General features: G+C 59.4%; 112 protein-coding genes and 1 pseudogene (2 of these 113 cut by a window edge). 72 read left to right on the forward strand and 41 right to left on the reverse strand.

What is annotated here, in order from left to right; genetic code table 11:
* From JFN90_RS22670 to JFN90_RS01560, 6 genes are all read right to left on the reverse strand, one after another.
* Positions 1-697 carry the 5' portion of an NAD(P)-binding domain-containing protein gene (locus JFN90_RS22670; RefSeq protein WP_199393338.1) on the reverse strand. The gene continues 707 nt to the left of window position 1, outside the view, so only the first 697 of its 1,404 coding nucleotides appear in the window; the start codon lies at positions 695-697; its stop codon lies off the left edge, out of view.
* 62 nt (positions 698-759) lie between these two features.
* Entirely contained in the window at positions 760-1,491 is a 732-nt protein-coding gene (locus JFN90_RS01540) for a type 1 glutamine amidotransferase domain-containing protein (RefSeq protein ID WP_199393339.1), read from the reverse strand.
* Positions 1,492-1,514: 23 nt separating this feature from the next.
* The gene (locus JFN90_RS01545; protein WP_199393340.1) at positions 1,515-2,150 is read right to left on the reverse strand and encodes a flavodoxin family protein; all 636 of its coding nucleotides are present in this window, start codon (positions 2,148-2,150) and stop codon (positions 1,515-1,517) included.
* 65 nt (positions 2,151-2,215) lie between these two features.
* Complete coding sequence (locus tag JFN90_RS01550; RefSeq protein ID WP_199393341.1) at positions 2,216-2,800, reverse strand: TetR/AcrR family transcriptional regulator; 585 nt, start codon at positions 2,798-2,800, stop codon at positions 2,216-2,218.
* Positions 2,801-3,060: 260 nt separating this feature from the next.
* Positions 3,061-3,375, reverse strand: a complete 315-nt coding sequence (locus JFN90_RS01555; RefSeq protein WP_199393342.1) for a hypothetical protein — start codon at positions 3,373-3,375, stop codon at positions 3,061-3,063.
* 766 nt (positions 3,376-4,141) lie between these two features.
* Positions 4,142-5,083 carry a hypothetical protein gene (locus tag JFN90_RS01560; RefSeq protein ID WP_199393343.1) on the reverse strand — a complete coding sequence of 314 codons (942 nt, stop codon included), beginning with the start codon at positions 5,081-5,083 and terminating at the stop codon, positions 4,142-4,144.
* 204 nt (positions 5,084-5,287) lie between these two features.
* Here JFN90_RS01560 and JFN90_RS01565 point away from each other — a divergent pair, with 204 nt between their 5' ends.
* The 5 genes from JFN90_RS01565 (at position 5,288) to JFN90_RS01585 (ending at position 11,821) form a co-directional block, all read left to right on the forward strand.
* Positions 5,288-5,758 (forward strand): hypothetical protein, encoded by a 471-nt coding sequence (locus tag JFN90_RS01565; RefSeq protein WP_199393344.1) that lies wholly within the window; start codon positions 5,288-5,290, stop codon positions 5,756-5,758.
* A 166-nt stretch (positions 5,759-5,924) separates the two neighbouring features.
* Positions 5,925-6,695, forward strand: coding sequence for a TnsA endonuclease N-terminal domain-containing protein (locus JFN90_RS01570; RefSeq protein ID WP_199393345.1), 771 nt, complete (start codon positions 5,925-5,927; stop codon positions 6,693-6,695).
* A 14-nt stretch (positions 6,696-6,709) separates the two neighbouring features.
* Positions 6,710-8,857, forward strand: coding sequence for a hypothetical protein (locus JFN90_RS01575; RefSeq protein ID WP_199393346.1), 2,148 nt, complete (start codon positions 6,710-6,712; stop codon positions 8,855-8,857).
* The gene (locus tag JFN90_RS01580; RefSeq protein ID WP_199393347.1) at positions 8,854-10,230 is read left to right on the forward strand and encodes an AAA family ATPase; all 1,377 of its coding nucleotides are present in this window, start codon (positions 8,854-8,856) and stop codon (positions 10,228-10,230) included. The genes JFN90_RS01575 and JFN90_RS01580 overlap by 4 nt, the downstream gene beginning before the upstream one ends.
* A complete protein-coding gene (locus JFN90_RS01585; RefSeq protein WP_199393348.1) occupies positions 10,223-11,821 on the forward strand; it encodes a TnsD family Tn7-like transposition protein in 1,599 nt (532 codons plus the stop codon). The genes JFN90_RS01580 and JFN90_RS01585 overlap by 8 nt, the downstream gene beginning before the upstream one ends.
* Before the next feature lie 663 nt (positions 11,822-12,484).
* On the opposite strand, the gene JFN90_RS22585 is transcribed toward JFN90_RS01585, so the two are convergent.
* From JFN90_RS22585 to JFN90_RS01615, 7 genes are all read right to left on the reverse strand, one after another.
* Positions 12,485-12,907 carry a DUF6527 family protein gene (locus JFN90_RS22585; protein WP_407931909.1) on the reverse strand — a complete coding sequence of 141 codons (423 nt, stop codon included), beginning with the start codon at positions 12,905-12,907 and terminating at the stop codon, positions 12,485-12,487.
* On the reverse strand, positions 12,894-14,351 hold the full coding sequence (locus JFN90_RS01590; RefSeq protein WP_199393349.1) for a HesA/MoeB/ThiF family protein: 1,458 nt from the start codon (positions 14,349-14,351) through the stop codon (positions 12,894-12,896). Before JFN90_RS01590 ends, JFN90_RS22585 begins: the two co-directional genes overlap by 14 nt.
* Positions 14,348-14,755, reverse strand: a complete 408-nt coding sequence (locus tag JFN90_RS01595) for an E2/UBC family protein (RefSeq protein WP_199393350.1) — start codon at positions 14,753-14,755, stop codon at positions 14,348-14,350. The genes JFN90_RS01590 and JFN90_RS01595 overlap by 4 nt, the downstream gene beginning before the upstream one ends.
* A complete protein-coding gene (locus JFN90_RS01600; RefSeq protein ID WP_199393351.1) occupies positions 14,755-14,994 on the reverse strand; it encodes a multiubiquitin domain-containing protein in 240 nt (79 codons plus the stop codon). Before JFN90_RS01600 ends, JFN90_RS01595 begins: the two co-directional genes overlap by 1 nt.
* Positions 14,995-15,083: 89 nt before the next feature.
* Positions 15,084-15,332 carry a WYL domain-containing protein gene (locus JFN90_RS01605; RefSeq protein WP_199393352.1) on the reverse strand — a complete coding sequence of 83 codons (249 nt, stop codon included), beginning with the start codon at positions 15,330-15,332 and terminating at the stop codon, positions 15,084-15,086.
* Positions 15,333-15,405: 73 nt separating this feature from the next.
* On the reverse strand, positions 15,406-15,990 hold the full coding sequence (locus JFN90_RS01610) for a hypothetical protein (RefSeq protein WP_199393353.1): 585 nt from the start codon (positions 15,988-15,990) through the stop codon (positions 15,406-15,408).
* The gene (locus JFN90_RS01615; protein ID WP_199393354.1) at positions 15,980-16,864 is read right to left on the reverse strand and encodes an ATP-binding protein; all 885 of its coding nucleotides are present in this window, start codon (positions 16,862-16,864) and stop codon (positions 15,980-15,982) included. The genes JFN90_RS01610 and JFN90_RS01615 overlap by 11 nt, the downstream gene beginning before the upstream one ends.
* Positions 16,865-17,861: 997 nt before the next feature.
* Between JFN90_RS01615 and JFN90_RS01620 the strand changes: the two genes are divergently transcribed.
* The 10 genes from JFN90_RS01620 (at position 17,862) to JFN90_RS01665 (ending at position 26,744) form a co-directional block, all read left to right on the forward strand.
* A complete protein-coding gene (locus JFN90_RS01620; protein WP_199393355.1) occupies positions 17,862-18,557 on the forward strand; it encodes a lysophospholipid acyltransferase family protein in 696 nt (231 codons plus the stop codon).
* Between the two features lies 1 nt (position 18,558).
* Positions 18,559-18,741, forward strand: coding sequence for a hypothetical protein (locus JFN90_RS01625; protein WP_199393356.1), 183 nt, complete (start codon positions 18,559-18,561; stop codon positions 18,739-18,741).
* Between the two features lie 28 nt (positions 18,742-18,769).
* Positions 18,770-19,156, forward strand: coding sequence for a hypothetical protein (locus JFN90_RS01630; protein ID WP_199393357.1), 387 nt, complete (start codon positions 18,770-18,772; stop codon positions 19,154-19,156).
* A 159-nt stretch (positions 19,157-19,315) separates the two neighbouring features.
* Positions 19,316-20,992: a ribonuclease J gene (locus tag JFN90_RS01635; protein ID WP_199393358.1), complete on the forward strand. Its 1,677-nt coding sequence runs from the start codon at positions 19,316-19,318 to the stop codon at positions 20,990-20,992.
* 123 nt (positions 20,993-21,115) lie between these two features.
* Positions 21,116-23,440: a DNA translocase FtsK gene (locus JFN90_RS01640; protein WP_199393359.1), complete on the forward strand. Its 2,325-nt coding sequence runs from the start codon at positions 21,116-21,118 to the stop codon at positions 23,438-23,440.
* A gap of 52 nt (positions 23,441-23,492) precedes the next feature.
* Positions 23,493-24,059 (forward strand): glycine cleavage system protein R, encoded by a 567-nt coding sequence (locus JFN90_RS01645; RefSeq protein ID WP_199393360.1) that lies wholly within the window; start codon positions 23,493-23,495, stop codon positions 24,057-24,059.
* Between the two features lie 6 nt (positions 24,060-24,065).
* Positions 24,066-24,572 (forward strand): peptide deformylase, encoded by a 507-nt coding sequence (gene def, locus JFN90_RS01650; RefSeq protein ID WP_199393361.1) that lies wholly within the window; start codon positions 24,066-24,068, stop codon positions 24,570-24,572.
* Positions 24,573-24,756: 184 nt separating this feature from the next.
* Positions 24,757-25,473, forward strand: coding sequence for a cytochrome c biogenesis protein (locus tag JFN90_RS01655; protein WP_199393362.1), 717 nt, complete (start codon positions 24,757-24,759; stop codon positions 25,471-25,473).
* 104 nt (positions 25,474-25,577) lie between these two features.
* Positions 25,578-25,994, forward strand: coding sequence for a GxxExxY protein (locus tag JFN90_RS01660; RefSeq protein ID WP_199393363.1), 417 nt, complete (start codon positions 25,578-25,580; stop codon positions 25,992-25,994).
* Positions 25,995-26,066: 72 nt separating this feature from the next.
* The gene (locus tag JFN90_RS01665; RefSeq protein WP_199393364.1) at positions 26,067-26,744 is read left to right on the forward strand and encodes a cytochrome c biogenesis protein ResB; all 678 of its coding nucleotides are present in this window, start codon (positions 26,067-26,069) and stop codon (positions 26,742-26,744) included.
* Positions 26,745-26,780: 36 nt separating this feature from the next.
* Here JFN90_RS01665 and JFN90_RS01670 read toward each other — a convergent pair whose 3' ends face one another.
* Positions 26,781-27,362, reverse strand: a complete 582-nt coding sequence (locus tag JFN90_RS01670; protein ID WP_199393365.1) for a peptidylprolyl isomerase — start codon at positions 27,360-27,362, stop codon at positions 26,781-26,783.
* Positions 27,363-27,519: 157 nt separating this feature from the next.
* On the opposite strand from JFN90_RS01670, the gene JFN90_RS01675 reads away from it, so the two are divergent.
* The 3 genes from JFN90_RS01675 to JFN90_RS01685 all read left to right on the forward strand — a co-directional run bounded on the left by JFN90_RS01675 (position 27,520) and on the right by JFN90_RS01685 (position 30,188).
* Positions 27,520-28,929 carry a phosphoglucomutase/phosphomannomutase family protein gene (locus JFN90_RS01675; protein WP_199393366.1) on the forward strand — a complete coding sequence of 470 codons (1,410 nt, stop codon included), beginning with the start codon at positions 27,520-27,522 and terminating at the stop codon, positions 28,927-28,929.
* Positions 28,930-29,027: 98 nt separating this feature from the next.
* Complete coding sequence (locus JFN90_RS01680; RefSeq protein WP_199393367.1) at positions 29,028-29,519, forward strand: roadblock/LC7 domain-containing protein; 492 nt, start codon at positions 29,028-29,030, stop codon at positions 29,517-29,519.
* Between the two features lie 81 nt (positions 29,520-29,600).
* Positions 29,601-30,188, forward strand: coding sequence for a GTP-binding protein (locus tag JFN90_RS01685; RefSeq protein WP_199393368.1), 588 nt, complete (start codon positions 29,601-29,603; stop codon positions 30,186-30,188).
* A 90-nt stretch (positions 30,189-30,278) separates the two neighbouring features.
* Here JFN90_RS01685 and uvrC read toward each other — a convergent pair whose 3' ends face one another.
* From uvrC to JFN90_RS01705, 4 genes are all read right to left on the reverse strand, one after another.
* Complete coding sequence (uvrC, locus tag JFN90_RS01690) at positions 30,279-32,114, reverse strand: excinuclease ABC subunit UvrC (RefSeq protein WP_199393369.1); 1,836 nt, start codon at positions 32,112-32,114, stop codon at positions 30,279-30,281.
* 153 nt (positions 32,115-32,267) lie between these two features.
* Entirely contained in the window at positions 32,268-32,942 is a 675-nt protein-coding gene (locus JFN90_RS22485) for an RNA recognition motif domain-containing protein (RefSeq protein WP_199393370.1), read from the reverse strand.
* An 83-nt stretch (positions 32,943-33,025) separates the two neighbouring features.
* Positions 33,026-34,228 (reverse strand): c-type heme family protein, encoded by a 1,203-nt coding sequence (locus JFN90_RS01700; RefSeq protein ID WP_199393371.1) that lies wholly within the window; start codon positions 34,226-34,228, stop codon positions 33,026-33,028.
* Positions 34,229-34,567: 339 nt separating this feature from the next.
* On the reverse strand, positions 34,568-34,819 hold the full coding sequence (locus JFN90_RS01705) for a cytochrome c3 family protein (protein ID WP_199393372.1): 252 nt from the start codon (positions 34,817-34,819) through the stop codon (positions 34,568-34,570).
* A 207-nt stretch (positions 34,820-35,026) separates the two neighbouring features.
* On the opposite strand from JFN90_RS01705, the gene JFN90_RS01710 reads away from it, so the two are divergent.
* The 13 genes from JFN90_RS01710 (at position 35,027) to JFN90_RS01770 (ending at position 47,253) form a co-directional block, all read left to right on the forward strand.
* The gene (locus tag JFN90_RS01710; RefSeq protein ID WP_199393373.1) at positions 35,027-35,800 is read left to right on the forward strand and encodes a ParA family protein; all 774 of its coding nucleotides are present in this window, start codon (positions 35,027-35,029) and stop codon (positions 35,798-35,800) included.
* Positions 35,793-36,632, forward strand: a complete 840-nt coding sequence (locus JFN90_RS01715) for a ParB/RepB/Spo0J family partition protein (RefSeq protein WP_199393374.1) — start codon at positions 35,793-35,795, stop codon at positions 36,630-36,632. The genes JFN90_RS01710 and JFN90_RS01715 overlap by 8 nt, the downstream gene beginning before the upstream one ends.
* 600 nt (positions 36,633-37,232) lie before the next feature.
* Entirely contained in the window at positions 37,233-37,658 is a 426-nt protein-coding gene (locus tag JFN90_RS01720) for a F0F1 ATP synthase subunit B family protein (protein ID WP_199393375.1), read from the forward strand.
* 7 nt (positions 37,659-37,665) lie between these two features.
* The gene (locus JFN90_RS01725; RefSeq protein WP_199393544.1) at positions 37,666-38,271 is read left to right on the forward strand and encodes a F0F1 ATP synthase subunit B family protein; all 606 of its coding nucleotides are present in this window, start codon (positions 37,666-37,668) and stop codon (positions 38,269-38,271) included.
* Complete coding sequence (gene atpH, locus JFN90_RS01730) at positions 38,268-38,810, forward strand: ATP synthase F1 subunit delta (protein ID WP_199393376.1); 543 nt, start codon at positions 38,268-38,270, stop codon at positions 38,808-38,810. The genes JFN90_RS01725 and atpH overlap by 4 nt, the downstream gene beginning before the upstream one ends.
* Positions 38,811-38,819: 9 nt before the next feature.
* Complete coding sequence (gene atpA / locus JFN90_RS01735; RefSeq protein ID WP_199393377.1) at positions 38,820-40,328, forward strand: F0F1 ATP synthase subunit alpha; 1,509 nt, start codon at positions 38,820-38,822, stop codon at positions 40,326-40,328.
* Positions 40,329-40,348: 20 nt separating this feature from the next.
* Entirely contained in the window at positions 40,349-41,212 is an 864-nt protein-coding gene (gene atpG, locus JFN90_RS01740; protein ID WP_199393378.1) for an ATP synthase F1 subunit gamma, read from the forward strand.
* 51 nt (positions 41,213-41,263) lie between these two features.
* Positions 41,264-42,676, forward strand: coding sequence for a F0F1 ATP synthase subunit beta (gene atpD / locus JFN90_RS01745; protein WP_199393379.1), 1,413 nt, complete (start codon positions 41,264-41,266; stop codon positions 42,674-42,676).
* Positions 42,677-42,770: 94 nt separating this feature from the next.
* Entirely contained in the window at positions 42,771-43,187 is a 417-nt protein-coding gene (locus JFN90_RS01750) for a F0F1 ATP synthase subunit epsilon (RefSeq protein ID WP_199393380.1), read from the forward strand.
* Between the two features lie 120 nt (positions 43,188-43,307).
* Positions 43,308-44,732: an MATE family efflux transporter gene (locus JFN90_RS01755; RefSeq protein ID WP_236018795.1), complete on the forward strand. Its 1,425-nt coding sequence runs from the start codon at positions 43,308-43,310 to the stop codon at positions 44,730-44,732.
* A 134-nt stretch (positions 44,733-44,866) separates the two neighbouring features.
* The gene (locus JFN90_RS01760) at positions 44,867-45,886 is read left to right on the forward strand and encodes a retropepsin-like aspartic protease (protein WP_199393381.1); all 1,020 of its coding nucleotides are present in this window, start codon (positions 44,867-44,869) and stop codon (positions 45,884-45,886) included.
* A gap of 93 nt (positions 45,887-45,979) precedes the next feature.
* Positions 45,980-46,969 carry a DMT family transporter gene (locus JFN90_RS01765; protein ID WP_199393382.1) on the forward strand — a complete coding sequence of 330 codons (990 nt, stop codon included), beginning with the start codon at positions 45,980-45,982 and terminating at the stop codon, positions 46,967-46,969.
* On the forward strand, positions 46,966-47,253 hold the full coding sequence (locus JFN90_RS01770; RefSeq protein WP_199393383.1) for a hypothetical protein: 288 nt from the start codon (positions 46,966-46,968) through the stop codon (positions 47,251-47,253). The genes JFN90_RS01765 and JFN90_RS01770 overlap by 4 nt, the downstream gene beginning before the upstream one ends.
* A 2-nt stretch (positions 47,254-47,255) precedes the next feature.
* On the opposite strand, the gene JFN90_RS01775 is transcribed toward JFN90_RS01770, so the two are convergent.
* Genes JFN90_RS01775 through JFN90_RS01795 form a run of 5 tightly spaced genes read right to left on the reverse strand, consistent with a single transcriptional unit; the run spans position 47,256 to position 52,495 of the window.
* Positions 47,256-48,326, reverse strand: a complete 1,071-nt coding sequence (locus JFN90_RS01775) for a protein-glutamate methylesterase/protein-glutamine glutaminase (protein WP_199393384.1) — start codon at positions 48,324-48,326, stop codon at positions 47,256-47,258.
* Complete coding sequence (locus JFN90_RS01780) at positions 48,323-49,234, reverse strand: HDOD domain-containing protein (RefSeq protein ID WP_199393385.1); 912 nt, start codon at positions 49,232-49,234, stop codon at positions 48,323-48,325. The genes JFN90_RS01775 and JFN90_RS01780 overlap by 4 nt, the downstream gene beginning before the upstream one ends.
* A 10-nt stretch (positions 49,235-49,244) precedes the next feature.
* Positions 49,245-50,117: a CheR family methyltransferase gene (locus tag JFN90_RS01785; protein WP_199393386.1), complete on the reverse strand. Its 873-nt coding sequence runs from the start codon at positions 50,115-50,117 to the stop codon at positions 49,245-49,247.
* Positions 50,118-50,127: 10 nt separating this feature from the next.
* Positions 50,128-51,954 (reverse strand): chemotaxis protein CheA, encoded by a 1,827-nt coding sequence (locus tag JFN90_RS01790; RefSeq protein WP_199393387.1) that lies wholly within the window; start codon positions 51,952-51,954, stop codon positions 50,128-50,130.
* A gap of 43 nt (positions 51,955-51,997) precedes the next feature.
* Complete coding sequence (locus tag JFN90_RS01795; RefSeq protein ID WP_199393388.1) at positions 51,998-52,495, reverse strand: chemotaxis protein CheW; 498 nt, start codon at positions 52,493-52,495, stop codon at positions 51,998-52,000.
* A gap of 318 nt (positions 52,496-52,813) precedes the next feature.
* On the opposite strand from JFN90_RS01795, the gene JFN90_RS01800 reads away from it, so the two are divergent.
* On the forward strand, positions 52,814-54,220 hold the full coding sequence (locus JFN90_RS01800) for a sigma-54-dependent transcriptional regulator (protein ID WP_199393389.1): 1,407 nt from the start codon (positions 52,814-52,816) through the stop codon (positions 54,218-54,220).
* A gap of 11 nt (positions 54,221-54,231) precedes the next feature.
* The gene (locus tag JFN90_RS01805) at positions 54,232-55,020 is read left to right on the forward strand and encodes a lytic transglycosylase domain-containing protein (RefSeq protein ID WP_199393390.1); all 789 of its coding nucleotides are present in this window, start codon (positions 54,232-54,234) and stop codon (positions 55,018-55,020) included.
* Positions 55,021-55,136: 116 nt separating this feature from the next.
* Here the strand turns inward: JFN90_RS01805 and JFN90_RS01810 are convergent, their stop codons facing one another.
* The 3 genes from JFN90_RS01810 to JFN90_RS01820 all read right to left on the reverse strand — a co-directional run bounded on the left by JFN90_RS01810 (position 55,137) and on the right by JFN90_RS01820 (position 57,234).
* A complete protein-coding gene (locus JFN90_RS01810) occupies positions 55,137-55,634 on the reverse strand; it encodes a ferritin-like domain-containing protein (protein WP_199393391.1) in 498 nt (165 codons plus the stop codon).
* Between the two features lie 112 nt (positions 55,635-55,746).
* Complete coding sequence (locus JFN90_RS01815; protein WP_199393392.1) at positions 55,747-56,520, reverse strand: TatD family hydrolase; 774 nt, start codon at positions 56,518-56,520, stop codon at positions 55,747-55,749.
* A 3-nt stretch (positions 56,521-56,523) separates the two neighbouring features.
* Positions 56,524-57,234, reverse strand: a complete 711-nt coding sequence (locus tag JFN90_RS01820) for a PilZ domain-containing protein (RefSeq protein WP_199393393.1) — start codon at positions 57,232-57,234, stop codon at positions 56,524-56,526.
* 132 nt (positions 57,235-57,366) lie between these two features.
* Between JFN90_RS01820 and JFN90_RS01825 the strand changes: the two genes are divergently transcribed.
* Together JFN90_RS01825 and JFN90_RS01830 are read left to right on the forward strand one after the other, a co-directional pair.
* Positions 57,367-58,947 (forward strand): peptide chain release factor 3, encoded by a 1,581-nt coding sequence (locus tag JFN90_RS01825; RefSeq protein WP_407931910.1) that lies wholly within the window; start codon positions 57,367-57,369, stop codon positions 58,945-58,947.
* An 81-nt stretch (positions 58,948-59,028) separates the two neighbouring features.
* Positions 59,029-59,943, forward strand: a complete 915-nt coding sequence (locus JFN90_RS01830; RefSeq protein ID WP_199393395.1) for an EamA family transporter — start codon at positions 59,029-59,031, stop codon at positions 59,941-59,943.
* A gap of 123 nt (positions 59,944-60,066) precedes the next feature.
* On the opposite strand, the gene JFN90_RS01835 is transcribed toward JFN90_RS01830, so the two are convergent.
* The 5 genes from JFN90_RS01835 to JFN90_RS01855 all read right to left on the reverse strand — a co-directional run bounded on the left by JFN90_RS01835 (position 60,067) and on the right by JFN90_RS01855 (position 62,766).
* Positions 60,067-60,783 carry a phosphatase gene (locus tag JFN90_RS01835; RefSeq protein ID WP_199393396.1) on the reverse strand — a complete coding sequence of 239 codons (717 nt, stop codon included), beginning with the start codon at positions 60,781-60,783 and terminating at the stop codon, positions 60,067-60,069.
* Between the two features lie 263 nt (positions 60,784-61,046).
* Positions 61,047-61,322, reverse strand: coding sequence for an ATP synthase F0 subunit C (gene atpE / locus JFN90_RS01840; RefSeq protein ID WP_199391134.1), 276 nt, complete (start codon positions 61,320-61,322; stop codon positions 61,047-61,049).
* Positions 61,323-61,471: 149 nt separating this feature from the next.
* On the reverse strand, positions 61,472-62,161 hold the full coding sequence (gene atpB / locus JFN90_RS01845) for a F0F1 ATP synthase subunit A (RefSeq protein WP_015722621.1): 690 nt from the start codon (positions 62,159-62,161) through the stop codon (positions 61,472-61,474).
* A 4-nt stretch (positions 62,162-62,165) separates the two neighbouring features.
* Positions 62,166-62,552, reverse strand: coding sequence for an ATP synthase subunit I (locus tag JFN90_RS01850; protein ID WP_199393397.1), 387 nt, complete (start codon positions 62,550-62,552; stop codon positions 62,166-62,168).
* Positions 62,524-62,766, reverse strand: coding sequence for an AtpZ/AtpI family protein (locus JFN90_RS01855; RefSeq protein WP_199393398.1), 243 nt, complete (start codon positions 62,764-62,766; stop codon positions 62,524-62,526). The genes JFN90_RS01850 and JFN90_RS01855 overlap by 29 nt, the downstream gene beginning before the upstream one ends.
* Before the next feature lie 360 nt (positions 62,767-63,126).
* On the opposite strand from JFN90_RS01855, the gene JFN90_RS01860 reads away from it, so the two are divergent.
* Positions 63,127-64,179 (forward strand): GspE/PulE/PilB domain-containing protein, encoded by a 1,053-nt coding sequence (locus JFN90_RS01860; protein WP_199393399.1) that lies wholly within the window; start codon positions 63,127-63,129, stop codon positions 64,177-64,179.
* Between the two features lie 454 nt (positions 64,180-64,633).
* Positions 64,634-65,668, forward strand: a complete 1,035-nt coding sequence (locus JFN90_RS01865) for a GspE/PulE/PilB domain-containing protein (RefSeq protein ID WP_199393400.1) — start codon at positions 64,634-64,636, stop codon at positions 65,666-65,668.
* A gap of 135 nt (positions 65,669-65,803) precedes the next feature.
* Here the strand turns inward: JFN90_RS01865 and hemL are convergent, their stop codons facing one another.
* Positions 65,804-67,087 (reverse strand): glutamate-1-semialdehyde 2,1-aminomutase, encoded by a 1,284-nt coding sequence (gene hemL / locus JFN90_RS01870; protein WP_199393401.1) that lies wholly within the window; start codon positions 67,085-67,087, stop codon positions 65,804-65,806.
* 403 nt (positions 67,088-67,490) lie between these two features.
* Here hemL and JFN90_RS01875 point away from each other — a divergent pair, with 403 nt between their 5' ends.
* The 14 genes from JFN90_RS01875 to JFN90_RS01940 all read left to right on the forward strand — a co-directional run bounded on the left by JFN90_RS01875 (position 67,491) and on the right by JFN90_RS01940 (position 82,753).
* Entirely contained in the window at positions 67,491-67,847 is a 357-nt protein-coding gene (locus tag JFN90_RS01875) for an NADH-quinone oxidoreductase subunit A (RefSeq protein WP_199393402.1), read from the forward strand.
* A complete protein-coding gene (locus tag JFN90_RS01880) occupies positions 67,838-68,350 on the forward strand; it encodes an NADH-quinone oxidoreductase subunit B (protein ID WP_199393403.1) in 513 nt (170 codons plus the stop codon). The genes JFN90_RS01875 and JFN90_RS01880 overlap by 10 nt, the downstream gene beginning before the upstream one ends.
* 33 nt (positions 68,351-68,383) lie before the next feature.
* A complete protein-coding gene (locus JFN90_RS01885; RefSeq protein ID WP_199393404.1) occupies positions 68,384-68,869 on the forward strand; it encodes an NADH-quinone oxidoreductase subunit C in 486 nt (161 codons plus the stop codon).
* Between the two features lie 57 nt (positions 68,870-68,926).
* A complete protein-coding gene (gene nuoD / locus JFN90_RS01890; protein ID WP_199393405.1) occupies positions 68,927-70,096 on the forward strand; it encodes an NADH dehydrogenase (quinone) subunit D in 1,170 nt (389 codons plus the stop codon).
* A gap of 30 nt (positions 70,097-70,126) precedes the next feature.
* Entirely contained in the window at positions 70,127-70,633 is a 507-nt protein-coding gene (locus JFN90_RS01895; RefSeq protein WP_199393406.1) for an NADH-quinone oxidoreductase subunit NuoE family protein, read from the forward strand.
* 36 nt (positions 70,634-70,669) lie between these two features.
* A complete protein-coding gene (gene nuoF / locus JFN90_RS01900) occupies positions 70,670-72,451 on the forward strand; it encodes an NADH-quinone oxidoreductase subunit NuoF (protein WP_199393407.1) in 1,782 nt (593 codons plus the stop codon).
* A gap of 112 nt (positions 72,452-72,563) precedes the next feature.
* Entirely contained in the window at positions 72,564-75,029 is a 2,466-nt protein-coding gene (gene nuoG, locus JFN90_RS01905; RefSeq protein ID WP_199393408.1) for an NADH-quinone oxidoreductase subunit NuoG, read from the forward strand.
* Positions 75,030-75,070: 41 nt separating this feature from the next.
* Positions 75,071-76,120: an NADH-quinone oxidoreductase subunit NuoH gene (nuoH, locus tag JFN90_RS01910; RefSeq protein WP_199393409.1), complete on the forward strand. Its 1,050-nt coding sequence runs from the start codon at positions 75,071-75,073 to the stop codon at positions 76,118-76,120.
* Between the two features lie 41 nt (positions 76,121-76,161).
* Positions 76,162-76,560, forward strand: a complete 399-nt coding sequence (nuoI, locus tag JFN90_RS01915) for an NADH-quinone oxidoreductase subunit NuoI (RefSeq protein WP_199393410.1) — start codon at positions 76,162-76,164, stop codon at positions 76,558-76,560.
* A gap of 10 nt (positions 76,561-76,570) precedes the next feature.
* The gene (locus JFN90_RS01920; RefSeq protein ID WP_199393411.1) at positions 76,571-77,074 is read left to right on the forward strand and encodes an NADH-quinone oxidoreductase subunit J; all 504 of its coding nucleotides are present in this window, start codon (positions 76,571-76,573) and stop codon (positions 77,072-77,074) included.
* Between the two features lie 19 nt (positions 77,075-77,093).
* Positions 77,094-77,396, forward strand: a complete 303-nt coding sequence (nuoK, locus tag JFN90_RS01925) for an NADH-quinone oxidoreductase subunit NuoK (RefSeq protein ID WP_199393412.1) — start codon at positions 77,094-77,096, stop codon at positions 77,394-77,396.
* A 137-nt stretch (positions 77,397-77,533) separates the two neighbouring features.
* Positions 77,534-79,537, forward strand: coding sequence for an NADH-quinone oxidoreductase subunit L (nuoL, locus tag JFN90_RS01930; protein ID WP_199393413.1), 2,004 nt, complete (start codon positions 77,534-77,536; stop codon positions 79,535-79,537).
* Positions 79,538-79,587: 50 nt separating this feature from the next.
* Positions 79,588-81,267 (forward strand): NADH-quinone oxidoreductase subunit M, encoded by a 1,680-nt coding sequence (locus JFN90_RS01935; protein ID WP_199393414.1) that lies wholly within the window; start codon positions 79,588-79,590, stop codon positions 81,265-81,267.
* A 31-nt stretch (positions 81,268-81,298) separates the two neighbouring features.
* A complete protein-coding gene (locus tag JFN90_RS01940) occupies positions 81,299-82,753 on the forward strand; it encodes an NADH-quinone oxidoreductase subunit N (RefSeq protein ID WP_199393415.1) in 1,455 nt (484 codons plus the stop codon).
* A gap of 180 nt (positions 82,754-82,933) precedes the next feature.
* Here JFN90_RS01940 and JFN90_RS01945 read toward each other — a convergent pair.
* Positions 82,934-84,066 (reverse strand): annotated as a pseudogene (locus JFN90_RS01945) (IS481 family transposase).
* A gap of 116 nt (positions 84,067-84,182) precedes the next feature.
* A complete protein-coding gene (ku, locus tag JFN90_RS01950) occupies positions 84,183-84,959 on the reverse strand; it encodes a non-homologous end joining protein Ku (RefSeq protein ID WP_199393416.1) in 777 nt (258 codons plus the stop codon).
* Between the two features lie 273 nt (positions 84,960-85,232).
* On the opposite strand from ku, the gene JFN90_RS01955 reads away from it, so the two are divergent.
* From JFN90_RS01955 to JFN90_RS01980, 6 genes are all read left to right on the forward strand, one after another.
* On the forward strand, positions 85,233-86,858 hold the full coding sequence (locus JFN90_RS01955; protein ID WP_199393417.1) for an AsmA family protein: 1,626 nt from the start codon (positions 85,233-85,235) through the stop codon (positions 86,856-86,858).
* A gap of 39 nt (positions 86,859-86,897) precedes the next feature.
* Entirely contained in the window at positions 86,898-87,050 is a 153-nt protein-coding gene (locus JFN90_RS01960) for a DUF3309 family protein (protein ID WP_199393418.1), read from the forward strand.
* A 20-nt stretch (positions 87,051-87,070) separates the two neighbouring features.
* On the forward strand, positions 87,071-87,256 hold the full coding sequence (locus JFN90_RS01965) for a DUF6496 domain-containing protein (protein WP_129124983.1): 186 nt from the start codon (positions 87,071-87,073) through the stop codon (positions 87,254-87,256).
* A gap of 44 nt (positions 87,257-87,300) precedes the next feature.
* The gene (locus tag JFN90_RS01970) at positions 87,301-87,864 is read left to right on the forward strand and encodes a quinol:electron acceptor oxidoreductase subunit ActD (protein ID WP_199393419.1); all 564 of its coding nucleotides are present in this window, start codon (positions 87,301-87,303) and stop codon (positions 87,862-87,864) included.
* Positions 87,865-87,965: 101 nt separating this feature from the next.
* Positions 87,966-88,478 (forward strand): hemerythrin domain-containing protein, encoded by a 513-nt coding sequence (locus JFN90_RS01975; RefSeq protein WP_199393420.1) that lies wholly within the window; start codon positions 87,966-87,968, stop codon positions 88,476-88,478.
* Positions 88,479-88,898: 420 nt separating this feature from the next.
* Positions 88,899-89,276, forward strand: coding sequence for a response regulator (locus JFN90_RS01980; RefSeq protein ID WP_199393421.1), 378 nt, complete (start codon positions 88,899-88,901; stop codon positions 89,274-89,276).
* Positions 89,277-89,296: 20 nt separating this feature from the next.
* On the opposite strand, the gene JFN90_RS01985 is transcribed toward JFN90_RS01980, so the two are convergent.
* The 3 genes from JFN90_RS01985 to JFN90_RS01995 form a co-directional block, all read right to left on the reverse strand.
* On the reverse strand, positions 89,297-90,148 hold the full coding sequence (locus JFN90_RS01985; RefSeq protein ID WP_199393422.1) for an HDOD domain-containing protein: 852 nt from the start codon (positions 90,146-90,148) through the stop codon (positions 89,297-89,299).
* Between the two features lie 40 nt (positions 90,149-90,188).
* Positions 90,189-92,081: a GspE/PulE family protein gene (locus tag JFN90_RS01990; RefSeq protein ID WP_199393423.1), complete on the reverse strand. Its 1,893-nt coding sequence runs from the start codon at positions 92,079-92,081 to the stop codon at positions 90,189-90,191.
* Between the two features lie 118 nt (positions 92,082-92,199).
* Positions 92,200-92,391, reverse strand: coding sequence for a twin-arginine translocase TatA/TatE family subunit (locus JFN90_RS01995; protein ID WP_199393424.1), 192 nt, complete (start codon positions 92,389-92,391; stop codon positions 92,200-92,202).
* 172 nt (positions 92,392-92,563) lie between these two features.
* Here JFN90_RS01995 and JFN90_RS02000 point away from each other — a divergent pair, with 172 nt between their 5' ends.
* The gene (locus JFN90_RS02000) at positions 92,564-93,010 is read left to right on the forward strand and encodes a response regulator (protein ID WP_199393425.1); all 447 of its coding nucleotides are present in this window, start codon (positions 92,564-92,566) and stop codon (positions 93,008-93,010) included.
* A 45-nt stretch (positions 93,011-93,055) separates the two neighbouring features.
* Positions 93,056-95,044: an excinuclease ABC subunit UvrB gene (uvrB, locus tag JFN90_RS02005; RefSeq protein ID WP_199393426.1), complete on the forward strand. Its 1,989-nt coding sequence runs from the start codon at positions 93,056-93,058 to the stop codon at positions 95,042-95,044.
* A gap of 129 nt (positions 95,045-95,173) precedes the next feature.
* Here uvrB and JFN90_RS02010 read toward each other — a convergent pair whose 3' ends face one another.
* A complete protein-coding gene (locus JFN90_RS02010) occupies positions 95,174-96,616 on the reverse strand; it encodes a poly(A) polymerase (RefSeq protein ID WP_199393427.1) in 1,443 nt (480 codons plus the stop codon).
* A gap of 105 nt (positions 96,617-96,721) precedes the next feature.
* Between JFN90_RS02010 and JFN90_RS02015 the strand changes: the two genes are divergently transcribed.
* From JFN90_RS02015 to JFN90_RS02035, 5 genes are all read left to right on the forward strand, one after another.
* On the forward strand, positions 96,722-97,024 hold the full coding sequence (locus JFN90_RS02015) for a nitrous oxide-stimulated promoter family protein (RefSeq protein WP_236018798.1): 303 nt from the start codon (positions 96,722-96,724) through the stop codon (positions 97,022-97,024).
* 137 nt (positions 97,025-97,161) lie between these two features.
* A complete protein-coding gene (locus JFN90_RS02020) occupies positions 97,162-97,941 on the forward strand; it encodes an ATP-binding protein (RefSeq protein ID WP_199393429.1) in 780 nt (259 codons plus the stop codon).
* Positions 97,942-98,088: 147 nt separating this feature from the next.
* Positions 98,089-98,694 carry a peroxiredoxin gene (locus JFN90_RS02025; RefSeq protein ID WP_199393430.1) on the forward strand — a complete coding sequence of 202 codons (606 nt, stop codon included), beginning with the start codon at positions 98,089-98,091 and terminating at the stop codon, positions 98,692-98,694.
* 163 nt (positions 98,695-98,857) lie between these two features.
* Positions 98,858-99,268 (forward strand): exosortase system-associated protein, TIGR04073 family, encoded by a 411-nt coding sequence (locus JFN90_RS02030; protein ID WP_199393431.1) that lies wholly within the window; start codon positions 98,858-98,860, stop codon positions 99,266-99,268.
* 3 nt (positions 99,269-99,271) lie between these two features.
* Positions 99,272-99,643 carry an exosortase system-associated protein, TIGR04073 family gene (locus tag JFN90_RS02035; protein ID WP_199393546.1) on the forward strand — a complete coding sequence of 124 codons (372 nt, stop codon included), beginning with the start codon at positions 99,272-99,274 and terminating at the stop codon, positions 99,641-99,643.
* A 250-nt stretch (positions 99,644-99,893) separates the two neighbouring features.
* On the opposite strand, the gene JFN90_RS02040 is transcribed toward JFN90_RS02035, so the two are convergent.
* Positions 99,894-100,136 (reverse strand): hypothetical protein, encoded by a 243-nt coding sequence (locus tag JFN90_RS02040; RefSeq protein ID WP_199393432.1) that lies wholly within the window; start codon positions 100,134-100,136, stop codon positions 99,894-99,896.
* A 277-nt stretch (positions 100,137-100,413) separates the two neighbouring features.
* Between JFN90_RS02040 and JFN90_RS02045 the strand changes: the two genes are divergently transcribed.
* The 8 genes from JFN90_RS02045 to JFN90_RS02080 all read left to right on the forward strand — a co-directional run bounded on the left by JFN90_RS02045 (position 100,414) and on the right by JFN90_RS02080 (position 109,316).
* Positions 100,414-102,903 carry a TIGR03960 family B12-binding radical SAM protein gene (locus tag JFN90_RS02045; RefSeq protein ID WP_199393433.1) on the forward strand — a complete coding sequence of 830 codons (2,490 nt, stop codon included), beginning with the start codon at positions 100,414-100,416 and terminating at the stop codon, positions 102,901-102,903.
* Positions 102,904-103,084: 181 nt separating this feature from the next.
* Complete coding sequence (locus JFN90_RS02050; RefSeq protein WP_199393434.1) at positions 103,085-104,575, forward strand: Rne/Rng family ribonuclease; 1,491 nt, start codon at positions 103,085-103,087, stop codon at positions 104,573-104,575.
* Between the two features lie 20 nt (positions 104,576-104,595).
* Positions 104,596-105,774, forward strand: coding sequence for a formate-dependent phosphoribosylglycinamide formyltransferase (gene purT, locus JFN90_RS02055; protein WP_199393435.1), 1,179 nt, complete (start codon positions 104,596-104,598; stop codon positions 105,772-105,774).
* Between the two features lie 226 nt (positions 105,775-106,000).
* Complete coding sequence (locus JFN90_RS02060) at positions 106,001-106,306, forward strand: Rieske (2Fe-2S) protein (protein WP_199393436.1); 306 nt, start codon at positions 106,001-106,003, stop codon at positions 106,304-106,306.
* Positions 106,307-106,425: 119 nt separating this feature from the next.
* Complete coding sequence (rplU, locus tag JFN90_RS02065) at positions 106,426-106,734, forward strand: 50S ribosomal protein L21 (protein WP_015718499.1); 309 nt, start codon at positions 106,426-106,428, stop codon at positions 106,732-106,734.
* Between the two features lie 73 nt (positions 106,735-106,807).
* The gene (gene rpmA, locus JFN90_RS02070; protein WP_136524072.1) at positions 106,808-107,065 is read left to right on the forward strand and encodes a 50S ribosomal protein L27; all 258 of its coding nucleotides are present in this window, start codon (positions 106,808-106,810) and stop codon (positions 107,063-107,065) included.
* Positions 107,066-107,143: 78 nt separating this feature from the next.
* Entirely contained in the window at positions 107,144-108,160 is a 1,017-nt protein-coding gene (gene obgE / locus JFN90_RS02075) for a GTPase ObgE (RefSeq protein WP_199393437.1), read from the forward strand.
* Positions 108,161-108,380: 220 nt separating this feature from the next.
* Entirely contained in the window at positions 108,381-109,316 is a 936-nt protein-coding gene (locus JFN90_RS02080) for an HD-GYP domain-containing protein (protein WP_199393438.1), read from the forward strand.
* Between the two features lie 188 nt (positions 109,317-109,504).
* On the opposite strand, the gene JFN90_RS02085 is transcribed toward JFN90_RS02080, so the two are convergent.
* Together JFN90_RS02085 and JFN90_RS02090 are read right to left on the reverse strand one after the other, a co-directional pair.
* Positions 109,505-110,899 (reverse strand): NADH-quinone oxidoreductase subunit N, encoded by a 1,395-nt coding sequence (locus tag JFN90_RS02085; protein ID WP_199393439.1) that lies wholly within the window; start codon positions 110,897-110,899, stop codon positions 109,505-109,507.
* An 82-nt stretch (positions 110,900-110,981) separates the two neighbouring features.
* Positions 110,982-111,443, reverse strand: the 3' end of a protein-coding gene (locus JFN90_RS02090) for a complex I subunit 4 family protein (protein ID WP_199393440.1). It continues 1,017 nt past the right edge of the window; the window shows 462 of its 1,479 coding nt (coding positions 1,018-1,479); its start codon lies beyond the right edge, outside the window — the gene reads right to left on this strand; it ends in the stop codon at positions 110,982-110,984.

Raw genomic sequence — 111,443 nt, forward strand, 5'->3', positions numbered from 1 at the left:
CGAAGGCAGCCGGAAAATTATCGTTGACGTACATATCCTTTTTCATCTGAAAGAAGGGGCTGTTCAGGGCTGATTTTGAAATCAGTTCCAGGAATTTCTCCTTAGCAACACCCGATTTTTCCGCGAGCAGCACGGCCTCACCAATCCCCTGCCCCATGATACCCAAGAGGAGATTGATCGCCAATTTTGCCGAACTCCCCGTTCCGGTTGCTCCGAAGCGGATGGTTTCCTTGCCGAGAATGTCGAAATAGGCTTGGGCAGCCTCAATGGCGATCTCCTGTCCTCCGGCCAGTATGACCAATTGCCCCGCCTTTGCCGCGCCCACTGAGCCGGAAACCGGCGCATCCACGTACCGCCCGCCTCCCTCGGACACAAGTCTCGCGAACTCAACGGCATCTTCAGGTGCAATGGTGCTCATGTTCACGATCACCTTGCCTGGGGTCACCGCCTCAAGCACACCATCGGCCTGGGTTAATACGGAGCGTATCGCGTGTGAGTCGGACAGCATAATGAACACGATGTCCGATTGTTCAACGATTTCCCTTGGCGAGTTGAGTTCCGCAGCGCCGGCCTCTTTCAGGGTCGTCGCCTTGTCGCGAGAGCGGTTGTAGGTGCTTACCCTGTGCCCTGCCTGTAGCAAGTTCGTGGCCATGGGAACTCCCATGTGTCCAAGCCCGATCCATCCTAATGCCTTCATCGTGTTGTCTCCTTTGCCCGCTTACTGTTTCGCAGTGAGCGCACGGTGATATTTCCTGATGGCTACTTGAGCAGTTTAATGACCGCCTTCGCCACACCTTCACTGGAAGCCGGGTTTTGTCCGGTCACCATTCTCCCATCCACCTCGACATGGGCGCCCCATTTCTCTCCCGCTATAAAATTTGCCCGCTCTTCTCTCAGTCTTGTTTCGAGCAGGAAAGGCATTTCCTTGTCAAGATGTAAGGCCTTTTCTTCGGCATCGGTGAAGGCGGTGACCGTCAAGCCTGCAACCAGCGGTGATCCATCCGCTTTCTTTGCTCCCACAAAGCCTGCGGGACCATGGCAGACAGCAGCAATGACCTTGTTGGCCTTGGCGAATTGGTCCAGGAGGCCCTTGAGATTGTTATCTGCTGGCAAGTCGAACATGGCACCATGCCCGCCGGGAAGAAAGATGGCGTCATACTTCGTCGAGTCCACCTTGGCCAGTGGTGCTGTCGCTTTCAGGATGCTGATAACTTTCGACCACTGCCGTCCCTTAATCTTGTCCTCCATGCTTCGTGGGTCAATCGGCGCCTCCCCCCCCTTAATACTGGCTACCGTAACTTCCAACCCTGCTTCCTTGAATGCCAGGTAGGGGACAGCAAACTCCTCAAGCCATAATCCTGTCGGCTTTCCTTCCCGAATTTGATTGGCGCTTGTGACAACCATCAGGATCTGCTTCGATTCTGCAAAAACGCGCCCGGGCAGGACAACTGCAGCTAGAAGGAGAAGAATCCATAAAACTGTCTTTTTCACTTCGAACTCCTTTCAATATGTTTTCAGTGGATGAAGTTGAAAAAGGTTTTGGCTTCCCGTTCCGGCGGAGTAATGGCCTCTTTGCCATGTTCCGCGAGTTTCATCAGCCAGGCCATGTTCTTCCCCAGGACCCGCATGATCTGAACACCCTCAGTGTCCTGGCTCACCTCTCCCGGAATTCGGCCATGAATCACGTTCCAGTAGTTTGAAGCCGGAATCAGCATTTCTGCGTAATTCAGAAAGTTATTCAGCTGGTCAAACGTCGGCAGGCCGCCGGACCTCCGCACCGCAACTACTGCGGTTCCGACCTTGTGGCGCAGCATGCTATCGTTGACACTGGTAACGAAGAAGGCACGATCCAGGAACGCTTTCATCGTCCCGCCGATGGCGGAGAAATGCACCGGGGAGCCCAGGATGACGCCATCCGCCTGCTTCATCTTCTGAATCCATTCGTTGACCTCATCACCAGGCAGTACGCACTGCTCATTCTTTTTCTTCACGCACTGGTAGCAGGCAGCGCAGCCTCTGATGGTCTTGTTGCCGACATGCACGATCTCGGTCTCTATCCCCTCCTTTTCAAGTTCCGCTGTTACCATCTTCAGCGCTTGCCAAGTATTGCCTTCTTTGTTGGGGCTGCCGTTAAACGCCACTACTTTCATAATTTCTCCTTTGTTGTGGATAGCCCACTAATAGACCGGTCGTCTAGTAAATGGCCAAAAAAATTTTAGCTGCGCAGCACTGTGGCAAAAAGGGTGTCGATGAAATCCCTTAGAGGCTGAGGCGACTTCATCACCTTGGCCCGGAGGATCGCCCCCTCCCATCCCGAGAGAATGAACCCGCCAATGACGGCGGGATCAGCGTCTTGCGCCAATTCGCCAACCTGCTGCGCCTCATGTAGACAGGCGGCAAAACGCTGCTTCCATGAACGGAAAATTTCATCGAGGCGGGTACGGAAGCGCTCGTTCTGATCGGCCAATTCCTGACCAAGGTTGCCGATTAGACACCCTTTGGAGCACTGATTCTGGGTAAGGTTTGCTAGCCCGTGCTCCAGATAATTGCGGATGCGATTCCGGGGAGTTACGTCCTCATCGTTCAGAAAGGTGTCGAGTTTCTGGTCGTAGCGCTCGGCAAAACGGTCGATCACTGCCAAGCCGAATTCTTCCTTGCTACTGAAGTAGTGATAGAACGACCCTTTCGGCACTCCGACCTGCTTCAAAACCGCGTCAATACCCGTGGCGTTGTAACCATGAAGGGCAATCAAGCCTGTTCCAACGGAAATGATTTCTTCTTTCGTGTTCTTCTTGTCCATAGCGGTTAAAATAGACCGGTCGTCTACAGAGTGTCAACTGTTTTTTTACGTCTCAAGGCCGGGGGAGCGTTTGGACGGGCAAGGGTGGGTGGGCACTGACGATGGAGCGACAAAAGGGTGAGTCGGCAAGGTGGGATGACCATTGGCCTCGTGCGAGGACGTATGGGGTAATCACCTACATGCGCGATCAGCGCCCCTGTATCAGAATCCAGATGATAAATCCCATCTACTATCCGAAAGATAAGATTGGCTGAGTTCACTTAAAGACCGAAGACCGGGCGTGGCACTGTGGAGATCGCCCGGATACGCTGAACATCATTGAGCCAGCGACCGCACCGCTTCAGGTGGTCAGCGCCACACTTTGGAAGTAGGCCCGAATCAATCACGACGCCATCGATCTCGAGGACGAGCTCACCTCCGGTTACAGGCAGCAATGTGGGCGCGTGTTCCATGAAAAGCAGGGATGCACGCAGGTTCCTTACGTTTGTCTCGATCCATTCCGTCATGAGAGTGAGGCGCGGACCATCGGCGGGCTTCGTTTCGCCTGGATAGTTTTCGCCGTAGATGCTGATCATTACAGCCCCTTCTCCGTGTTTCTGGATTGTGCAGATCGACAAGCTCTTTCACCAAAGCCCTCTCGTGGATACGATCTTTTTCTAAGGTTTCGTAGTCTCCGTTCTCTCCTCATCATCGATCAACGAGAAAAGCTCGGCATGGGTAGAGACCTCCCGCCGCCGCTTTTTTTCGCGAATGCGTCCAGAAGACCCAAAAGCGCTCTTCGTCTTGATCGTGCCCCGACGGGGCCAGTGAGCATGAAAGTTCGGCCAGAGATGTAGCCATGCCGCGTGAGCGGGTGCTTACTCTGCACCTGCCTTGTCGTAGGACGAAGATATATCACGAATAACAGAGATATTATTAGCCGCCTGTCATATCCGCCACACATAGTCGCCATCGGGGGCATACCCAAAAGGCCCCAACAGCCTATAAACTCAGCCAGATTTAGTTATGCACTGCCCAACCGATTCATCAAATCCAACAATCGCGTACTGACTCGTCCTTCACCATCGTCCTTGTTATACCCGATCAGGTACCTTTCACTTCTTTTCGGGCCATCGGCAATCTCCACGACTCTCCATCGGGAAAGATTTATTGACGGCTGCACTGTTACGCCTGGCGTTTGCCAGATTCCCCCAAGACACGCGTTGAAGATCTCTGCTGATTTAGGCATGGCTTTCTCCTCAGGTACGGTGTCCATCTGCTGTTATAAGAACTCTACCAGGTAGCCCTGCCTCATCAGTATCCCACCATGATTGCCGCGCTGGGTTCATCTGGATAGTGGTTTCAACTGCGAGGCCTGTTCATGCTACTCCGAAAATCCTGAACAGCGGCGAACATCTGGCGCCAGTCTGGTGCTGGATCACCCATCGGATTCAAGAGGATTTCTAGATCTTCGGCGCCATCAGACAATCGTGTCCTTTCGTCGCCCCAAGGTAGCGTAGCGACACCAACCGATAAACGATTCAATTCTCGCATGATCATGCAGAAATCCCTTATCCGTTGCTCCCCGACATTAGAAGCGAAGATTACCCAGTATCTGGTAAAGAATCCAGAATAGGACAAAACACGTTGCAGGAGCCGGTCTAAGTTGACAGATTGGTCAGGGATACGCGTCAGGAAGAAATCGAAGCCGAGGACCGGTGTAAAACTGTTGGTTCTGGATCTATATCCGACTACGCTGATCGGAGGAAACCTCAAAGGTTTCTGAGATAAATCGAAAGGTTCCTCGAATAGCTTGGATGCAGAAGCCTGCAAAGCCGTTAAGGCAGCAGCTTCAAAATCTTTTACCTCAAACCGTGCAATCTGATGCGCTGAGGCAACATCGGTCTTGTCGGCAACGGTGAACTCATATTTTTCTCGCAGCTTTCTGATTGTCATCCTGCCTGCCACAACTTCCAACAGCATCTGGATCCCCTGCTCAGGATCGACTTGGTGCAGTCGTTTTACGACCTCAAGGGTTGTAAACGGAAGAAAGTTCGGATCGATACCGCTCAGTTCGGGAAGAAGATCCTTAACAGCATCAAAAAAATCCCTTACGACGATCATTCTATTTAAGGTGTTCGGACTGTACCCGGACGCTTCTGAAGCGTCTCGTAGCCGCCGAGCGGGATGAGCAGTGCGAACCGCCGCTTCCTTAACTCCTTTAACGATACCGGCCACGGAATACCAGTTGTTTTTGAGCTTCTGGAGAGCACGAAGCTCATCGAAGAGATCCTGGTAGCTCATGATAATCTCCTTTGATTGTGTTGTGGCACTAAGGTGCGACAAATTTTTCTTGACGAGGTTCTTTTGGTTGCGATAAAATAATGGCACTTGAGTGCTACGTGGACCCTGGTGCTACAAATCTTAGCGCTGGTGGGCATCAAAGTCAAGGTAAGGAAGATAGCAACAATCGACGGCTGATTACCGCAACGAAAGGGAGGGGACGGGATGATCGGGATTCAAGGGAAAATAACCGGAAACCTTGTGCCGCATGCTCTATCTGGGCATTGGCACATGATCCTGCCGAGCACCGATGCAGTGCAGGCTCGAAAAGCAGCGATGGCGAATCGTCGCAATACCCACACGTTTCACAGCGCCAAATGTAACCGTGCCGTCATGGTAAACACGCTGCTTGAGCGTGACCGGGCATTCATGCTTGAGGCCGATCCCGACGTTATCCTGTACGAGGAGGCGCCATTTCTCCTTCAGTGCGACGTCCAGAATGGAACAGAGTCCATTATCCCTTCCTTCATCGTCCTCCGAATTGGTGGACGGCTGGTTGTGGAAGACGTGGTTACACGGGCCATCGCTGAGCACCCCCGTCAGTCAAAGCGCATCGTGATGGAAAAGATGGTACTTGAGCGGTACGGCTATGAATTCTTGCTGGTGACTGAAGTCGATATTTCCCCTAGACAATGAAATAGAGTCCGCCTCAGCGCCCACAAAAGAAGCAAATTCAGTGGGAATGGACCTGCTTCCGGTTCCGCTCGACGCTGACGGTTCAACGAAGGAGGCAAGATGGAAAAGCGGAACCATATTGGAGTAAAAGATGGGTTGTAGAAATAGAAGACCGCCGGTTGAGCTTGTGAAGAAGTGGATAGCCCAGGGTTATGGGCAAGGGGAAGGTGCGGCCTACCGTCCGTTTTTTCACGTCCGTGATGTCCCTTCGAAGGGAAGATCGGCGATAGTCGAAGGGCTCAAGACGGGCCGAGTTCACCATTACCTGTCCGATATAGAATACCACCACCACATTCTGGCGGAATTCTCCACCAATGTGGTAGATATCCGCGAGCAATATGCGCTGCTGCCGTGGGAGGAAACGCAGGAGATTGCTAGGGATCTCGAAATTGCGCACCCGATGTACCCCAGCACGAAGACCCCGTTGGTAATGACTTCGGATCTTGTGCTGACCTTGAAGAATAATGGGTTGGCAGTAATCTCGGTGAAGTACTCGACCGATGTCGAAGGCGCGGATGGCAACCAGGAAAGGACGTTGGAAAAATTGCGCATCGAGCAAGAGTATTGGAAACGGCGCGGAGTCCCGTGGGTGTTGTCGACGGAAAAAGACATCTGTGTGTTGCGGGCAAAAAATCTGGCCATACTCCGAACGGCGATGGTCTCGTGCGAGATCGATTCGGTAATGGCACACCTGCGCGAGTTTGTGGTCATCTTTCAGAAGAAATGGGAGCCTCACAAAACCTTGAGCTGTATTCTCCTCGAAACCGGGGAAACATTGGGTCTGTCCCTGGATGTCGCCTTCTGTCTTTTCGGTCGAGCCGTCTGGCTGCGCCGACTACCCGTGGACCTCGACGTCCGAATTGATCACTTTGTCCCGGTGAATCTCGTCTGGAATTGAAGAGGGAGCCCTGAATGCCTGACAGGAACGCAGTATTTTTGATCTCAGCAAAGTGGGTAGGACGTCCCTTTGTTGGGCTCGGCAGATTTCTTGCTGTTGACGGCGAAGAAGCGGCTGCTTTGATTGCAATTCCAGAGAAGCTTGAAAAATCAGATAAAGCGAAACCTGCTGCCCTTCGTGGCCCTGTCAAAGTCTCCTTGACAGAATTCCTTCTTCAGATTGAGCAAGGTAATGTCACTCCTGCCCAATACACTCTATCACGTCTGGTTGCCGACGGCCTGTCCGAAGCGGAGAGCAGAGAATACGAAAAAAACAAAGTAATCATTTACTCAATGGACCTTGACGATTCCATCCTGTTCAGCGCTTCGGCGATGGCGGACCTTTTAAGGAAGGCGAGCGAAATGCACAAGGTGTCAGATAGGAAAATTAGGAGATTGTTGTACGCGTACTACGTTGGTGGCCAGACAGATCTTGCACTCATCCCTCAATTCAATAAACGAGGAGGTCCAGGACAGGAGCAGGAGGAGGGGACTGCCAAGCGAGGCCGGCGCGGGACGAGCAAGGTACTCAAAGGGAGGAATATCCCGTTGCCCGAGGTCAGGAAAAACCTACGGGACGGAGTTGAAAAGCATTATCTCCCCGGAAAAAACACGTTTTATGAGGCGCTTGCAGAAACTCTAAAGGAACACTTTCACCGCAAAGGTGCAGACCTGAAAGCAAAAAATCTCGACGACATTTTGCTGCCAAAGGAATGTCTACCGACAAAATGGCAGTTTCTCTACATGATCCGGATTGTCGAGAAGGAAAAGGGGAAACGGATCGCCATTCCAGGGAGGATGCGCCAACCGGACGAGTCTGTAGAGAAAAGGGGGCGGGCAACTGACGGCGTCCTCGGCCCGGGCCATCGTTTTGAAATCGATGCCACAAAACTGCAGGTACAGTTGGTGTCAAGGTGGTCAAGAACAGAATTGGTAGGCAATGCGGTACTGTATATAGTGGTCGATGTATGGTCGAGCGCAATAGTCGGATATTATTTCTCCCTCGAAAATGCGAGTTGGAGGGTGGCTGCCTCGGCGCTGGCAAACACTTTCAGCGGGAAAGGACAGATTTTCGAAAGACTGGGCCTCGACTATGAAGAGAAAGACTGGCCATGCCACCATCTTCCGAGCATCTTGATGGGCGATAGGGCCGAGTTGCTGGCCGAAAACAGTATTGGTGTACCCAAAGCAGGGATAAAGGTAGAAATCGCAGCTCCTATGTGTCCAGAGATGAAGGGGACGGTAGAGAGCAAATTTGCTGAGATCAAGCGAGCCCATTACAGCCTTGCTGGTTCTTACGCGAAAGACAGAAAACGTAGAGAGAAGGATGGAAAGGACGACGCGGTTCTGACGATAGACGAAGCGGAGAGGATTCTGATTCAGGTGATTATCGCCATCAATAAACAGCCGGTTTCGCCAGAAAGAATTCCACCGGAGTTCTTTGAAAGCGGCGTTGAGGGCATCTCGCGGATAGGATTGTTCGCTTGGGGGCTGAAGAGCAAGCCGGGTCTGACACGAACCATGTCGGAAGACGATTATAAATATTACCTGCTTTCCCCCGGCACGGCGTCAACAGACCAAGAGGGGATAAAATTCAAAAGTCATGTTTTCAGGCCCACATGTTCGATGCTTGCGATCATATCCATGAAGACTAACAAGGTTCAGGTGCGGTACAACGAGCACAACGCTCAAATGATCTACTTTTTCAATTCTTTCTCAGCGGCATGGGAACAAGCGTTCAATATGAATCAAAACATAATGAGGAGGGCGCTGGCTTTTTACGAGTGGGACCTGTTCCGGAAAAATTATGAGACCTTGGAAGACGCGGTAAAAATGCAGAACGCCCACGAATTGGTGAGAAACAGGCAGGATAATAACGCAGTCATCCGCAAAGCGAAGAAAGAGAAGAAGGAGCAGGCAGCAGTGGCGAAAACAGGTAAGAGTCGTTATGCGATCAGGATACAAAAAGCAGACGAGAAAATCGCGCTCCGCCTAGAAGCCACCCACCAGCTTTTACCTATAACAACTCCTGAACCGATAACACCCAAAGAAGTTGAAAAAAAACCTATCGTGGCCACAAAATCGGTTCCAGCCTCAATAGCGGACCTCTGGGAGGAGGAATGAGCGAAGTGGTTTATACCCCGCATCCTTTGTCTGAATTTGCCGGCAACCCACTTGTCGAAGTGCTCAAACCCCTTCCGGCCGATTCGATTGATAAGGCAAAGTTGCTTATGCGGAAGCCGGATTTTGACGTACAAGAGTTGGACCTCGATAGTTCAATGCGGAGACTGTGTACCGCCAGGCTCAAAAGCTTTATGTTCCCGACGCACAAACATGTCCAAATATTCTCGAATATTCACAGTCTCATAGTCGGTGGATACAAAGACCGAAATCCCTTGACCGCACAAGGTCAGCAGTCCCTGTACCAACGCTCGACATCGCCATCGACTGTCACCTTCATCACTGGACTTTCAGGCATAGGCAAATCCGCAATGGTACGTTCGATAATGAGGGCCATCGGGACACAGGTTATAGATCACAGTGAATATAACGGCCGACCGTGTCCATATACACAAATTTTATACTTGATGCAAAACGTGCCGGTGAATTCGACGCCGAAAAACATGTGCATGACCCTCGGCAGCGAAATGGATAACCTCCTCCAGAAAGAGATAGTGGCTCCGATCTTCGCAAAGAATAAAACGCACACCGACTTCATCCTAGGACTCAAACGGTCGGTGAAACACCTGCGCCTCGGCGCGATAGTCATAGATGAACTCCAAAATGTGAACCTGAGAAAGGGCGCTAACAAGGAGGAATTCCTGGCCATGGTCAGTAATTTCCGAGATGAGCTAGGTGTGCCAATCATATTGATCGGGACAACGGCAGCCAAGAAAATTTTATTCGACAATAAGAATATCAGCGTTCTGAGACGGTTTTGCGACGGTGGTTTCGAGGAGCTTGCCCCACAAAAGTCTCACGAAGAAGAAGACTGGTACAAATTCTGTAAAGCAATGTGGCGTTACCAATGGGTAAAAGACCCCATAGAATTTTCTGATGATATGTGCAAGTTACTGTACACCCTGACACAAGGAGTCACGGGGATTCTTCTTACTCTTTTCATTAACTGTCAGATGGCGGCTATCGGAGGGGAAGAGCGCATTGACCAAGACCTGGTGGAGGATGTCTACCAGGAGCAAATGAAACCACTCCATGCGGCTCTGGATGCCTTACGGTCTAAAGATCCGGTACAGATTGCCAGATTCGACGATCTCTATTTTAGTGCAGCAAACGAAGTCACAAATTTTGCCGATTGTAGAATGGACGAAGTCCGCAAAGCCGAAGAACAAGCCGTTGCAGCAACCGCTGCTTCCGAGCAAACATCTTCCCCTGCGCGAAAGAAAAAGAGGTCCCCAGAAAAAGTTGCCGAGTTACGTCAGGAACTGATGAGCGATCAAGAGCAATACGTTAAAATGGACGATATTCTCAATGGATAGTCTCAGGGCCTGTCGTCATTTTCCATCGTTTCCGGTTCCCGCGGAGGGAGAAACCCTATTCTCCCTCTTTACGCGCTGCAAGGCGACGTCAGGCTTTCCCGCTGATGCAATCGTTCAAGATCTCACGGGACAGAGGCTGAAGTCGCGGCTCCTTGCAGCGCTGCCCGCCTACCTCCCGACAATGGCGGCGAATCTTCACAAAAAACATCCGTTTAGCGATCCACTAAATGTTATTAGGCAGCACAGCATGTTTCCCTACCTGGCCTACTTCATGCCAGCATCGAAACGGGCCGAGTTCGAAGCAAAAGTAGCCTCGACTGACGTGACCCAACCGATTGGGTTGGGTATGGGGCTTTCCAAATATCCTGTCAACATCATGGCCGCGCCGCGTTTTTGCCCCGCCTGCATTGAGGAAGGAATTAACGAGAACGGATTTCCGTATTTTCGTCGCGAGCACCAACTTCCTGGCGTTTATGTTTGTTGGAGGCACAGGCGGGTTCTTTACCACGGATGCAATCGGTGCGGCGAGTATCCGCTCCGAAATAACTCCCTGACACTTGCTGGAGAATGCAATTGTGATTCAGGTATAGAGCCTCTCCAAGCGGTCTCGATGGAAGGTCCTCCACCTCCTTCGCTCTTATGGTTAGCTGAGCAGAGTGCTCACCTTCTCACCTCTTTAGGCACACAAAGTGATCCGGTTGCTAAGCTCGGACGCAAGGCCGTGGCCGAGGCAACCAATAGACTTGGCACAGTCGATTACCGCAGTGTCGCAAACAAAATAATGGAGTTTTTTGGAGAAGATGCTCTTCGGTTGCTGAACATTGATGTGTTTACAAAGGGTGAGCCAGCTTCTTGGATTCGCAGGTTTTTTTATGGAGATCGCGGACAACGGCCGACAATACTTTACCTGCTCCTGGTGGGGGCTTATTTCAATTCTGTCAGGGAGTTTGAACTCCAGCGATCGGAAGAGATGGCCGAAAAGCGGTCCACGCCTCGAAAGGTAATCAATGCAAGTCAGCCCCTCAAGAAACATCGTGAAATCCTACAGAAGCTGGTCCGTGACAACAGTGACTTGTCACGCAGTGACTTTCAAAAATTAGCTCCAGGCTCTTACGATTACTTAATCAGACACGATAAGGAATTTTTCCAATCGCAAGTAAAGCGAGCAAGGGCGACAGGTGTGTCTCGCAGCAAAAGGGTGGATTGGGCTGCCCTAGACACGACAAAGGCTTTAGAGCTCGAAGTTTATTTTGCAAATGAATACAATAAGGGCCGAAAGCCTGTTTTCATCACTGCAAGTTCTGCCCTTCAGTCTTGCTCGATTTTTACGAAATATCGAGCCGATTCCTCACGCTTCCCGAAAGTAGGCGAAATTCTATCAAAAAAACTAGAGGACCGAGACAGCTTCCACAAACGGCGGTTATACTGGGCGATAAACGAGATGAAACGGACAGGAACACCAATATCAGCAAACAGACTACGCCGTGTAGCGGACTTAGAACTTAAAGTGCTGCATCGTAACCGAGAATTCATACTCTCAAGCGTCCACGAAATAGGCTGCGATGTCGACGATAGGTCGTTTCTGTGCTGAGTCATAAAATCGGTACCTGTTCTTCTGCTGTTATCTCGATTCTCTGCTGGCGCCGCGTCCTTCTAGGTGCATACCGTCTTCTACCTGGAAAGCCCATCTCGAAGATGCCTCGCTGAGAATCCTGCCAGTGGTGAGGCAGTCATTCCATGACTCAACAATCCAAGCCAACTTGAAAGGCGCCACCCGGGCCGTGAGGGCCTAGTCTTTTCTTCTGTACGGGGTGAGGGTCCTAAGATCGTGAAATAAGACAAATCTCTTCAGCTGATTAATCGAAGGACGATTGAGTCCTTCTTAAGTGATGGCGCGGTCCCAGATGGTGGCAGCCTCCTTGATCCCGCCGTTTCAGAAAAGGAGTAACCCCCGAACGGTCCAAATGCCTGGGTTTCGTAAGCGCCTGCCCGACAGTGATGCCGGAGCGGACCCTGCCGCCGCCATTTACCTGCTGCAGGAGGGCATCATGTCCCTGGCCCTCCCGGACAGTTTCTGGCCCCCGGCTGAGAGGGGCGTGTTCCTCGCCCTGATATGGTGAACACAGGAAGGGCATGACATCGGTCGTCACGCTCTGCAGGTCCATCACGAATAATTAGACGGGCTGTCATCCAGGACAGGGCGGGAAATAAAGTTGGTAAAAGTTGAGAGGATGCTTGACGGAGGTGAGATTCGTTAATGTCGTTTAGAGTAGTATTCAGGCTCGGCAACCCAAGGTGCAATCCCCGAGTTACTACACCAATGAACATAGCCGTCTTTGATCCAAAAGTGGCTGCAGCAACCAGTATTTCGCCAGATGGACGGATGCAGAGTGGGCCTGCCCGCACCTGTTATCGTTACCCTCCATCGCGGGTTGTGAATTTCTTGCAACGAGAGAGATATAACGCTGCCGCATCCACAAGGGCACCTGAATAATGCCCAATAAGGATGTTCCTGGTACACTACTGCAACAAAATCCTTCTCACCAATGGAGTCATTGGGCGGTGTTTTCTCCACGACTGTCAGTGAGGCGAAACGAAGCCCTGGCCGATCACCTTTCTGATTTTTCTTACTGCTGAAAATGTCACTTAACCGATTCCACCACTTACTTAGGGGCATAGATCTCACCTAGTCTGGGGATTTCTAAGCGGTACTTACCCTCCGGGCGTAGGAGCAAGTCGTGAGTCCGACAGTAGACGCAATCAGAATTGTCAACGGGTTGGTTACTGTGGATGGTCATATGCACAAAGTCGATCCAGATATTATCTTGACGTAGATCTGGTGATAGTTGCCGATAGGGTTTGATTAAGTCCATAAATGTTGCTACAGCGTTATCTGCTGTCGCACTTGTAAAAGGTCCCACGCCGGGAGCCTGTTCGCCGCCCCCTATCAGGTAGTAATCACGCTTCAGAGTTATCGGGTCAAGTTTCGCCAACTCTGGCCTTTTTTTCACAGCGTCTTCATATGCCAATTTTTCGTCTGTCACCACACGTTGGCAGCGAAGGCAAGCACCTGCTTCAGGTAAGATACAGCTAACCCGTCCTCGGTGATCACGCAAGAAAGGGGTTCCGTCTACTGATGTATCGACGCGACCGGTCAACCCGCAGTCTATTAGGAGTTGGGCGTGGTAGTAAAGGGCTTGGTTCATAAGGTTCCTGCCTGCGACATCGTCAGTACAACCGAAAATCACATCAGCAGTGGAAAGCGCGTCTAGGGCCTTTGCTGCATCCAGGAATTGATCAATTGCGGAAACGGAAACGTTCAGTTCCAAGCTGTCTATGAAAGTCTTTAGCAAAAGAGCTTTCTTTTTCCCTTCGTCAGCTGCTCGGTATCCACGGACCCGATTCAGGTTCGTTTTGTCGAGATCATCGCCATCAATGATGATCAGCTCTCCGACACCTGCACGTGCCAAAAGAGTTGCAACGGGGGAGCCTGTACCGCCAGCACCGACGACAGCCACGCGAAGAGATTGCAGTTTGGAATTGAAAGGTTTGCCAAATGCGGCCTCCTGACGTTTTAAGATTTCGTCAGGTTCGTCAGGCATAACGATTCCATGGAGTTCGATCTTGTCAGAAAGGACACAAATGTGGCGTGCCGAAATAACGTCCCGTGGGGGGAGACCTTGACGAACCCTTGCAAGCCAGTGGCCGTCGGATAACACCATCGCCACAAGAAATGAGCACGGGCCGTTACAGCCTGAAAGGCCCTGCAAAATATTCAGCTCGTTGATATCGTCTTTTGGAGAGAACCCCAACGCCGCAGGGGGATGTCCGTGAACAAAACCGAGCTCAAGATTCTCTTTCTCACACCGGAAAAAGACCTCTGGCAGGAGCCGCATATTAATGCGGAGTTGGGTCGGTGAGCTTTCGAGAACCCACTCTTCAGTCAGCGGAATTATGTCTACTGCTAAGAACCGATCAGAACCAGGCAGGTCTGCTACAGCTCGGCCTAGTTTACGAAAAAGAACGATGGCTCCGCGTTCGTGGCCATATGGGTGGCTGGAAAGCCATTGCCGAAGCTTCCGATCCTGACTGCCTAGTAACGTAATGCGTGGTTTGTTCATAGGTTTGCGTCCGGTTTTTTCAGTGCCCACTCGATTCGAGCCAGCACCTTCTCAATGTTATCCGTTTTTGGTTTCCAAGTTTCCGCCTTCCAGTGACGTGACCACCGACTGTATTGTTTGCCATTGAAAATCCGCGGATCACCACCCACATTAGGAATAGGCTTATTGTCAGCACGTCGAAATTCTGGATAGACCCAGAACATGTCACCACCACTTGTATTGTAATCGGACGGTACGATCCAAAGAATCTCTAGCAGATCGATAGGCTCGCTAGCAGAGTCGACATAGAAGCCAGGCGAGAGGGGGAAGTTTTTTATGACCAGGAAGCGATCAGCTTCCCCCTCTTCGTATAGAAGGCCAGATTCATTGAGGATGCGATAATCCTCGTCGTGAAGGAGCGCCATTACAGACCGCCTGCTTCAGAGCTGGACTCTTGGGAGTAGAACTTTTCGATGCCAGGATCAGACAGATCGAAAGACTCCCCGCTCTCGACAAGCCTTCCAGGCTTCCCTGCAACTTTCACGAACAGGTCCATAGTTTCTGGGATTCCAGGCCCAACTGCGCGTATTTCCTCTTCGGTGATCATCTGCCGGTCCCATTCATACGGTACGTTTTCGATCTTGAAATGATATTTTTTAGACATATTTTCTACCTCCGGTACCCGTAGGTGTTTTTATGCTGCTTGAGCGGTGAACGAGTTGATGGTTATCCAGCGACGGCATGATCAGGTGATCACACCTCCACTGGCCAACGCGGGATGAAGGACGTTTCGGTTTGCTGTACTGTGATAATCCTGCTGACAACGAAGCTCCTGATTCCCTGCTTGGCTATGTCGTAACAGTAAAACAGCTCATGCCCTCCCTTCATCCGATAACTGTACGGTTCTGCTTCTCTTGTCTCAATAGTCCCATCTTCCTCCCTAGCTGTGATGTTTATAGTTTTCAAATTACGTCCAGCTGATGCAATGGTTGATCTAATCATGTCTGTCCCTCCGTTGAACGGCAACCTTTTTATCTGATTCAGTGAACGAGCAAAACGAGACGGCAAATTTTTTTTACTTGATTCTATAATAGATAAATTCGATACCCCCTGATGGAGCAACTTCCTCCTTTCTCATGATGTAACCGCCTTCCCACAGTTGTTTCAGCTTTGTGCTTGCGTTCGTCAGCTTTAGGTTCAAAGCAACGGAAACTCCAGAGGCTGTGACTTCGGTTGTTGATAGAGCATAAACCAAAACATCCTCGCTACCCCGACTTGGCTTTGGTCCGGCTATCTGCCAGGAATCATCGTTCCAGATAAAAAGTGGTTGGTTTTTCCTTAAAGCTGCTGATTCGAGGTTTTCGATCATATCTGCGTCGAAGAGATCGTGAATGGCAAAACCCTTTTTGCCGCGATATCTGCAGGCGATTTCGACTATACTCTCGCGCGAAAAAGAAGCGTCTGTACGATTCACACCAGCAAAAGATATTTTGAAGATGTCAGAGCCCTGCTTTTGCGCAAAGGCCTGCAGGCGTGCACCGACCTCACGTCCCTGCATATTGCCCCATCCGTCAGGCCCGTTCATATACTCAGCAAGTCGGATTTCACAAAGGAGCTGGTTCATGGTCAACATTGAAGCAGAAATTAATTCATTCGTCAAGCGGGAAATCAAAAGAGATATGTGTTCCTCTAATAGGCAGAAGATGGCTGTAGCAATACGCGGTATTTGGGGTATAGCCGTTGCCGGAGGACGGCAGTAAGTTTACTCGGGAGGTAGAGAGGCGAACCTCAAGATTGCCATGGTACTGCACCGCTTTCTGTGCGCAGGTCGCCAACCCGCACCCACGGCCGCTATCTTCCCCGAATCTTGAGAGACCGTTTTCAAAAGCTTGTAATATGACATCGATGTCGGAGCACTTAGCATACTTCTTAGGTAGTTGTGGCCGCAGGGTCTCGAGTAAACCTTCGCCACTGTCAGATACGATTACCTTAACCCCGTTTTTGTAGGCTTGCAATGCTGCAAATGCTCTCAAGTCGGTAGAACTATGCTCAAAGACGTTGTCGATTAGCTCGCCAAATATCGTAAAAGAAGCCTTACTGAGCTTTTTGCACTTGTTTTCCAGTGCATCCGCTAATCTGGATGGAAGTTCGTCATAGTCAGCAAAATCTATTGCGGCTATCTCTACAACGCTAAGGTTAGACCGACCAAAAATCTTGGCTTTAGAAAAAGCTGGCCTGGCAGGAAGAACAGTGATGTTGGTATCAAGGTTGTCAAAAAAACCCATCCTGTCAAGATAGCCCATAACATTGGAATCTTGTGAAGTAAAGTCCAGGATAATGGCCTTTCCGTCATAGACCAGCTGATTTAACAGGCTAAGGAAGATAACTGCAGCATCAATGAGGATCTTGGTCCCAGGTGCGATATCGAATTTCAATCGTCTGCTATTGAGGATGGTAAAATGCGCCCTGGTGAAGATATCTTCAAGGCCGGCGCCGCTCACCCACACATCTTCGGGAAAAGAAATAATAGACATAGGTGCAGATGCTCCTCAGCCGTCCTAGGCACAATATGAGGCACCTGCGCCTGAGACAGCACCAGTCGTTATGAAATATGGCCGCCGCCGTTGCCAATGACACCGGTTATTGCACATAAAAATGTGGTAGTCAATCTGCTTAAATTTGGTTAATGGTTGAGCTCGTATATCTGAAATACCGAAATTCAGCGTTCTGACAGAGGCAGTATGGGAGAAGCATCCTTTAGCTCGTGATTGCAGAACCGGAACCGTATGTAGTAGTGATGGCCTTTATGCGGCATCTGCAATCTCAGTGTTTGTTGATGGGGTATGCCTGGCCAGTAGATGCGAGACTCGTTACCGCGTTATGGTCCGGAGGTGGACACTCTTTCAGCAATGCGACTGAGAGGAGTGTTCCGGTAAAGATCATCAGGGCCGATCATTATCAGGCAACCATTGAGCGGGAGCGGTTGGCGATGTGCCTCTTGCCGGTGCTGAAGTTGGCGCAAGGTTCATTCCCTGTTTGCGGCCTGCGTAGTCGAGAGGGGCGAGCGCCTTGATCGGCCCCTTGGTGGGAAACGTGCATTACCTTTGTCGTGCGAGGCGCTTTTCGCCAGCCCTCGGCGTGTGACAAAAGGTTTCGGAATATCGCGAACGGCGAATCCCGGCCAGGGGTGATTTGACACTAACTTTTACAATCCAATTTTGACACCAACTTTTACTATTAGTTCGCACCAAGCAAGCAGAGTTTACTGCCGTGGCCTCGACTTAACGTATCTTTGTAGTTCACAGCAATTGAGTGGAGAGCTAAATGAGTAGCAGACGAGGAGAATCTGACGTGATTTTTAGGACGTTATGGGATGACACTAACTTTTACTGCCGATTTTTGACGCCAACTTTTACTAACTGTCATTTCGTTCGCGTCGCGTTTTGAATTGGGGAAGTGTATAGAAATCGCGGCTTCATGGCAAGCGATATTGTTTGACTCTCATCGTAAAAAAAAGTAACGTAACCGGTCATGCTGAGAGCTCGTATCTACCTTCTTTTCTTCGTTCCGTACACGTTGTTGTGCAGCCTCGCCGCCGTCATCGGCGGCCTTTTCGACTCCTCCGGACGGGCGGGACACGCCTGCGCCAGAGTCTGGAGCTTCGGTTCCCTCTGGGCGGCCCGGATCAGGGTCGAAGTGGACGGGCTGGAGCTGGTCCCGAGCGAGGGGCCGGTGATCTACATGGGGAACCACCAGGGGAACTTCGACATCCTCGCCCTGACCCGCGCCATCCCGCGCCTGTTCTCGTGGGTCGCCAAGGAAGAGCTTTTCCGGGTGCCGGTCTTCGGCGCCGCCATGCGCCGGGCGGGCTACATTCCGCTGGACAGAAGCGACGGCAGAAAGGCGCTGAAGAGCATGAACCAGGCGGCGCAGCGGATCGCCGCAGGGGCGAGCGTGGTCATTTTCCCCGAGGGAACCCGCACCAAGGACGGGGCCCTGCTCCCCTTCAAGCGCGGCGCCTTCTTGCTGGCGGTCAAGGCCGGCGTTCCCATTGTACCCTTCACCATCAACGGCAGCCGGGCCATAAACCCGCGCAACCGCATCGAGTTGAGACCCGGAACAATCAGGATCAGCTTCGCGGCGCCCATAGAGGTCGCGGGTGTCCCGGAAGCCGAACTCCTGGAACGGGTACGCACGGCTATCGCAGCAAAGCTGGAGGTTGAATAGGATGGTCATGGTTTACCTGGTGCTGGCCCTTTGCGGGGTCGGCCTGATCTCATGGGGGCTCCCCGCCGCGCACCGGCTGCGCTCGCCGCTCAACGTCGTCGCGGCCGCAGCTGTTCTCTTGGGTGTGGTGCTCGCCCTGCTCGGCACGCTGCTCGTCGTCGCTCCGAACTTCTTCAAGGGATAACCCTCAAGCCACAGGAAACAGAAAAGACATGGAAAAGGTCAAAACAATAGCGGTAAATGTCGCGGCAATCGCGGTGATTTCCCTGGTCCTGCTCTGGGGCAACGCGCTGTACCGGCAGTACGTGCAGTTCGACAAGGGCGAAAAGGGGACGGCGTCCGGGGACTTCCCGGCGGCGGTGGCCGGCTACGAGGCGGCGATCCACATGTACACCCCGGGAAGCTCCATCGTGCCGCGCAGTGCCCAGAAACTCTGGGAACTTGGGCAGATGGCCGAGGCCAATCACGACAAGGCTCGGGCGCTGATCGCTTATCGTGCCCTGCGCAGCTCTTTCTACGCCGTGGGCGGGATCTGGTCGCCGGGTAAGGAATGGATCGAGCTTTGCGATGCTCGCATCGCGGCTTTAGTTAAGCCTTAGCCCCCACCTTCGCCAAGGCTACGGTGGGCAGGCCCCAAGTTCGCCAAGGCTACGGTGGACAGGCCCCAAGTTCGCCAAGGCTACGGGCGGTGCGACATGCCGAAAAACCAAGGGGACAGGCACCTTCGGAGCCAGTCCCCTTAAATACAAAGGATTATCTTGGAAGAAAGCAGCATTGAAAATACCGGACTGAAGTTCGTGGCCCTGGGAGGACTCGGGGAGATCGGGCTCAACATGGCCGCCTTCGAGTACGGAGACGACATCGTAATCGTTGACTGCGGCCTGATGTTCCCGGAGCCCTACATGCTGGGGATCGACGTGGTCATCCCCGACATCGGCTACCTCGTGGAGCGTGCGGATCGCATCCGCGCCATCCTGCTCACCCACGGGCACGAGGACCACATCGGCGCGCTCCCCTACGTGCTGCGAGATTTCAATCCCCCCATCTACGGCACTGCCCTCACCCTGGGCTTCGTCAAGGAAAAGCTGAAGGAGTACGAGCTCGACGAGAAGGTCGACCTGCGCGTGGTGAAGCCCCGGGACGTGGTGGAACTGGGCAACTTCATCGTGGAGTTCATCCGCGTCGCCCACTCCACCGTGGACGGCTGCGCCCTGGCCCTCACCTGCCCCGAGGGGGTGGTGATCCACACCGGCGACTTAAAGCTGGACCAGACCCCGGTGGACGGCGAACTCACCGACCTCCCCACCTTCGCCCGCTACGGCCAGGCGGGGGTGCTGGCGCTCTTCGCCGACTCGACCAACATCGAGCGCGAGGGGTACACCCTGTCGGAACGCGTGGTGGGGGAGGCCTTCGACGAGATCTTCCCGAACTGCGCCGGCAGGGTGATCGTCGCCGCCTTTTCCAGCAATATTCACCGGGTGCAGCAGGTGGTGCACGCGGCGCAAAAAAGCGGCAGGAAGGTGCTTTTAAACGGCCGCTCCATGATCGCCAACGTGCAGATCGCCCGCGAACTCGGCTACCTGAACATTTCCGACGACCTCCTGATGGACCTCAAGGAGCTGCCCAGGCTCCCCAAAGAGCAGGTCTGCATGATCACTACCGGGAGCCAGGGGGAGCCGAGGAGCTCGCTGGTCCGGATCGCCATGGACGATCACAAGCAGATCAAGCTGGAGCGCGGCGATACCGTCATCCTCTCCTCCCGTTTCATCCCGGGCAACGAGAAGACCATCTCCGACCTGATGAATCACCTGTACCGCCGCGGCGCCGAGGTGATCCATGAGAAGGTATCCGAGGTGCACGTCTCCGGTCACGCCAGCCAGGAGGAACTGAAGCTCCTGCACAACCTGGTCAAGCCCCGCTTCTTTGTCCCGGTGCACGGCGAGTACCGGCACCTGGTGAAGCATGCCCAACTGGCGCAGAAGGTGGGGACTCCGGAGGAACGCTGCATTCTCGCGGTCAACGGCGACGTAGTCCTCTTCTCCGGTGACGAGGCGGTAATCGTGGACCACGTCAACACCGGCCGGGTCTTCGTGGACGGCAAGGGGGTCGGCGACGTCGGCAACGTGGTGCTGAAGGACAGGAAGCATCTCTCCGAGGACGGCATGGTGGTGGTCATCGTCGGCATCAACCAGGTGAGCGGCGAGATCATCTATGGTCCCGACATCGTGTCGCGCGGTTTCATCTTCGAGGACGAGAGCCAGCAGTACCTGGACGAGGCGAAGAAGGTGGTGCTGGACACGCTGGCCCTGGTGAGCACCGAGACGATGACCGACTGGAACGAGGTGAAGCTCGAGGTGCGCCGGGTGCTGCGCCGCTTCTTCAACAAGACCATCGAGCGCCGCCCGGTGATATTGCCGCTGGTTTTGGAAATGTAAGGTGCGTCCATATTTCCTCCCCCCGGAGGGGGGAGGTCAGGAGGGGGGAAGGTTTGGCCAATTTCCGCTCCCCCTCCCCAACCCTTCCCCTCCGGGAGAGGGAGCCCAGAACACAGGTAACGCATGACCACTGAAGAGAAGATCGAAAAAAAGGATAAGGTTGCCAAGGAAGTCAAGGGGATGGCCTTCGGCGTCGCCGGGCTGTTCCTGTTAATCGCGCTCGCCTCCTTCCACGGTGAGGACCTTTCCTTCAACAGCGTCTCCACCTTCGCTCAAACCAAAAACCTGGGGGGACGCTTCGGCGCACAGCTGGCCGACCTCTTTCTGCAGCTCTTCGGCTTGGCTGCTTATATCTTCCCCTGCACCCTGCTCTACCTGACCTACCGCGCGTTCAGTTCGGACGAGATCCGGTGGCGCCGCTACAAGCTGGTCGGTTTCGGCCTGCTGGTGCTTTCCATTTCCGGTCTGTTCGCCTTCAACCTGCAGTTCACCGAGTTCCTCGGCCAGCGGGTGCCGACCGGCGGTTTCATCGGCTACCAGAGCGCGGAGCTCATGAAGCGGGCCTTCGGCAAGATCGGGGCGCTGCTCATCCTGCTCCCCATGCTGGCGGCGGCCGCCATGCTCTTGTCCCGTTTCTCCTTCGTACTGTTCGCCAATTGGTGGCTGACCGCGCTCAAGGAGAGCTGGGAGAAGCGCAAGCAGCGCCGTGCCCTGCAGCGCGAACTCGCCTCCGAGAAGGGTGAGAAGGACGAGAAGCCGAGGCAGCACGCGGCGCCGGTCATCAAGCCCGCCGTGGTGCCGACGCCGATCCCCGCGCCGGTCGCGAAGAAAGAGAAAAAAAAGGACGACAAGAAGACCGCGCCGGTGCAGGAGGCGTTCGATTTCATCAAGGCGGAAGGGGATTTCAAGACCCCGCCGCTGTCCCTCCTTGACCCGCCCGCCGAGGGGGCCAAGCGCCAGGACAAAGAAACGCTCACCATGAACGCGCGGCTCATGGAGAAAAAGCTCAAGGACTTCGGCGTGGAAGGGGAGGTGGTGGAGATCTGCCCCGGCCCGGTCATCACCATGTACGAGTTCTCCCCCGGCCCCGGCATCAAAGTAAGCCGCATCGCCGGTCTGCAGGACGACCTGACCATGGCGCTGCAGGCACACTCGATCCGCATCGTGGCCCCGATCCCGGGCAAGGGGGTCGTCGGCATCGAGCTCCCCAACCGGGAGCGCGACATGGTGTCGCTGCGCGAGATCTTCAACTCCGAGCAGTTCCACAAAGGGAAGATGAAGCTCCCGATGGCGCTCGGCAAGGACATCGCCGGAACCCCGCTGGTCACCGACCTGGCCAAGATGCCGCACCTTTTGGTCGCCGGCGCCACCGGTTCCGGTAAATCGGTCGCCATCAACACCATGATCCTGTCGCTTCTGTACACCTCGACCCCCAACGACGTCAGGATCATCATGGTCGACCCCAAGATGCTGGAACTCTCGGTCTACGAGGGAATCCCGCACCTTCTGCTCCCGGTAGTCACCAACCCCAAGAAGGCGGCCCTCGCGCTCAAGTGGGCCGTGGAGGAGATGGGACGGCGCTACCGCCTCATGTCCGACAAAGGGGTCAGGAACATCGATTCCTACAACCGCGAGCTGGAGCGGCAGGAGAAGGAAGACGCCGAGAACCGCGCGCGCGAGACCGTGGTGGTCGAGGAGATCGACGAGGCCGATCACCTGGATGATCCGGAGGACATGGAGGCGCGCGAGGCGGCCATCCAGGCCTTCCTGGCCAAGGAAGAGCAGCTGGAACACGGCCACCTCCCTTACATCGTGGTTATCGTCGACGAGCTCGCCGACCTGATGATGGTGGCCGGCCGCGAGATCGAGGAGTCCATCGCTCGTCTGGCCCAGATGGCGCGCGCCGCCGGCATCCACCTGATCCTCGCCACCCAGCGCCCGTCGGTCGACGTCATCACCGGTTTGATCAAGGCCAACTTCCCGGCCAGGATCTCGTTCCAGGTCTCCTCGAAGATCGACTCCCGCACCATCCTGGACTGCAACGGCGCCGAGTCGCTCCTGGGCGCCGGCGACATGCTCTTCCTCCCGCCGGGCACCTCGAAAATGCTCCGCTCCCACGGCGCCTTCGTATCCGACGCCGAGGTGCAGCGCGTGGTCGAGTTCCTGAAGAAGCAGGGGAAACCGGTCTACGAGAAGTCGATCCTGGAGATGAAGGCGAGCGACGAGAAGGGCGGGGGCGACGAGGACGAGGATCTCGATGAGCGCTACGACGACGCGCTGGCCCTGGTGGCCGAGGCGAAGCAGGCCTCGATCTCCATGATCCAGCGCCGCCTGAGAATCGGTTACAACCGCGCCGCCCGCATCATCGAGAAGATGGAGCAGGAAGGGGTCATCGGACCCTCCGACGGCACCAGCAAGCCGAGAGAAGTTTTTATCAACAAGATTTAGCCGATCAGGGGACTGGCTCCGCAGGTGCCGGTCCCCCTTACAAGGAGGCCTAATGAACCTTTGTCGCAAGCCCAACCTGGCCCATTTCGCCGTCACCATCATCGGCAAGGACCGCACCGGCATCGTCGCCGACACCTCCGAGGTGCTCTTCAAGCTCGGTTGCAACGTCGAGGATTCGAGCTGCACCATGCTCGGCGGCGAGTTTGCCATGATCCTGATCGTCTCGCACGAGAAGCCGTTCTCCAAGAAGAAGCTGGAAGAGGAGTTCACCGCCAAGACCGCCGGCACCGGACTTTCCGCATTCGTCAGGACCTTGAAGGACGACGAGGTCTGCTACCAGGGGCCGGAAGGGGAGCTCTGCCTGATCTCGGTGTACGGCTCCGACAAGCCGGGCATCGTCTATCGCATCACCCGCGAGCTCGCCGACCGCGGCGTCAGCATCGCCGACCTCAACACCAAGCTGATCGGCAAGCCGACCGAGCCCGTGTACGTGCTGGTGCTCGAGGCTGCGCTGCCCCAGGGGCTCTCGGTGGAGGATGTGACCGCCCTGCTGGAAAAACTGAAAAAGGAGCTGAGTGTGGAGATTTCGGTGCGGCTTATTACACCCGTTTCCCTCTGATTCTATATGGCAGTCAAACCGATATTGATCTATCCCGATCCGATTTTGAAGCAGGTCTGCGCCCCGGTGCAGGCCCTTGACGATGAGATAAAGCAGCTGATCGAAGACCTGGTGGACACGATGCTCGCCGGGCCCGGTTCGGTCGGCGTCGCGGCGCCGCAGATCGGCGTCTCCCAGCGCGTCTGCGTCATCGACGTCTCGAAGAACCGTCACGGCAAGGAGAACAACCACGGGCTGTTGCTGATGATCAACCCGGAGATCCTGGCCAGGAGCGGCGGCGCCGTGATGCGCGAGGGGTGCATGAGCGTGCCGGACTACACCGGCGACGTCGAGCGCGCCACCGAGTTGACCCTGCGTTTCACCGAACCCGACGGCAACGTGCGCGAGTTCGATGCCTCCGGTTTCGAGGCCGTGGCGATCCAGCACGAGATGGACCACCTGGACGGCTTCCTGTTCCTGGACCGCATCGCCTCGCTGAAGACCGGCCTCTTCCGCAGGAAAAGCTACAAATAAACAGCCAAACCATTGGCCACGGAGAAAATCTGAGGACATCTGAGAAAGGCTAAGGCTTTTATTTGGTTTTCTCGGCGCGCCCACCGAAGCACAACGTGCGAAGGTGGATGAACCTCCGTGTCCGCCGCTTGCCCCCCGAAACACGTAGTGCGAAGGGGGGTGGTAACGCTTTTGGGTTCTTCTTATGAAATGGCTTCTCATCACATCCGCGCTGCTCTACGTCGCCTCGATCCGGCGCCCCATCTTCGTGGCGGCGCTCGGCTGCAGCCTGGCCTACCTCGCCTCGCGCGGCATGGGGCTGGGACGGCTCCCTCTGATCGGACCCCAGGACACCCTGGCCTTCTTCTCGGGAGCGCTTGGCCTCATGGGGCTTCCCTTCATCTATAGCCGGCAGACCGCGGGCGTGCGCTGGTTCTGCTGGGGATGCGGCGCGCTGGCAGGCCTCTTCGCCGCGTTGGCGCTTCCCTTCCCGACCATCAACATGCCGCTCCCTCCCATCCTCGACACCTACTGGTTCGAGCTGCACGTGGCGCTGGCCTTCTTCGCCTATGCCCTGTTCGGCATAGCCGCGCTCCTGGGCGTCGCCTTCCTGCAGGGCGGGGGGAAACCGGCACTCGACCTGCAGTACCGGGCCGCGTTGGTCGGCTACAGCTTCTTCTCGCTCTCCATGGTCGCCGGCGGCATCTGGGGCTACTACGCCTGGGGCACCTACTGGCTCTGGACCGCCAAGGAGCTCTGGACCTCCATCTTGTGGATCTTCTACTCGCTCTACCTGCACCTGCGCCTGAAAGGGCAGGCCTGGGAGCGCGGTTTCGCCTGGCTGGGCATCGTCGGCTTCCTGGTGACGCTCTTCACCTACCTGGGCGTCAGCATGCTCATGCGGAGCTCGCACAGCTTCTAGAGGCAAAGTCAACGGCGTCGCACACGGATTATACGGAGTAGGCTGATTAGAGCGGATTAAAAAATGTTAGAATCTTTTCAATTTCTCGAGCATGGGAGGTTGAAATGATTCATGAAGAGACAACGGACAGGATACTGAAGGGATTTTTCAAAGTTTATAACACTTTGGGTTTTGGATTTCTGGAGAAGGTGTACGAAAACGCTCTGGTGATCGAGCTGGCTAAGTTGGGGCTTGAGGTTAATCAGCAACCCAAAATTCCAGTCTATTACGACGGCTTGCTCGTAGGAGAGTATTTCGCCGATATCGTTGTCCAAGACGTTGTCATCCTCGAGTTGAAAGCTGCGGAAGCATTACGTGACGAGTATTACGCTCAACTGACGAATTATCTTAAAGCGTCGGATAAGGAACTGGGGTTGCTCCTGAACTTCGGTAAAAAACCGCAGTTCAAGAGAATAATTTTCTCGAATGATGTAAAGCAGGCTTTGCACCAAGGCCAATTTAAATACGGTGTCCATCTATAAGATTTATCCGCAGTTATTGCCTTGTTTTCCGCGAAATCCGCGTGCGATGCATCTGATTTATGGAGCGTAAAAGTGCTGAAAGCCATCTACTTTCGACTAACCTCCCTCAACCTCGGCCTCTGGCTCATGACCGGCGTCATGGTCACCCTGGCCCTGGGCTCATTCTCCAGCGCCAGCTCCGAGCAGGGCGGCCTCAACGACATGCCGCTCCTTTTCTGGCTGCAGCGCGCCCCCCTGGGCTACTCCTGGTGGCTCTGGCTCTGCGTCGCCTGCATCGCGGTGCTCTTCGTCAACGCGCTCATCTGCTCCATCGACGCCCTGCGGCGCAAAGGGCGCAGCGTGGCGCCGCACCTTATGCACGCGGGCTTCTTGCTGATCGTCCTGGCGCACCTCCTTTCGGCCTACGGCGGCTTAAAGCAGCAGATGCAGCTGCCGCAGGGGGATTCCTTCAGCTTCCCGGACGGGGAGCGGGCTGTGGTGGAGAGCATTACCGGGCAGGTGGGGCCGATGGGGATGATGAGCGGCTACCGAGCGGAGCTGCGGCTCTCCGACGGTCTGCACGCGGTGCAGCCAAACCAGCCCTTCTTCCACAAGGGGTACGGCATCTACGTGAAGGATGTGGCGCTCAGCCCGGTACCGGTGGCGCTCTTCGAGGTGCACAAGGAGCCGGGCGCCTTGACGGCTTTCATCGGGGCCTTGCTTTTTACGGTGGGGAACCTGATGCTGCTGGCGCAGCGTAAGGGGAGATGAAAAAGAAAGGGGCGCCTCGCGGCGCCCCTTTTTGCATTACTTGAGGACTTTGACGCTCTTGATGACCATCGGCGTCTGCGGCACGTCGGGCATGCCGTTGGCACCTTTGCCGGTCTTGGTGGCTGCGATCTTGTCGACCACGTCCATCCCTTCGAGCACCTTGCCGAAGACAGCGTAGCCGTACCCCATCTGTCCGCCGCCCGGCCTGTTGTTCAGGAAGTCGTTGTTCACCACGTTGATGAAGAACTGCGCGGTGGCGGAGTCGACCACCATGGTGCGCGCCATGGCGAGGGTGCCGCGGTCGTTCTTAAGCCCGTTGGCCGCCTCGTTCTTGATCGGGGCCTTGGTCGCCTTGGGCACCAGGTCCTGGCCGAAGCCGCCACCCTGGATCATGAAGTTGGGGATGACGCGGTGGAAGATGGTCCCGTTGTAGAAGCCGCTGTTCGCGTAGTCGAGGAAGTTCTTCACCGAGATCGGCGCTTTCTCCTGGTTCAGCTCGACCTTGATATTGCCCTGGTTGGTCTCGATCAGCACCACCGGGTTCTTCGTCTCGGCAGCGAAGGCGCCGCTTGCCAGGAAGAGCCCCAGGGTCAGGGCGTAGATGAATCTTTTCAGCATGTTTTCGTACCTCCTCTGGGATTGGAAATCGTTGCATTCTTATAAGCCAATCACCGTCCGGGGTCAACCAATTCGCGTCTTTTGCGGCAAGTAAGGGTTGACAGATCAGGCGCCGCCGTGGAAAATGCCCAATCATTAACGTTTATGGAGGATTCAATTGCAGATACAATTCGGCACCGATGGGTGGCGCGGCGTCATCGCTGACACCTTCACCTTTGAAAACCTGTCACTGGTGGCGCAGGCCACCATGGATTATCTGCATAAGCAAGGCCTTGCCGAAAAGGGGCTGGTGATCGGCTACGACCGCCGTTTCCTTTCGAAGGAGTTCGCCGAGCGCGTCGCCGAAATCGCGGCGGGCAACGGCATCAAGACTTGGCTCTCCCACGAGTACGCACCCACCCCCGCAGTCTCCTGGGCGGTTCACGAGAAGAAGGCCGGCGCCGGGGTCATGATCACCGCGAGCCACAACCCGCCCCGCTACAACGGCTTCAAGGTAAAAGAATCTTTCGGCGGCTCGGCGCGCCCGTCCACCACCAAGGTGCTGGAGCAGATGGTCGCCGAGAACCAGGCCGCGTCCCGCCCGGTGCAGGCGCTGGAGCTGGCCGAGGCGCAGGCGACCGGCCAGGTGGAGCTATTCGACGCCACGGCTCCCTACCTGGCCCAGTTGGGGCGCTACGTCGACCTGGAGCTGATCCGAGCTGCCAATATTAAGGCGGTCGTGGACCCGATGTACGGCGCCGGCTCCGGCCTCTTGCCGCTGCTGGTCCCGGGGGTCGAGGAGATCCACGGAGCCGAGAATCCCTCTTTCGGCGGCCATCCCCCCGAACCGATCGCAGAGCACCTGGGCGAGCTCGCGGCGCTGGTCGAGGCCGGCAACTTCCAAGTGGGGCTCGCCCTGGACGGCGACGCTGACCGCATCGGCGCCGTCGACGAGACCGGTGAATTCTTCTCCTCGCACCGGATCTTCACCGTGCTGCTGCGTCACCTCTACGAAAGGAAAGGGGTGCGCGGCGCCGTGGTCAAGACCGTCTCCACCACCCAGATGATCGATCTCCTGGCCCAAAAGTACGGCCTGGAACTGTTCGAGACCCAGATCGGGTTCAAGCACATCTGCGAGATGATGCTGGAGAACGACATCCTGATGGGGGGCGAGGAGTCCGGCGGCCTCGGCGTGAAGGGGCATATCCCCGAGCGCGACGGCATCCTGATGGGACTCCTGCTTTTGGAGGCGATGGCCATGAGTGGCAAGGGACTGCGGGCTCTCCTGGAGGAGACCATGGACGAGATCGGGCACTTCCACTACTCCCGCATCGACCTTCCCATCGGGGCCCAGGCGAAGCGGCAACTCCTGGAGCGGATGCAGGAGGGGGGGATCACCAGCATCGCCGGATTCCAGGTGGCGCGTCACAATTTCAGCGACGGCTTCAAGTTCATCTTCGAGGACGGGGCGTGGCTGCTGATCCGCCCGTCGGGGACCGAACCGGTGCTCAGGCTGTACAGCGAGGCGGGGGACCCGGAGAAGGTTGAGCTCCTTCTCAAGGCCGCTCGTGGCATAGCGAGCGTGTAAGGAGCGGTTATCGCTAAGGCAATTACCTTGAAATGGCGTAGCGCTTCTGTTATAGAATAAGCTTCGCAGCAAAAGTACCCCCCACCAAGGAGACATTCATGTCGAATCCTCAGTTGATTATGTACGATGAGGAATTCAAACAGATAAACGTCGCGCTCGATAAACTGTTGCGCGAGGCTAACGCAAAAGTGATCTTCCTGGTGGATAAGAACGGCCAGCTGATCACTGGTTGCGGCGAGACCGAGCGCTTCGACACTACGTCCCTTGCCTCGCTCACCGCAGGTAACATCGCTGCCACCGGCGGCCTGGCCAAGCTGATCGGCGAGAAGGAGTTCTCTATCCTCTTCCACGAAGGGGAGAAGGACAACCTCCACATCTCCATCGTTGCCGGCCGCGTCATCCTTGTGGTGCTCTTCGATACCCGTTCGTCGCTCGGCCTGGTGCGCCTGAGGGTGAAGAAGGCCTCCGAGGAGCTTACCGCCATTTTTACCCGGCTGCTGCAAAAGAACGAGGAGAAGGAGAAGACCGGCGACAGCGAGTTCCCCTTCGCCGAGATCACCGACGACGATATCGACAACCTGTTCAGCTAACGGAACATTTTTCGGTGAGATGGGGTGGCGTCATGCGCCCCTAAACCCTGTGGTGCAGTAATTTATAAGAGGTAATGTAGGATGTCCTTCATTAACTACGCTTCCCGTGAGATAAACTGCAAGATCGTCTACTACGGCCCGGGCCTGTGCGGCAAGACCACCAACCTTCAGTACGTCTACCAAAAGACGGCCGCCGATGCGAAAGGGAAGATGATCAGCCTGGCGACCGAGACCGAGCGCACCCTTTTCTTCGACTTCCTGCCGCTGGCGCTGGGCGAGATCCGCGGCTTCAAGACGCGCTTCCACCTGTACACCGTTCCCGGCCAGGTCTTCTATGACGCCTCCAGAAAGCTGATCCTCAAGGGCGTCGACGGCGTGGTGTTCGTGGCCGACTCCCAGGAAGAGCGCATGGACGCCAACATCGAGAGCGTCGAGAACCTGCGCATCAACCTGATCGAGCAGGGGTACGACCTGGACAAGATCCCGTACGTGGTCCAGTACAACAAGCGCGACCTCCCCAACGTCGTCGACGTGGAGGAGCTGCGCCGGGAGCTGAACCCGACCAACGTTCCCGATTTCGAAGCCTGCGCCACCACCGGCGAAGGGGTTTTCGAGACCCTGAAGGCGATCGCCAAGCTGATCCTGTTCGATCTGAAAAAAGGGAAATAAAAAAGACAGAGGCGTTTTAACAGGGATAAAAGGGATAAAAGGGATGATGTAACCGTTTGGTTTTCATCCCCTTTATCCCTTTTATCCCTGTTAGACGCCTTTTTTTTGTTTTTGCAGTTCCTCCCACAGCGCCCGCGCAGCCCTTTCGGTCATCCCCGGCGCGGCGATGAGTTCCTCCAGCGTCGCCCCCTGCACCCCTCTCAAACTCCCGAAATGCTTTAACAACGCCTTCTTCCGTTTCGCGCCGATGCCCGGCACCTGGTCCAGGCTGGAGCCGGTGAGGGTCTTACTGCGCACGGCCTTGTGGTAGGTGACGGCGAAGCGGTGCGCTTCGTCCCTGATGCGCGCCAAAAGGAGCAGCGGCGCGGAACTCTGCCGGAGCGTAATCGGGTTCTTGCGCCCCGGGCGGAACACCCGCTCGTCACTCTTCGAGATCTCCTCGCTTTCCATATCCCGGAAGGTGCGGCTCTTTGCCAAACCGGCCGCCTCCACCCCGTTCACCCCCAACTCGTCCAGTACCGCGTTCAATACCCCCAACTGTCCCAGACCGCCGTCGACCACGATCAGGTCAGGCTGCTCCTCGGTCGTTTCCGCCTTGAAGCGGCGCGAGAGGACCTCGCGCATCATGGCGAAGTCGTCGGACTGCAGTACCCCCTTGATCCGGTAGCGCCGGTACAGATTCTTGTCGGCCTTGCCGTCGATGAAAACCACACGGCTTCCGACCGCCATCTCCCCTTGAATGTTGGAGATGTCGTAGCACTCGATCCTTCTGGGGGTGCGGGCAAGGTGCAGCTTCTCGGCGAGTTCGGTCAGCAGCGTGGCGGACGAGCTTTCCTTGGCCAGCCGCTCCTGCGACGCGGTCTCCGCGTTCTTCTGGGCCAGCTTCACCATCTCCAGCTTGGGGCCGCGCTGCGGTGCCGCGATGATCACCTTCTTGCCCGCCTTCTCCGACAGGAGTTCCTCGAGCGGGCCTGGCTCCGGAATAGGGAACGGGATCAGCACCTGGGGCGGGAGCGGGGCGTCCAGGTCGTAGTACTCGTTCAGGAACGAGGCCAATCCCTCCTCGGTCTCCAGCTCCCAGTCGAAGAGGAAGGTGCGGCCGCCGGTCACGGTGCCGCCGCGGATGTGCAAGAGGGCGATCTGCATCTGGTCCCCCTCGCGGTGCACGCCGAACACGTCGCTGTCGCCCCCTTGCGCCACCATCTTCTGGCGCTCCACGGTGACCTCGATGGCGCGCACCAGGTCGCGGTAGCGCGCCGCGTCCTCGTAGCGCATCTCCTGGCTGGCCTGCGTCATCTTGGCGCGGTAGAGGCGGGCAATCTCGGTGTTCTTTCCTTCCAGGAACAGGGCGGCCCCTTCGGCGAGGGTCGCATATTCCTCTTTCGTGATCAGTCCGCAGCAGGGGGCGGAGCATTGCTTGATCTGGTGGTACAGGCAGGGGCGTTTGCGCGCCATGCAGGTCGCCAGCGGGTAGTGGCGCAGCGGGAACATCTTGTAGAGCTGCTTCAAGACCTCCTTGGCCGAGGTGGCGGAGGAGTAGGGGCCGAAGTAGCGCGCGCCGTCGGAGGGAATCTTACGCACCAATGAAAGGCGCGGGAACTCTTCCTTCATGTCCATGCGCAGCGAGAAGTAGGTCTTGTCGTCGCGCAGGTTGATGTTGTACTTCGGGCGGTGCTGCTTGATCAGCGTGTTCTCGAGGATCAGCGCTTCCTTTTCCGTGTCGGTGACGATGTAGTCTACCGACTGGACCAGTTGCACCATGAAGCGGATGTGAACGCGGGAATCGCGGGTGTCGCCCACGTAGGCCCGGACGCGGTTTCTGAGGTTGCGCGCCTTGCCGACGTAGATGACGGTGCCGTCCGAGGTCTTCATGAGGTAGACGCCGGGGGAGGTGGGGAAGTTCTGGATCATCTCCTGGGTTATCATGAGGCGTAGTATAGACGGTTGCTGGTTAGAAGGGAAGGTGGGTTGTGTTAACGAGTGTCCTGGCGTGGCGGCGGTATGGGGCGGTTGTGTTGAGGCGGCGGGGGGAAAGACGGGGCGAATGATTATTCGCCCCTACAGTGTATCGTTAGCGGGCTAGCGCTTGCCGGTCCTGCTGCCAGGCTTGGCGGAATTGCCGGGACGCGAGGCGGGCTTGCTCCCAGCGGGTCTGGAGGCGCCGGACGGTCTAGCCGATCCCGCTTTGGCTGCGGCAGGTCTGGCCCCGGCCGGTCTGGCCGATCCCGCTTTGGCAGCGGTCGGTCGGGCACCGGCAGGCTTGGCCGCTCCCGCTTTGGCCGCGGCTGGTCTGGCACCGGTCGGCTTGGCATCAGGGCTCGCCGTCGGCCTGGCTGCGGGCTTGGCTGCCGACTTTGTTGCCGGTTTTGCTGCAGGTTTCGCAGCCGGCTTCGTGGCCGCCAGCGCGGCAGTTGCCTTTTTCTCAGCGGCTTTCTTCTCGGCCGCTTCAATGCGCCACCTGGGAAGGGTTTTGGCGCCGCCACCGCTCGCCTTCATCTTCTGCGGATTGGCATAGGAGACGGTGATCTTCTTGTCGAGGAGCCACGCGCCGTCCAGGGAATCGATGGCGTCCCTTGCCTCGGCTTCGGTGGACATCCTGACGTAGCCGCAACCCTTGAACTGGCCGGTCTCGGGATCCCTGATCAGGTGCATCGAGGTAACCGTGCCGGAAACTGCGAACAGCTTCAGCAGCTCGTATTCAGTGATATCGTAGGACAGGCTGCCTACGTAAAGTTCCTTACCTGCTTTTGCCATGGAATCTATCTCTCCTTGATTTGGTCGGCACACTTTAGCACAACACGTGACACTGCAGCAAAACTTTCTCTCGTGACCATACGTTAGCCGCCGTTACGCTCCCGCAGGATCGCGGTATAAAGCGGCTCGCGGTCGGCCTTGGAAGCGGAAACGACCATTTCCACCTCGACCAGTCTTCCGCCTGCGCTCACTACCCGCTGCCTACTCGTTTCTTCCTTGAAGTCGCCCGGCCGCTCAATCCGCTGCTGCAGATCCTTTGCATTTTCGAGGAAGTCGAAGATCGATTCCCCCAGCAACATCTGCCGGTTCCGCCCGAACAGGCTTTCCGCCTTCTCGTTCACGATCACCATCTTGCCGTTCTTCAGGAACGTCACCACCGCCGACGCGGCCACCTCGATGAAGCGGCGGTAGCGCTCGTCCGCCTCGCGCGACTGGACCGTGCGGTGGGAGAGTTCCTCCATCATGTCGTTGAACGCGGCGATGAGCATGCCGATCTCGTCGCGGCTATTCTGCGGCATCTTTTCCTGGAAATTGCCGGTCCTGGTGACGTCGATGATCCGGTCAGAAAGTAGTTTCACCGGCGTGATGATCAGCCGGCTCATGATGATCCCCATCACGACGGTGACGATGAGGTACACCAACCCGCGGGCCAGCAGGTCGAGTTTGAAGTTGGCCCCCAGTTGGGCGTACAGGTCCTTCATCGGGATGCTTACCGATACCGCGCCGATGACCTCCCCGACGCGGTAATTGTAGGAATAGTGGCCCGGCGGGAAACGCTTCTTGACGAAGTCGGGCGCGCTCTGGTAGCTGCCGTGGCATCCCAGGCAGGAAGGGGTGGCGCGCATCGGCTGCAGGTACCGGAAGAAGCTGGTGTCGCCCGCTTTGACGATGTCGTAACTTTCGGCAGCGGGTTTGTCGATGAATTTTTGCAGTTGCGCAGTCTCGTAAGCGTCCGGGCGGTTTTCGGGGTTGCGGTAGCGCAGCGACACCTGGCGCACGTAGAACTTCGAGTTTTGGGTGACCCTTTTGGCCACTTGGGTCGCCACTACCTGCGGCACCAGGTTGTAGTTGGTCTCCGGCTCGTTCTTGACCACTGACGACATGTACTCGCGGGTCTCGATGAGTTGCGTGGCGAAACTGCGCGCGTTGTCCACGGCGAAGCGGAGCACGAAGTCCTTCTGGCGATGGTACAGGAAGATGCCCGAGGCGAGCAGGAGGGCGATCAGGAGCAGGGACATCAGGCCGAAGAACTTGGTGCGGATGGAGAAATCTGCGGGGCGGGTCATGCATCCTCCTGGAATTTCAAAGCACTGAAGCCACAAGTATATCCGGGGACATAGGAACCGCAATCCACCTTCGCCAAGGCTTCCACCTCCGCCAAGGCTACGGTGGACAAGACGGTGGACAAGTCCGCCAGCAGCGTCCCCGTCCCTGGAGGGGGAGGGTAGGGAGGGGGAAGATCTCTACCTGCGAATCCCCCCTCCAACCTCCCCCCTCCGGGGGGAGGCTTCTGACCAGTCCCCCCTAGCGCGAGGACAAAAAAAGCCCCATCCGCAGGAGAGGGCGGATGGGGCACAGGTGCTGGGTTTAACGTAGAACCTAGAACATAGAACTTAGAACGTTCGTCAGTTCTTCTTGTGGCACTCGAAGCAGATCTCTTCGGTCTCGCGGCGCTTGATCTGGGCGGCCTTGTCCTTGGGAATTCCTTTGCCCATAAGCTTCTCGCCCATCTTGTGACAATCGAAACAGTTCCTCCCTTTCAGGGCCTTGTGCATCTTCACCATTGCGGGGTTCTTGCTATGACAGACGTTGCACTCGAAGCCATAGGCAGCGGGAGCGACGAGCAACAGCAACAGGACCAAAAGCGTTTTTTTCATGTACGGACTCCTCCACGATATCGGGTTACCAAGCTGATCCAGCGCCGTCATCCTAAACCCAGTCCTGCCAAGGCGCCTTGACCAAAGTCAAAGAAAAGGCCGCCACCTTCTCTGAGAAAACACTTTTCATAGCTCCGGCAGTATGGTAATTTTCCCTGCTTTGCATTTTCGGCAACACTCGGATCATTCACAAATCGAGAAGAGACTATGGCTAAGATCATCTGTGTGGCAAATCAAAAGGGTGGGGTGGGCAAGACCACGACGGCCGTGAACCTGTCGGCATCGCTGGCCGTGGCCGAACGCCGCGTGCTCCTGGTGGACATGGACCCGCAGGGGAATGCGGGTAGCGGCGTGGGGGCTGACAAGGATGTCCTCGAGGAGAGCATCTACGACGCCCTTATCGACGACGCGCCGGTGTCGCGCATCGTGCTCAAGACGGAACTTCCCTACCTGCACCTGCTGCCGGCCACTTCCGACCTCGCCGGCGCCGAGCTGGAGCTGGTGAGCGTCACCGACCGCGAGCGGAAGCTGAAGAAGATCCTCGCCGCGCTGTCCGATTCCTACGACTACATCTTCATCGACTGCCCTCCTTCGCTGAACCTTCTCACCATCAACGCGATGACCGCGGCGCATTCCGTCCTGATTCCGCTGCAGTGCGAGTTTTACGCCATGGAAGGGCTTTCGCAGATACTGAAAACCATCAACCTGATCCAGCAGGGGCTGAACACGTCGCTCTCCATCGAGGGGATCCTGCTCACCATGTTCGACGCCAGGAACAACCTGTCGCGCCAGGTCGGCGAGGAGATGCGCGCCCACTTCCCCAAGGAGACCCTGGAAACGGTGATCCCGAGGAACGTCAGGCTCTCCGAGGCGCCGTCGCACGGCAAGCCGATCTGCCTGTACGACATCACCTCCAAGGGGGCGACCAGCTACATGGATCTGGCCAAGGAACTCATCGCGCGCGAGGTGTCGCATGGTTAAGAAAATGGGATTGGGCAAGGGGATGGGGGCGCTGCTCCCGGTCGTGGAGGATCACGGCAAGAAGTATTTCTCCTGCCCCATCGAAGACATAAAGCCGAACAAGGAACAGCCCAGAAAGACCTTCGTCAACGAGAAGCTCGAGGAGCTGGCGGCCTCCATCCGAGAAAAGGGGATCATCCAGCCCCTGGTCGTGGTCAAGAAGGCCGGCCACTACGAGCTGATCGCCGGCGAGCGGCGCTGGCGCGCCGCCCAGAAGGCTGGCCTCAGGGAAGTTCCCGTCGTCATCCAGGACGTCTCCGAGGAGACCGCGCTGGAGATGGCTCTCATCGAGAACATTCAGCGCGAGGACCTGAACGCGGTGGAAGAGGCCGAGGCCTACCACGCCCTGTTGGAGCGCTTCTCGCTGTCCCAAGAGGAACTGGCCAAGCGCGTCGGCAAGGAGCGCTCGACCATCGCCAACGCCCTGCGTCTGTTGCGGCTGCCGGCCGAGATCAAGCGCGACGTGGCCGAGGACCGCATCTCCATGGGGCATGCCAGGGCGCTGCTGACCCTGGAGGACGTCGAGGAGCAGAAGGCAGTCCGCGACGAGATCGTCAAGGGGCACCTCTCCGTGCGCGAGACCGAGGCGCTGGTGAAGCGCAGGAAGGCAGGCCCGCCGAAGAAGGCGGCCAAGCCGTCGCTGGACCCGGACCAGAAGGACCTCGTGGACCGCATGCAGCGCCACTTCGCCGCCAAGGTAGCCCTCAAGCGCGCCGGGCGCGGCGGCAAGCTCGAGATCAGCTTCGGCGACATGAAGGAACTGACCCGCATCGTGGAGCTGTTGAACCTCTAGAAGCCGGCGCGCTTACGCCCTTCTTTTCTCAGCTCCATCCAGCTTCCCCCTTTCGCAAAGGGGGATTGAGGGGGATTTAACTCTGTGGCAACCGGGGATGCTGTGGCGACCTCGGCCAAATCCCCCCTGGCCCCCCTTCGCAAAGGGGGGTAACGGCCACACCCCACAGAACAGCACGATCCCTTTCCCTTGACGGGGCCGCCCGCCGAAGCGCGCAGTCCGCGAAGGGGGCAGGGGGAATGAGCAGAAGCTTCTTCCTTTTTCCTCAGCACCACCCGCCGTACCTGTTTCAGATTCACCCCGCACGGGGAGCAATTCCGAACATCGTTCCAAATGTCATACACGATCCTGTCTACAAAACCCGCGCTAACTCTCGGTTCGCGGTCCTGAGACAGTCCCGTGGCACCCCGACTGGCACAGCTTTGCGGCCGCAAAATACTGATGTTCAGGGGTGTCCAAGTGTATACAATTCTTCACGCAAACGGATAAATCGCTTGACACAAAAAGCATTTATGTGATAGCAATCACCTGTTTTGCGCGGCCCCCTGCACAGTATGAAGGCGTATACGTCTTTAAAAATGTTCGAATAGAGGTGGTTTGGTGATCAATTTAGACATCGCATTTGTATTCCAGCTGGTGAACTTCCTAGTGCTGGTACTGCTCCTGAACGTCTTTCTCTACAAGCCGATCAGGAAACAGCTCGCCGATCGCGCCGCTCAGATCAACGGGGCGAAAGAGAAAAGCGCCGAAGTAGACAGGGAAGTGCAGGAGAAGCTGGCCAGCTACGAGGCACGCATGCGCGAAATCCGCGCCGGTGCTGCCGACGAGCGTGGTGCCCTGAAGAAGGAGGCCCAGCAGCAGGAGGCCGCCATTCTCGACAAGGCACGTGCCGAAGCTACCGCGTCGCTTTCCGCCATCAAGGCCAAGGTGGCCCAGGAGGCCGAGGAAGCACGTCGCCTGCTCACCTCCAGCGCCGAGACCCTGTCCGCCGAAATCTGTGAAAAAGTTCTCGGGAGGAGTCTCTAGCATGCATATGAACAAGAAGCTCATCGTTTCCCTGCTCACCGCGGGCGCTGTTATCGCCCTGGCTTCCCTCGGCTTCGCCCAGGAAGCTGCCGAGGGCGCAGGCGCAGCACACGAAGGCGGCCACCAGGCAGCCCAGATGAAAGACTTCATGTGGCGCTGCATCGACTTCGCCGCCCTGGTCGCCATCGCCGTCTGGGCCCTCAAGAAGGCCGACGTGAAGGGCACCCTGGCCGCTCGCCGCTCCGGCATCGAGAAGACCCTTCAGGAAGCGGTCGCCGCCAAGGAAGCCGCCGAGAAGAAATTCGCCGAGTACTCCCAGCGCCTGGACCAGGCCAACCAGGAGATCGAGGTGATTTCCGCCAACATGAAGCGCGAGGGTGAGCTCGAGAAAGAGCGCATCATCGCCGAGGCCAAAGAAGCCGCCGCCCGCATTAAGGCCCAGGCCGAGGCAGCAGCGACCCAGGAAGTCCTCAAGGCGAAAGACGAGCTCCGCGCCGAGGCAGCACGTCTCGCGGTCGAACTGGCCGAGCAGAAGATCAAGCAGAACATTGCAAAAGGCGACCAGGACAAGCTGGTGGGCGACTATATCTCCAAGGTGGTGACTCTACATTGAGTACTAACGCTATTGCCAAACGTTACGCCAAGGCACTCGTGCAGATTGGCTCGGAAGCGGGGAGCGTGGAAGGGTTCAACAGCGAACTGACCCGCTTCAGCACTGTCCTGACCGACAGCCGCGAGCTTTCGGCGATCTTCGCCAACCCTGCCTATGGCATCGAAGAGAAAAAAGAGATCCTCAAGGACCTGGTGGCGAAGCTGTCCATCTCCCCGATGATCTCCAACCTGATGATGCTCCTCCTCGAGCGCGGCCGCCTCTCGGTACTGCCGCAGATCGCGGAGAACTACGGCGTCTTCGCCGACGATCTCTCCGGCGTGATCAGGCCGACCCTTTCCTCCGGGCTGCCCCTGGACGCGGCCCAGGTCGAGGAGATCAAGTCGGCCCTGGCCAAGTCGACCGGGAAAAAGGTTGAACTCAAGGTTGTGGTTGATCCGTCGCTCATCGGCGGTGTGGTAACGCAGATCGGCGACAAGGTATTCGACGGCTCGGTAAGGACTCAGTTAGCTAACATTCAGGATATATTACAGAAGGGGTGAGACGGTTCTATGGAAATCAAAGCGGAAGAAATCAGCGAGATTATCAGGAAGCAGATCAAGGAGTACGGCAAGGAAGTGGCGGTAGCCGAAACCGGCACCATCATCTCCATCGGTGACGGTATTGCCCGTATCCACGGTCTTGACAAGGCGATGGCAGGCGAGCTCCTCGAGTTCCCGCACGGCATCACCGGCATGGTTCTCAACCTTGAGGAAGACAACGTCGGTGCCGCGATTCTCGGCGAGTTCTCCGAGATCAAGGAAGGCGACGCGGTCAAGCGTACCGGCAGGATCGTCGAGGTCCCGGTAGGCGACGCCCTCGTCGGCCGCGTGGTTGACGCGATCGGTAACCCGATCGACGGCCTCGGCCCGATCAACACCTCCACCTTCGGCAAAGTCGAAGTGAAGGCCCCCGGTATCGTCAAGCGTAAGTCTGTTCATCAGCCGATGCAGACCGGCCTCAAGGCGATCGACTCCATGGTTCCGATCGGGCGTGGCCAGCGCGAGCTGATCATCGGCGACCGCCAGACCGGCAAGACCGCCGTCGCGATCGACACCATCATCAACCAGAAGGGCGGCGACGTCGTCTGCATCTACGTTGCAATCGGCCAGAAGCGTTCCACGGTTGCCCAGGTTGTTGCCAAGCTGAAAGAGCACGGCGCCATGGATTACACCATCGTCGTTGCCGCTACCGCTTCCGAGCCGGCACCGCTCCAGTTCATCGCACCGTACACCGGCGTGACCATGGGCGAGTTCTTCCGCGACGCGGGCAAGCACGCGCTGATCATTTACGATGACCTCTCCAAGCAGGCCGTCGCATACCGTCAGCTTTCCCTGCTCCTTCGCCGTCCGCCGGGGCGCGAAGCTTACCCGGGCGACGTCTTCTACCTCCACAGCCGTCTCCTCGAGCGTGCTTGCAAGGTATCCGACGAGTGCGGCGCTGGCTCCCTGACCGCTTTGCCGGTCATCGAGACCCAGGCAGGTGACGTTTCGGCCTACATCCCGACCAACGTTATCTCCATCACCGACGGCCAGATCTACCTGGAGAGCGACCTGTTCTACTCCGGCGTACGCCCGGCCATCAACGTCGGCCTCTCCGTATCCCGCGTCGGCGGCTCGGCACAGGTTAAGGCAATGAAGCAGGTTGCCGGTACCCTCCGTCTGGCTCTGGCACAGTACCGCGAGATGGCGGCGTTCGCCCAGTTCGGCTCCGACCTGGACAAGGCTACCCAGATGCAGCTCGCCCGTGGCGCACGCCTGGTCGAGATCCTGAAGCAGCCGCAGTACCGTCCGATCCCGAACGAGAAGCAGGTCCTGATCATCTTCGCCGCCAACAACGGCTTCGTCGATGACTACCCGATCGGGTCCCTGGGCCGTTACGAGCAGGAACTCTACGCATTCTTCGACTCCAGGAAGTCCAGCCTCCTTGGCGAACTCCGCGACAAGAAAGCGATCGACGACACCATGAAAGGCGAGATCATCGCCGGCCTGGAAGAGTTCAAGAAGGAATTTACTGCCTAAACCAAGGACGGACTTAGCGAATGGCAAACCTTAAGAGCATCAAGAAACGGATCGTATCCGTAAAAAATACCCGGCAGATCACCAAGGCCATGAAGATGGTCTCTGCCGCCAAGCTGCGTCGCGCCCAGGAGAACGTGGTCGCTGCGCGCCCCTACGCGGGGAAGCTCGCGGAGGTGCTTGAGCGGCTTGCCAAGACCCAGGAGTCGGATGCCAATCCGCTCATGGTGAAGCGCGACGGAGGTCGCGCCCTTCTGGTGGTGGTGACCTCGGACCGCGGCCTGTGCGGCGGCTTCAACGCCAACCTCTCCAAGGCCGCTGACCGCTTCCTCAAGGAGCGCAAGGGCGACTACTCGGAAATGACCCTGATGACCATCGGCCGCAAGGGTTACGAGTTCCTGAGGAACCGTCACACGGTCCGCAAACATCACGGCAACATCTTCTCCACCCTCTCCTACCAGACCGCGGCCCTGATCGCCGCCGAACTGATCGAGGGATACCTGGCGGAAGAGTACGACGAAGTCTTCATCATCTACAACGCCTTCAAGAGCGTCATGACCCAGGACATCACCCTGGAGCAGCTCCTGCCCATCGCACCGAAGGCCGGCGACGAGGACGAAATCGGGACCGAGTACATCTACGAGCCGTCCAAGGGCGCGCTGTTGGACGAACTCCTTCCCAAGCACATCGAGGTCCAGGTCTTCAAGGCCCTCCTCGAGTCGGTCGCTTCCGAGCACGGCGCCAGGATGACGGCGATGGATGCGGCTTCCAAAAACGCCACAGAGATGATCGCCAAGCTGACCCTGATCTACAACAGGGCGCGCCAGGCTGCCATCACGACGGAGCTGATGGAAATCATCTCCGGCGCTGAATCGATCAAGGGTTAACACTTATAAAAATATGTGGCCCTCTCGGCCGCAAAAGGAAGAGGTTTAAACATGAGTCAGAACTTCGGAAAAATATCGCAGGTCATCGGCGCAGTTATCGACGTCGAATTCGAGCCGGGCAAGCTTCCCCCGATCTACCAGGCTCTCAGGGTAACCAACCCCGCGATCGACGACCAGGAGTTCAACCTGGTTCTGGAAGTCGCACAGCACCTGGGCGAGAACGCCGTCAGGACCATCGCAATGGACGGTACCGACGGTCTGGTTCGTGGCCAGCAGGTCATGGATACCGGCAAACAGATCTCCGTGCCGGTAGGCAAGAAGACCCTGGGCCGCATCCTCAACGTCATCGGCGAGCCGGTTGACGAGATGGGTCCGGTAGGCGCCGAGAAAGAGTACGGCATCCACCGCGAGGCGCCGCTCTTCGTAAACCAGTCCACCAAGGTCGAAGCGTTCACCACCGGCATCAAGGTCGTTGACCTCCTCGCTCCGTACGCCAGGGGCGGTAAGATCGGCCTCTTCGGCGGCGCAGGCGTCGGCAAGACCGTTCTCATCATGGAGCTCATCAACAACATCGCCAAGCAGCACGGCGGCTTCTCCGTCTTCGCCGGCGTCGGCGAGCGTACCCGTGAAGGGAACGACCTCTGGATGGAAATGAAAGAGTCCGGCGTTCTCGACAAGGCCGCCCTCGTGTACGGCCAGATGAACGAGCCTCCGGGGGCACGTGCCCGCGTTGCTCTCTCCGCGCTCTCCATCGCAGAGTACTTCCGTGACGAGGAAGGCCAGGACGTGCTCCTCTTCGTTGACAACATCTTCCGCTTCACCCAGGCGGGTTCCGAGGTTTCGGCGCTTCTCGGCCGTATCCCTTCCGCCGTTGGTTACCAGCCGACCCTGGCAACCGAGATGGGCGAGCTGCAGGAGCGCATCACCTCGACCAACAAGGGTTCCATCACCTCGGTTCAGGCGATCTACGTACCGGCCGACGACTTGACCGACCCGGCTCCGGCAACCGCCTTCGCCCACTTGGACGCGACCACCGTTCTCTCCCGTCAGATCGCCGAGCTCGGCATCTACCCGGCAGTGGACCCGCTCGACTCCACCTCCAGGATCCTCGATCCGCAGGTCATCGGCGACGAGCACTACGCCATCGCGCGTCAGGTTCAGTACGTACTCCAGAAGTACAAGGATCTCCAGGACATCATCGCGATCCTCGGTATGGACGAGCTTTCCGAAGAGGACAAGCTGGTCGTTGCCCGCGCTCGTAAGATCCAGAAGTTCCTCTCCCAGCCGTTCCACGTGGCAGAGGCCTTCACCGGTTCCCCGGGCAAGTACGTCGAACTGAAAGACACCATCAAGGGCTTCAGCGAGATCATCGCCGGCAAGCACGACGACCTCCCGGAGCAGGCCTTCTACATGGTCGGCACCATCGAGGAAGCTATCGAGAAAGCTCAGAAGCTTGCGGTGTAATTAATCTGGTACGGCTTAAGGCTTAAGGAAAAGGGGACTGGCTCCGCAAGGTGCCTGTCCCCCTCTCCATCCGCCTGCGCCTCAAGAGGTTTATATGGCTGAAAAACTGAAGGTTGAACTGGTAACCCCGTACAAGAAGGTCATGTCCGAAGAAGTGGACGAGATCACCGCCACCGGTGCCCTCGGCGAGTTCGGCGTCCTTCCGGGCCACGCCCCCTTCCTCACCTCGCTGAAGATCGGCGAGCTGGCTTACAAGAAGGATGGCGTGCTGCACCACCTGGCGCTCAACTGGGGCTACTTCGAAGTGGAAAACGACCAGGTCACCGTACTGGTCGAGACCGCCGAGAGGGCCGACGAGATCGACCTGGAGCGTGCCAAGGCAGCCCTTGGGCGTGCCGAGACCGAGCTCAAGTCGCTCACCCCGGAAGACAAGAACTTCCGCATCTACGAGGCCGCTCTCGAGCGCGCCCTGATCAGGGTGCAGGTGGCCGGCAAGGCGTCCGGGCGCTAGGCGTCCGACACAAAAACAAATGAGAAGAGCGGCCCCGCCGCTCTTTTTTTTTGCCCAGAGGGCGTGTAAGCTTGAGCCTTCGATGCAACCGAACCGCCCCCCTCCCGGGAGGGGAGGGGGATGCCTGACCCCGCACCGAGGAGCACCATGTCGCAAAGCGGCCACGACCTTTTAAACCAACCCATCCCGGGCTTGATCCGCAAGATCGCCCTGCCGACCAGCATCGGCTACTTCTTCAACACCATGTTCAACGTGGTGGACACCTTCTACGGCGGCAGGATCTCCACCGACGCCCTCGCGGCCATGTCGCTCTCCTTTCCGGTCTTTTTCCTGATCATCGCCATCGGAGCGGGCATCTCCACGGGCGCCACCTCGCTTATCGGTCACGCCCTCGGCGCCGGCGATCGTGACGGCGCGCGGCACCTCGCCGGGCAGACCCTGTCTTTCGGCCTGGTGCACGGGATTCTGGTGATGCTGGTGGGCCTTGCCTCTGCGCCGTTCCTCTACGGACTGCTGGGCGCCAAGGGGACGGTGCTTCAGCTTGCCCTCCAGTACATGAACTGCATCTTCACCGGTAGCATCTTTTTCCTGGTCAACTACGTGCTGAACGCGATCCTGAACGCGACCGGTGACAGCCGCAGTTTCCGTAACTACCTCGTGCTCGGCTTCTTCCTCAACCTGGTCTGCGACCCCTGGTTCATGTATGGTGGCCTTGGCCTTCCGGCCTTCGGCCTTCCCGGTATCGCCTGGGCGACGGTGCTGGTGCAGGCGATCGGCAACTGCTACATGCTGATGCGGGTCAGGCAGTCCGGGATGCTCAGGCATTTCCGCTTCCGGGAATTGCTCCCGGACCGGCAGGCCTACTTACAGCTCGCCAAACTGGGATTTCCCTCGAGCTTGAACATGATGACCGTCGCTATAGGCATCTTCGTCATCACCCGTTTCGTGGCCCGCTTTGGCTCCGACGCGGTGGCCGCCTACGGCATCGGCACCAGGATCGAGCAGATCGCCCTGCTGCCGGTGATGGGGATGAACGTGGCGACGTTGGCGCTGGTGGCGCAGAACAGCGGCGCCAGGCAGATAGAACGCGTGGTCCTCACCATTCGGACTTCGCTGCGGGCGGGCATGATTCTGATGAGCTTCGGTACCGCCGCCGTCTTCCTTGCCGCCAGGCCGCTGGTATCACTATTCAGCAAAGACCCGGTCGTGGTCGCCATCGGAGTGCATTACCTGCATTTCGAGTCCTTCGTCTTTACCGCCTACGTCATCCTCTACACCAGCGTGGCGGTGCTGCAGGGGCTGAAACGTCCGGCATTCCCGCTGGTGATCGGCGTGGCGCGGCAGATCGTGTTCCCGATACCCATCTTCTACCTCCTGGCGGACGTGCTCGGGTGGGGGCTCACCGGCATCTGGTGCGGCATCCTGCTCGTGACTTGGAGCGCGGCCTGCGTCATCCTGTTCTACGTCTTGCGCCTCGCCGCCAGCTTGGACGGCGCCGCCGTGTTGGCGGTGCCGGAGGCGGGGGAGGACGGGCGCTCATCCTGAGCCTCGAGGTGCCGCTGCAATTTTCCGCGTGGCGCCCGCCCGCGCAGACGCGCTGCCCATAGTGCGCTAGAATTTGCTGTCGTCGCCGAACAGTTGCTATACGTCGCGGACTTGATCCGCCGTGGGTGGCCGTTATGGATCTCGAGCATCTGTGCAGGGGAATAAAGGAAAGGGTCGCGCTCGAGCTGCGGGAAAGTACCGAGGCTGCGACCAGGCGCGAACTGCGCATCGCGGCGCTGAGCGACGTGGAGCGGTTGGTATTCCCCGCCTTGGGCCGGGCCGACGGGTCGGTGGGGTATCGCCGTCTGCAGGATGCCGTCATGGATCTGTTGAGCTCCATCGCGATCCCGCTGATCAAGGAGGGTGACCGGCAGTCGGCATCCGCGCTCGCGAAACTTGGTGAGGCATGTCCCGATCCCCTGATCGCGAAGAAGCTCACCGGGTACGCCCAAGCCTTGTCAGGTGGACCAGCGCGCCGTGGCGGCCCGGGGTCGCCCGCCAGAACCGCTACCGGGCTGGCCTGCCTGCTGACGGTCGCAGGGGTGATGTTTTACCTGCTTTGGCCCTATGGGGTAAGTGAGCAGGCCCAGCTGGCGCAGGCGCAGCAGATGGTGGAAGAGTCGGAGCCCATACCGCCGGCGCAGGCTGGTGAACCGGTACCGTCGCGCGCGGAGCAGGACTGGGAAAGTGATCGGAGAGGGGCGGAGCAGCTTTCCTCGCGCCAGGAACGAGCCGCCGCGGCCCCGACGACGCCCTCCGCGGGCGAAGTCGTCACCAGCGTGCGCGTGGTCGACAACCAGGTGCTGGTGCCGGTGACCGTAAAGCAGGGCGGCCAGGCGATCAGGCTGGAGCTGGTCCTCGATACCGGCGCCACCAGGACCGCCCTGCACGAAAGTGTTGCCAGCAGGCTCCCGATTGATTTACGCTCTGCCGCGAACGCGCAGGCGGAGTTGGCCGACGGCAGGGTGGTCCGCTCCAAAGTAGTCCGTGTCGACGCGGTGACGGTCGGCCCCTACGCCCACACCTCGATGGACGTGGAGCTGATCGCCTACAGCGGCAGCTCAGGACTGCACGACGGCCTGCTCGGGATGGATTTCCTGCGCAAGCACCGCTACCAGATCGACATGGAACATGAATTGATCCGCTGGTTCTAACGACCCGCGGTTTGGAGGGGAAGTGAGCAGTAAAAGAAGTTTGGGTAGAGGTGCAGCGCTTCGCCGCGTGGGCCTCGGCGGGGTGTTGTGGGCATGACTGGTAATCTGAGATCGGTATATCTGAAACTGGTGCTGACCACCTTTTTCTGGGGCGGCACCTTCGTCGCGGCGCGTCTGGCGGTAAAAGAGGCGCCCCCCTTTTTCGCGGCCACCTGCCGCTTCACGGTAGCCGCCACCTGCCTGATCGCGCTCACCGCCTGGTACGCCAGCAAGGAAGGGAAATCCTTCCCGGTTCCCGCCGGGGGGCGCCAGCTCGCGCTCCTCTTCAGCCTGGGCGTCACCGGCATCTTCTGTTACAACGCCGTCTTTTTCACCGGCCTAAAGCTGACCACCGCCACCAGCGGCGCGCTCATCGTGGCCATCAACCCCCTGCTCACCGCAGTGCTCTCGGCGCTCTGGCTCCGGGAGCGGGTCAACCTGACCCAGGGCGTCGGGCTCCTGGTTTCACTGCTGGGGGTCTCGGTGGTGATCTCCAAGGGATCCTGGGCCGTCCTCGCCGGTTTCGCCTTCAACAAGGGGGACCTCATCATGCTGGGCGCACCTCTTTGCTGGGCGCTTTATTCCATCCTGGGCAAGAAGGCCCTGGCGAGCTTCACGCCCCTGGCCGCGACGGCATACGCCGCGCTCTTCGGAACCATGCTGCTCTTCCCGGCGGCACTTCTGGAGCATGCTGTACTGGGCGGCCCTTGGCCCTCCTTCAGCTGGATCGGGTGGCTCGCCATCCTGCAACTGGCGCTCTTGGGGACCGTGGTGGGGTTTGTCTGGTGGTATCAGGGGGTGGGGCAGATCGGCGCCGCCCGGGCGGCGGTGTTCGTCAACCTGGTCCCCTTCTTCGGCGCCCTGCAGGCGGCGCTGCTGTTGGGGGAGCGGGTGGTGCTGCCGCAGTTCCTCGGAGGGGTGCTGGTGGTTGCCGGGGTCTACTGTGGAAGTCGCGGTAACGCGAAAGGACAGGCGGTCAGGGAACCGGAGGGGAGGGGGGCGCAGCGAGAGGCGGTCCCTGACCACGTGGAGACCAGGATATGAAAAGGGTGCTGCGTACCGTCGCGCTGATCTGGCACGCGCTTCATCCGGCGCAAGGCGGCACACCCCGGCCGATCGAGCCGGGTGAGGTGCGTCGGTGTGATCCTGCCGATATCAGGGGGGGGATGGGGCTCTACCTGGACGCCTCGGGAGAGCTGAGGCTCTTCGTCCCGGAATGCGGGGGGCTTGCCGCCCCCGTCGTGCTGTTCCGGTTGAAACGGGAAGGTTTCTCGCGCTCACGGGTCAGGATGGTGGACGGAGGGCTCCTGATCGAGGCGCGGCGCTGAGTCTAGCCGATCCTGCCGATCTCGAAGCCGATCTGGTCCAGCGGCAGCACCACATCGGCCACCTTGCCGTCGATACAGGCGCGCGGCATGCCGTAGATGGTGGAGGTGGCCTCGTTCTGCACCAGGGTCAGCCCCCCTTTTTCCTTCAGGTGCTTCATCCCCTTGAACCCGTCGTTCCCCATCCCGGTCAGGATCACCCCCAACATGGCACCGCCGCTGGCATCGGCCATGGAGGTGATCATCTGGTCCACGGAAGGGATGTAGATGTACTGCGGGAACTCGGTTGTGGGCTGGGTGCGCACCACGAGGTTACTCCCCTGCTTGACCAGGGTGGTGTGCATCCCGCCTGGAGCGATCAGCACCTGCCCCCCCTTGACGATATCCCCGTCCACCGCTTCCCTGATCGACAACGAACACTTGGCGTTGAGCCTTTCCGCGTAGGGGCCGGTGAAGGCCTTGGGCATGTGGATGGCCACCACGATGCCATGCGGGAAATTGACCGGGATGCGCGAGAGCACTTCTTGCAGCGCCACCGGGCCGCCGGTGGAGGCGCCGATGCCGACGAAGCCGACCCGGCGGTTGGCGAACTGGGAGGGGCGCACCTGGGCCGCTGGCGCCACACGGGGCACGAGGCCGATGCCGGCGCGCCTAGGTATGGCGGAGACGGAAGCCTCGCGCACTTTCGCGAGGAGCGCCGCCTGGAACGAGGCTTGCGCGTCCTTGCAGTCGCTCACGTTTTTGGGGACGTAATCGATGGCGCCCGCCTCGAGCGCCTCGAAGGTGGCGCGCGCCCCCTCACAGGTGAGGGTGGAAACCATGAGTACCCGGGTGGGCTGCTTGGCCATGATCTGCTTCAGCGCGGCGATGCCGTCCATGCGCGGCATCTCGACGTCCATGGTGATCAGGTCCGGCTTGAGGGCCAGGGCCTTTTCCACCCCTTCCATGCCGTCGGCCGCGATACCGACGATCTCCACGCCGGGTGCCTTGGTGAGGATGCCCCGGATCGCCATCCGCATGAAGGAGGAGTCGTCGACGATCAGTACCTTCAGTTTGCTCGAGGTTGCGGGAATCATGACGGTTCTTTGGCTCCTATGCCCTGGAAGATCGATTTGACCATGTCCAGGATCTCGGGGACGCGGTCATCAAGCTCGTAGCAGAAACGCTCTACGTCAAGGTCGGCAAGGTTGGGCGCGTAAGCCCTCAGGATGGCCCAGGCCTTCTCCTCGGCGAGGTTGAAGGTGACCCAGGAGTTCCCGCCGTAGTCGAGCTGGCGCACGGAGCAGAACAGGTCGGCCAGGTTGACGATGGCGCAGAGCGTCGGGTCGAGGACCGCCTGCTCCGGGTCGTGGTGCAGTCCGATCACCTCGCAGTATTCGGCCGGGAAGTTCCACTTGCGGGCGATGCACAGGCCGATCTCGCTGTGCGAGGTACCCAGGTACTCGGCCTCCTTTTCCACCAGCCGGAAGGGCTGCCCCTTCACCGACTCGAGCAGGGCGCGGAAGGCGTCCTGGCGGTAGTAGGAGAGGAACACCTCGCCGATGTCGTGCACGATCCCCACCAGGTAGGCCTTTTCCGTGTCCGGGTAGCGCACCCGCTGGGCGATGATCTTGGAAACCACGCCGACGCCGAAGGAGTGCTCCCAGAAAGTCCGGACATCGAAGATGCCGTCCCGCCCCTCGAAGACGTCGACGAAGGAACAGGTAAAAGCCAGCTCGCGAATGTGGCGGAAGCCCAGGTAGATCAGGGCCCGTTTCACCGACTTTATCTCGTTGGCCGGTTTGTACAGCGGCGAGTTGACCATCTTGATGACGCGGGCCGCCAGGACCTGGTCCGCCAGGATCATGTCGGCGACCTCGTCCAGCTCGACGCCGGGACGGTCCAGAAGCTCGATCACCCGGGTGGCCACGTGCGGGATGGTGGGGAGGTCAACGAAGCTCTCGACCATCTCCTGGGCAGTCTGCATCATGGCTGCTTTATCCATTGCATCGTCCTCACTTGTTATAGGTGAACCCGCCGGGGAAGTGCACGGTCTTGAATTTATCGTTCACCCCATGCAGCGACTCGGACTGCCCCACGAAGAAGTAGCCATACGGCTGCAGGTTGTTGTAGAAGTGCTGCACCACCTTGCTCTTCGAGGAAGTGTCGAAGTAAATCAGCACGTTGGCGCAGAAGATGAAATCGAAGCTCTTCATGAAGAGCATCTTGTTGTCATCATAGAGGTTCAACTGGTTGAAGGTGGCCAGTTTCTTGACCTCCGGGGAGAGCAGGAACCGGCCCGGTGACTCCTCCTTGAAGTACTTCTTCAGGTAATAATCAGGGGTGTTGCGCACCGAGTAGCTGTTGTAGACCCCCTCCCGCGCCTGGGCCAGCACCGTCTCGTTGATGTCGGTCCCCACGATCTCGATGATCCAGTCTTTCAGGAGCGTGGCGCGCTTCTCGAGGAGGATCATGGCCATGGTGTAGGCCTCCTCTCCGGACGAGGACCCGGCGCTCCAGATGCGCAGCTTCTTGAACCCGATCTTCCCCTTGGTGCCGATGATCTCGGGGAGGAACTTGTTCTCCAGCGCGTTCAACTGGGGCATGTTCCTGAAGAAGCAGGTCTCGTTGGTGGTGATCTCGTCGAGGAGCTTGGTCAGCTCGGATCTGCCGGTGGCAGGGCTGCGCACGAACTGGTAATAGTCCGCATGGGTCTTGCAGCCGGTCCCTTCCATCCTGCGCGCCAGCCGGCTCTCCAGGAAGTACTTCTTGCTGCTGTGGAAGTAGATGCCGCAGACGTTGTATATATAGTCCCGAAGCTGCTCGAAATCCTTGTCGGAAATCTTCGGGGCGCTTTTAGCGTCAAATGGTTTCATGTCTAATGGCATTATCGTCACCTCAGGCTGCCCCACCGACCAGTCCGATCGGATCTACAATTAACGCCACCCTGCCGTCTCCCATGATGGTGGAACCGCCGATGCCCGGGAGGTTGGACAGGAACTTGCCCAGCGACTTGATGGCAACCTCCTGTTGCCCGAGCAGCCTGGTGACGATCAGGCCGATCCTCTTCTCCGCGACCCCCACGATGACCACGTAGCAGGTGTCCCGGTCTGTGTAGACCTCGTTGCAGCCGAAGGTCCGCTGCAGCCGGAGCAGCGGCAGCACTGAGTCCCTGAGCTTCAAGACCTCCTGGCCGCCGATCATGTGGAACTCCTTCTTGCTGACGCGCATGGTTTCGATCACCGAGGCGAGCGGAATGGAGTAGACCTCCTTCTCCACCTCGACCAAGAGCGACTGGATGATGGCCAGGGTGAGCGGCAGCTTCAGGATGAACTCGCTGCCGTGTCCCACTTCGTTCTTGATCTCGATGATGCCGTTCAGCTTACGGATGTTGGTGCGCACCACGTCCATGCCGACGCCGCGCCCGGAGAGGTCGGTGGTCTGCTCCTTGGTGGAGAAACCGGGGAGGAAGATCAGGTCGAGAATCTCCCTGGTCCCCATCGCGGCGACCTGCTCGTCGGTGACCAGCCCTTTGTCCAGCGCCTTCCTGGCGATCTTGTCCGGGTCGATGCCCCGGCCGTCGTCCTTGATGCTGATGACGATCTGGTTCCCCTCGTGGGCGGCGGAGAGGACCACGGTGCCGGTGCGGTCCTTGCCGGAGGCGAGGCGCTGGTCCGGGGTCTCCAGGCCGTGGTCCAGGGCGTTGCGGATCAGGTGGATCAGCGGATCGCCGATTTCGTCCACCACCGAGCGGTCCAGTTCGGTCTCCTCGCCGTAGATGACCAGGTCGACCTCCTTGCCCAAGTCGCGCGCCAGGTTCCTGACGATGCGCGGGAACTTCTTGAACACCTTCTCCACCGGGAGCATGCGCATCTTGAGGACCTGCATCTGCAGTTCCGAGGTGACGAAGTTGAGCCGCTTGGAGAGCTTGCCGAAATCGTCGCCGAAGTCGGCGGGGCTCAGGCCGGTCTGGTAATCGCTGTGCAGCTGGATCATGCGGTTACGCTCCAGCACCAGCTCCCCCACCTGGTTCATCAGGTCATCCAGGCGCTTCACGTCCACCCTGACCGTCGAGTTGTCGGCGAGGTCCTCGCCGCCGCCCTTGGCCGGCGCCTTCTGCGGCTCCTTGACCGGCTGGGGCTTGGGCTGCGGCGCGGGCGCCACCTGCTGGGCAGGCGCGGGCTCGGCCTTGGCCTCCTGCGGGGCGGCGGGCCTGGCCTCGGCTGCAGCAGCGGGCTCGGCAGCCGCCGCTTGCGCCGGCGTTTCCGCGGGGGCGGCAGCCTTTTCCTCTTTGGGGGCGAAGACGGGGGCGAGCACGGTCGCTTCCACGGCGTTCTCGGAGAGGTAGGGGATCAGCTTGGCAATGGTCCCCTCCAGGTCCCGCTCGACGATGTCGCCGCCCTTGATGTCGGCCACCAGGGTCTTGACGAGGTCGACCGCCTCGAGGATCACGTCCATGATCTCCGAGGTGAGGGTCAGTTCCAGCTTCCTGAGCCGGTTCAGGACGTCCTCGGTCTTGTGCGTGACCTTGACCAGCATGTCGAAGCCCAGAAAGCTGGACGCCCCTTTGACCGTGTGGATGGACCGGAAGATCCGGTTCATGAGGTCGGCGTCTTCCGGGCTCTTTTCCAGGGAGATCAGGTCGTCGTCAAGTTTTTCCAGGAGCTCGGTGGTTTCGGCGAGAAAGCCGTCCAATAGCTCCTGATCTTCGCAGTCTATGGCCATTTTTGTGCTCCGGAAAGGGGGAGCGTTTCCCCCTGTTGGTGCCTTACGCTACGTTGCTGAACAGCCTTCTTTCGTCGGCCGAGAACATCTTTTCCAGGTCGAGCAGGACCAGGAGCCGTTCGGCCTGGTTGATGACGCCGGCCATGCATTCCTGCTCGATGCCGCTGGAGACCACCGGGGGAGGCGGCTGGATCTCCTTCTCGGAGATGCGGATCACCTCGGACACCTCGTCGACGATGAACCCCATCAACTCGCCCACCACCTCCATCACCATGATGCGGGTGCGCTTGTCGTAGTCGGTGTCCAACAGGTCGAACTTCTTGCGCAGGTTGATGATCGGGATCACCTTGCCGCGCAGGTTGATGACCCCCTCCACGTAGTGAGGAGTGTTGGGTACCCGGGTGATGTTGAGCATCCGGATGATCTCGCGCACCATCAGGACGTTGATGCCGTACTCTTCTTTTTCGAGGTTGAAGCTCACCAGCTGGATCAGCTCGCCCCCGTACTCTTCGCTTTTAACCTTGGTGAGTGCGGTCTCCATGGACCCTCCCTCTGCGGTGTAATCGGGACCGACGCGTGGCGCCAGCCCTACTGAACCCTAATCGGCCGGGTATGACAAAGGTTGAATATTTTTTTCCTCTAACGCAAGATCGCTGCCAGCACCGCGAAGCGCCGTCCAGGGCGGCTCAAGCCCCTGTATCGGTGGTGGTTTCCGGAGGTCGGGCAAAAAATTGACAGGCTTCATATTTAGGCTAAGTCATTTAATTGACATTGCCGAAAGAACTCGCTATAGTTTCGGACGTTGACCGTTTTTGTATCGGCTTAAATCTCAGCAACTTTAACCGAAATCGGGGAAACGATGGAAACGCCGAAAATACTGATCGCAGATGATGACAAGAAGACGCGGGACTTCGTGGCCGCCTTTTTGAGCTACAAAGGGTACCAGGTCTACCAGGCCTTTGACGGGCAGGACGCCCTGCAGAAGATCGAGATGCACGACGTGCAGATGGTCATCACCGATATCATGATGCCGCGGGTGAACGGTCTGGAGTTCATCCGGCAGCTCAAGTCGCTCCGCCCGGAGATAGTCACCATAGCCTACAGCGCCTTCGCCAACAACGAGATGACCGCCAATCTCTTGAAGGCGGGGGCGTTCTTCTATCTGGAGAAGCCCTTCAACCTCGAGGAGCTGGAAACCCACGTCAAGCGCGGCCTGGAGCACCAGGCGCTGCAGAGCAAGAGCTTCCGGTCTAAGCCTTGCATAAAGAACAGGGCGCTCCTGAACAACATCATCGGGGAAAGCGAAAAGATGCTCTCGCTTTTCGAGATGATCGAGAAGGTTGCCACCTCCGACTCCACCGTCCTGATCCAGGGCGAGTCGGGGACCGGCAAGGAACTGGTGGCGCGGGCCATCCACGACCTCTCCAACCGCTCCGACAAGAACTTCGTGGCGCTCAACTGCGCCGCCATCCCCGACGAGCTTTTGGAGAGCGAGCTCTTCGGGCACGTCAAGGGTTCCTTCACCGGCGCCGTCGCCACCCGCGTCGGCCGCTTCGAGATGGCCGACAAGGGAACCCTGTTCCTGGACGAGATCGGGGACATGAAGGCGAACCTGCAGGTGAAGCTCCTGCGCGTGCTGCAGAGCCGGGAACTGGAGCCGGTGGGCTCCACCCGCTCCAAGAAGGTCGATGTCAGGATCATCGCCGCCACCAACCAGAATCTTGACGGCATGGTCGCCTCTAAGGAGTTCCGCGAGGATCTCTACTACCGGCTTTCCGTGATCCCGATCATGCTCCCCCCCCTGCGCGAGCGCGGAGCGGACATCCCCCTCTTGTTGAACAGCTTCCTGGAGAAGTTCAACCGGAGCAAGCAGCGCAAGGTTCAGGGTTTTGACAAGCAGGTCATGGAGACCCTGGGCAGCTACGACTGGCCCGGCAACGTGCGCGAGCTGGAGAACCTGGTGGAGCGCCTGGTCATCATCAAGGGGAACGGCGTGATCAATGTCCACGACCTTCCCGAGAAGTACCGCGGCGGCCGCATCGCCCCGGTGGCGCACGGCGAGCACATGATCAACCTCCCCGATGACGGCTTCTGCCTGAACAGCGCCGTCGAGGAGTTCGAGAACCGGCTCATCATGCAGGCCCTGGAGAAGAGCGGTGGCAACAAGAAAGAGGCCGCCGAACTTTTGAACCTGAAGCGCACCACGCTCATCGAGAAATTGAAGAAGAAGAAACTGGTTTACGGGGAGACAACGCTTTCCCCGTAAGAGGGGAGTATATGTCGATCAATCCGATAACCATGGCACCGGGGAGCGTGGAGGGGGGCAAGAAACCCGCCGCCAGCTCCGGTTCGCCGGCAGTACCCTTCCAGCAGATGCTGGACCAAGGCGGCGCGCCCATCGTCGTGACGCCGCAGGCGGCAGCCGAGGCGCTGCGGCTGAAGATGCTTAGTTCCGCCCTGGCGATCGGTGGTGGTGACGCAGCCGCGTCTTCCCCTGCCGCTGCCAACGTCAACGTGCAGGGCCTGTTGAACCGGTTTCTGGAGCAGCTTCCCTCCAGCGGCAGTGCGGCGGCCGAGACCCGCGAAGCTGCGGCCGACCAGGGGCCCGAGGCCGCCTTCCAGGCGCAGCAGGCGCATTTCAAGGCCGGCGACCTTCCGGTGGTCCCGGGGCTTTCCGACGACAGCGGCACCGACGCCATCATCCAGCGTGCCAGCCAGCGCTACGGCGTGGACGGCGGGTTGATCAGGGCGGTCATCAAGGCGGAGAGCAATTTCAACCCGCGTGCCGTGAGTTCTGCCGGAGCGCAGGGGTTGATGCAGTTGATGCCCGCCACCGCGCGGGGGCTCGGCGTCACCGACTCCTTCGACCCCGAGCAGAACATCATGGCCGGCACCAGGTTTTTGAAGGACATGCTGCGCCGTTACAACGGCAACGTCGACGAGGCCTTGGCCGCCTACAACTGGGGTCCTGGCAACGTAGACCGTCACGGCACCGACTCCCTCCCCCGGGAGACCAGGGGCTACCTGGCCAAGGTCAAAGGCTACTACGCCCAGTACCTGGCTTAGAGGCAGGTTCAGGATAAGGTTGAGGTTGAGGTACAAAAAAAGCCTCCGCACCAAAAGGTGCGGAGGCTTTTCACGTTGGAGTTCTTTTTCAGCTTACCCGGTCAGCCTTCCCTTACTTATTCCCTCACGTAGATGTTCTGATCCGAGCTGTGCACCATGGTCATGACGCGCATGTACTCGTCCTCGATCATGTCGTAGTGCCCCTGGGTCTCCCGGATCACCGTCTCGAAGACGCGGCGCACCAGCGGGTCCACCACGTCCTTCACCAGGATCGTGTAGAAGTCGATGCAGGCCTTCTCCTCCTTCAGGGCGATCTCCAGCGCCTTCTGCTCGTGGCTGTCGGCGGCGATGGCCTGCTCCAGCGCCTGGTGGGTGGCCGACTGCTTGTCCGGCGGCGAGCCGAGGTAGCTGTCGATGTCGCCCAGGTCGCCGCCGCGGTAGTGGTCGAAGAACGCGCGCAGGTGCCCGGCTTCCTCGTTGGCCAAGAGGTCGAACACCTTCTTCGACCGGTCATCCTTGCTCACTGACCCCGCCCGCCGGTAGAAGTCCATGCTCTCCTTCTCGGTCTTGATGGCCAGTTTCAACGCTTCCTGCAGTGTGTATTCCTTGAACATGGCTATACCTCCGTAACGGTTCAATGGGAATTGCCTGGCAAAGAGTATATCGAAGCGGGGAAGGAGGTCAAATGACTGAAATCGCAATGAAAACAGTCTAATGCGGCAGGTGCTATGTCTGAGGAGGGGCAAGTTTGAAGAGCCGGACGGCATTATCATAGGTGCCGCGGGCGAGGTCGTCGAGGGCGATCCCCCTGATGTCGGCGACACGCCGCGCCGTGGTCAAGAGGTGAGCCGGAATGTTGACGCTGCCGCGAAAGGGCTCCGGCGCCAGGTCCGGGGCGTCGGTCTCCAGTAGCAGCCGCTCCAGGGGGACCGCTTGGGCCACCTGCACCGGGCGGCGGGCATTGGGGTAGGTCACCGTGCCGGATAGGGAGATGTGCAGCCCGAGCTTCAGGCAGGCCTCGGCCGTCTCCAGGCTCCCGGAAAAGGAGTGCATCACGCCGCCGATACGGCCGATCCCGCTGTCGCGGAGCATGACGATCAGGTCTTCGAAGGCCTTGCGGCAATGGAGCAGGACCGGCAGTCCCGCCTCTATCGCGATCTCCAGTTGCGCGGCGAAGGCGTCCCGCTGCAGTTCCCGGGCAGGGGAGGGGAGCAGGTAGTCGAGCCCGATCTCGCCGATGGCGCAGGCCGATGCCGCATGTACCTTCAGGGTCGCAAGTATGGAGGGGGTGACGAGGTCGGCGTGCATGGGGTGGACGCCGTAAGCGGGGAAGATGCGGGGGTGGCTCGTGGAGAGCGACTGGATGCCTTGCCAACCGGAGGGATGCACCCCCGGTACCAGGAAGGCAGCGATGCCGGCCGCCTCCGCCTCCGGGATGAGCGTGTCCAGTCGGGGCAGGAGCTGCGGGTCATCCAGGTGACAGTGGCTGTCAAAAAGCATGATTTAGGCGGCTACGCCCGGGTGGTCCTTGAGTTCCTTGATGATTTCCACCTGACGTTGGAAGATGAATTGGGAAATGCTGAGTTCGGCGGCGCGGGACGGCTCGATCTCGAAGACCAGCCGGAAGCCGTCGTCGAGATGAAACACTTTCAAGAGGGACGCCGGGACGGTGATCGATCCGGCGGGGATGGCGATGCTGAGCTCACCCTTCTGGCTGACCGGCAGGCCCGGATCCCGCGCCACGTTGATGGACATGCCGGTGAGCGACATGTCGTGCAGGCGACCGTGCACCTCGTCGGCTTCCGGGGCGGCGAAGGTGGCATCGACGGCTGAGCCGAGCTGCACCCGTACCGACATGCGCCGGTCGGCGCGCACCAGGGCGTAGCTCAGGTTCGACAGCACCACCCGCGACTTCTCCACGTTGACGTAGGTCACCGTAGCGGCGACATCCCGGCGGAAGTGGCTGCTTTTCAGTACCGTCAGTTTTTCATGGGCGATCACGACGGCCTGGATCTGGTTCACCTGCAGTTCCGCATCGTGTTCCTCTACCGTGAGCACCTCGGCGCCGTAGCTTACCGGGACCTCGCGGTAGAAGTTGAGCAGCCTCAGGTCGTTTTTCAGCTTACCGGCTTTTATTGCAGTCAGGGTCGCGATGATCTCGGTCTGATCCTGTGCTTCGCCGGCAACTTGAAGCCGCTGATAGATGTCGTTCATGGACGGTCCACCGGAAAAAAATTATTGCCCTTTAGGGGGTTGCTGTGCAATTATGCTTTTCTGTCGTGATCCGGCGAAGATACCCTCTTCGCCTTTCTTTTGTCCAGACAATTTTAACGGGAGTTCCAGTTGATGCGGTTCAACGAACAAGAAATAGAGAAGCGTCGCACCTTCGCCATCATCAGTCACCCCGACGCCGGTAAGACTACCATCACCGAGAAGCTTTTGCTCTTCGGCGGCGCCATCCAGCAGGCGGGTGAGGTCAGGGCCAGGAAGTCGGCGCGCCATGCCACCAGCGACTGGATGGAGATGGAGAAGCAGCGCGGCATTTCGGTTACTTCTTCAGTGATGAAGTTCACCTATCGCGATTTCGAGATCAACCTCCTCGATACCCCCGGCCATAATGACTTTTCGGAAGATACCTACAGAACCTTAACCGCAGTTGACTCAGTTTTGATGGTCATCGACTCGGTGAAGGGTGTCGAGAGCCAGACCAAGAAGCTGCTGGAGGTCTGCCGGCTGCGCCACACGCCGATCATGACCTTCATCAACAAGCTCGACCGCGAAGGGCGCGAGCCGCTCGACCTCCTGGACGACATCGAGAGCACCCTTAACATCCAGTGCGCCCCGATGACTTGGCCCATCGGCATGGGCAAGCGCTTCCGCGGCACCTACCACCTCTATACCAAGGAGATCACCTTCTACGATCCCGAGGCCGATCGCGGCGTGGGCGAGGTGATCACGGTCAAAGGGCTGGACGATCCCCTGTTGGACGAGCTCCTGGGGAGCCAGGTTGAGGAACTGCGCAACGATGTGGAACTCCTGGAAGGCGCGGCACATCCCTTCGACGCCGAGGCCTACCTCGCCGGCAGGCAGACGCCGGTCTTCTTCGGTTCCGCCATCAACACCTTCGGGGTACAGCAGCTCTTGGACTCCTTCGTGGAGAACGCCCCGTCGCCCTTGCCGCGCGAGACCACCAGCCGCACCGTGGATCCCTACGAGGAGCCCTTCACCGGCTTTACCTTCAAGATCCAGGCGAACATGGACCCGGCGCACCGCGACCGCATCGCCTTCTTCCGCATCTGCTCCGGCAAGTTCGTGCGCGGCATGAAGGTGAAACATTTGAGGCTTGGGCGCGAGATGCAGATCTCCAACGCCACCATCTTCATGGCCCAGGACCGCACCAATGTCGACGAGGCCTACGCGGGCGACATCATCGGCATCCACAACCACGGCATCATCAAGATCGGCGACACCTTCACCCAGGGCGAAGATCTTAAATATACCGGCATCCCGAACTTCGCGCCGGAGCACTTCCGCAAGGTGCGCATCCTCAATCCGCTTAAGTCCAAGTCGCTGGAGAAAGGGCTGGTGCAGCTCGCCGAGGAGGGGACCACCCAGGTATTCCGCCCGCTCATGGGGGCGGACTGGATCGTCGGTGCGGTCGGTATGCTCCAATTCGACGTGGTCATGCACCGCCTGGAGCACGAGTACGGCGTCAAGGCCACTTACGAACCCGTTTCCTACGTCACCGCGCGCTGGGTCACCGGTGACAGGAAGAAACTGGACGAGTTCCAGAAGAAGGAGGCGATGAGCCTCTACCTGGACGGTGAAGGTAACTTGGCCTACCTGGCCGGGAGCCAGTGGCGCCTCGACAACACCATGGAGAACTGGAAGGAACTCATCTTCCATGCCACCCGCGAGCACAGCTAATGACCGGCGTCCACACGTTCGCCTAGTCCGTTCAGTCCGACCAGTCAGCCAGACCGGTCCGACTTAACAGAAAGCCCGACCATGACCACAGCACCAAAATCCACCGCAGCAGCGCCGGCCACCAAGGGCGCCGCAGGCGGCGCCCTGCTCGTTCTTGCTGCCGCCACCCTTTGGGGGAGCTCCGGCACTGCCCAGGCCCTTTCCCCCGCCGGCGTCAGCCCCTGGAGCGTCGGTGCCTTCCGTCTCCTGGTGGGCGGAGCCGCCCTCATGCTGCTTGCCATTTTCAAGGGCGGCCTTGGCAAGGGGCGCTGGCCCTTCTGGAGCACCCTTGCCGCCGGCGGTTTCGTCGCCATCTACCAGCTGACCTTTTTCACCGCGGTGCACCGGACCGGCGTGGCCGTCGGCACCCTGGTCGCCATCGGGAGTTCCCCGGTCATTGCCGGCATCCTTGGGTTCGTGGTCCGGGGCGAGCGCCCGGGACGTGCCTGGGGAATCGCCACCGTGCTTGCCACTGCCGGCTGCAGCCTGCTCGTGACCGGTGGCGGTGGTATCGCCATCGACGTCTTGGGTGTTTTGTTGGCGCTTGGCGCCGGCACCTCCTATGCCTGCTACACCATGGCCATCAAGGTACTCCTACCGGACCGGACCTCGGAAGCGGTCATGGCGGTGGTCTTCTGCCTGGGCGCTTTCCTGCTCCTGCCGGTGCTCTTTCTGACCGATATCACCTGGGTGGCGACGGCACGGGGCACCATGGTGGTTCTGTATCTCGGCGTCGTCATCACCGCCTTGTCGTACTGGCTCTTCGCTATGGGGCTGCGCAGCGTCCCTGTCGCCTCGGCTGTCACCCTTTCCCTGGCCGAGCCGCTGGTAGCCGCCCTCCTGGGCATCCTGTTCCTGGGCGAGCGCCTGACGCCCATGGCAATGGCGGGCATCCCGCTCCTCTTCGCCGGCCTCGCCGTCCTCGCCTACTCCATGTCCGGCAAAAGAGCCGTCTAAATAAATAAGGGGCGCCGTCACCGGCGCCCCTTATCTTTTCTGTCCACGGTTGATGGCGTCAACCTGTAGGGGCGAATAATCATTCGCCCAGCTCCCCCGCCACCCCAGAACCGTTCCCCATTTCTACCCGCTGAACCCCAGGAAATCCAACAACCTTTCCCACGAAGCGTTCACCACCTGCGTCTCGGCGATCCCAGCCTCAGCCGCCAATTGTAGCGCCTGGTCGAACACCCCAACCCCCTGGCAGATGTGCGCGTCGCTCCCGATCATGACCCGGGCGCCGATTCTGGCGCATAGCCGAGCGATTTCGGCGCAGTTCTCGTTGCTCCCCTTGCGGCTCACCGCGGCGAGCGAGGAGTTGTTCAGCTCCAGCGCGGTATCGGTGGCGAGCGCACCCATGACCACCTCCTCGTAGTGGAGCGGGAAGATCGGGTTGCCCGGGTGGGAGATGCATTTCACCAGCGGGTTTTCCATGACCGCGAGGAGGGTCTTGGTGTTGCGGTCCCGGTCCTGGCCGCAGATGCCGCAGTCCTCGTGGAATCCTGCCATGACGTAGTCGAGGCTCTCCAGGACGTCCTGCTCCAGGTCGAGCCGGCCGGTGTGGTCGAGGATGTTGGCCTCGATGCCGCGGAAGATCCTGACCCCCGCGATGGTGGCGGGGACGAAGCGCATGGCGCAGAAGTGGTATCGGTGCGGCCCGCCAGGAAGTCCGGGGCCGTGGTCGGTGATGCCGAGCCCGCGCAGTCCCGCCTGGGCAGCCGCGTTAGCCAGTTCGTTAATGGTAGAGTAAGCGTGCCCCGAAGCGAGGGTGTGAGTATGCATGTCGGCTATGATTTTCATGGTCTGGACTATTTCATAGCGGAAAGTAAATGTCAAGGTGACGGGGGGCAGGCGGTGCGGCAGCTACAGCAATGCTTTCTTGTGCCGCGTCTGGTATCCGGGGTAGTGATGCCACGAAGTGCTGTCCGCGCCCAAGCATTCCCCACTTTGCGAAGGGGGGAACGCTTGGGGGGATTTGCCTTTGATTCGAACCCCTGGAAAGCAGGCACAAAAAAAGGGCGTACCTTGCGGCACGCCCTTTTTGCGTTTCTTGAAGAAACTAATTACTTCGCAACAGCCTTGATAGCGGACATTGCAACTTCTTTGTACGGGTTAGCGAAAAGGATGATGAGGCAAACAACGAGGGCGTAGATTGCCAGGGACTCGATCATCGCCAGACCGATCATCATGGTGGTGAGGATTTTGCCGGAAGCGCCCGGGTTACGGGAAACGCCTTCTACTGCGCTCTTAACTGCGAGACCCTGGCCGATGCCGGTGCCGAGGGTGCCGAGAGCCATGCCGATGCCTGCTGCGAGTACACACATAGTAAAGAATTCCATTTGTTTCTCCTTTGCTGCGTATTTTTCCTAAATAGTATAGGAATCAAAAAGATAGTTCTAAGTTCTAGGTTCTACGTTGAGAGGTTTCGGTTTTCGGTTCTAACTTAGAACGTAGAACGTCGAACCGCTTCTCAACAGCTTTCCTGTTTTTAGTGCGCGTGCTCCAGCGAGCCCTGGATGTAGATCATGGCCAGGAGCATGAACACGAAGGCCTGGATGAAGGAAACCAGCACGCCCATCAGCATCATCGGCAGCGGCACCATGAAGGGGGCCAGGCCGAAGAAGATGATCAGGACCAGCTCGTGGCCGTTCATGTTGCCGAAGAGACGCAGGGTCAGCGAGATCACGCGGCTCAGGTGGCCGATCACCTCGATGAAGAACATCATCGGGGCCAGCCAGGCGATGGGGCCCAGGAAGTGCTTGATGTAGCCGGCGCCATGCTCCTTCACGCCCACGATGTGGGTGGTGACGAAGACGACGACCGCGCAGGCCGCGGTGGTGTTGATGTTCGCGGTCGGCGGGAAGAAGCCCGGGACCAGGCCGATCAGGTTGGACACCAAGATGAACAGCGCCAGGGTCGCGACCAGCGGGAAGAACGGACGGCCGTGCTCGCCCATGGTCTCTACCAGCATGTTCTCGATGCCGCCCACGATGACTTCCATGAAGTTCTGCGCGCCGGAGGGAACCGCCTGCAGTCGCTTGGTGGCCACGATGGAGAAGAGCACCAGGCCGATCATGATCAGCCAGGTATAAACGACGGCGTCAGCGCTGGCCTCGGAGAAACCGAGGGGGTGCAGCAACTCACGGAAAAACTGAAGGAATAAAAAGGGATGAACCATGCAGCTAGCCTCCTTTACGGGTCGACAGATATATCGAAAATGCAATTATGTTGAGAACGAGGACCGAGAGCCCGATTATCAGGCCAAAGATGTCGGCCTTGAAGACCACGATCAACAGGTACAAAAAGGCCGCCATAATGGCGAGCCGTAATACGTAACGCAGTATGGCGAAGCGCGAAGCGTTGCGCGGCTGCATCCTGAGCGCCGCTTCCAGCCCGGCCCGGATCCAGAAGAAGTTGGCCAGGGCCAGCAATCCCCCGACGAAGAGCGAGCCGCCGAACCGTGGGGAGATCAGGAGCGCCCCCGCGGCACCGAGTACGACACTCAGCAGCAGGCTCCCCCGGACTAGCCAGGAGAAGATGTTACTCTCGTTTATCTTTGTCTCCGCCATCGCGCAGTTCTTTGCCCGCTAATATGAAGATGTTGCGGAAGCCTGCCGCAATGCCGAAGAAGAGAAAGATGAAGAAAAACCACGGTTTGGTGCCGAGCCACTGGTCCAGTTTCAGGCCAACGTACACGCCGATGGCGATGGCCACGGCGAACGAGATCCCCATGGTGGAGACCATGCCCAGAGTCCTGAACAGGTTCTTCTTTTCTTGATCCATGACTCACTGTCCTCATTCCCGTATACAAATTACGGGTAGAAAACCAAGGCTAAATAGCATGACCCAGGTGCTAATGTCAATTAATTTCCAAGGTTCGGCTCAACAAAAATAACGATTTATCGCAGCATCCCGAGTGTCGGCCGCGCTTTGCCTTGCCCGCTTCCGTCATTGTAACAGTCCGGTGCTGCCGCTGCCAACAAGGTACCGTCGCCGTATGGCTCGGCGCTGCATGCCCCCTTTTTCACCGGCCCTGCAGAAGTTGATTGCGTCATCAGTCGGCCTTAAGTAGAATATGCCAATTTTCCTGTTCCAGTTGCGTAGTTTTCTGAACCCGAGCCTATGTGCTCAAGGAGGTAACAGATGTCGGTAAAACTCGGCGAGATGTTGCTCAAGGTGGGGGCGCTAACCAAGGCTCAACTGGATCAGGTGCTGCAGGCCCAGACGATCTATGGCGGCAGGATCGGCACCAACCTGGTGGAGATGGGGCTGGTTTCCGAGGAGGAGCTGGCCCACGTGCTGAGCGAGCAGATGGGCGCTCCCTGCGTTGAACCGGCCGAGCTCTCCTCCATCCCCGACCAGGTGCTGCGCCTCATTCCCCTGGAGTTGATCAAGCGCTACCGCGTGGTCCCGCTGGCCGTCGAGGGTAAGCGGCTTTCCCTCGCCATGACCAACCCGCACGATTTCAAGGCGCTGGACGAGATCGGGTTTGTGACCGGAATGGTCATCAAGCCGAGGATCTGTCCCGAGCTCAGGCTCAACGTCGCCCTGGAGCGTTTTTACCGCATCACCCGCCCCACCCGTTTCGTCGAGGTCGATGGTGGGCTGCGGACCCGTTTCGAATCGGGCGCCCAGAGCGCCCCCCCCTCCGGCAATCCGCTTAACAGCCGGTACATGGCCTCGGTCGGCGAGCCCACCTTTGCCGACCAGGTGACCGTCAAAGATCTCGCCGACATGATGTCCGGCGCCGGCAGCGAGAAGGAGGTGGTGCAGGCCCTCATCTCCTACATCTCCGGAGAGTTCGACCGCGGCGGCTTCCTCCGTCTCAAGTCGGGAATGGCGGTCGGGGTCCAGGCTGTTGCCGACGGCCTGGCCGTGGAAAGCTTTCCCGGGTTCCAGACCGAGATCGAGAAGATGAACCACCTACAGCGCATGGTCCAGGAAAAGGGGCTGGTGCTCTGCGAGTTTGCGGCAGGCGACGCCGAGGGTGTGCTGGTGCGGGCCATGGGCGGCAAGCTCCCCGCCTCCGCGCTGCTCCTTCCCGTTTCGCTGGCTGGGCACGTGGTGGGCGCCATCTGCGCCAGCGACAGCAAAGGAAGGCTGGGCGGCGGCGCCTTCGAGCTGCAGCGTGTGGGTGTCATGGCCGAGCTCAGCCTGGAGATGCTTTCCCTGCGCAGGAAAATCCAGAGCGCCTGACACTCGTCCTATCTCCCGGGCGCGGCCGGGCGCAAACCACTTCAACAACGCGGGGCGTCACCATCAGGTGACGCCCCTTTTCTTTGGCCCTCCACTTTGTCCCCCTCCCTTGACCGCAGCTTCCCCCACCCCCTAACCCCCTCCCGCAAGGGGAGGTGGGATCAAGAGCAGCATTCCCGGTAATTGAGTTCGGGACGTTCGCCGAAATTCATCGAAAGTCTGGCTGAGGAACATAGAGCCATGCCGCCACGACGCGCCGCACGTGAACCAGCGTCCCCCACTTTGCGAAGGGGGGACAGGGGGGATTTGCCTTTGTTTGCCTCTTTGCCCCTTTTCGTTGCACCCCCAGGCCGACCCTGTAGAATAATTGGCGTTGTTTAATCTGGCTTTTCAAAGGTCTTCCTACTAACCCCTGCCACCGCACCTGTGCGGCGACAGGCGGAGGAGGTGTGACATGGCGGCACGACTCGGCGAGATGTTGCTGAAGATAGGGGCCCTGGACGCGTCCCAATTGGAGCAGGTGCTGAACGCCCAGGCCATTTACGGCGGCAGGCTTGGAACGAACCTGGTGGAGATGGGGCTGGTGGAAGAGGACCAACTGGCGCGGGTGCTGAGCGAACAGCTCGGTGTCCCCTGCATCGACCACGAACTTTTGGCGGCGATTCCGGAGAGCGTGCTGGGATTGCTGCCGCTGGAGTTGGTGGAGCGCTACCGGGTGCTGCCGGTTTCCCTGGACGGCAAGCGGCTGGTGGTGACCATATCCGATCCCTCGGATTTCAAGGCGATCGACGAGATCGGGTTCATCACCGCACTGGTGATCATCCCGCGCGTCTCTTCCGAGTTGCGCTTGAGCATAGCCCTGGAGCGCTACTACGGCATCAAGCGCCCGGTACGCTACATCCCGGTGCAGGGAGGGGTCCGGTCCAGGTTCGCGCCCCCGGAGCTGCAGCAAGCGGTGCTGGAGGCCACAAGGGCGGGCGACAGCGCGGCCTGGCAACCGGAGCGCGTGTCTCTCTCCGAGTTGGCGGATCGGCTGGCGGCGGCCTCGGCCGAGCCGGAAGCGGTCCAGGCGCTTCTTTCTTATGTCGCGGGGGAGTTTGACCGGGGCGCCCTGGTGCGATTGAAGCACGGGCAGTTGGTTGGCGTCCAGGCGGTGGCGGCGGGCGAGCCGGTACCTGGGTTCAGCGGCTGCGCGTTGCCCTTGGAGGAGGCGCCCCAAATGCAGCGCGTAGTGCGGGAGCGGGACGTGTTTCTCGGAGAAGTCTCCGCCGGAGCGGAGGGGGCGCTGCTGCAGGCGATGGGGGGAGAGTTGCCGGCGCCGGCGCTCATGGTCCCCCTGATGTTGGGTGGGCAGGTCGCGGGGGTGATCTGCGCCCACGACAGCCACGGGCGGCTCGGGGGAGGCGCCTTCGAACTGCAGCGCGTAGCCGTGATGGCGGAACTGAGCCTGGAGATGATCACGCTGCGCAAGAGGCTGGTCGCGGTTTAGGCTCCTGCAACCTGAAGGACCCGTTCTGCTCTCCCCCTCCCTTGACGGGAGGGGGGAGACGCAGAGATCTCATGAAAAAAGGCGCCCGCAATGTTGCGGGCGCCTTTTTTGTTGGTGCGTGAAGCGAAGGTCGGTTTACAGCGACTTGAAGCACTTGGCCGCGGCGGCGATGGTCTTCTCGAGATCCTTCTCGGTGTGGGACGCGCCCACGAAAGCGGTCTCGAACTGCGAGCAGGCGAGGTAGACACCTTCCTCGAGCATGCCGCGGAAGTAGGTGGCGAAGGCCTTGGTGTCGCACTTGGCGGCGCTGTCCCAGTTGTACACCGGCTCCTTGGAGAAGAAGCCGCAGAACATGGAGCCGACGCGGGTGGAGTAGAGCGGGAAGCCGGCGTCCTTGGCGGCCTTGGTGATACCCTCGGCCACGAACTTGCTTTTCTCTTCCAGCTTCTCATAGAAGCCCGGCTCCTGCAGCAGTTTCAGGGTCTCGATGCCGGCGGTCATGGCCAGCGGGTTGCCGGAGAGGGTGCCCGCCTGGTAGACGCCGCCCGCCGGGGAGAGCTGGGACATGATTTCCTTCTTGCCGCCGAAGGCGCCCACCGGCAGACCGCCGCCGATGATCTTGCCCAGGGTGGTGAGGTCCGGGGTGATGCCGAAGCGCTCCTGGGCCCCGCCGTAGGCGACCCTGAAGCCGGACATGACCTCGTCGAAAATGAGCACGATCCCTTCCTCGGTGCAGATCTCCCTCAAACCTTCCAGGAAACCTTCCTGCGGCGGCACGGTACCCATGTTGCCGGCCACCGGCTCGACGATGACGCAGGCGATGGTCCCCTTGTTGGCGGCCACCAGCACGCGCACCGAGTCGAGGTCGTTGTAGGTCGCGGTCAGGGTGTGCTTGGCGACGTCGGCCGGTACGCCCGGGGAGTCGGGCACGCCGAAGGTGGCCAGACCCGAGCCCGCCTTGACCAGCAGGGAGTCGGAGTGGCCGTGGTAGCAGCCGGAGAACTTCAGGATGTTGTCACGCCCGGTGTAGCCGCGGGAAAGGCGGATCGCGCTCATGGTCGCCTCGGTCCCGGAGCTAACCATGCGTACCATCTCGATGGAGGGGACCGCCTTGATGACCATCTCGGCCAGGGTGATCTCCAGTTCGGTGGGCGCGCCGAAGGAGGCGCCGCTCTCGACGGCCTTCTTGATCGCCTCGACCACCTTCGGGTGGCAGTGACCCACGATCATCGGACCCCAGGAACCCACGTAGTCGATGTAGCCGTTGCCGTCCTCGTCGAAGATCATGGGGCCGGCAGCGCTCTTTATGAACAGCGGATCGGAGCCTACCGAACGGAAGGCACGCACGGGGGAGTTGACCCCGCCGGGAATAGATTTGAGCGCCTGCTGAAAGAGTTGCGAGGAACGGCTGTTTTGCATGACTGGGTTCTCCTAACTGGCTGGAAATTATTAACTATCGGGCTCTCTGGTAGCATAGCCTCGGATAATCTGTCAAGAATTAAAAAATTTTCTCGTATACGGCCGAAGGGGGTGGGAGGGGCGTCAGCGGGGGGAAGGCCTAAGGGTGTAATACAATTTACGAAAAGTATACGTCGTTCTGTTTTCGCTTCGGAGAAAAATGGATAATTTCTGCTTGACAAAGATGGTGAAATGAAATAATTTTCGGTCGCAATGTTGTATACAGTATACTTTTTCGAATGCGCAGCGCTTGCTAACTGTTGGAAGCAGCGGGGCTAGTTGGTCGAGAAGCGTGCAGTATACGGCATTTCCGCGTGTTTGGAAAGAAATTAACAACAAACCTGGTGGTACGGGAGGATAAGGGATGCTTGGTGCATATCTGCCAATCTTGGTGCTGGTCGTCATAGCGTGCTTGTTCGGTCTGGGGTCGGTGGTTTTCTCATCGCTCATCGGCCAGAAGAAGCCGTCTCAGGTAAAGCTTGCACCTTACGAGTGCGGTTGCGAGCCGGTGGGCAGCGCACGCGAGCGCTTCTCGATCAAGTTCTACATGGTCGCGATGCTCTTCATCCTGTTTGATATCGAGGCTGTCTTCTTGTACCCCTGGGCGGTCCTCTTCAAGCGCCTGGGCATGTTCGGCCTGGTCGAGATGGGTCTCTTCATCGTCATACTCTTCGTAGGTTACATCTACGTTTGGAAAAAAGGAGCACTGGAATGGGAGTAAATCAGCCGCTGGGCGACAACATCATCACGACTTCCCTGGACAGCCTGGTTAACTGGGCTCGGAAGTCCTCCATCTGGCCGATGACCTTTGGTCTTGCCTGCTGCGCGATCGAGATGATGGCGACCGGTGCGGCCAAGCACGACCTGGACCGTTTCGGTATCATCTTCCGCGCCTCCCCGCGCCAGTCCGACTGCATCATCATCGCCGGCACCGTGACCAAGAAGATGCTCCCGGTCATCAAGACCGTGTACGAGCAGATGCCGGAACCGAAGTGGGTCGTCGCCATGGGCGCCTGCGCCTGCTCGGGCGGGATCTTCGACACCTACTCCGTCGTGCAGGGGATTGACGAGGCCCTCCCGGTGGATGTCTACATCCCGGGGTGCCCGCCGCGTCCGGAGGCCCTTCTCTACGGCCTCATGAAACTCCAGGACAAGATCGCCAACGAGAGGAACTCCTTCGGTTCTTCCATCGGCTTGGGCGAAAGACTCGAACCCGCCGCGTAATCTACAACGACCAAAGGGAAAGGTAAGGCTGACATGGCAGAAAATAATCGCGCTGTAGTGAAGCTGAAAGAGCGTTTCGCGGATGCCCTGCTCGAATACAAGGAGCATCGCGGCGAGGTGACGGTTACCGTGAAGAAGGAGAGCATCCTCGAGGTGCTGAAGTACCTCAGGGACGACCTGCGCTACAACTTCTTGTCCGACGTTACCGCCGTCGACTATCTGGGTCAGGAGCCGCGTTTCATGGTGGTTTACCACCTCCTCTCCATCCCCAACAAGGACCGCGTCAGGGTCAAGGCACCGGTCACCGAGGCGGATTGCTCCATCGACTCCGCCACCGCCCTCTGGAACTCCGCCAACTGGCTGGAGCGCGAGGCATACGACCTGTTCGGCATCAACTTCAAGAACCACCCGAACCTGGTGCGCATCTTGATGACCGATGACTGGGTCGGGCACCCGCTCCGGAAGGACTACCCGCTCCAGGGACCCGACCGCGAGCCGTACAAGGGGCGTCTGTCGTAAGACGGATCCAGTTCGAAACCAGGGACGATTTCCATTTCCAAAAAATAGAGGCGATCAATGGCTAGTGAAATAATGACTTTGAACATGGGGCCCCAGCACCCCAGTACCCACGGCGTTCTCAGGCTCGTAGTAGAGCTGGACGGCGAGGTGATACAGAAGATCACCCCTCACATCGGCTACCTGCACCGGGGCATCGAGAAGCTTGCCGAGCACCGTACCTACCACCAGACCCTGCCCCTCACGGACCGCATGGACTACCTGGCCCCGATGCACAACAATCTGGGCTACGTGCTGGCGGTTGAGAAGCTCCTGGGACTCGACGTCCCCGAGCGGGCCAAACTGGTGCGCGTCATCATGGCCGAGCTGACCCGTCTTAAGAGCCACCTGGTCTGGATCGCCTGCCACGCCCTCGACATCGGCGCCATGACCGTGTTCCTCTACGCCTTCCGCGAGCGCGAACTGGTGATGGACCTCTACGAGATGGTCTCCGGCGCCAGGATGACCTCCAACTACTTCCGCGTGGGCGGCCTGTCCCGCGACCTCCCGGCCGGCTTCGAGCAGAAGGTCCAGGAGATCCTGGACACCTTCCCGGGTCACTTCGACACTTACGAGGGGCTGCTCACCAAGAACACCATCTGGCTGCAGAGGACCATCGGCAACGGCGTCATCTCCGCAGAAGACGCCATCGACTTCGGCATCTCCGGTCCGGCCCTCAGGGGCTCCGGCGTCGACTTCGACCTCAGGCGCGACCTTCCCTACTCCGGCTACGAAGAGTTCGACTTCAAAGTACCGGTCGGCGAGAACTGCGACACCTTCGACCGCTACAAGGTCCGTCTGGTCGAGATGCGCGAGTCCGTGAAGATCATCGACCAGGCCCTGAAGCGGCTGAAGCCCGGACCGATCCTGGCCGACGCGCCGCAGGTCTGCTACCCGCCCAAGGAGAGCGTCTACAACTCCATCGAGGGCCTGATCCACCACTTCAAGATCGCTTCCGAGGGCTTCCCGGTTCCCGAGGGCGAGGTTTACATGGCAGTCGAGAACCCGAAAGGGGAGCTCGGCTACTACATCGTGTCGGACGGCGGCAACATGCCGTACCGCATGAGGGTCCGCCCGCCGTCATTCGTGAACCTGGGCGCCATCGAGAAGATGGCCAAGGGCTCCATGCTGGCCGACCTCGTTGCCGTCATCGGAACGCTGGACATCGTACTTGGCGAAATCGACCGTTAGTTTAATCAACAAGTAAAGGAGATGGGGTAAATGTCTAACGCTCCAGCCGAAGAAATTCCGGCCGAAGAAATCGATTTAACCGAGGCCAACCAGATCATCGACAAGTACCTGACACTGCCGGGCAACCTCATGCCGGTCCTGCAGGGTATCCAGGACGCCTACGGGTTCGTCCCGAAACCGACCATCGACCTGGTCGCCGAGCGCCTGAACGTCTACCCGAGCCAGATCTACGGCGTGCTCACCTTCTACGCCCAGTTCCACCTGAAGCCGCGCGGCAAGTTCATCATCAGGGTCTGCGTCGGTACCGCCTGCCACGTGCAGGGGGCGGAGCGCATCACCGAGACCTTCTTCGGACGCCTCGGCATCGGGCACGCGGAGACCAGCGAGGACCTGCGCTACACCTTCGAGAAGGTGGCCTGCCTGGGCGCCTGTGGTATGGCTCCTTTGGCCATGGTGAACGACGACACCTACGGCAAGATGACGGTCCAGAAAGTGGACGAGATCATTGAAACCTACAACGCACGGCCGATGAAGTAGCCGAGACGTCAATTTCTCAGCAGGGGACCTTTTGTCATGAGCGATAACGCAGGAATCAAAATACTTATCTGTCAGGGTACCGGCGGTATCTCGGCCGGCGCCAAGCAGGTCGAGGCCGAGTTCACCAGGCTGATCGCCGAGAAGGGGATCGTAGCCCAGGTCGGCAAGCGCTGCGACGTCGTCAAAACCGGCTGCCGCGGCCTGTGCGCCAACGACGTGCTCGTCGACGTCATCACCCCTGAACTGGGCCGGATCACCTACGACTTCGTGGTACCCGAGGACGTAGCTGCCATCCTCGACCAGCACATCGTCGGCAACGAAGTCATCGAGAAGAAGAAGGCCAAGGCCTACTACAACACCTTCGTCGATCAGCAGATGCGCGTGGTCATGACCGGCTGCGGCCAGATCGACCCCGAGCGCCTGGACGCCTACCTCGAAGAGGACGGCTTCAAGGCCATCGAGAAGTGCATCAAGGAGATGAAGCCGGCCGAGGTCGTCGACGAGGTCAAGAAGTCGGGCCTGCGTGGCCGTGGGGGCGGGGGCTTCCCGACCGGCATGAAGTGGAGCTTCTGCGCCGCTTCCCCGGGCAACCACAAATACCTTATCTGCAACGCCGACGAGGGCGACCCGGGCGCGTTCATGGACCGCTCCATCCTCGAAGGCGACCCGTACTGCGTCATCGAGGGTATGATGATCGCGGCCTACGCCATCGGCTGTGACGCAGGCTACGTCTACGTCCGCGCCGAGTACCCGCTGGCCATCGACCGTCTCCAGAAGGCGCTCGACACCTGCTACGAGAAAGGGTACCTGGGCAAGAACATCCAGGGTTGGGGCTTCGACTTCGACATGAGGATCAAGAAGGGCGCCGGCGCCTTCGTCTGCGGCGAAGAAACGGCACTCATGGCCTCCATCGAGGGCGAGCGCGGCATGCCGCGTCCCCGTCCGCCGTTCCCGGCGGTCAAGGGCCTCTGGGGCTTCCCGACCAACATCAACAACGTCGAGACCTTCGCCAACGTACGCCACATCATCAACAAGGGCTCCGAGTGGTACGCGTCCTTGGGCACCGACACCACCAAGGGGACCAAGATCTTCGCGGTCACCGGTAAGGTGAAGCACACCGGTCTGGTCGAGGTTCCGGCCGGTATGTCCGTGCGCGACGTTATCTACCAGGTCTGCGGCGGCATCGCCAACAACCGCAAGTTCAAAGCGGTCCAGGCCGGCGGCCCCTCCGGCGGCTGCATCCCGGCCGAGGTGCTCGACACCCCGGTCGACTACGACTCGCTGATCAAGGCGGGCGCCATGATGGGCTCCGGCGGTCTGGTCGTCATGGACGAGACCACCTGCATGGTCGACGTGGCCCGCTTCTTCCTCTCCTTCACCAAGATGGAGTCCTGCGGCAAGTGCGTTCCCTGCCGTATCGGCCTGAAGGCGATGCTCGACATCCTCGAGCGCATCACCGAAGGTCGCGGCGAGATGGCCGACATCGACACCCTGCTGGAAATGGGCGCCACCATCAAGAAAGCGTCCCTGTGCGGTCTGGGCCAGACGGCCCCGAACCCGATCCTCTCCACCGTGAAGTACTTCCGTCACGAGTACGAGGCGCACATCCAGGACAAGCGCTGCCCCTCCAACTCCTGCAAGGAACTGCTCCTTTGGCAGGTGGTCCCCGAGAAGTGCGTCAAGTGCGGCGCGTGCCTCAGGGCCTGCCCGTCCAACGCGATCAAGTGGGAGAAGGGCGAGGTCGCCGAGCTGATCAAGGAAAACTGCACCAAGTGCAAGTCCTGCTACGACGCCTGCCGCTTCATGGCCATTGAGTAACAATGACAGTTCTAAGTTCTACGTTCTATGTTCTAGGTTAAGCCTCTGAACGTAGAACGTAGAACACAGAACGTAGAACCAGATTTATGACTCCGGGGAGACAGAGGTCGAGATGGTAAATCTTACGATAGACGGAAAACAGGTTGCGGTAGAAAAGGACGCCACCATTTACGACGCCGCCAAGGCTTGTGGCATCAAGATACCGATCCTTTGCCACGACAAGAAGCTGCATCCGTTCGGCGGCTGCCGTATGTGCCTGGTCGAGGTTGAGCAGATGAAGGGGCGCTTGATCCCCTCCTGCACCACCCCGGTCACCGAAGGGATGATCGTGCAGACCACCACCGACGAGATCGTCAAGGCCAGGAAACTGGTGCTGGAGCTGTTGCTCCTCAAGCACCCGATCGACTGCCCTGTCTGCGACGCCGCCGGCGACTGCGACCTGCAGAACCTCACCTATGAGTACAAGGTGAACATGAACCGGTTCGTGGACGAGAAGTTCAACCACGAGATCGACTACGAGAACCCGCTCATCGAGCGCGACATGAACCGCTGCATCCACTGCGGCAAGTGCGCGAGGATCTGCGACGAGATCGTAAGCTACGGCGCCTACACCTTCATCAACCGCGGCATCGAGGCGAAGATGGGTACCGAGTTCGACGGCCCGCTCAACTGCGAGTTCTGCGGCTCCTGCGTCTCGGTCTGCCCGGTCGGCGCGCTCAACTCCCGCCCCTTCAAGTTCAAGGCCCGCTGGTGGGCGCTGCAGAAGACCAAGAGCGTCTGCTCCTACTGCGGCACCGGCTGCCAGCTGACCCTGGGTTCCAAGGACGGCAAGGTGCTCACCACCATCTACGACGAGAACCAGGGCTTCCATAACGGCCAGCTCTGCACCCGCGGCCGCTTCGGCTACCAGTTCGTCAACTCCGAGAAGCGCCTCACCGCGCCGCTCATCCGCAAAAACGGCAAGCTCCAGGAAGCGACCTGGGAAGAGGCCCTGGCTGAAGTGACCTCCAGGCTCTCCGCCGGCAAGAGCGACCCGGCTTCGGTCGCCGCCCTCGCCACGCCGCGCCTGACCAACGAGGAGCTCTTCCTGTTCGAGAAGCTCTTCCGCGGCACCGTCGGCACCGACAACATCGACCACTCCGCCGGCTACGCCCACGAGGCGCTGACCAAGGGCGCCAAGGCCTCCTTCGGGGTGACCGCATCCCCGGCCGAGATCGCCGACGTGCAGAAGTCCAATCTCCTCCTGGTGGTGAAGAGCGACGCCTACGAGACCCATCCGGTCATCGGCTTCGAGATCAACCTCGGCGTGAAGAGGAAAGGGATCGCACTCAGGATCGTCTCCGACAAGAAAGGGAAACTGACCCGCCTGCCGGGTGCCAAGACCACCGTCCACGCACCGGGGAGCGAAATCGCCCTCTTCAACGCACTCTGCAAGTCGGTCATCGACCAGGGCCTCGCCGCTGAAGGCGTCGCCGGCCTCGATGCACTGAAGGCCGCCGTTGCCGACGCAACCGCCGAGAAGGCGGGGGTAACCGCGGAAGAGATCGCCGCCATCGCCAAGGACTTCGCCTCGGCGGAGAAGGCGCTCATCATCCTCCCCATCGGCCAGGGCTACCCCGGCCACAACGCGGCGCTTGCCAACGCGGCAGCGAACCTCGCCATCCTCACCGGCCAGGTCGGCAAGGAAGGCGCGGGCCTCCTGATCATGAGCGAGAAGAACAACAGCCAGGGTGCCGTCGACATGGGCATCTACCCGAAAGGGACCGGCCTCAACGCACAGGCGATCATCGACGGTTGCGCCAACGGCAACGTGAAGACCCTGTTCGTCGCCGGCGAGAACCCGGTGGTTTCCTACCCGAACCGCGCCAAGGTTGAAAAGGCGCTCGAAAACGTCGAGTTCATGGTGGTCTCCGAACTGTTCCTGACCGAGACCGCGGCCATGGCCGACGTGGTCCTCCCCGCCTGCTCCTTCGCCGAGAAGAGCGGCACCTTCACGAGCCTGGGCCGCAGGGTCCAGAACGTGAGGAAGGCGATCCCCGCAGTGGGTCTTGCCAAGAGCGACTTCGACATCCTGAACGCGCTTTCCCAGGCTCTGGGCGGCGCACGCTACAACAACCAGGGCGAGGTCTTTACCGAGATCGCCGCCAACGTCCCGGCCTACAAGGGTCTCACCCAGGCGGGCCTGAAGGACGAAGGCGCCGTCTACCCGGTGACGCTCGCAGCCAAGCTGGTCCCGGCAGCGGCGAAAGCCTCTGCACCGGCCGCCGGCAAGCTGGCTCTGGTTACCGGCAGCGCGCTTTACCACTGCGGCACCATGAGCCGCTTCGGCGAAGGCCCGATGTACGTCTGCCCGGACGCCTACGCCGAGCTGAACGTGGCCGACGCCGCGGCCCTGAAGGTCGCCGAGGGCGACCAGGTCACCGTTACCTCCGGTACCGGCGCGGTGCAGGTTGCCGCCAAGGTCGGTAAAAGGGTGCCCCAGGGCGTGGTCTTCTCTCCGTACCACTTCGGTGAGGGGAGCGTCAACACCATCACCGACGGTTCGGAAGTAACCTACGTCACCGTCGCGAAGAAATAACTGACAGCTAGAAAATCTACACAAGAGGGGAAGACTATCAGATGGATACGCTAATCTTAGGACTGCCGGTCGCGTACTACATAGCCATGGTTGCCAAAGTGCTCGTAGCTTTTGTCTTCGTGCTCCTTACCGTGGCCTACGCCACCTACGCGGAGCGCAAGATCATCGGGCACATGCAGGTGCGTCTGGGTCCCATGAGGACCGGCTGGCACGGCCTGCTGCAGCCGATCGCGGACGGCGTCAAGCTGTTCTTCAAAGAGGAGATCGTTCCGTCGCAGGCGAGCAAGTTCGCCTTCCTGGTCGCTCCCCTCGTCGCTCTGATCCCGGCGTTCATCTCCTTCGCGGTCATCCCCTTCGGTGACAACATCACCATCGGCGGCTACACCGTGCCGCTGCAGATCGCCGCGTACTACGACCAGGCCGGCAAGCAGGTCTTCGACGTCAACGTCGGCGTCCTCTACATCCTGGCCATGGCATCCCTGGGCGTCTACGGCATCGTGCTCGCCGGCTGGGCCTCCAACTCCAAGTACTCGCTTCTTGGCGGCCTGCGCTCCGCGGCACAGATGATCTCCTACGAGCTCGCCGCCGGCCTCGCCATCATCTCGGTGTTCATGCTCTCCGAGAGCCTCTCCCTGCACAAGATCGTCGCCGATCAGGCAGGTGGCGCATGGTACGCCTTCAAGCAGCCGCTGGCCTTCGTGATCTTCTTCATCTGCTCCCTGGCCGAGATCAACAGGACCCCGTTCGACCTTCCCGAGGCCGAGACGGAGCTGGTTTCCGGCTTCTGCACCGAATACTCCTCCATGAAGTACGCGATGTTCTTCATGGCTGAATACGCCAACATGATCACCGTCTGCGCCGTCACCACCACCCTGTTCCTGGGCGGCTGGCACGGCCCGGCGTTCCTCCCCGGCTGGTTCTGGTTCATCGCCAAGGTGTACTTCCTGATCTTCCTCTGCATGTGGATCAGGGCCACCTACCCGCGTTACCGTTACGACCAGCTCATGCGTCTCGGGTGGAAGGTGTTCCTGCCGCTTACCCTGGTCAACGTGATGGCGACCGGCTTCTGGGTCATGTTCATCAGCAAGTAGTCCGACTTAAAGCTACACAACTTCTAGGCGAGGTGCCGCAAATGATAATGCCGCTCATTAAAGGTCTTCAGATCACCATTTCACATATGTTCAAGAAGCCGGTCACCCTGCAGTACCCGACCGAGCGTCCTGACGTCAAGCCCGGCTTCCGCGGTCTGCACACGCTGAACGTCTCGCACGACAAGGCGAAGTGCGTTGCGTGCTACCTCTGCCCCACCGTCTGCCCGGCCAAGTGCATCACGGTCGAGGCGGGCGAGGACCAAAACCACGACAAGTACGCTGCCAAGTACGAGATCGACATGCTGCGCTGCATCTTCTGCGGCTACTGTGTGGAAGCGTGCCCGGTTGACGCGATCCGGATGACGGAACAGTTCGAACTCGCCAACTACTCGCGCGCCGACTTCACCTACACCAAAGAGAGACTCTTAGAAAAGAAATAAAGGAGCAGCAATGGAATCGATCTTCTTTCTTATCGTGGCTGCGGTGGCCGTTATTTCCAGCATACTCGTGGTCACCTGCAAAAACCCGATCAACAGCGCACTGTCGCTGGTGATGACCTTCTTCTGCCTGGCGACCTTCTACGTCATGCTGGACGCCCCGTTCATGGCGGCCACCCAGGTGATCGTGTACGCCGGCGCCATCATGGTCCTGATCATCTTCGTGATCATGCTCCTGAACGTGAGGGTTGAGACCGTCAAGCGCGGCACCCACGCGGTGATGGCGGGAAGCGCCATCGGCCTGTTCATCCTCTTCCAGACCGTCTGGTTCCTGATGAAAGGTTCCATGACCGGCAAGGTGGGCGAGATGACCAAAGAGCAGATCATCAGCGTCGGCCACGTCGAGCTGATCGGCAAGGCGATCTTCACCGACTTCCTGCTGCCGTTCGAGGTCACCTCGGTGCTGCTCCTGGCCGCGATCGTCGGTGCCGTCATCTTGGCCAAAAAGAAAATCTAACGCTACGAGGGGAACAGACATGCTAGCGATCGAAAATTACCTGATAGTTTCGGCCATACTCTTCGCCATCGGGACCATCGGGGTCCTGACCAAGAGGAACGCCATCGTCATCTTCATGTGCATCGAGCTGATGCTGAATGCGGTGAACCTGACCTTCATCGCCTTCTCCAGGCACCTGGGCAACATCGACGGACAGGTCTTCGTCTTCTTCGTCATGACCGTGGCCGCCGCCGAGGCAGCCGTCGGCCTCGCGCTGATGATCGCCTTCTTCAAGAACCGCGAGTCCATCGACGTCGAGGACATCAACCTGCTGAAGCTCTAGAAGCGGGGCTTCAGGCCGCCGCCACTGGACGCGCTCAGCTGCGGGCGGAGCAATCCGCGACAGTCACAAGCGAATGGGCGGCGACGTGCCGCTTGCCAAGATACGACTTATAAGAATACAGAACAAAGGAGTCAGGGATGTTTGATTTAGTATGGTTGATCCCACTGTGCCCTCTCATCGGCTCGGTCATCAACGGCCTACTCGGCAAGAAGATAAAGAACGAAACGGTCATCGGCGCCATTGCCGCCGGTAGCGTATTCGCCTCCTTCATGGTCGCCTGCGGGATCCTGTTCCAGCTCCTGAGTCTGCCGGGCGAGGAACGGGTGATCCAGAAGACCATCTTCACCTGGATCCAGTCCGGTACCTTCAAAGCCGACATCGGCTTCCTGATCGACCCGCTGTCCGCAACCATGCTGATGATCGTAACGGGGATCGGCTTCCTGATCCACCTCTACTCCATCGGCTACATGCACGGTGAGGAAGGGTTCTACCGCTACTTCTGCTACCTGAACCTCTTTACCTTCTCCATGCTCTGCCTGGTGTCGGGCAACAACCTGCTCCTCATGTTCATCGGTTGGGAAGGCGTGGGTCTCTGCTCTTACCTGCTGATCGGCTACTACTTCCACAAGAAGAGCGCCGGCGACGCGGGCAAGAAGGCGTTCGTGATGAACAGGGTCGGCGACTTCGGTTTCCTTCTCGGTCTCTTCACCCTCTTCTACTACCTGGGCACCAACCACAACGTCTGGACCATCAACTTCGTGGAACTCGCGAAAAACGCCGACCTCCTGGTCCCGGGCGCCGTGGTCACCACCGTCTGTCTCTGCTTCTTCCTGGGCGCCACCGGTAAGTCCGCCCAGATCCCGCTGTACACCTGGCTGCCGGACGCGATGGAAGGCCCGACTCCGGTCTCCGCGCTCATCCACGCCGCCACCATGGTTACCGCCGGCGTCTACATGATCGCCCGCATGAACTTCATCTTCATCAAGAGTCCGACTGCGCTCCTCGTCATCGCCTGCGTCGGCGCCGCCACCGCCCTCTTCGCGGCGACCATCGGCACCGCCCAGAACGACATCAAGCGCGTCCTCGCATACTCCACCGTTTCCCAGCTCGGCTACATGTTCCTGGCCATGGGCGTCGGCGCCTTCACCGCCGGCGTGTTCCACCTGATGACCCACGCCTTCTTCAAGGCCTGCCTGTTCCTTGGTTCCGGCTCCGTCATCCACGGCATGCACCACGCGCTGCACCACGAGCACTCCGAAGCCGACCCGCAGGACATGAGGAACATGGGCGGGCTTCGCAAGAAGATGCCGATCACCTTCATGACCTTCCTCCTGGCCACCATCGCCATCGCAGGTATCCCGGGCTTCGCGGGCTTCTTCTCCAAGGACGAGATCCTCTGGCAGGCCTTTGCCAACCCGCACCACCACGCCGTCAACTACGTGCTTTGGGGCGCAGGCGCCGTGGCTGCAGGCCTCACCGCCTTCTACATGTTCCGCCTGGTCTTCATGACCTTCTTCGGCGAAACCCGTCTCTCCGAGAAAGCCTTCCACCACCTGCACGAGTCCCCCTGGGTCATCACCGTGCCGCTGGTCTGCCTCGCCACCCTGTCCGTCTTCGGCGGCTGGATTGGCGTGCCCAAGGTGCTCGGCGAAGTGCTGGGCGAAATGCCGAACTACTTCGAGCACTGGCTTGAGCCGGTCTTCGCATACTCGACCCACTACACCGAGGCGCACGGCGCGCACGGTATCCACTCCGTGGCTCTGGAGTGGGGCCTCATGGGCACCTCCGTCCTGATCGCCTGCGGCGGTATCGGCCTCGCCTATGCACTCTACATCGTAGCCCCGGGCTTCCCCGAGAAGTTCACCTCGACCTTCCCGGCGCTGCACCGCGCGGTCTACAACAAGTGGTACGTCGACGAGATCTACGACTTCGCATTCGTCAACCCCTGCAAGGCTTTCGGCAACTTCCTCTGGAAAGGGTTCGACGTCCTGGTGGTCGACGGTGCCGTCAACGGCGTGGCGGCGGTAGTCCGCGGCTTCTCCGGCATCCTGCGCTATGTGCAGACCGGCTTCGTTCACAACTACGCGTTCACCATGGTGTTCGGCGTGGCCCTGATCGTCGCGGTGTACATCTTCCGCTAAGATTCGAGACTTGAGATAATTTTGACCTGTAAGTAAAAGGAGCAGAGTAAATGAACCAGCTACCGTTACTGAGCATATTAACCTTCACACCGCTGATCGGGGCGATACTGCTCCTCTTTGTGAACAAGAACAGCCACGGCGTGCTCCGTACCATCGCCATGGCGGTGACGGTGGTGACGTTCGTCCTCTCGTTGCCCCTGATCACCGGGTACAACGCGCCGGGCAGCGACATCGGCGGTTTCCAGTACCTGGAGAATGTGCCCTGGATCGCGGCCGGTCCCTTCCAGATGAGCTATCATCTGGGCATCGACGGCATCAGCCTCTGGCTGGTCATCCTGACCACCTTCATCATGCCCATCGCCATCCTCTCCACCTACACGGCGGTCGAGGAGAAGGTGAAGGAATACATGATCTGCCTGCTGCTCCTCGAAGTCGGCATGATCGGTACCTTTATCTCGATGGACCTGTTCCTCTTCTACATCTTCTGGGAAATCATGCTGATCCCGATGTACTTCATGATCGGTATCTGGGGCGGCAAGAACAGGATCTACGCAGCAGTCAAGTTCTTCATCTACACCGCGGTCGGTTCGCTTCTCATGCTGGTCGCATTGATCTCCCTCTACTTCAAGGCGGGCGGCGGCGACTTCAGCATCCTGCGCTTCTACCAGCTGCACCTCGACCCGGCCACCCAGATGTGGATGTTCCTGGCCTTCGCCCTGGCCTTCGCCATCAAGGTCCCGATGTTCCCGCTGCACACCTGGTTGCCGGATGCCCATACCGAGGCGCCGACTGCCGGCTCCGTGATCCTGGCCGCCGTCATGCTGAAGTGCGGTACCTACGGTTACGTTCGTTTCGCCATGCCGCTGTTCCCGGATGCCAACGCGCAGTTCACTCCGCTCATCGCCACCCTGTCCGTGATCGGCATCATCTACGCATCGCTGGTCGCCATGGTGCAGCAGGACGTTAAGAAACTGGTTGCTTACTCCTCCGTAGCCCACCTGGGCTTCGTCATGCTGGGCGTCTACGCGCTGAACCAGCAGGGCGTCACCGGCGGCATGCTGCAGATGCTGAACCACGGTGTTTCCACCGGCGCATTGTTCCTTATCGTCGGCTTCATCTACGAGCGTCGTCACACCCGTGCCATCAGCGACTTCGGCGGCCTGGCCAAGCAGATGCCGGTCTTCGCCACCATGTTCATGATCGTCACCTTCTCCTCCATCGGCCTGCCGGGTACCAACGGCTTCGTCGGTGAGTTCCTGGTGCTCCTCGGTTCCTTCGAGAGCGGCCTGCGCTGGTACGCCATCATCGCGACCTCCGGCGTCATCCTCTCTGCCGTCTACATGCTCTGGATGTTCCAGAGGGTCATGTTCGGCGAGCTGAACAACCCGAAGAACCAGACCCTGAAAGACCTGAACGCACGCGAAGTCGCCATCATGCTGCCGCTCATCTTCCTGATCTTCTTCCTGGGCATCTACCCGCGTCCGATCATCGACTCCATGGCGCCGTCCATCGACAGGCTGATCGCGCAGACCAAGGTACAGAAGCAGGTTGCAGAGGCAGCGATGCCGGCCGCAATGGCGCTTCCCCCGGGGCACATGGCGGTACCAGAAGCAGGCGCGGCACCCGCCGGCATGCCCGAAGGACATCCGGCCATGCCGGAAGCAGGTGCAGCACCCGCGGGCATGCCCGCTGGACACCCGGCCATCCCCGCAAACAACGAAGCAAAATAGACCGCTTAGAACTACTGACGGAGGATTATAGATGGAAACAATTGCTATGCCGGCCATAAACCTGGCAGTGATCATGCCTGAGATCCTACTCTCATGCATCGCCATGGTGCTGCTGCTCGTCAACGTCTTCGTGCCGGGCAAGAACAAGGCCTACCTCGGTTACCTGAGCATCATCGGCCTTGCAGTGACCGCGGCGAGCGCCGTGGGCGGCTGGGGGCCGTCGGTATCAGCGTTCAACGGATCGATCGTGCAGGACAACTTTGCCATCTTCTTCAAGGTCATCTTTCTGATCTCCGCCGGGTTGGCGATCCTGATCTCGGACCGCTACATGGTCCAGGAAGACTGCAACCAGGGCGAGCTCTACCCCATGATCCTGTTTGCCACCGTCGGCATGATGCTGATGGCGGCCGGCACCGACATGATGGTGATCTTCCTGGGCCTTGAGCTTCTGTCCATCTGCCTGTACGTGCTGTCTGGCTGGAACCGTGCCAGCCTGGCGTCCAACGAAGCGGGTCTCAAGTACTTCCTGCTCGGCGCCTTCTCCACCGGCTTCCTGCTCTACGGCATGGCGCTCACCTACGGCGCAACCGGCAGCACCAAGATCATGGCCATCTCCGCCTACGTGATGGGCAACCCCGGCGTAGCCAGCAACCCGCTCTTCGTGGTGGGCATGCTGCTGATTGCGGTCGGCTTTAGCTTCAAGATTGCCGCCGCGCCGTTCCACATGTGGACCCCGGACGTCTACCAGGGTGCTCCGACCCCGATGACCGCGTTCATGTCCGCCGGCCCTAAGGCCGCCGGTTTCGCAGCCTTCATCCGCGTCATGATATTCGCCTTCCCGATGCTGAGGGCCGAGTGGGGCGATCTGCTCTGGATCCTGGCCGTCCTGACCATGACCGTTGGTAACATCATCGCGCTGTCCCAGGACAACGTGAAGAGGATGCTGGCCTACTCCTCCATCGCCCATGCCGGTTACGCTTTGGTAGGTTTCGCCGCAGTCAACGCAGAGGGCGCCGCGGGCATCCTGTTCTACATGCTCTCCTACGCCTTCATGAACATCGGCGCCTTCGCCGTCATCATCCTGATCACCAAGAAGGGCGAAGTCAACGGCAACGTGCAGGATCTGGCCGGTTTCGGCCACAAGAAGCCGCTTCTGGCCATGGTGCTGAGCATCTTCCTGTTCTCCCTGGCCGGCATGCCGCCGACCGCCGGTTTCATCGGTAAGTTCTACCTCTTCTCTGCCGCCATCAAGGCAGGTTATGTATGGCTCGCCATCATCGGCGTACTGAACTCCGCAGCGTCCCTGTACTACTACCTGCGTGTCATGGTCTTCATGTACATGAAAGACCCGACCGAAGACTTCGAGTGGGCAGGTGCCACCCCGGCCATCGCAGTGTGCCTCTTGGTAGCCGTAGGCGCCACCCTGGTTCTCGGCGTAGTTCCCGGCACCGTCCTCGAGTTGGCACAGAAAGCCGTCCAGTTCTAAGACCAGCCAGATAGATAAAGAAGAACAACGAGGGCACCCGATACCGGGTGCCCTCGTTGCGTTTCACGTCGTTATCCGCTTAAAGTCTCGCAAAATCCTCGTGCCCGCGTAAAAATTCTCCACGTAGAGCCGCACGACCCCAAGCGTCCCCCCCTTTTGCGAAGGGTGTATAGACCGGGGTCAAGGGTGACACTCGTTCGGAGACATGGGTGACACTTTTTTATCCCCGATCCGGATCTCCCGGAGCTTTTGGTGGCAGTAGTACATCAAAAAGATTCCGTCCTGATCTGTGGGGCGAAAAGCTACCGCCTCCCCCCTTAAAGCCCTAGAGACTCTGACGGCCCTTGAAGAAGACGATCCCTTTGTCCTGTACCTTTCGGACTAAGTCGTCGGGACCATATTCGATTGGGGGCGGCACCTCAGGGTACATCCGTACACTTGGCTGATAGCGCGTAACTGGCGGCCTTTGCCCTAATGACTCATGCAGCCGTTTCGAGTTGTAGATGACTCTAAACTCGTCAAAAGCTTGTTGGCATTGAACCAAATTCTCGAAATATTTGTCTGTGATTGTTTCCAGAAGCAGGGTCCGGTGAAACCGTTCGTCTTTACCCTGGGTCTGAGGGTGGTGTGGCCGTGAGTGGCTCACGCCCACTCCCAGCCTGATCAACCACGCGGTTAGCACCGTGAGGTTGTTTTCTCCATCGTCTCCCCAGGGGCTGCCGTTATCCATGGTCATCCGCTCCGGTAATCCGTATCTGAAGGCGGCAACCAGAGCGCTCTTTACATGCCTGAAGCACCAGGTTGTAGCGAGAATGGTCATCCAGAACTGTCAACGGGTGACAGCGTCCCTGACGGGTTGGAAAATGGCCTTTGAAGTCCATCTGCCAAAGAGCATTCGGGGTTGGATGCTCGAAACGAATAAAAGCTTTGTGTTTAGATGACTGCGCCGGGTCTAACTTACCGTTACGACGCAAGATCTCAGTAATAGTGGAAGGTGCAGGGAATACCTGTTCCCTGCCAGCTTCCAGACAAGCCTTAATCTTACGGCCACCCCAAGCCGGATGCTCCTCTCTAAGTGCGAGGATTGCACTCTCGACCGAGGCAGCAGTCTGCATCGGGCTATTGCGGGGGCGTCGAGAGCAGTCATGAAGGCCAGTGTCTCCATGCTCCTTGAATCGACGTATCCACTTGTAGCCTTTGTCACGGCTGATGTTGAACAGCCGGCAAAGCTGAGCGATGTTGCTGCCCTCTTGAATGGCTAACATCACGAATTCTGTCCTAAGGGTCATGGTTGTCACCTCTTGCCAAGGCATGCCCACCTCCAAAGAGGGAAGTCACTTCTTGGTAATAAGTGTCACCCATGTCTCCGAACATGTGTAACCTATGTCTCCAGTCTATACAAGGGGGCGGGGGCGGTGGACCCGGCCGGCTACGCTGCCTCTTTGCGCTTCTGTTTCAGGCTCTCCTTCAAAAGGGCCATCATGTCGGCAACCTTGGGTGGCGGAGCGGCCTTCACAGGCGTGGGCTGGCGACCCTGGGCCTTCTCTTCGATCATCCGCTTTAGGTCGTCTATGTACTGGTCCTTGTACTTGGCTGGGTCGAACTTCGCGGTCAACTGGTCGATCAGCGACAACGCCAAGGTTACCTCCTGCTCCCGTACCTGCTCGTTGCCGGGGAGCTTCAGATCGGAGGCGTCACGCACCTCCGCGGCGTACCTGATCTGGTTCAAAACCAGCAGGTCGTCCAGCGGCCGGACAATTCCTAGACTGCCGCGGTTTCTCAGCACGTAGTAGGCGACCCCCACCTTGCCCGAACGCTTCAGCGCTTCCCTGAGCAAGGCATACGCCTTGGGACCGCTTTTGTCCGGCTCCAGGTAGTACGGCTTCTCGAAGTACCGGGTGTCGATCTCCCTTTCGTCAATGAAATCAACGATGTCGATCAGGTGTGTTTTCTCCAGGCTCGCGTTCTCGAAATCCTTGTCGGTAAGCACGATGTACTCGCCGTCACTGTACTCGTACCCCTTGACGATCTCCTCGTAGGGAACTTCCTTGTTGTCGGTCTTGCAGACCCGCAGGTACTTGATCGGGCAGAGGTCGTTCTTGCGCAGCATGTTCAGATCGAGCGAGTTGCTCTGCGAGCCACTGTAAAGTTTCACCGGGATGTTCACCAAGCCAAAGCTTATGGAACCGGACCACATTGCTCTCATTGTTAACCTCCTCGGGTGCAGACCTTTCCTTGTCGGCGTCTAGTTCTGGTACAGCTCGCATTTTACCATCATTGCACTAAGGTGCGCATTGACATCATGGCCTTTTGCCTGCCCAAGTACGCATCGGCCCCCCGGCATGACTGTCCTCATTTTTTGCGGCGGCGACAGGGCGTAAAGCGCCTGCCGAGATTGACAAAGCAGGCGTAACGCATACATTTATTAGCGTGTTTTCATCAAGGCTAAAGCCCTCTGCCGTAACCCGTGGAGATTCTTATGGTTGAACGGAACGAACCGGCGCTGCGTGGCACCGACCGCGGAGTCGCGGTCCCCAAGGTGCTGCTCTGGATCGTGGGGATAATCGTCTCCCTGGTGCTGATCGTCTTCATCGCCAGCTTCTTCATCGACGAACCGCTGCGGCGCACCACGGAACGGAGGATGAACCAGAGCCTTAAGGGGTACAAGGTACGGCTCCCCAAGCTGCACTTCAGCCTGATCGGCCTCTCCATCACCTTGAAAGGACTCAGTATTTCTCAGGAGGCCCATCCCCAGCCGCCGGTGGCGGAGTTCCCCTACCTGAGGGCCAGCGTGCAGTGGCGCGAGATCCTGTCCGGAAAACTGGTCGGCGACATGAGGGTGGATGGCCCCAAGGTCCACGTCAACCTGCTGCAACTGAAAGCCGAAGCGGCCAGCAAGGTCCCCATGAAGCAAAAGGGGTGGCAACAGGCCTTCGAGGCTATTTATCCTCTCAAGATCAACCTTTTGAAGATCACCGACGGCAGTCTCACCTATATCGACCAGGATCCGAAGCGGCCGTTGAAACTCTCCAACCTGAACCTGTCCGCCGACAACATCCGCAATATACATCTGCCCGACAAGGTGTACCCATCGAACTTCCACCTGGAAACGGACATCTTCGGCAGCGGGCACGGCACCGTCGAGGGTAGGGCCAACTTCCTGGCGGAGCCGAACCCCGCGGTGAAAGCGGCCATCGAGCTGGCCAAGATCCCTCTCGCCTACTTCGCCCCGATGGCAACCCGCTCCAACGTCAGGATCGAAGGGGGCACCCTGACTGCGAGCGGCAACGTGGAGTACGGCCGCAAGGTGCAGACGGTCCGGCTCAAGAAACTCGCCATCCACGGAGTGAAGCTCGACTACATCCATACCCCCGAGACCGCCCGCGCCGAATCCAGAAGGGCCCAGAAGGTGAAGAAGGCGGCCAAGGAGGTCAGCAACAAGCCGGACCTAATCCTCACCATCGATCATTTCAGCCTGACCGAGTCAAACGTCGGGTTCATCAACGAGTACGGGGGCAAAAAAGTCCGCCTGTTCCTGTCCGATGCGAACCTCGACCTGGACAATTTCTCGAACCAGTTCTCTAAAGGGCCCGCCACGGCGCGACTGTCGGGCAAGTTCATGGGGAGCGGCGTTACCGAAGCGAAGGCGACCTTCCGCCCCGAGGACAAGGGCCCCGACCTCGACCTCTACCTCAAAATCGACAACACCCAACTGGTCTCACTGAACGACCTCTTGCGCAGCTACGGCCACTTTGACGTCACCGCCGGCACCTTCTCGCTGGTGACGGAGTTGCACGTGAAAAACAACATGGTGAACGGCTACATCAAGCCCTTCTTTAAGGACATGAAAGTCTACGATCGGCGCCAGGACAGGAACAAAGGCTTCTTCCACAAGGTTTACGAGATGCTGGTCGGGGGGGTAGCCAAGCTGTTGGAGAACAAGCGCCATGACCAGGTGGCCACCAAGGCGGACATCTCCGGCCCGCTGCAAAGCCCCAAGACCAGCACCTGGCAGGTCATCGTGGAACTGATACGCAACGCCTTCATCAAGGCCATCCTGCCCACCTTCGAGAGGAACGTGGATGCGCTGGGCAAACACAAGTGATGCAACCACAGCGGATTTTCAGGTGAAAAGGAGGAAGCCATGAGACTGATTTTGTTGGTAATCGTGATCTTGCTGCTCGTCGGTTCGCTGCCCACCTGGCCTTACAGCGCGGGGTGGGGGTACTACCCAAGCGGCGGCTTGGGCCTGGTCCTGTTGATCCTGCTGATCCTGGTGCTCTTGGGACGGATCTAGGGCGGAGGAGGAAAACAGAAATGGCCAAGTACGGAAAGAAGGCGCAGGAAACGGTGCACGAGGTGATGGACAAGTTCAAAAAGGGTGAACTGAAAAGTGGGGGCAGCGGCAAAAAGGTGACCGACCGCAAGCAGGCGGTGGCCATCGGACTTTCGGAGGCGCGCGAGAAGGGAGCCAAGGTGCCTGAGCCTCCGAAGAAGAAGTAAGACGGGCACCGTAATCCGGCAACACCAGAAAAGGAGGCCTAACCATGGCAAAAAACACGGCAGTTTTCGGCATCTACCGCAGCCGCGACAGCGTTGAACAGGCAGTCGATTCGCTGCGCGCGGCGGACTTCCGCAACACCGATATCTCGGTCCTGTTCTCCGAGAACGTCGGCACCAAGGACTTCGCCCACGAGAAACACACCAAGGTTCCGGAAGGGTCGACGGCGGGCGCGGGTACCGGTGCGGTGATCGGCGGCGCGCTCGGCTGGCTCTCCGGCATCGGCGCCCTGGCCATCCCGGGGGTCGGTCCCTTCATCGCTGCTGGCCCGATCGTCGCGGCGCTGGCAGGGCTTGGCGCAGGCGGGGTGATCGGCGGCATCGCCGGGGCGCTCATCGGCATGGGGATTCCCGAGTACGAGGCGAAGCGCTATGAGGGACGCGTGAAAGAAGGGGGTATCCTCCTTTCGGTGCACTGCGACAACGCGGACTGGAAAAAGCGCGCCATCGAGATCTTGAAACAGACCGGTGCGACCGACATCGGGTCGGAGGGCGAGTCCAAGGCGGACTTCGCCAGCTCCGATAAGCCCAAGCCGAGGGGCATGGCGTAGGAGCGGTACCAAAACCAGGTAGTTGCAACGCGGGGGCGAACGAAAGTTCGCCCCTACATGTATCGGCGCAAGGTGACGTGGCGCCCAAAAGGAGAAACCAGATGCCTACCACCCAGAAGTCGAGCGAGTCACACAGCCGGGCGGAGATGACCATCTTCGACGTGCTGAAACAGGACCACGAAAAGGCACGCTACCTTTTCGACAAAGCGCAAAAGGCCGGCAAGAAGGACATTGCTTCGCTGCAGAAGCTGTTCTCCCAGTTGGAGGAAGAACTCGAACTGCACATGGAAGGGGAGGAACGCTTCTTCTACAGCGTACTTGAGCAGAAGGAGGAGTTGCGCGACAAGGTGCTGCAGGCGTTCGAGGAGCACCAGGTGGCCAAGACCATGCTGGGAACCTTCCAGGGGCTGGCGATGGATGACGAACGCTGGATGGCCAAACTGCAGGTCCTCGCGGAGATCGTGGAGCACCACATGCAGGAGGAGGAGAAAGAGGTGTTCAAGCTGGCCAAGAAAGCCCTGGGCAAGGAGCAGCAGCACGAAATCGCCCTCGCCTTCCAAAGAAGCAAGCGGGAAGGGCGCAAACCGTCCCGCGGAGCTCCGGTCGAGGGTTAGATAGGACGCTTTTCACTGGCAACGACGACGCCGCCCAGTTTGCACTCACTGGCGCGGCGTCTTTTTTCCTCTCGTTACGAAAAATCCTACTTGTGTATAGATTAATGTATGATATAAAATGATCCGCAGCTCAGAGGGTGGTTCAGTTTCTCTCACAGCCTGAAGCGACTGCTCTCAATGGCCAAGTTCTTTAAGCCCAATGAGTGGGAATAATCAGCTAAATGACGGGATTTAACAGAAGAGCGTGGTGGTCAAGTTGGCAGTGTCAGGAACCGCTGAGGGCCATGGTGGACCGGAGTAGAGATAAAAGCTATAGCAAAAAATTATAAATTGTGTTTAATTATACTTAAGCTGTAACCGTTGAATGGCTGCCTTGTTTTGACAGTAAATCGACCCTGAACCGCAGTAGTGGGAGGCGCTATGCAAGAAGCTGAGATTTTGTTGGTTGAAGATAACAGCAATTGCGAAGAACTCGCCTTGCGGGCCTTGAAGAAAGCGGGCTACGACAAGGTGGCGGTTGCGCGCGACGGGGCTGAAGCCTTGGGGATGCTGCTGGGAGAGGGGAACCCCGAGCACCAGGAACCCAACTTCGTACTGCTGGACATGAAGCTGCCCAAGATCGACGGGGTCGGGGTGCTGCAGCGGCTGCGCAGCGACGATCGCACCAAGGCGCTCAAGGTGTTCGCGCTCTCCTCGTCGGAGGATCCCAAGGACCTGGAACTGTGCAGGAGCCTGGGGGTGCTGGCCGTTTTGCCCAAGCCGCTCAACCCGGAACTGCTGAAGCGGTGGTTGCACTGAAACTACACCCGCCGGCGGTGTTATTCGGCTGAAATAGGGACGGCCAGCGCGTCCTCGATGACGATCTCGAGTTCCGCCAGGGCGGTCTCCTTGAGGCCCAGTACCTGTGCTTCCCCCAACGCGAACAGCACGACCGACGGGTCGCGGTTCATGCCGATGCCCAGCTTGCGGCAGGCCAGGTTCGCCAGACGCACCATGGCCAAGAGCACGTTGCCCTGGTCCCAGCGCTCCTGCTGGTGTCCGGCCACGATATCACAGTAGATCTGCGGCATCTGCCACTGCACCATGAGCTGGTATCCCTGCTCCACGTGCAGCGTCGACAGCACCTCCCTCAACACAGCCTGGCTGGTCACCCCGTTGAAATGCTGCTCGCGGCACACCTCCTCCATGCACTTCAGGAGGAACAGTTTGCCCAGGTCGTGCAGCAGCCCCCCCAGGAACGCCTCCTGCGCCTGAGCGGCGAACCCCACCTTTTGCGCCAGCCATTTGCTCCCCACCGCGCAGCAGAAAGAATGCTTCCAGAGCGTCTGCATGATGGCGTTGTACCGCGTGTCGTTGGAACGGTACAGGTCCTGCTGCGTGGTCACCATGGCGAGGTTCGCCACCTCGCTGGCGCCCAGCCGGATAATTGCCTCGCGGATCGTGCTCACCTTGGTGAGGCCGGCGTAGAAGGCGGAGTTGGCCGCCCTGAGAACACCGGTGGCGATGCCGGGGTCGGCGTTCAACAGCTGGTGCACCTCCTTTATGTCGAAATCCGGGCGGGCCAGCGCCTGCTGCAGCCTGATGGCCACCGCGTGGAATACCGGGATGCTGAGGCTTCCCTCGGAGAGCCGCGCCTTGATCACCTCTACGATAGAGGTCTGCTGGTTCATGTCGGCTGCTCTCCTTGCTGTGTGCATCTACGGTCCCCCCTCAGTAGCCGAGGACGCGGCGCAGTTCCATGAGCGGCCTGGGCGCGCCGATGCGGGGGAGGTCGCGCAGCACCTCCTGGACCGAGATGAGACCGTTGGCAGCCTTCACCAGCCCGTCCTCGAACAGGGTGACCAGCCCCGAGGTCTCCATACTCAGCCTGCGGATCTCGGCGGAAGACCTGTTCTGCATGATCGCCTCCTTCACCGGCTCGTTCAGGATCAGCAGCTCGAACACCGCGCTTCTCCCCTTGAACCCGGTGAAGCGGCAGTTGGTGCAGCCCCGCCCGGCCCGGAAGTTGGCTCCGGCCAGGTCCTTGGCCGACATCCCCATGCGGCCGTACTCCGCGGGGGCGGGGATATACGGCTCAGCGCAGTCGTTGCAGACCAGGCGCAAAAGGCGCTGCGCCACTACGCAGACCACGGTGGAGGAGATCAGGAACGACTCGATCTGCATGTTCATCAGGCGCAAAAGGCCGCCGATGCTGTCTTCGGTATGAAAGGTAGTGAGCACCTTGTGGCCGGTCAACGCGGCCTGTATGGCGGTTTCGGCGGAAAAGTTGTCGCGGATCTCGCCCAGGACGATCACGTCCGGGTCCTGACGTACCATGTGGCGCAAGGTCTCGTCGAAGGTCACCCCGATCTTCTGGTTGATGGAGCACTGGGCCACCCCCTCGATGACGTACTCCACCGGGTCTTCCGCGGTGATGATGCTGGTGTTGATGTTGTTCAGGTGGCTGACACAGCCGTAGAGGGTCGAGGTCTTGCCGCTGCCGGTAGGGCCGGTGATGATCATGACCCCCGACGGGGTTTCCAGCGCGTCTTCCACGAACTGCTTGAGCATGCGTGGTGCCATGCCGATCTGTGACACCTCGAGGATCGCCTCTTTCTTGTTCAAGAGGCGCAGCACGATCTTCTCGCCGAAGATGGTGATGTAGAAGGAGACGCGCATGTCCAGGTTGAAACCGTGCAGCCGGCTCTCGTAGATGATGCGCCCGTCCTGGTGGCGCCTCTTTTCGGCGATGTCAGCCTGGGCCATGACCTTGATGCGCGATGAGAGCTGCGGCGCCAGGTCGAGCGGCAGTTCCATGTGCGGCATCATGACGCCGTCGTGGCGCAGCCGAATGCGCAGCCGGTCCCTGAGCGGCTCGATGTGGATGTCGCTGGCCCCCATGGTCATGGCGTCGTCGAAGAGCTTGTTGATCATGCCGACCACGGTGTTTTCGTCCGGCACCGCGCCATCGTCGCCGACCGTCTTTTGGGCCGCGGTGATGGCGGAGAGGATGGCGGTACGGGTGGCGATGGCGGGCTTCACGTTCCTGCCGAAGATCTTCTCTGCGGAGAGGCGCGAATACTTCTCCAGGGGATTGGCGAAGGCGACCAGCGTCGTGCCCTCGTCGTCGACGGCGTAGGGGACGAACAGTTCGTCCCGGAACACCTCGAAGGGGGCTTTCGCGAAGAGCTTGCGGTCCAGTTTGCGGAATTCCAACTCCGCCACGGGGAAGCCGAGCTGGAAGGAAAGCACTTCGGTCAGCCTGCGCTCCTCGATGAAACCCTTCTCGACGATGATGTCGCCGAGCATCTTGCGCGGAGTGCCACCCTCCTTCTGCAGGTTGAGCGCAGTGAGGAGCTCGCTCTGCTTCAGGTAGCCGAGTTCGACCAGCAGGTCGCCGATCCGGATGGAAAGGCTGTTCTCGCGCAGGGTGCGCACCACGTCCTCGCGCTTGATGTATTCCAGTTCCTGGAGCACGTCAATCAGCGTCTTGGTGGATTGCAGTTTCCCGTGCACGCGCTGGGCGTAAAGCAGCTGCTGGTTGGTGATTACGCCGGCGACTAGGAGTTCCACGATCGGGCCTGCGCCTTGTGGCGCCACGGTGTCCTTGTGATGTTTTTTCATGACTCTTCCGCTGTGACTGCCTGATCTGGAGTGTGTGCCGCACCAAAAATACAAAAAGGTCCCCGCAAGCAGCAGCGGGGACCTCGGAAAGACGGACTCAAAAACTAATTAGCTGGAGCTAGCTCCCTTTTTTATCGTCATCGGGGCGGCTGGCTTTAATCTCAATTTCATCCTTGCCGCTGGAAGCCTTCTTGAAGTTCCTGATGCTTTTGCCGAGCGCGCCGCCGATCTCCGGGAGCCGGCCGGCACCGAACACCACGAGCACGATCACCAGGATTATAATGAGCTCCGGCATTCCGAATCCAAACATGTGACCTCCCTTGTTAGTCGCGTAAGATGCTGCAGTATCGCACAGGGGGCTCGGAAAAATCAACAGTTCGATTAATGGTATGGTAAGAGCAAGATTATTAAAAAATTATTGTAAAAATGTTGGAAGTTTGTTAAAACCTTGCTGCCCCTATCTCTCTAGAAGGAGGACTCAGATGAACAAGATGATCCTGCTGGTCGAGGACAATCCTGATGACGAGGCTCTGACCCTTAGGGCGATACGCAAGCACATGCCGTACGGCATCGTGGTGGCGCGCGACGGCGCCGAGGCGCTTGATCACCTGTTCGGCGCCGGGCGCAGCGGCGGCGAGCCGACGCCGACTCCTCTTTTGGTGCTGCTCGATCTGAAGCTCCCCAAGGTGAACGGGCTGGAGGTGCTGCGCCGCATGAGGGAGGAGGCGAAAACCCGTTCCATCCCCGTGATTGTGTTCACCTCGTCCACCGAGGAGCAGGACATCCTGGACAGCTACCGCCTGGGCGCCAACAGCTACATCCGCAAGCCCGTGGACTACGGCCAGTTCTGCGAAAACATGAAGCAGGTGATGACCTACTGGCTGAGCGTGAACCAGCTTCCCCCACATCGCACCTGCGCCGCGGCCTGATACCCCTGTTGCCAAGGCGCACCTCATCCTGTTAATATCCAGCGCATGGACAAATTCGAACTGGTAACTGGTTTCCAGGCGCGGGGCGATCAGCCGCGCGCCATCGAAGAGCTTTCCGAAGGGGTGCTGCGCGGCGACCAGCACCAGGTCCTGCTCGGGGTCACCGGCTCCGGCAAGACCTTCACCATGGCGCAGGTGATCGCCCGGTGCAACCGCCCCGCCCTAGTGCTCGCCCCCAACAAGACCCTGGCGGCCCAGCTCTACGGAGAGTTCAAGGAGCTGTTCCCCAACAACGCCGTCGAGTACTTCGTTTCCTATTACGACTATTACCAGCCTGAAGCCTACATCCCTTCTTCGGATACCTTCATCGAGAAAGACTCCTCCATCAACGACGAAATCGACAAGTTCCGCCATGCCGCCACCAGGAGCCTCTTGACCCGGCGCGACGTGATCATCGTCGCCTCCGTTTCCTGCATCTACGGCATCGGCTCGCCGGAATCGTACCAGGAGATGCAGATCCGGGTGCGCGAGGGGGATGAGCTCGGGCGCGACGAGCTATTGAAACGCCTGGTGGAGATCCAGTACGAGCGCAATGACGTCGACTTCCACCGCGGCAGCTTCCGGGTGCGCGGCGACACCGTCGAGGTGTTCCCGGCGCACGACGACGAACGCGCCATCCGGATCGAGTTTTGGGGCGACACTGTAGAGGCGATCTCTGAGATCGACCCCCTGCGCGGCGTGCAGCTTCAGAAACTGCCGCGCTTCGCCATCTACCCCGCCTCGCACTACGTGGCGAGCCGCCAGACCTTGGAGCGGGCGGTCGAGCAGATCCGGGTCGAGCTGGAGGAGCGCATCCGCTACTTCAAGGATCAGAACATGCTCCTCGAGGCGCAGCGCATTGAGCAGCGCACCTTCTTCGACATCGAGATGATGGAGCAGATGGGCTTTTGCCAGGGAATCGAGAACTACTCGCGGCACTTCGATGGGCGCCGGGCGGGGGACCCTCCCTACACGCTGATCGACTACTTCCCCGACGACTTCCTGCTGGTGGTGGACGAGTCCCACATCACCGTGTCGCAGGTGGGAGGGATGTACCGCGGCGACCGGAGCCGCAAGGAGACCTTGGTGAACTTCGGTTTCCGGCTCCCCTCGGCACTGGACAACCGGCCGCTCACCTTCCAGGAGTTCAGTCGGAAGCTGAACCAGGCGGTGTACGTCTCGGCGACCCCGGCGGAGTACGAGCTGAAGATGGCCGGCGGCGTCGTGGTCGAGCAGCTGATCCGCCCCACCGGCCTGATCGACCCGGTGATCGAGGTGCGTCCCGCGGCCGGGCAGGTGGACGATCTGCTGCACGAGGTGCGCGTGACCGCAGAGCGGGGCGAGCGCATCCTAGTCACCACCCTCACCAAGAGGATGGCGGAGGAGCTTACCGACTACTACCGGGAGCTCGGTATCCGGGTGCGCTACCTGCACTCGGACATCGATACCTTCCAGCGCATGGAGATACTGCGCGACCTGCGGCTTGGGGAATTCGACGTGCTGGTGGGCATCAACCTGCTGCGCGAAGGGCTGGACCTACCCGAGGTGTCGCTGGTGGCCATTCTCGACGCGGACAAGGAAGGTTTCCTGCGCTCGACCCGCTCCCTGATCCAGACCTGCGGTCGCGCCGCGAGGAACGTGGCCGGGCGCGTGCTCATGTACGCGGACAAGGTGACCGGCTCCATGCAGTCCGCCATCGACGAGACCATCAGAAGGCGCGAATTGCAGCAGGCCTACAACAGCGAGCATGGCATCACGCCGGAGAGCGTGAAGAGGCTGATCGCCAACGTGCTGCAGGCTCCCGAGGAGAAGGACTATGTCACAGTCCCGGTGAAGGGCGAGGATTTCCTGAACCCCAAGGCCCTGGAGAAGACGTTGAAACGGCTGAAAAAAGAGATGTTGGCCGCGGCGAAAGCCCAGGAGTTCGAGAGGGCGGCGGAACTGCGCGACAAGATCAAGAGGCTCGAAGTGGCGGAGATCACCAAAGGAAGTTGACCATTGAAAATGAACAATTGACAACGAAAAGCCCCTCGATTCCGTCACGGATGAGGGGCTTCTTTATCTCTTAAACTCCCTCCACTGGAGGGGGAGGGGCGGGGAGGGGGGAGAATCTGACGGGGCCACTTATTCCGGCGCCGCACCCGGCTTCTTGCGCCGCCGTCTCCGCCGCCGCTTCTTCTTCGCCGCTTCGCCAGCCGCCGCCTCGCCTCTCGGTTCCGGCGCGGCCTCGACGACCCCTTCGGATTGTTGCGCGGCAAAGCGCTCCCACCAGTCGGCCAGCGACCGCTTGGGCGGGGTGAGCTGCTCCATGAAACGCAAGTACTGCAGTGCGTCGTGGAAGGCGGGGCGCGCCACCACTCCGCGGCCGTTTCTCCCGGGGGTCTTCTGGAAGCGCTGCTGCATGTTGAGGATATCCCGCACCGCGACGATCGCCCGATTCGGCACCGAAACCGTCGGCGCGAGCTCCCCGGCGAAGGCAGCTACTGCCGCGTCGGTTGCCTGCTGCGGCGGCAATCCCCCGTCCCGGAACTGGGCCACCTTCTCCTCCAGGTACTCGCCGAACATCAAGGCGATCAACAACGAAGGTGTGACCGGATTTCCCTGGCCCAACTGCTCGTCGACCCACTCCAGCGCCTTGCTCACCCGGACGTGGGGATAGCAGTCGGACTCGCGCGAGAGCCAGGCGTCGAAGTGGGGGAAAAGCGGCTCGAACAGCCCGTTGTGGCGCATCATCTGGTAAGTCCGCTCGCCGGCTCCCATCAGGAGCAGCTTCAGCACCTCCTCGTAAAGGCGCGGCGGCGTGGCCTTGTTGATGGTGCCGCAGAGGGCCTCTATGGCGGCCTCAGTCCGCGGCTCGATGTTGAAGCCGAGCATGGAGGCGAACCGGATGGCGCGGATCATGCGCACCGGGTCCTCGGTGAAGCGGACCATGGGGTCGCCGATGGTGCGGATCAACCCGTTTTTCAGGTCCTCCATGCCGCCCACGTGGTCGATGATGGAGAAGTCTGCGATGTTGTAGAACAGGGCGTTTACGGTGAAATCGCGGCGGATGGCGTCTTCTTCCGGGGTGCCGAAGACGTTGTCCCGGAGCACCATGCCGTCCTCGCTTTTGAGGATGGGCGGGCCGTGGTGGAGCCGGCGCCTTCTCCGACCGTCGCGTTCCTCCTCGAGCTGCTCGGCCTCGGCAGGAGCCTCGGCGGGTTCTTCGGGCAAAGCCTCGGGGGCTCCCTCGGCGGCGGCTTCAGCCGCATCGACGGTGGAACGGAAGGTGGCGACTTCGATGATCTCGTCGTGGAAATGAATGTGGGCCAGGCGGAAGCGGCGGCCGATCAGGCGGCAGTTGCGGAACAGCTTCTTGAGCTGGTTCGGGGTGGCGTCGGTGACGACGTCGAAGTCCTTGGGCTCGCGCCCCAGGAGCAGGTCCCGGACGCCGCCGCCCACCAGGTAGGCGATGAAGCCGTGCTCTCTGAGCTTGTAGAGCACCTTGACGCCGTTGGGGCTGAGCAGCGAGCGGGAGATGGAATGCTCCGCGCGCGGGATGATGAGTTTTTCCATGTTAGTGTTCATTCGCGGGAAAGTAGCATAAATCCGCCACAAAGGCAAAGGGTGCGGAGTTGATTTAATTGACTTTCGTCATGACTTAAGGCGATTTGTTCTGCTATGGTGGCGACCATGGAAAAGAGAGTGAAGCAGGAAAAAGATATCAGGGTTCTGGAAACCTTCATCGGCTTCTACTGCCGGAGCAAGCACAAAAGCCCGAAAGGTGTGCTCTGTGAGGAGTGCTCCGATCTTTTGGCTTATGCCAAGCTGAAGCGGGAGAAATGTCCGCTCGACCCCAAACCCACTTGCAAGCACTGTCACGTACACTGCTACGGCAAGGTGCAGCGCGGCAAGATCCGCGAGATCATGGGCTACTCCGGCAAGCACCTCATGCTGCGCGGCCGCCTCGATCTGCTCTGGCACTACTTCTTTTAACGGCCGTTCTACGTTCTGTGTTCTACGTTCTACGTTAGAAACAGAATGTCAGTCTCGCAGCCAGCGGCGATCTAGGCTTTTGCCTTTAACTTAGAATATAGAACTTAGAACATAGAACGGATTTTAGGGGGATAAGGATGATCAGGAAAATTGTGCATATAGACCAGGAAAAATGTGACGGCTGCGGGCTTTGCGCCCCCTCCTGCGCGGAAGGCGCGATCAAGATCGTGAACGGCAAGGCCCAGATCGCCGCGGACAACCTGTGCGACGGCTTGGGCGCCTGCCTCGGCGAGTGCCCGCAGGACGCCATCACCATCATCGAGCGCGAGGCGGACGAGTTTGACGAGGTTGCCGTCGAAAAACACCTGGGCGCACAGGGCGCGGCACCCGCAGGCCACGGCCATGGGCATGGGCATGGGCATGGGCATGGGCATGGGCATGGGCATGGGCATGGGCATGGGCATGGCGGCGGAGGTTGCCCCGGCTCCCGTGTTCAGAGCTTTGCCCCCGCACCGTCCGCTCCGGCACCGGCGGCGGGAGCGATTCAGAGTCAACTGGCGCAGTGGCCGGTGCAGCTGCACCTGGTACCTGTGACGGCTCCTTACTTCAAGGACGCCGAACTGCTCATTACCGCGGACTGCGTGCCCTTCGCCTATCCGAACTATCACCAGGACTTCCTGGCCGGCAAGGCGGTGGTGGTCGGCTGCCCGAAACTGGACGACAACAACGCGTACCTGGCCAAGCTGACCGAGTTGTTCCGCGTTTCGGGCGTCAAGGGGATCACCGTACTCAGAATGGAAGTGCCCTGCTGCGGCGGCATCGTGATGGCGGCGCGCCAAGCCTTGGCCGCTTCGGGTATGGAGATCCCGTTCCGCGAGGTAACCATCAGTATTCGCGGCGAAATAGTGGAGCGTTAGCAGGTGCTGCCTGGGAGTTGAGCGGGGCTTCGTTAGGATCAAAGGACCAATAGGACGCTTTTTATCTTTTTTGATTGACACGGGATTGGACCGCTGGTACAGTTGCTCCCATTAGAATCCCAATCAGCCCAAAGGAGAACAGCACCTATGAGTCTCACTACCTTGGTAACTAAGGAAGCCCCCGATTTTACGGCACAGGCGGTAATGCCCGATAACTCCTTCACAGGGCTCACTCTGTCCAAATATCGCGGCAAGTACGTAGTCCTCTTTTTCTACCCGCTCGACTTCACCTTTGTTTGCCCCTCCGAGATCCTCGCCTTCGACAAGAGGGTGGCGGAATTCAAGGAGAAGAACTGCGAAGTCATCGGCGTCTCGGTGGACTCCAGGTTCACCCACTTGGCCTGGAAAAACACCGCGGTAGAAAACGGCGGCATCGGCAATGTCCAGTACCCGCTGGTCGAGGACCTCGACAAGGGCATCGCCAGGAGCTACGGCATTCTGCTGAACGAGTCGGTTGCGCTACGCGGGCTCTTCCTCATCGATACCAAGGGCGTCGTACGCCACTCCGTCATCAACGATCTGCCGCTGGGCCGCAGCGTCGGTGAGGCGCTTAGGATGCTGGATGCACTCCAATTCGTCGAGACCCACGGCGGCGAAGTCTGCCCGGCTAACTGGCAGGAAGGTGAGGAGTCTATGAAGGCTTCCACCACCGGAGTCGCCGAATATCTCGCCAAGAAGCACGGCAAGAAGTAACACCCACCAGCAGACATTGAATAAGAAAAGGCGCGGTTTTTCCAACCGCGCCTTTTTTGTTGTGCTCTCTTCCATGACAAAGGTAGTGCTGTCTTGCCAATGAAACCCATCTATGCTACAAGAACATAGCATTTATCGACATGTAGCTCAAAAAGGAGTCGACATGCGTACCAAGCTGACTTTGTTATCCCTGTTGCTGCTCATGGTTTTTGCCACCTCTTCGTTTGCTTTGGAAGGTCAGCAACCGGAGGCCGTTGCCGAGAAGATGGCGTTCAAGCTGGTTCGCGGGGTGACCAATACGGTGACCTCCGTGGTCGAGGTGCCCAAGCAGTCCTACCTGATGGTGCGGGATCGCGGCGCCATCGGGTACGTGGTCGGACCCTTGAAGGGCGCCGGCATGGCCTTCTACCGCCTCTTTACCGGCTTGACCGAAACCGTCTTTTTCGCTGTGCCACAGCCCGGCTACTACGATCCCCTGATCACCCCGGAATTCGTATGGCAAGGTTGGGACGAAAAACGGGTCGAACCGAGAGGCCAGAGCGAGGCGCAACCAGTTCCGACCAAGGGAGAGTAGATGATGCAGAAGCGGTTTGTTGTTCTGGCCATACTGGTGCTGTCCCTGGTCCTGACGGCTGAAAAGGGACATGCGGTCGATACCCGCACCGTGGATTCCACCTCTCCGCAAGAGATAGTGGACGGTATGGCCAACAAGCTGGTCCGGGGTGTTGCCAATATCGCGACCGGGTGGCTGGAGTTCCCGAAGCAGATCTATACCACTTGCAAGGAAGAAGGGGCCGCCAAGTGCGTCACCGTGGGTCCGTTGAAAGGGATAGGCATGACCCTGGTACGTACGGCATCGGGTGTAGGTGAGACCGCCACCTTCTTCCTGGCGTACCCGGGCTTCTACGACCCCTTCCTCGACCCGGCTTACGCCTGGCAGAAGGAGTAGGCGGACCAAGCACCGCTTTCCAGAAACGCAAAAAGATCCAAGGCCCGTTCCGCAATCGGAACCCTTGGATCTTTTTTTTACGCTCGGAAACACACTGAAGCGGGCGATGACATATCCCCTCGCCCTCCGGGAGAGGGGCAGGGGTGAGGGCGCTGGCCATGCAGGGAAATACGGGCTTTGGCTTCCTCCGGAAATAAAAAAAGGCCGCATCGTGAGATGCGGCCTTTCGCAATTACCCGTTAAGGGGAAATTACTTTGCAGCCGGAGCAGCAGCCGGAGCAGCGGCTTTCTCTTCTTTCTTCTCGTCTTTCTTAGCAGCGGCTTTCTTAGCAGCTTTTTTCTTCTTCGGAGCAGCTTTCTTAGCCGGAGCTTTTTCTTCTTTTTTCACTTCTGCAGCCGGAGCAGCAGCCGGAGCAGCGTCAGCAGCGAAAACAACACCAGCGAAAGCAACAGCAACGAGAGCAGCAACTACGGAGGAAAGAACTTTTTTCATGGTAAATCTCCTTGTACAAAATGGGTTTGTGTCGTACATGGAGCAGGTTGCGTGCCAACCTCTCATTATAACTGTAAACACTTGAAAAACCGTCCACCGGTGCCTGGGCGCCTGCCGGTTCTCATGATAATGCCGCCGCATATGCTCCAATGAGTACCTCAAATGAGGCATGCTTTGTGGCGGTCAGTGCTGGTGCCGAGGGTATATTGCTTGCCAGGTCTCCGCATATTTTGTTACTATGTCCGGTCACGGCTGAGCCGGGCTATCTGGGGGATTTTTGAGCAATAACATACTTTTGTCAGTGGAAAAACCCGCCCGCTACATGGGTGGGGAGATGGGAACAGTTGCCAACCGGGAAGGAGCGCTTCGTTTTGTGCTCGCCTTCCCTGACGTATATGAAATAGGGATGAGTCACCTCGGGTTGCAGGTCCTCTACGGCGTCCTAAAAGAGGTGCCCTGGGTGATGCCCGAGCGCGCCTACGCGCCGTGGCCCGACCTCGAGGAATCCCTGCGCGCCGAGGCGAAGCCGCTGGTCACGCTGGAAGCGGGGACGCCGCTGGCCAAAGCCGACATTCTGGGCTTCACCCTGCAGTACGAGCTTTCCTACACCAACATCCTGAACATGCTGGATCTCTCCGGGATCCCGCTGCTCGCCTGCGACAGGCCCGAAGGTTATCCCCTCGTCATCGCCGGCGGCCCGTGCGCCTACAACCCGGAACCCCTGGCCGACTTCTTCGACGCCTTCCTGATCGGAGACGGCGAGGAGGCGGTCATCGAACTTGCCGATTGCGTGCGAACCGCGAAGGAGCAGGGGCTTGCCAAGGCCGAACTCCTGGAGCGCCTGGCGCGGATCGAAGGTGTCTACGTCCCCAGCTTGTTCGAGGTGAGCTATCACGACGACGGCAGGGTCGCCGCCATCACTCCCAAGAAAGAGTGGTACCAGGGCGTGCGCAGGCGTTTCGTGGCCGACCTGGAAACAGCCTACTACCCGACCTCCCCCATCGTGCCGTTCCTGAAGACGGTGCACGACCGGGTCAGTGTCGAGATTTCCCGTGGCTGCACGCGGGGTTGCAGGTTCTGCCAGGCAGGGTATATTTATCGGCCTGTGCGCGAGCGCAGCCCCGAGCGGGTCTTCGAGATCATGGAAGAGGCGCTGCACAACACCGGCTACGACGAGATCTCGCTCCTCTCCCTCTCAACCGGCGACTACGGCTGTCTGACCCCGCTGCTCAAGGGCCTCATGGACCGCTACTCGGCGCAGAAGAAGGCAGTTTCGCTTCCCTCGATGCGGGTGGGGAGCTTGAGCGACGAGATGGCGGAGGAGATCCGCCGGGTACGGAAGACCGGTTTCACCTTGGCGCCTGAGGCGGGCAGCGAGCGGCTCAGGAGCGTGATCAACAAGGGCATTACGGAACAGGCCCTGCTGGAGAACGCCGGCTCGGTCTACCGTAACGGCTGGCGCCTGATCAAGCTCTACTTCATGATCGGCCTGCCCACCGAAACCATGGAGGACGTGGACGGGATCGTGGAACTCTCCCGCGAGGTGAAGCGGCAGGGGAAATTCGCCGGCAACGGCGGCGACGTCAACGTTTCCGTGTCCAGCTTCGTGCCCAAGCCGCACACCCCGTTCCAGTGGGAGCCGCAGATCAGCGAGGCCGAGATCGTCGAGAAACAACGCTACCTGCGCGACGCCCTTAAGAAAAAGAAGCTGATCATGAAATGGCAGGATGCCTCTCTCTCCGGCATGGAGGGCGTCTTCGCCCGCGGCGACCGCCGGCTCTCCAAGCTCCTTATCGAGGCGCATCGCCTCGGTTGCCGTTTCGACGGGTGGTGGGAGCACTTCGATCGCCTCAAGTGGGTGCAAGCCTTCGAGAACACCGGGATCGACGCCGACTTTTACCTGAGGCGCCGCGAACTGGACGAGGTGCTCCCCTGGCACCACATCGACTGCGGCGTGACTACCTCGTTCCTGCTTAAGGAGCGCGAGGCTGCGCTGGTCGGCGCCGCTACTCCGGATTGCCGTTTCGATCGCTGCACCGGTTGCGGGGTCTGCGATTTCAAGGAAATAAAGCTGCGGCTCAACGAGCCGGTTCCCTTCGGCACCTACGCCAGCCAGTCCGCAATACCTGAGCCGACTGAAGAGGCGCAGAGGATCCGGATCCGTTTCGAGAAGGTGGGACGGATGCGGTTCCTGAGCCACTTGGAGATGCTGACCTTGTTCACCAGGGCGGTGGGACGCTCCGGCATCCCGATCCGCTTTTCACTGGGATTCCATCCCCACCCGAAATTCTCCTTTGCCACCGCGCTCTCCGTCGGCATTGAGTCGTATGCGGAATACATGGACTTCGAGGTCGACGCCGGGTACACGGCGGCACAGTTGCAGGAGGCCCTGAATGTGACCCTCCCTGAGGGGGTGCGGGTGCTGGAGGCGGATGAGATCCCGCTGCGGGCACCGGCGTTGTCCGTGCTCATGGACAAAGTGCGCTACCGCGTGACCCTGCCGGAGGAACTGGCGCACGACCTGGAGGCGAAGGCCGCGGCGTTTCTTGCCCTGGAATCTTTGCCAGTCAGGCGGGAGAAGAAGGGGAAGGCGACCGAATTCGATCTGCGCCACGAACTGGCCGAGTTGAAGGTCGAAGGTCGGGTGCTGGAGATGGTGGCGGGGCGCGGCAAGCTGCTCGAGTTCATCAGCGCCATCCTCGGCGTCCCAGCCGCCGCACTCAAAGATGCGCGGCTTGAGAAGCTGGAAGTGCTTTTTAAACAATAGAACCCGTTCTAGGTTCTACGTTCTAGGTTCTATGTTAGAGGCGCATTGGTATTGGCTGCCTCAGTAGAACTGGCGAATCCATCGCAATGGAGGTGGTGGCAGTTGTCGTCAACATAGAACGTAGAACATAGAACGTAGAACTTGTTTTGCTTTTGAATTTTATATACAGGAAGGGGTTAGCATGGGAAACGAGTTGGTCATCAACACCACCTCCCACGAAACCCGCATCGCGCTCATCGAGAACGGCACCATAGCGGAGCTGTACGTCGAGAGGAGCAGGGTGAAGGGGATCATCGGCAACATCTACAAGGGTAGGGTGGTCAGGGTGCTGCCTGGCATGCAGGCGGCGTTCGTGGACATCGGGCTGGAAAAGGCGGCGTTCCTCTACGTGGCGGACGTCTTTGACGCCATGGACGAGTACGACAGTTACATCGAGCCGGAGGAGGGTGAGGAGCCGGTGCCGCACCCGCTCCACCCGATCGAGGAGCTCTTGCAGGAAGGGCAGGAACTCCTGGTGCAGATCTCCAAGGAACCCATCGGCACCAAGGGAGCCCGCATCACGGCCCACATTTCGCTCCCGGGGCGGCACCTGGTCTACATGCCGACCGTGGATCACGTCGGCATCTCGCGCCGCATCGAGGACGAGGTCGAGCGGGAGCGCCTGAAGGAGATCGTCGACCGTATCAAGCCCGTCGGCGGCGGCTTCATCGTCAGGACGGTGTCGGAAGGGAAGAGCGAAGAGGACTTGGTCGCCGACCTGCACTACCTCACCAAGCTCTGGGACGAGATCGCCAAGAAGAAGGACAAGGCGGGCGCGCCCACCCTGATCCATTCCGACCTGGACGTGACCCAGAAGGTGGTGCGCGACATCCTCACCGAGTCGGTCGAGCGCATCGTGGTGGACTCCAAGCCCGAGCACGACAAGATTGTCCAATTCATCAGCACTTTCATGCCCAAGATGAAGTACTCCATCGAGCTCTACGACGAGGAGGAGCCCATCTTCGACCACTTCGGCCTCGAGGTGGAGATCAGCCGCGCGCTGGGACGCAAGGTGTGGCTGAAATCGGGCGGTTACATCATCATCGAGCAGACCGAGGCGCTGACCGCCATCGACGTCAACACCGGTCGCTACGTCGGCAAGCACAACCTCGAAGACACCATCCTGAAGACCAACCTGGAAGCGGTCAAGGAGATTGCCTACCAGCTGCGCCTGAGGAACCTGGGCGGCATCATCATCATCGACTTCATCGACATGGAGAAGGAGGTGAACCGCGAGAAGGTCTACGGCGCGCTGGAAGAGGCGCTGAAGAGCGACAAGTCCAAGACCAACATCCTGAAGATCTCCGAGCTCGGCCTGGTGGAGATGACCAGGAAGCGGGTGCGCGAGAGCCTCGGGCGCATGATGTGCGAGCCCTGCCCGTACTGCGAAGGGCGCGGCTATGTGAAGTCCAAGATCACCGTCTGCCACGAGATCTTCCGCGAACTGCGCCGCGAGATGCTCGACATCCGGGGCACCAAGGTGATGCTCACCGTGCACCCGCAGGTTGCCGACCTCCTCTACGACGAGGAGCGCCGCGGCCTCGAGGAGCTGGAAAAGAACTTTAAGAAGCGGATCACCGTGCGCGCCAAGCCCGGCTTCCACCAGGAACAGTTCGAAGTAGCCGTAAGTTAAATAAAGGACCAGGAGAAAAGATGATTGGCACGCCGCTGAAGAATGGTGCGACGAGGATGATGTTGTTGGGCGCGGGTGAGCTCGGTAAGGAAGTGGCCATCGAAGCCCAGAGGTTCGGGATCGAGGTGATCGCGGTGGACCGCTACGCCGATGCGCCCGCGATGCAGGTCGCGCACAGAAGCCACGTGATCGATATGCTGAACCGCGAGCAGTTGGATCGGGTGGTGCGTCTGGAACAGCCCACCTTCATCGTGCCGGAGATCGAGGCGATCAATACCGAGTATCTTCTGGAGCTGGAAAAGGAAGGCTTCAACGTCATCCCGACGGCGCGCGCCGCCAACCTGACCATGAACCGCGAAGGTATCCGCCGACTGGCCGCCGAGGAGCTCGGCCTCCCCACCGCTGCCTACCGTTTCGCCACCAGCATGGAGGAGTTCGGCGAGGCGGTCGCCGCCATCGGCCTTCCCTGCGTGGTCAAGCCGATCATGAGTTCGTCCGGGAAAGGCCAGAGCGTCCTGCGCGACGCGGCAGACATGGAGCGCTGCTTCAAGTACGCCATCGAGGGGGCGCGCGGCGCCTCCAACAAGATCATCGTGGAGCAGTTCATCCCGTTCGACTACGAGATCACCCTTCTCACCGTGCGCCACGTGGGCGGCACCGGCTTCTGTCCTCCCATCGGGCACCGCCAGATCGACGGCGACTACCACGAATCCTGGCAGCCGACCCCGATGGCTCCGGCGGTGCTGGCCGAGGCGCAGCGCCAGGCCGAGGCCGTGACCGGCGCATTGGGCGGGCGCGGTATCTTCGGCTGCGAGTTCTTCGTCACCGGGGACAAAGTCTGGTTCTCGGAAGTTTCGCCGAGGCCGCACGACACCGGCATGGTCACCATGATTTCCCAGAACCTGTCCGAGTTCGAGCTGCACGTGCGCGCCATCCTCGGGCTTCCCGTGCCGGAGGTGGAGAGCCAGGGGTGCGCAGCGTCGCACGTGATCCTGGCCGAGGACGCCGCTGGCGAGGTCGCTTTCGAAGGGGTCGCCGAGGCGCTGGCCGTTGCCGGCAGCAAGCTGCGCCTGTTCGGCAAGCCCGACACCAGGAAGGGGCGCCGCATGGGTGTGGCGCTCGCCTTCGGCGCCGATTGCGACGAGGCCCGCGCCAAGGCGGAAGAGTCAGCGCACTGCGTGAAGATTGTGAAGCGGTAAAGAAGCGGCGCGTCTTCCTGTCTGGGGGGCGACGTTGTAGGGGCGAATAATTATTCGCCCGACCGCAGGTGCACCGGCTAAATCGCCGCGCGGCACCCCGGTGACGGCCGTCTTCAAAGGTGGTTCGCCTATGGGGGGCGAATGATTATTCGCCCCTACAGGGAGACCATGACCGGAACAATAATTTTTGGTGGCACCAATTCTAAAAACGATCCGGAGGTGTTCCATGGTATTTGCCGCGAAAGTTTCCGAAGTTCCTGAATTCGGCAAGAAGCTGGTCGAGATCGGTGGGGTGCAGATCCTCCTGGTGAAGACCAAGGGGATCGTCTATGCCTGTGAGCACGAATGTCCGCACCAGGGGGCTCCGTTGCAGGGAGCGCTCGTCAAGGAGGCCGGCAAGTTGTCCTGTCAGCGCCACGGCTACCGTTTCGACCTAGTGACCGGGATCTGCGCCGAGCACAAGGAATGCGTCCCCCTGAAGATCTATCCGGTGGAGATCCGCGGTGACGAGGTCTTCGTCGATCTCGATTAACCTCTTCGCCCTTACGGACAGAAAAAACGGAAGTGCCCGAAAAAAACCTTGACTCAAAAAACTTTTCAAGATAAGTTTGACCGCTCAATTGTAAATCTAGTGTAAAGGTGGTGAAGTACATGTACGCAGTAGTCAAAACCGGAGGGAAGCAATATAAAGTTTCCGAAGGCGACTTTCTCAAAGTCGAAAAGCTGGAGGGTGCGGTAGGTGATACCGTTGAAATCTCCGACGTCCTGATGGTTGGCGGCGATAAGGTTGTTATCGGAACACCTTTAGTGCCCAGCGCCTCTGTAGTCGGCAAGATCGTCGAGCAGGGCAAAGACAAGAAGATTCTGGTCTTCAAGTCCAAGCGCCGGAAAAACTCGAGGAAACTTAACGGGCACCGTCAACTCAGGACCATTCTGTTGATTGAGAAGATTAACGCCTAGGTAATATTCAAACGGCGGTGCGGCAGCCGCGATTCGTTGCGATCAGGGCCGCTACCGGCAGAAGGAGCAGAAAATGGCACACAAGAAAGGCGTCGGTAGTTCCAGGAACGGTCGCGACTCCGACGGCCAAAGACTTGGTTGCAAGAAGTTTGGCGGCGAAGCCGTCAAAGCTGGCAACATCATCTACCGTCAGCACGGTACCAAGATCCACCCGGGCAACAACGTGGGCCTCGGTAAGGATTACACGCTGTTCGCTCTCATCGAGGGCGTGGTGAAGTTCGAGCGTCTGGGCAAAGACCGCAAGAAGGTCTCTGTCTACCCGGCCAACTAGCCAGCGCAGCAAGACGAAAGTGTGAAAGCCCGGAGCCGCAAGGTCCGGGCTTTTGCCGTTTGCACAGGATAAGACTTAATGAGTTTCATAGATGAAGTAAAAATTTACCTGAAGTCCGGCGACGGCGGTGCAGGATGCGTCTCTTTTCGCCGCGAGAAGTTCATCCCGCTGGGCGGGCCCGACGGCGGGGACGGTGGCAAGGGGGGCGACGTGGTATTCAAGGTGTCGTCGCACCTCTCCACGCTGCTCGACCTGCGCCAGCATCCGCACCAGAAAGCCGGCCGCGGCAGGAACGGTATGGGCAGCGACCGCCACGGCGCCAACGGCGAGACCAAGGAGATCCTGGTACCGCGGGGGACCGTGATCAAGGACGCCGAGACCGGCGAGATCCTCGCGGACCTGACCGAGCCGGACTCTTGCATCGTGCTCCTCAAGGGTGGCCGCGGCGGCCAGGGTAACGCCCGCTTCAAGACGGCGACCCATAAGGCGCCCAAGTTCGCCCAACCCGGTGAGCCGGGTGAGGAGCGCTGGATCCGCCTGGAGCTGAAACTCATGGCCGACGTGGGCCTATTGGGTATGCCGAGCGTGGGCAAGTCCTCGCTGATCACCAAGATCTCGGCTGCGCGCCCGAAAATAGCGGAATACCACTTCACCACGCTGAAGCCGAACCTCGGTGTGGTCAAATACAAAAACTACCGTAGCTTCGTGATGGCCGACATCCCCGGCCTCATCGAAGGGGCGAGCGAGGGGGCGGGGCTTGGTCACCGTTTCCTCAAGCATCTGGAGCGCACCGGGCAGCTTTTGCACCTGCTCGATCTCTCCTGGATGCCGGACCGCGACCCCATCGCCGAGTACGAGGCGATCAACCGCGAGCTGGCTCTCTTCAACCCGGAATTGGCCGAGAAGCGACAGACCGTGGTGATCAACAAGATCGACTTGCCGCACGTCAAGGAGAACCTGAAACAAGTGCTTCCGTACTTCGAGGAGCGCGGCATCAAGGTCTTCCCCATTTCCGCGGCAACCGGTGAGGGGATACCGGAGCTCTTGGATGACATCGCCCTGAACCTGTGGGGCGAACCGGACGAGACTTGGTAAGAACTGAATAGATAGGTGTGACAAGGGGGAGGGCCGAGAGGCTGCTCCCCCTTTTTTGTGCCTTACTTTGCGGGGGGGAGGGAGGAATTCCGGAGGCGGCAATCGAAGAAAGACATGGTAGACTAACGTTTGTATTTTTTAATAAGTGGCACGGGCAGATGGTCGGAATGTTCCAGTAGTACTGCTGCGGCGCGGTTCCCACTTCTTCAGGAGGTCGGGCATGTACCGAATGATCCAGCTGGAATCCCTGATACCCGAAACACTGCCGGGTGTCGCCCTCTTCATCAAGCACGGTGAAAACCACGTGCTTTACAAGGATCCGAAACTCTCATTCACGCAAAGCGACAAGGAGCGGCTGCTCGACAACAACGTGAAGCACCTCTTCGTCAAGGCTGCGGAAATGTCGGCCTACAACCAGTACGTGGAGGCGAATCTGCCGCTGCTGCTGAGCGATGACAGTATTGAGCCGGAACTGAAGCAGACCATGCTGTACCAGGCATCCGTCAACTACGTGCAAGAAATTTTCGATAGCCCAGCCATTGCCATCAGGCAGAACGTCGACCGCTGCCGCAACCTCATCAAACACATCCTAAACGACGTCATGAGCTCTAACGGGGTGATGCCTGCCCTGAGCAGCCTGGTGGACCACAACGCCTACACCTACGTGCATTCGGTCCAGGTCGCCACCTACTCAATTTCCCTGCACATCAAGGAATTCGATCTCGGCAAGGACGAGCTCATGGACGTGGGCATGGGATCGCTGTTCCACGACTACGGCAAGGTCTACGTCCCCAAGGAGCTACTGGACAAGCCGGGCAAGCTCTCGGCGACGGAATTCCAGGAAGTGAAAAAACACCCAGTCTACGGTTACAGCACCTTGAAGGACCTGGAGATATTCACGCCGGTCGCCCTCGGCATCGTCAAGCACCACCATGAGAAGGAGAACGGCAGCGGCTATCCCGACGGCCTCTCCAGCTACGACATCGCCAGGAGTTCCAAGATCACCGCCATTGCCGACGTTTTCAGCGCCCTGACCACCAACAGGTCCTATCGCCAAGCCCTTGCCAAGGAGAAGGCGCTGGAGATCATGTACGGCGAGATGGAAGGCTCCTTCGATCTCCAATACCTGCAGACCTTCCGAGAAAGCATGCAGTAGTCACTACAACGAAGACAACGACAGGGAAATGAAAAAGGCACCGGCCCAACGATTGGGCACGGTGCCTTTTTATCCGGGGTTTACAGGATGGCTGCTACCGTCCCCCCTCCCCTTGCGGGCGGGGGCTAGAGGGTGGGGAAGGCGCCATCATCTCCAAAGCCTGTAGCATTGGCGACGAGAGGTTGGGTTCACTGCAGCGCCGCCTCGATGGCGCCGAGGAGCGGCCCAGGGTAGACCCCGATCACGAGGATCATGAGGGATGCGCAGCAGAGGGCGATGCCCTCGGCAAGTGAGACAGGCTTGGGGGCGGGCGACTCGCCGCGGTGCATGTAGAGTTGCGCTACCACCCTGAGGTAGAAGTAGGCGGATGCGGCAGCGCTCAGAATGCCGATGATAGCGAGGGCGATAGCGCCAGCTTTTATGGCGGAGTAGAAGATGAAGAACTTGCCGATGAAACCTGCGGCCGGCGGGATGCCCGCGAGGGAGATCATGGCGAGAGCGAGCACGCCGCCGCGCAGGGGAGCGGTGAAGCCGAGCCCGGCATAATCGGTTATCAGCTCTCTCTCCTGCTCGACCGAAAGGGAAGAGATGGCGCCGAAGGCCGCGAGGTTCATGGCGGTGTAGACCGCGCCGTAAAGAAGGACGGCGGCGTAGCCGTCACGGCTGCCGCTCAAGAGGGCGAGCGTCAGGTATCCCATGTGAGCCACCGAGGAGTAGGCGAGCATCCGCTTGATGTTCTGCTGCCGCAGCGCGGCCAGGTTGCCCAGCACCATTGAGAGCACCGACAAGGCGGCGAGCGGAACGCGAAGCTCCGGCATGGGGGGGGACAAGGCCAGTAGCATCAGTAGGAGCGCCGCCGCCGCGACCTTGGAGCTGGTGGAGAGAAAGGCGGAAACAGGCGCTGGGGCTCCCTGGTAGACATCCGGCGTCCAGAGGTGGCCCGGGACCAAGGAGAGTTTGAAAGCCATCCCCACCAGGATAACGCCCCACCCAGCCGAGATGATGACGCGGTTCTCGGGGCGGGCCAGGGCGCCGGAGAGTTGGAGGGTTCCGCTGCCGGTGAAGAGCAGGGCGAAGCCGAAGGCGGTGAATGCGGCCGCGACCGCACCGAGCAGCAGGTATTTCAGTCCCGCCTCACCCGACTCGGCCCGGCTCAAGTCCATGCTGACTAGGATGTAGAAGGCGAAGGAGACCGACTCCAGTGCGAGGAACAGGATCAGCATGTTGGTCGCGCAGGGGAGCACGCATGTGGCGAACAAGGCGAAGAGCACGGTGGCCGGGAACTCTTCCCCCTTGATGCCGCGGCGTTCGTTGTAGCTGTGGGACAGGAGCAGGGTGATCGCCGCAGCGAAGCAAAAGAGCGGGATGAGGAACCTGGCCAGCGGAGTGAACGCGAGGCCTGCGACTGCCTGAGTGGATGTCGGTGTCGAGAAGGCTGCCCACACGCCTGCCGCCACAGAGGCCGTCACGCCGATCGCCGTGAGGCTAGCCGACAGCAGCAAGGGTCCGCACAGCAGCACGAACAGCGCCCCCACCGCTGTGATGATAATCGGCATAATGGAATATAAATCAGCAAGCGTCATATAAAGCTCCAAGGGGAAAAGCCCAGCCTCAGCCATCCCCGTTATCCCACATTTCCTACAACTCCCAGACTTCCCAGAGAGTCTACTGCTTCAGCAATACCTCCAGCGGCGTCCTAAACAGTTCCAGCACCGGTCCCGGGTGCACGCCCAAGGCCACCACCACAAGCGCCATTACGCCCAGTACACCCGCCTCTCTCAGCGACAGGTCCTTAAGCTCCAGCGGCGCCTTCTCCTTGCCAAACACCACCTCCTGCACCAGCCGCACCGTATAGACCAAGGTGAGTATGGTCCCCAGGAAAGCGAGGGCGGCGGCCAATGGCGCAACCCGGAAGGTCCCCACCAGGATGATCAACTCGCTAACGAAGTTGTTGAGCCCCGGCACCCCGGCGGACGCCATATTGAAGACCAGGAAGAAGAAGGAAAAGACTGGGATCTTCCCCCAGGTGCCGCCGTAGCCGGAAAGATCACGATTGGCAGCCCGCTCCTCCAGCATGCCGACGGCGATGAAAAGCGCGCCGGTGGTAACGGCATGGTTCACCATCTG

Source organism: Geomonas propionica (assembly GCF_016458235.1).
GTDB lineage: Bacteria > Desulfobacterota > Desulfuromonadia > Geobacterales > Geobacteraceae > Geomonas > Geomonas propionica.

Bases quoted from the DNA above. Each gene is read 5' to 3' on its own strand.
- JFN90_RS02085 (WP_199393439.1), bottom strand. From the start codon at position 110,899: ATGACGCTTGCTGATTTATATTCCATTATGCCGATTATCATCACAGCG.
- JFN90_RS02050 (WP_199393434.1), top strand. From the start codon at position 103,085: ATGGGAAACGAGTTGGTCATCAACACCACCTCCCACGAAACCCGCATC.
- JFN90_RS01585 (WP_199393348.1), top strand. From the start codon at position 10,223: ATGGATAGTCTCAGGGCCTGTCGTCATTTTCCATCGTTTCCGGTTCCC.
- JFN90_RS01750 (WP_199393380.1), top strand. From the start codon at position 42,771: ATGGCTGAAAAACTGAAGGTTGAACTGGTAACCCCGTACAAGAAGGTC.
- JFN90_RS01975 (WP_199393420.1), top strand. From the start codon at position 87,966: ATGCCTACCACCCAGAAGTCGAGCGAGTCACACAGCCGGGCGGAGATG.
- JFN90_RS22485 (WP_199393370.1), bottom strand. From the start codon at position 32,942: ATGGCAAAAGCAGGTAAGGAACTTTACGTAGGCAGCCTGTCCTACGAT.
- atpB (WP_015722621.1), bottom strand. From the start codon at position 62,161: ATGGTTCATCCCTTTTTATTCCTTCAGTTTTTCCGTGAGTTGCTGCAC.
- JFN90_RS01920 (WP_199393411.1), top strand. From the start codon at position 76,571: ATGGAATCGATCTTCTTTCTTATCGTGGCTGCGGTGGCCGTTATTTCC.
- JFN90_RS02060 (WP_199393436.1), top strand. From the start codon at position 106,001: ATGGTATTTGCCGCGAAAGTTTCCGAAGTTCCTGAATTCGGCAAGAAG.
- JFN90_RS01595 (WP_199393350.1), bottom strand. From the start codon at position 14,755: ATGGCGCTCCTTCACGACGAGGATTATCGCATCCTCAATGAATCTGGC.
- JFN90_RS02030 (WP_199393431.1), top strand. From the start codon at position 98,858: ATGCGTACCAAGCTGACTTTGTTATCCCTGTTGCTGCTCATGGTTTTT.
- JFN90_RS01825 (WP_407931910.1), top strand. From the start codon at position 57,367: ATGCGGTTCAACGAACAAGAAATAGAGAAGCGTCGCACCTTCGCCATC.
- JFN90_RS01990 (WP_199393423.1), bottom strand. From the start codon at position 92,081: ATGAAAAAACATCACAAGGACACCGTGGCGCCACAAGGCGCAGGCCCG.
- JFN90_RS01960 (WP_199393418.1), top strand. From the start codon at position 86,898: ATGAGACTGATTTTGTTGGTAATCGTGATCTTGCTGCTCGTCGGTTCG.
- JFN90_RS01855 (WP_199393398.1), bottom strand. From the start codon at position 62,766: ATGGATCAAGAAAAGAAGAACCTGTTCAGGACTCTGGGCATGGTCTCC.
- atpD (WP_199393379.1), top strand. From the start codon at position 41,264: ATGAGTCAGAACTTCGGAAAAATATCGCAGGTCATCGGCGCAGTTATC.
- JFN90_RS01770 (WP_199393383.1), top strand. From the start codon at position 46,966: ATGAAAAGGGTGCTGCGTACCGTCGCGCTGATCTGGCACGCGCTTCAT.
- JFN90_RS01775 (WP_199393384.1), bottom strand. From the start codon at position 48,326: ATGATTCCCGCAACCTCGAGCAAACTGAAGGTACTGATCGTCGACGAC.
- JFN90_RS01580 (WP_199393347.1), top strand. From the start codon at position 8,854: ATGAGCGAAGTGGTTTATACCCCGCATCCTTTGTCTGAATTTGCCGGC.
- rplU (WP_015718499.1), top strand. From the start codon at position 106,426: ATGTACGCAGTAGTCAAAACCGGAGGGAAGCAATATAAAGTTTCCGAA.
- JFN90_RS01790 (WP_199393387.1), bottom strand. From the start codon at position 51,954: ATGGCCATAGACTGCGAAGATCAGGAGCTATTGGACGGCTTTCTCGCC.
- JFN90_RS01815 (WP_199393392.1), bottom strand. From the start codon at position 56,520: ATGCTTTTTGACAGCCACTGTCACCTGGATGACCCGCAGCTCCTGCCC.
- JFN90_RS01830 (WP_199393395.1), top strand. From the start codon at position 59,029: ATGACCACAGCACCAAAATCCACCGCAGCAGCGCCGGCCACCAAGGGC.
- ku (WP_199393416.1), bottom strand. From the start codon at position 84,959: ATGAGAGCAATGTGGTCCGGTTCCATAAGCTTTGGCTTGGTGAACATC.
- nuoL (WP_199393413.1), top strand. From the start codon at position 77,534: ATGTTTGATTTAGTATGGTTGATCCCACTGTGCCCTCTCATCGGCTCG.
- atpA (WP_199393377.1), top strand. From the start codon at position 38,820: ATGGAAATCAAAGCGGAAGAAATCAGCGAGATTATCAGGAAGCAGATC.
- JFN90_RS01865 (WP_199393400.1), top strand. From the start codon at position 64,634: ATGGCGGCACGACTCGGCGAGATGTTGCTGAAGATAGGGGCCCTGGAC.
- JFN90_RS02015 (WP_236018798.1), top strand. From the start codon at position 96,722: ATGGAAAAGAGAGTGAAGCAGGAAAAAGATATCAGGGTTCTGGAAACC.
- JFN90_RS02020 (WP_199393429.1), top strand. From the start codon at position 97,162: ATGATCAGGAAAATTGTGCATATAGACCAGGAAAAATGTGACGGCTGC.
- JFN90_RS02040 (WP_199393432.1), bottom strand. From the start codon at position 100,136: ATGAAAAAAGTTCTTTCCTCCGTAGTTGCTGCTCTCGTTGCTGTTGCT.
- JFN90_RS01645 (WP_199393360.1), top strand. From the start codon at position 23,493: ATGAACCTTTGTCGCAAGCCCAACCTGGCCCATTTCGCCGTCACCATC.
- JFN90_RS01935 (WP_199393414.1), top strand. From the start codon at position 79,588: ATGAACCAGCTACCGTTACTGAGCATATTAACCTTCACACCGCTGATC.
- JFN90_RS01715 (WP_199393374.1), top strand. From the start codon at position 35,793: ATGGTTAAGAAAATGGGATTGGGCAAGGGGATGGGGGCGCTGCTCCCG.
- JFN90_RS01860 (WP_199393399.1), top strand. From the start codon at position 63,127: ATGTCGGTAAAACTCGGCGAGATGTTGCTCAAGGTGGGGGCGCTAACC.
- nuoG (WP_199393408.1), top strand. From the start codon at position 72,564: ATGGTAAATCTTACGATAGACGGAAAACAGGTTGCGGTAGAAAAGGAC.
- obgE (WP_199393437.1), top strand. From the start codon at position 107,144: ATGAGTTTCATAGATGAAGTAAAAATTTACCTGAAGTCCGGCGACGGC.
- JFN90_RS01680 (WP_199393367.1), top strand. From the start codon at position 29,028: ATGTCGAATCCTCAGTTGATTATGTACGATGAGGAATTCAAACAGATA.
- JFN90_RS01765 (WP_199393382.1), top strand. From the start codon at position 45,980: ATGACTGGTAATCTGAGATCGGTATATCTGAAACTGGTGCTGACCACC.
- JFN90_RS01820 (WP_199393393.1), bottom strand. From the start codon at position 57,234: ATGAACGACATCTATCAGCGGCTTCAAGTTGCCGGCGAAGCACAGGAT.
- JFN90_RS01835 (WP_199393396.1), bottom strand. From the start codon at position 60,783: ATGAAAATCATAGCCGACATGCATACTCACACCCTCGCTTCGGGGCAC.
- JFN90_RS01940 (WP_199393415.1), top strand. From the start codon at position 81,299: ATGGAAACAATTGCTATGCCGGCCATAAACCTGGCAGTGATCATGCCT.
- def (WP_199393361.1), top strand. From the start codon at position 24,066: ATGGCAGTCAAACCGATATTGATCTATCCCGATCCGATTTTGAAGCAG.
- nuoD (WP_199393405.1), top strand. From the start codon at position 68,927: ATGGCTAGTGAAATAATGACTTTGAACATGGGGCCCCAGCACCCCAGT.
- nuoH (WP_199393409.1), top strand. From the start codon at position 75,071: ATGGATACGCTAATCTTAGGACTGCCGGTCGCGTACTACATAGCCATG.
- hemL (WP_199393401.1), bottom strand. From the start codon at position 67,087: ATGCAAAACAGCCGTTCCTCGCAACTCTTTCAGCAGGCGCTCAAATCT.
- JFN90_RS01605 (WP_199393352.1), bottom strand. From the start codon at position 15,332: ATGATTAGATCAACCATTGCATCAGCTGGACGTAATTTGAAAACTATA.
- JFN90_RS01885 (WP_199393404.1), top strand. From the start codon at position 68,384: ATGGCAGAAAATAATCGCGCTGTAGTGAAGCTGAAAGAGCGTTTCGCG.
- atpG (WP_199393378.1), top strand. From the start codon at position 40,349: ATGGCAAACCTTAAGAGCATCAAGAAACGGATCGTATCCGTAAAAAAT.
- uvrB (WP_199393426.1), top strand. From the start codon at position 93,056: ATGGACAAATTCGAACTGGTAACTGGTTTCCAGGCGCGGGGCGATCAG.
- JFN90_RS01985 (WP_199393422.1), bottom strand. From the start codon at position 90,148: ATGAACCAGCAGACCTCTATCGTAGAGGTGATCAAGGCGCGGCTCTCC.
- JFN90_RS01630 (WP_199393357.1), top strand. From the start codon at position 18,770: ATGGAAAAGGTCAAAACAATAGCGGTAAATGTCGCGGCAATCGCGGTG.
- JFN90_RS01700 (WP_199393371.1), bottom strand. From the start codon at position 34,228: ATGACCCGCCCCGCAGATTTCTCCATCCGCACCAAGTTCTTCGGCCTG.
- JFN90_RS01670 (WP_199393365.1), bottom strand. From the start codon at position 27,362: ATGCTGAAAAGATTCATCTACGCCCTGACCCTGGGGCTCTTCCTGGCA.
- atpE (WP_199391134.1), bottom strand. From the start codon at position 61,322: ATGGAATTCTTTACTATGTGTGTACTCGCAGCAGGCATCGGCATGGCT.
- JFN90_RS01575 (WP_199393346.1), top strand. From the start codon at position 6,710: ATGCCTGACAGGAACGCAGTATTTTTGATCTCAGCAAAGTGGGTAGGA.
- JFN90_RS02080 (WP_199393438.1), top strand. From the start codon at position 108,381: ATGTACCGAATGATCCAGCTGGAATCCCTGATACCCGAAACACTGCCG.
- JFN90_RS01970 (WP_199393419.1), top strand. From the start codon at position 87,301: ATGGCAAAAAACACGGCAGTTTTCGGCATCTACCGCAGCCGCGACAGC.
- JFN90_RS01545 (WP_199393340.1), bottom strand. From the start codon at position 2,150: ATGAAAGTAGTGGCGTTTAACGGCAGCCCCAACAAAGAAGGCAATACT.
- JFN90_RS01705 (WP_199393372.1), bottom strand. From the start codon at position 34,819: ATGAAAAAAACGCTTTTGGTCCTGTTGCTGTTGCTCGTCGCTCCCGCT.
- JFN90_RS01565 (WP_199393344.1), top strand. From the start codon at position 5,288: ATGATCGGGATTCAAGGGAAAATAACCGGAAACCTTGTGCCGCATGCT.
- nuoK (WP_199393412.1), top strand. From the start codon at position 77,094: ATGCTAGCGATCGAAAATTACCTGATAGTTTCGGCCATACTCTTCGCC.
- JFN90_RS01805 (WP_199393390.1), top strand. From the start codon at position 54,232: ATGTCGATCAATCCGATAACCATGGCACCGGGGAGCGTGGAGGGGGGC.
- JFN90_RS02025 (WP_199393430.1), top strand. From the start codon at position 98,089: ATGAGTCTCACTACCTTGGTAACTAAGGAAGCCCCCGATTTTACGGCA.
- nuoF (WP_199393407.1), top strand. From the start codon at position 70,670: ATGAGCGATAACGCAGGAATCAAAATACTTATCTGTCAGGGTACCGGC.
- JFN90_RS02010 (WP_199393427.1), bottom strand. From the start codon at position 96,616: ATGAACACTAACATGGAAAAACTCATCATCCCGCGCGCGGAGCATTCC.
- JFN90_RS01850 (WP_199393397.1), bottom strand. From the start codon at position 62,552: ATGGCGGAGACAAAGATAAACGAGAGTAACATCTTCTCCTGGCTAGTC.
- JFN90_RS01965 (WP_129124983.1), top strand. From the start codon at position 87,071: ATGGCCAAGTACGGAAAGAAGGCGCAGGAAACGGTGCACGAGGTGATG.
- JFN90_RS01640 (WP_199393359.1), top strand. From the start codon at position 21,116: ATGACCACTGAAGAGAAGATCGAAAAAAAGGATAAGGTTGCCAAGGAA.
- JFN90_RS01785 (WP_199393386.1), bottom strand. From the start codon at position 50,117: ATGCCATTAGACATGAAACCATTTGACGCTAAAAGCGCCCCGAAGATT.
- JFN90_RS01795 (WP_199393388.1), bottom strand. From the start codon at position 52,495: ATGGAGACCGCACTCACCAAGGTTAAAAGCGAAGAGTACGGGGGCGAG.
- JFN90_RS01615 (WP_199393354.1), bottom strand. From the start codon at position 16,864: ATGTCTATTATTTCTTTTCCCGAAGATGTGTGGGTGAGCGGCGCCGGC.
- JFN90_RS01725 (WP_199393544.1), top strand. From the start codon at position 37,666: ATGAACAAGAAGCTCATCGTTTCCCTGCTCACCGCGGGCGCTGTTATC.
- JFN90_RS01590 (WP_199393349.1), bottom strand. From the start codon at position 14,351: ATGAACAAACCACGCATTACGTTACTAGGCAGTCAGGATCGGAAGCTT.
- JFN90_RS01980 (WP_199393421.1), top strand. From the start codon at position 88,899: ATGCAAGAAGCTGAGATTTTGTTGGTTGAAGATAACAGCAATTGCGAA.
- JFN90_RS01780 (WP_199393385.1), bottom strand. From the start codon at position 49,234: ATGGATAAAGCAGCCATGATGCAGACTGCCCAGGAGATGGTCGAGAGC.
- JFN90_RS02035 (WP_199393546.1), top strand. From the start codon at position 99,272: ATGCAGAAGCGGTTTGTTGTTCTGGCCATACTGGTGCTGTCCCTGGTC.
- JFN90_RS01810 (WP_199393391.1), bottom strand. From the start codon at position 55,634: ATGTTCAAGGAATACACACTGCAGGAAGCGTTGAAACTGGCCATCAAG.
- JFN90_RS01800 (WP_199393389.1), top strand. From the start codon at position 52,814: ATGGAAACGCCGAAAATACTGATCGCAGATGATGACAAGAAGACGCGG.
- JFN90_RS01710 (WP_199393373.1), top strand. From the start codon at position 35,027: ATGGCTAAGATCATCTGTGTGGCAAATCAAAAGGGTGGGGTGGGCAAG.
- JFN90_RS01620 (WP_199393355.1), top strand. From the start codon at position 17,862: ATGCTGAGAGCTCGTATCTACCTTCTTTTCTTCGTTCCGTACACGTTG.
- JFN90_RS01560 (WP_199393343.1), bottom strand. From the start codon at position 5,083: ATGAGCTACCAGGATCTCTTCGATGAGCTTCGTGCTCTCCAGAAGCTC.
- JFN90_RS01625 (WP_199393356.1), top strand. From the start codon at position 18,559: ATGGTCATGGTTTACCTGGTGCTGGCCCTTTGCGGGGTCGGCCTGATC.
- JFN90_RS02000 (WP_199393425.1), top strand. From the start codon at position 92,564: ATGAACAAGATGATCCTGCTGGTCGAGGACAATCCTGATGACGAGGCT.
- JFN90_RS01685 (WP_199393368.1), top strand. From the start codon at position 29,601: ATGTCCTTCATTAACTACGCTTCCCGTGAGATAAACTGCAAGATCGTC.
- JFN90_RS01755 (WP_236018795.1), top strand. From the start codon at position 43,308: ATGCCTGACCCCGCACCGAGGAGCACCATGTCGCAAAGCGGCCACGAC.
- JFN90_RS01895 (WP_199393406.1), top strand. From the start codon at position 70,127: ATGTCTAACGCTCCAGCCGAAGAAATTCCGGCCGAAGAAATCGATTTA.
- nuoI (WP_199393410.1), top strand. From the start codon at position 76,162: ATGATAATGCCGCTCATTAAAGGTCTTCAGATCACCATTTCACATATG.
- JFN90_RS01995 (WP_199393424.1), bottom strand. From the start codon at position 92,391: ATGTTTGGATTCGGAATGCCGGAGCTCATTATAATCCTGGTGATCGTG.
- JFN90_RS22585 (WP_407931909.1), bottom strand. From the start codon at position 12,907: ATGCCCCTAAGTAAGTGGTGGAATCGGTTAAGTGACATTTTCAGCAGT.
- JFN90_RS01660 (WP_199393363.1), top strand. From the start codon at position 25,578: ATGATTCATGAAGAGACAACGGACAGGATACTGAAGGGATTTTTCAAA.
- JFN90_RS01760 (WP_199393381.1), top strand. From the start codon at position 44,867: ATGGATCTCGAGCATCTGTGCAGGGGAATAAAGGAAAGGGTCGCGCTC.
- JFN90_RS01555 (WP_199393342.1), bottom strand. From the start codon at position 3,375: ATGATCAGCATCTACGGCGAAAACTATCCAGGCGAAACGAAGCCCGCC.
- JFN90_RS01600 (WP_199393351.1), bottom strand. From the start codon at position 14,994: ATGTCTAAAAAATATCATTTCAAGATCGAAAACGTACCGTATGAATGG.
- uvrC (WP_199393369.1), bottom strand. From the start codon at position 32,114: ATGATAACCCAGGAGATGATCCAGAACTTCCCCACCTCCCCCGGCGTC.
- rpmA (WP_136524072.1), top strand. From the start codon at position 106,808: ATGGCACACAAGAAAGGCGTCGGTAGTTCCAGGAACGGTCGCGACTCC.
- JFN90_RS01655 (WP_199393362.1), top strand. From the start codon at position 24,757: ATGAAATGGCTTCTCATCACATCCGCGCTGCTCTACGTCGCCTCGATC.
- JFN90_RS01875 (WP_199393402.1), top strand. From the start codon at position 67,491: ATGCTTGGTGCATATCTGCCAATCTTGGTGCTGGTCGTCATAGCGTGC.
- JFN90_RS01550 (WP_199393341.1), bottom strand. From the start codon at position 2,800: ATGGACAAGAAGAACACGAAAGAAGAAATCATTTCCGTTGGAACAGGC.
- JFN90_RS01955 (WP_199393417.1), top strand. From the start codon at position 85,233: ATGGTTGAACGGAACGAACCGGCGCTGCGTGGCACCGACCGCGGAGTC.
- purT (WP_199393435.1), top strand. From the start codon at position 104,596: ATGATTGGCACGCCGCTGAAGAATGGTGCGACGAGGATGATGTTGTTG.
- JFN90_RS01880 (WP_199393403.1), top strand. From the start codon at position 67,838: ATGGGAGTAAATCAGCCGCTGGGCGACAACATCATCACGACTTCCCTG.